Genomic DNA, 110309 nt, shown 5'->3' on the forward strand with positions numbered 1-110309 from the left:
CCCCCCCCCCCCCCCCCCCCCCCCCCCCCCCCACTCGCAGAACGGATGCAGCGGTGTCGACGACGAACGAGATCAAAGGCCGTGGTCGCGTAACGGTCTTCCCTCTGGAAGGGCTGACCGTCGCATACACGACCCAGTCCAGCGACGAGCGTGGCCTCGGCGATATCGCCGTCGTCGCAGTCACCGAACCGCACACGGACGCCCTGGCCGCCGGCGCTGCCCTGTGGGTCCTCGCGCGAAACGCGTGGGAGAGGGCGTCCAACAGCCAGGAGCAGGCAAGGTGGATCATCACTCAGGCTATGCGTGCCCGCATGATCAAGGCTCACCCCTACGAGGACCTGCCCGACGTGGAGTGGGCCGCCGAACTGACCCGCCACTTCCGCCTCGACGGCCTCTTCGCCAACCACGAGATCCTCACCACCGGCCGGCTGACCCTCGCGTGACCACCGAGACCGCCCCGGTCGGCCACCCCTCCCGGGCGGCCGGGGACTATTCCCGGTCCTCGGGCGTATGCGGGCCGCGCCGAGCCGCGAGCACCGGCTGGTAGAAGCTTCCGGCGGCCGGCGAGGTCCAGGTGATGTCGGTGAAGCCGGCCTCCGTCACGAGGTCCGTCAACTGGCCGCGGGTCAGCGCCCAGTAGGTCGTACGGCGTACCCGGACGTCCCAGGTGCCCCCCGGCGCCGGATGGAGTTGGAAGTGCTCCATGTCGTAGCGCTCGCCGTCGTCGTGCCAGTGCCACACCTGGAAGGTGATCACTCGGCCGCCGTCGCGGGTCCCCGAGACCTGGGGCGGGGTCGCCGCGGGGCGGGTCGTGCGGGCTTCGTCGTAGTCACGGAGGCTGATCATCAGCAGCCCGTCGGGCCGGAGTACGCGGTGCATGCCGGTCAGGGCCGCGCGGATGCCGTCCGTCGTGAGCAGGTGCGGGAGCGAGTTGTCCGCGCTGACGACGGCATCGAAGGCGAAGGGCCGGAAGGGCAGGGCGCGCATGTCCGCCGCGGCGACGGGGAGGCGAGTGCCGCGGGCCCGTGCCTCGGCCGTGGCGCGGGCGGCGGCTCGGGGGCTCAGGTCAGTGCCGGTGACACGGTGGCCGGTCAGGGCGAGGCCGATCGCCTGGGTTCCGATGCCGCAGGAGCAGTCCAGGATCCGGTGCGGGCCGGGGCCAAGTCGCGGGCGGATCAGGCCGTCCAGTGCCGCCGCCTGGCGGGCCATGCTCGCGTCCCAGTCAGGGAAGATCAGGTGGTAGTCGGCGGCCAGCGCGTCGTAGAAGTCCTTCACCGTTGACTCCGGCACGGGGCCCAGCCTACTGCGTGCCCGGTGAGGGCTCCGGCTTCCTGCGACGGTCTGATCGTCGCGCTCGTCGGCTCGGTCATGGCCCCGGGCTGCCCGACCGGCTGCCCGACGGCGCGGACATCATGACGAGTCGCGGACGACCAGCTCGGTGGGGAGCACCAACTGGGGGCGTTCCCGTGTGCCCTGCGCGGCGATCTGGCGGAGCAGCAGGGCGGCCATCGCGCGGCCCATCTCCTCGATCGGCTGGCGCACGCTCGTGAGGGCCGGGTCCATGTGGCGGGCGACGGCCGAGTCGTCGAAGCCGACGAGGGCGATGTCGTCCGGGATGCGGCGGCCCGACTCGCGCAGGACCTGGCGGGCGCCTGCCGCCATGACGTCGGAGGCCGCGAAGACGGCGTCGAGAGAGGGGCGGCGTTCCAGCAGGGCCCGCATGGCGCGGCGGCCGCCCTCCTCGGTGAAGTCGGCGGGGGCGATGAGCTGTTCGTCGGGGGCGAGGCCCGCGGCGGCGACGGCCTGCCGGTAGCCGTCGAGGCGGCACTGTGCGCCGTACACGTCGAGCCGTCCGGTGATCGTCGCGATGGTGCGGCGGCCGCGGGAGAGCAGGTGGGCGACGGCCGCGCGGGCGCCCTCGGTGTTGTCGGAGTCGACGGCGGCGAGCGGTTCGCCGGCCGAGCGGCGGCCGCTGATGACGGCCGGGATCCTGAGCTGTTCCAGCAGGTCGGGCAGGGGGTCGTCGGCGTGCACGGAGACCAGCAGGACGCCGTCGACACGGTCGGCCGCGAGGTACTGGGCGAGCCTGCGGCGCTCGCGGTCCGAGCCCGCGAAGGTCAGCAGCAGTTGCATGTCGGTGTCGGCGAGGGCCGCTCCGACGCCCCGCACGATGTCGGAGAAGTACGGCTCGGCGAAGAAGCGGGCCTCGGGTTCGGGGACGACGAGGGCGATGGCGTCGGTGCGGTTGGCCGCGAGCGCGCGGGCCGCGCGATTGGGCACGTAACCGAGCTCGGCGACGGCCGCCTCGACGGCGGCCCGGGTCTCGTCGCTGACCCGGGGCGAGCCGTTGATCACCCGGGAGACCGTGCCGCGGCCGACGCCGGCGCGGGCGGCGACCTCTTCAAGGGTCGGTCTGCCCCCGCTCCTGCCTCCGGACCGGACGCCGGCGACGCCGCCGATGCCGACCGCCCGGACACCGGTTTTCCGGCGATCCACCATGCCGCCTCCCCGCGTTCCACTGGGCGAGAACATTACGCGTCGGGTGCCTTGACACCCCTCCGGGGAGCCGCGACCCTTCAACACATCACGAATGGGAGCGCTCCCACCGTACCTGACTCATACAGGACCCGCACGTTCCCCGCCCGAGCCGCATGCACCAACGAACGGGACGAGCACGCCAGTTGGCCGGGGGGTCGGCACGTCAGGGCACTAGGAGGACGCAATGCGCAAGGCCGTAATCCTCGCGGTCGCCGCAGTGCTCGGCGCCGGGCTGCTGGCCGGCTGTGCCGAGGACAGCGACACACCCGCCGGCAGCAGTTCGCAGGGCGGGGGCGACGACAAGGGCAAGATCACGCTCACGGTGGGGGTCTTCGGTGCCTTCGGGCTCAAGGAGGCCGGACTCTACGACGAGTACATGAAGCTCAACAAGAACGTCGTCATCCAGCAGACCTCCATCGAGCGCAACGAGAACTACTACCCGCAGCTCCTCACCCACCTGGGCACCGGCAGCGGACTCGCCGACATCCAGGCCGTCGAGGTCAACAACATCGCCGAGATCACCGCGACACAGGCGGACAAACTCGTCGACCTGGGCAAGACCAACGGCGCCAGCAAGGACGCCTTCCTGCCCTGGAAGTGGGCGCAGGCCACGAACAAGGACGGGAAGACGGTCGGCCTCGGCACCGACATCGGCCCGCAGGGCATCTGCTACCGCAAGGACCTGTTCGCCAAGGCCGGGCTGCCCACCGACCGCGAGGCCGTCGGCAAGCTCTGGGCGGGCGACTGGAACAAGTACCTGGAGACAGGAAAGCAGTTCAAGGCGAAGGCCCCGAAGGGGAGCGCCTTCGTCGACTCCGCGGCCGGCGTCATGAACGCGATCAACGGCAGCAGCGCCGAGCGCTTCTACGACGCGAACGGCCAGATCATCTACAAGACGAACCCGACGGTGAAGCAGGCCTTCGACACCGCCGCGGCCTTCGCGACCGAGGGGCTTTCGGGCAAGCTGCAGCAGTTCACGCCCGCTTGGGACCAGGGCTTCTCCAACGGCACCTTCGCCACGGTCTCCTGTCCCGCCTGGATGCTCGGCTACATCCAGGACAAGGCGGGCGACGCCGGCAAGGACAAGTGGGACGTCGCCCAGGCCCCCAAGCCCAGCAACTGGGGCGGCTCGTTCCTGATCGTCCCCGAGGCGGGCAGGAACAAGGCCGAGGCGGCGAAGCTCGCGGCCTGGCTGACCGCACCCGAGCAGCAGGCGAAGCTCTTCGAGAAGCGCGGCAGCTTCCCGAGCGCCTCCGCCGCGTACGCGCTGCCCAGTGTGTCCGGCGCCAAGCACCCGTACTTCGCGAACGCCCCGATCGGCCAGATCTTCTCGCAGGCCGCCCAGGGCATCCCGGTGGCCCCCGTCGGTCCGAAGGACCTGGTCATCGCGCAGAACCTGGGAGACATCGGCATGCTCCAGGTCGACCAGAAGGGCAAGTCCGCCAAGGAAGGCTGGGACGCGGCCGTCAAGGCCATCGACAACGCCCTGGACCAGTGACCGGGATGGCGAGTGACGCCACAGCCGCCGCGCCCTCCCTGGGGGAGGAGGGCGCGGCCCCGGCACGTCCCCCGCGCCAGGACGTCGCCGGGGACGAGCGGCGCCGCTCGCGGCGCAGCCGCCGGTACCGGCGGGACGTGCGGTGGAGCCCGTACGCCTTCGTCGCGCCGTTCTTCGCGTTCTTCGCCGCCTTCGGGCTCTTCCCGCTGCTCTACACGGGCTGGGCCAGCCTGCACCGGGTGGAGCTGACGGCGCCGAACGACATGGAATGGGTGGGGCTGCGCAACTTCAGCAGGCTGCTGGAGGACGAGTTCTTCTGGAACGCGCTGCAGAACACCGTCACCATCGGGCTGATCTCCACCGTGCCGCAGCTGCTCATGGCGCTCGGCCTCGCGCATCTGCTCAACTACCGGCTCCGCGGCTCGATGTTCTTCCGGGTCGCCGTCCTCACTCCGTACGCGACGTCGGTGGCCGCGGCGACCCTCGTCTTCGTGCTGCTCTTCGGACGCGACTACGGGATGATCAACTGGGCGCTGGGGCTGGCCGGGATCGACACCGTCGACTGGCAGAACGGCACCTGGACCTCGCAGATCGCGGTCTCCACGATCGTCATCTGGCGCTGGACGGGATACAACGCGCTGATCTACCTCGCGGCGATGCAGTCGATACCGGACGACCTGTACGAGTCGGCGGCGCTCGACGGAGCCTCGCGCCGGCAGCAGTTCGTGCATGTGACCGTCCCGTCGCTGCGTCCGACCATCCTCTTCACCTGCGTGGTGTCGACGATCGGCGCCACGCAGCTGTTCGGCGAGCCGCTCCTTTACAACGGGGCCGCGGGCGCGACGGGGGGCGCGGAGCACCAGTTCCAGACGCTCGGGCTCTATCTGTACGAGCAGGGCTGGGTGAACCTGCATCTCGGCCGGGCCTCGGCGATCGCCTGGGCGATGTTCCTGATCCTGCTGGTGATCGGCGCCGTGAACTGGCTGCTCGTCCGCCGGCTCCGCAAGAGCGTGTAGGGGGCTGATGTGCTGACGACGATGACGACCACGGCGCCACCGCGCCGCGGGCGCAAGGGGGCCGGCCGGCAGCTGCGCGGCGGCAAGATCACCTATGCGGTCCTGGTCCTGTTCACCGTGGGCTCGCTCTTTCCCCTGGTGTGGACGGCGATCGCGGCGTCCCGCACCAGCGGACGGCTCGCGCAGACTCCCCCGCCCTTCTGGTTCGGCGGCAATCTCTTCAGGAACCTGGAGATCGCCTGGACCGACGCCAACATGGGGACGGCGCTGCTCAACACCACGGTGGTCGCGGGGTCGGTCGCGGCCGGCACGGTGTTCTTCTCCACGCTCGCCGGCTTCGCGTTCGCCAAACTCCGCTTCCGCTTCAAGAACCTCCTCCTGCTGCTCGTGATCGGCACGATGATGGTGCCTCCGCAGCTCAGCGTCGTGCCGCTGTACATGGTGATCGCCGAGCTGTCCTGGACGGACCAGTTGCAGTCCGTCATCCTGCCCACCCTGGTCAGCGCCTTCGGTGTGTTCTTCATGCGCCAGTACCTGAGCGAGGCGCTGCCGACCGAGCTGATCGAGGCGGCCCGGGTGGACGGGGCGAGCAGCTGGCGCGTGGTCTGGCACGTCGTCTTCCCCGCGGCGCGGCCCGCGATGGCGGTCCTCGGCATGCTGACCTTCGTGATGGCCTGGAACGACTTCTTCTGGCCGATCATCGCGCTGACCCAGAACGGCAGCCCCACCGTGCAGGTGGCGCTGACGGGGCTCGGCCGCGGCTACATCCCCGACCAGTCGGTGATCATGGCCGGTGCGCTGCTGGGCACCCTGCCGCTGCTGATCGCCTTCGTGGTCTTCGGCAAGCAGATCGTCGGCGGGATCATGCAGGGCGCGGTCAAGGGCTGACGTCGCCACCTCTCCTCCTTCCTCCGCATACGTACGCACACGTTGGGAGCACCTCCATGTCCGAGTCCGCGACCGGGTCCGCGTCCGCGTCCGCGTCCGTCAGCTTTCCGCCCGGCTTCCTGTGGGGCACCGCCACCGCCGCGTACCAGATCGAAGGCGCCGCGCAGGAAGGCGGCCGCACGCCGTCGATCTGGGACACCTTCAGCCACACCCCCGGCAGGGTGGAGAACGGGGACACGGGCGATGTCGCCGTCGACCATTTCCACCGCAGCGCCGACGACGTCCGGATGATGGCGGAGCTCGGCGTCAACGCCTACCGCTTCTCGGTCTCCTGGTCGCGCGTGCAGCCGACCGGACGCGGCCCTGCCGTCCAGCGCGGGCTGGACTTCTACCGGCAGCTCGTCGACGACCTGCTGGCGCACGGCATCACGCCCGCGCTCACCCTCTACCACTGGGATCTGCCGCAGGAGCTGGAGGCCGCGGGCGGCTGGCCGGAGCGGGACACCGCGAGCCGCTTCGCCGACTACGCCCGTATCCTCGCCGACGCGCTCGGCGACCGCGTCGTGCACTGGATCACCCTCAACGAGCCCTGGTGCAGCGCGTTTCTGGGGTACGGCTCGGGTGTCCACGCCCCCGGCCGCTCCGACCCGGTCGCCGCGCTGCGCGCCGCGCACCACCTCAATCTGGGCCACGGACTGGCCGCCCAGGCCCTGCGCGGTGCCCTGCCGGCCCGCGCGCAGCTCGCCGTGAGCCTCAACCCCAGCGCTGTCAGGGCGAAGACCCAGTCCCCCGCCGATCTGGACGCCCGGCGCAGGATCGACGCGCTGGCCAACAGGGTCTTCAGCGATCCGATGCTCCACGGCTCGTACCCCGGCGATCTCTTCGAGGACACCGCGCGGCTCACCGACTGGTCGTTCGTCCACGGCGACGATCTGGCCGTCATCCGCCACCCCCTGGACTGGCTCGGGATCAACTACTACACACCCGCTGTTGTATCAGCGGCCACTGACAGTGACGACGCGCCCGCCGAGCGGAACGACGGCCACAACTCCAGCGAGCACTCCCCCTGGCCCGGCGCCGACTCGGTCGCCTTCCACCGCCCGCCGGGCGACGTCACCGACATGGGCTGGCCGATCGACCCGAGCGGCCTGCACGACCTCCTGATGCGCTACAGCCGCGAGGCGCCGGGGCTCCCGCTGATGGTGACCGAGAACGGCGCGGCGTACCCCGACAAGCCGGCTGCCGACGGCAGCGTCCACGACCCCGAGCGGATCGCCTATCTGCACGCCCATCTCGCCGCCGTCCACCGGGCGATCGCCGACGGCGCCGACGTCCGCGGGTACTTCCTGTGGTCCCTGATGGACAACTTCGAGTGGGCGTACGGCTACGGCAAGCGCTTCGGCGCGGTGTACGTCGACTACGAGACCCAGGCCCGCACCCCGAAGTCCAGCGCCCGCTGGTACGGGCAGCTGGCCAGGACGGGAGTGCTTCCGTCCATGTGAAAGCGTGCCCCGGCCGGGGTGGGGGGGTGGACCGGCCGGGGCACGCGGCGGGGGGTGGCTGCTGGGGGGAAGCGGCTCACCGGAGGGGGAGGGAGTCCGACAGGGGGCGGGAGTCCGACAGGGGGCGGCTACCTGTAGGCGGCGAACGCCTTCGTGAAGGCGAGCGGCTCCTGGAGGATCGAGCTGCACGTCGCGTCGGCGCGGTTGACGGCGCCTTCCGGGCACTGCTTGTCCCGGGTCGAGGACCACATCGCCAGCCAGCCGATGCCCTTCGACTTCGCGAAGTCGACCAGCTGGGCCGCGTCGTCGACCCTGAAGACCTCGGTCGTGACGTCGTTGACGCCGATCATCGGGGTGACGGCGACGGCCTTCCACGCGGCCGCGTCGGAGAGCCCGAGCACGCCCTTGATCTGGGCCTGGGTCGCGGTGGCCGCCTGGACGGCGTACGTGCCCATGTCGCCGCTGTACGCGGGACCGTAGTCCATCGCCATGATGTTGACGGCGTCGGTCCTGACACCGTTCTTCCTGGCGTCGGCGAGCAGGTCGACGCCCGGCTGGGTCAGGCCCTCCGGCATCACGGGCAGCGTGAACGACACGTCCAGGCCGGGGTGTTCCTTCTGGAGCTGTGCGATGGCCTGCGAGCGGCGGGTGTTGGCAGCGGTGTCCGGGAGGGCCGCGCCCTCGATGTCGAAGTCGACCTTGGTGAGCTTGTAGGCGTCGACGACCTTGCCGTAGGCCGCCGCGAGTTCGCCCGCCGACGAGCAGTTGAGGGCCAGCTCGTGCCCGGCCGCGCCGCCGAAGGAGACCCGGACGTCGCCGCCCTTGGCCCGCAGGGCGGCTATCTGGGCGGCGACCTTGTCGTCGGCGAGGCCCGTGACACCGCCCCACAGCGGCGCGCAGCCGCCGCCGGAGGTGATGAAGGCGAGGGTGAAGTCCTTCACGCCGGTCTTCGCCGCGGTGTCGAGCATGTCGTACGCGGGGTAGAGGGAGGTGTCGATGTACGGCGCGAACTTCGCGCCGCCGGCCGTCGGCTGCGTGGGGGTCCCGGTCGGTGCGGCGGTCTGCGTCGGGGTCGGTGTCGGTGTCGCGGTGGGGCTCGGACGCTGGGACGGCGACTGCGTGGGGGTGGGGCTGGAGGTCGGGGCGGCCGTGGGCCGCTGCGTCGGGCGGCCGCTGGGCTGCGGTGTGGCGCCCTCGTCGACCGAGCACACGGACTTGTTGATGAAGCAGCCGGAGGGGTCGCCGGCCTTGGCGCCCGCCGAGCCGCTCGCCGGGCCGCTCGCCGTGGTGACGAAGCCGACCGTGATGGAGGCCCCGGGCGCCAGCTCCTTGTTCCAGCTCGCGGGCTTCACGGTGATGTGCCGCCCCTGCACGGTGTGGTCACCGTTCCAGAGGGAGCCGATCGCCGTGCCCGCCGGCAGGTCGAATTCGAGGGTCCAGCCCGACTGGGCCTTGCCGGTGTCATTCGTGATGACGTACTGGCCGGTGTAACCGCTGTCCCAGGAGCTGGTCCTGGTGTACGCGGCACCGACCGCGGCCGCCTGCGCCGTGCCGGTGAGTGCGAAGGCGGCGCCGCCGGTGACGGCGGCGGCCACGACCGCGCCGATCGCCTTGGTCCTGCCGCTCGCGGTGCGCCGGTGCGTACGCCTGCTGCTGCTGCCCATCGCGTGCCTGCCTCTGTGTTACTGGTTCCGGGGGGCGAGGCAGCACGCTAGCGGCAGCGGAACGGACAATTCCCACGATCCGGGCGGTGGTGGGACTTCTTAGGGTGCGCTTAAGGACCGCATCGGCGCCGATTAATGGTTCGCCCTCAGCGGTTGAGACCGTTCCTTGCGCTTGCGCCGCACCGCCCGGCTGCCACGCCGCACCGGGCGCGCGATCGTCCGGCCGCCGAGCCCGATCCAGATGCGGACCTCGGTGCCGCCGAGCACCGAGTGCCCGATGCGTACGTCGCCGCCGGTCGACTCGGCGACACGGCGCACGATGTCCAGCCCGAGCCCCGTCGAGCCGTCCCTGCCGCCGCTGTTGCCTCGCGCCATCGCCGCCTCCGGGTCGGCGATGCCGGGACCCGCGTCCGAGACGAGCACGATCACGGCGTCGTCCCCGTTGTGCACGTCCACCGAGAAGGCCGTGCCCTCAGGGGTGTGGCGGAACACATTGCCGAGCAACGCGTCGAGGGCGGCGGCCAGTTCGGGCCGGGCGACCGGGATGCGCACCGGCCGGTCCACGCCCGCGAGACGCACCTTTCGCCCCTCGTCCTCCGCCAGCGCCGACCAGAACTCCATGCGCTCGCGGACGACCTGGGACACGTCGCAGCCGGCGCCCGGGCCCGCGGCCTGGGTCTGCGGCTTGGCCTCCCGGGCCGTGCGGATGATCGTGTCGACCTCCCGCTCCAACTGCTCGACGGCGGCCCGGGTCTGGTCGGCCGCGGGGCCGTCGCCGAGCGAGGCGGCGTTCAGCCGGAGCACGGTCAGCGGGGTGCGCAGCCGGTGCGACAGGTCCGCCGCCAGCTCCCGCTCGTTGGCGAGCAGTTGAACCACCTGGTCGGCCATGGCGTTGAACGCGATCGCGGCGGACCTGAGCTCCGGGGGCCCCTCCTCCGGAACGCGCGCCCCGAGCCTGCCCTCGCCCAGATCGTGCGCGGCGCCCGCGAGCCGCTGGGCCGGCTGCACCATCCGTATGCCGAGCCGGTCGGCGACGGCGACCGAGCCGACGACGAGCCCCACGCCGACCACCGCGAGGACCAGCCAGGCGGTGTTGACGCCGTTGCTGACCTCGCCCTCGGGGACGAACACCTCGACGACCGCGATCTTGCCGGAGCTGAGAGCCGTCGGCTGGAGCAGCGCGGAACCGCCCGTGACCTCGGTGATCGAGGCGCGACCCAGGTCCCGGGTGGTGGCGAGGTCCCGTACGGCCGCCCGCCGGGCGCCGATCTCCAGCTCCTGCCCGTTGGTCTCGTCGGACGCGGGGATGTGCAGCGCCATCCGCCCGGCCGCGCCGGCCTGGGTCGAGGCGACGGCACGTTCGAGTTGCTCGCGATCGGTGGTGATGGTGAGGGTGGGGCCGATGGCGGCGGCCTGCCGCTCGGCGTTGGAGAACGCCCGGTCCCTGGCCATCTCCTGGATGACGATGCCGAGCGGTATCGCGAAGGCGATCACGACCATGGCCGTGACCGCCAGGGACACCTTGACCAGGGCCCATCTCATTGCGGCGGCTCCAGCTTCACTCCCACACCCCGAAGGGTGTGCAGATAACGGGGACGGGCTGCGGTCTCCCCCAATTTCCGCCGCAGCCAGGACAGATGTACATCAATGGTCTGGTCGTCGCCGTACGACTGCTGCCACACCTCGGCCAGCAGCTCCTTGCGTGGTACGACGACGCCGGGCCGCCCGGCGAGGAAGGCGAGCAGGTCGAACTCACGGCGGGTCAGGTCGAGCCGCTCGCCGTCGAGTTCGGCCTGCCGCCGCAGCGGGTCGACCGTCAGGCCGCCCACCTGGAGCACGGTGCTGGGCGGCGCCTCACCGGCGGCCGCCCTCGAACGCCGCAGCACGGCGGCCATCCGCGCCGACAGATGCTCCACCGAGAACGGCTTGGTGAGGTAGTCGTCGGCGCCGTCGTTGAGCAGCCGCACGATCTCCGTCTCGTCGTCCCGCGCCGTCGCGATGATCACCGGTACATCGGTGATGCCACGCAGCATCTTCAGCGCCTCGGCCCCGTCCAGATCGGGCAGTCCGAGGTCCAGAATGACCACGTCGAAACGGAAATGGGCCACCTCGCGCAGCGCCTCCAGGGCCGTCCCGACGCTCCGTACGGTGTGGGAAGCCTCGGTCAAGTGCCGGATGAGGGCGGAGCGCACGAACTGGTCGTCCTCGACCACGAGCACACTTGCCATGGGCGGCACCGTACGCCATAAGCACCGCGGCGGTGGCCGCCGGTGTCATATGCAACCCCCCTGGGACAGGGGTGACGTGCGTGGTGCAGTATGGCCTGAATGCGGAGAGGACTCGTACACGCGATCGCTTGGTCGCTCGCCACCGGCGCGGCGGTCACACTGTCGTGGTGGGGCGTGCACACGGTGATGGCAGGCACGGCGTACGACCGGCCGCGCGCCCTGCCGATCGCGACGGACGACCGGACCACTCAGGGAACGACGCCGCAGTCGTCGTCGACGCGGTACACCGAGTCCCGGTCCCCATCGGCGACTTCCAGTGCAAAGCCGGACAACAAGCCTGAACCGACGCAGACTTCGCCGAGTCACGAGCAGCCGAGCAGCAACAGCCCCTCCACGAGCCGGCGTCCGTCCTCGCCCTCCCCGTCGGGGAACGTGAAGAGCTACACGGTCGAGGGCGGACGGGTCGCCTACGACATCGGTCCCACGTCGGCGGAGCTGGTGTCGGCGACCCCGTCGGGCGGCTGGACGATGCAGATCTGGAAGCAACCCACCTACATCCGGGTGACGTTCTCCCAGAACGGCCGGGAGATCGACGTCTTCTGCACCTGGCACGACACCGCGCCGCGGGTCGAGATCGAGGAGCGCTGAGCGGTCGGCGGTGTCCGACACACAGCACCGTCCGCCCGCGGGGCGGGGCGCGCGGCCTCCGGTGCGTCCCCTCGCACCACGGGTCATCACCCTTGTGCCGGACGCGCATGGACGACTCCGGCAACGCGGCGCAGGCGCAGGCACCGTACCTGTCGGCATACCGAGCGCGGCGGCGGTCCCCTCGGTGCTCATCCGCTCCCGGTGCCGCAGCACGACCACGCTGCGCTGCTTTGCTCCTCGGCGGCGTCGCCGACGCACACTTCCCGCGCCCGACCGGCCAGCAGGGGCCGAGACGGCCTGGGCGTTGTCGTTCGGATCCTGCCGGGCTCGCGTGTCCTGGTACGCATATCTGCCGCGTCGTCGTCGGTCGCCGACTCCCTCGCAGCCCTTCGGGCACGGGAGGTGCCCACCGCGTCGACTTCTACCTCCGCCTTGCAGTTGCACGCATCACCGCTGTGCCATCAGCCGCTCCGCGGCGGGCCGATCGCTGATCCGGCCTGATCCGAAGACGGGGCCTAGTGGAACACCGACGGCGGCGGCACGGGTGAGGGCCTGGCGTTCGCGTCGGTGACCGCGGCAGCGCCGCCGGTGAAGTCGGCGAGTCTCTTTCCGTGTTCCACCCGGCCGGCGTGCGGGTCGCCCGCCACCCGGCGGGTCAACTCGGCGACGGGCAGCGGCCGGTCCGACGCGAGCAGCACGGCGTTGCCGAAGCGCCGGCCCCGCAGCACGGTCGGATCGGCGGCGAGCGCCAGCTCCGGGAAGACGGTGGCCGCGGTCGCGATCTGGGCGCGCAGGTGGGCGAGTGGCGGCCCGTCGGCGAGGTTCGCCGCGTAGTGCCCGTCGGGCCTCAGGACGCGGCGCACCTCGGCCAGGAACTCCGTACTCGTGAGATGGGCCGGGGTGCGGGCCCCGCTGAACACGTCCGCGATGACGAGGTCCGCCCAGCCGTCGGGAAGCCTGCCGAGCCCGGCGCGGGCGTCGGCCGATCTGACCCGTATCCGGGCGTTGGGGTCGAGCGGGAGCCGCGCCCGGACGAACTGCACGAGGGGCCCGTCGACCTCGACGATCTGCTGTGTCGACCGCGGCCGGGTCTCGGCGATGTACCGCGCGAGGGTGAAGGCGCCGCCGCCGAGGTGGACGGCGTTCAGCGGCCGGCCGGCCGGTGCGACGAGATCGATGACGTGGCCGAGGCGCCGCTGGTACTCGAAGGTGAGCAGCGCGGGGTCGTCGAGGTCGACATGCGACTGCGGCGCGCCGTCGATCACCAGCGTCCAGCCGCGCGGCCGGTCGCGGTCGGGTATCAGCTCGGCGAGCCCGCCATCGACGGCCTCGGCGAGGGCCTCCGGTGCGGACGCCCGGCCGCGGTGCTGCTTCTTTCTTGCCACATGGCCATTATCGGTGGCCGGGCCGGGTGCGCCGTCGGGCGCGGAGCGGTGCGGAGCGGACCGGTGCGGACCGGTGCGGACCGGTGCGGACCGGTGCGGACCGGTGCGGACCGGTGCGGTGCAGTGGGGGCGGACCGGTGCGGGCGGAGCCCGGTTCAGATGCTGTCCGCCGCCTCGATCATGCGGGCCGCCTCACCCAGCGCCTCCCGCAGCACCGCGGGATCCGTCACCGGCCCGGTGTCCCCCGGCGGCAGCAGCCAGCCGCTGCCGGCGCCCGGGGGCTCCGCGGGGAGCCGCAGACCGCGGCCCGACGTCTGCGTGCAGGCGCTGCCGGGCATGTCCCAGCCCTCCGCAGTGCCCGGCGGGACCAGGAAGCCGAGGGTGTCGCAGCTGCCGTCGTGGAGGACCGGGCCGACCTCCGGGGCGCCGCCGCGGCGCAGGATGTCGACCGCCTCGAGCCCTTGACGGGCCGGCACGGTCACCAGGTCACAGGGCTCGTTGTCCGTCCGGGCCTCCCCCGGCGCCGCGCTGCGCTCCTCGCTGGGCAGGTGCTGATGCTGCGCGCTGGTCTCCATGCCGACCTCCAACAAGGGAACTCTCCTCGCCGAGTGGGGACACGTTCCGCGCCCCCGCATGGTTCAACGCCCGCCCGCGTCAATGGCTACGCGGCCACACCCCCGCAAAGGATGGCAGTTCATGGCGGATGGTGGGTGAGATATCCGGTTTGTAGCTAAACCCTGCGTACCCGGACCGTCACAGCAGGTACCTTCTTGCCCCGCCGGAGCAAGGAAGTATCGGTATCAGGAGAGGGCGCCGGCGGTACCAGGAGGGCTCGGCCATGGCGTCGTCACCGGCAGTTCCCAACCTCACCTTCCGGCAGTTGCGCGGACAGCGCTCTCCCGGCGAGTTCGCGGCGCTCGTGCGCAGGGCCGCGCGGGAGATCGGCGAGCAGGTCGCCTGCGACGCCCGCTACATCGGGCGGGTGGAGGCCGGCGAGATCCGATGTCCCAACTACGCCTACGAGCGGGTCTTTCTGCACATGTTCCCGGGTTCGACCCTGGCGGATCTCGGGTTCTCGGCCCGCGAGACGGTACGGGGCCGGGTTGCGCGGGACCGAACGCCACCGCCCCCGGATACGTACAACAGCACCGACAGCACCTACAGCAACGAGGAGAGCGACGTGCTACGTCGCGCATTCATGACCAGCGGCACCGTCACCGTGGCGGCCGCGTCCCTGGGTCTCGGCGGATCGCTGCCGGGTGTCGACGCGCTCCGGCAGGGGCTCCGCGCCGACGTGCCCCGGCAGCGGATCGGCGATTCCGAGGTGAGCGCCGTCGAGGAGGCGGTGCGCCGGATCCGGCTGCTCGACGACCGCCACGGCGCCGAGGGGCTCTACCGGCGCGCCACCCAACCGCTGCGCACGGCGTACGCGCTGCTCGACGCCGGCGCCACGACGCGTGGTTCGACCGCCGGGCGGCTGGCCGCGGGCGCGGGCGAGCTCTCCCTCTCGGTCGGCTGGCTCGCCCATGACTCCGGCCGGCTGGAGGACGCCCGCTCGCACTACGCGGAGGCCCTGGCCACCGCGCGGGTCGCCGGGGACCCAGCCCTGGAGGCGCACGCCTTCTGCAACACCTCGTTCCTGGCCCGGGACGCGGGCCGGCACCGGGAGGCGGTGCGGGCCGCGCAGGCCGGGCAGCGGGCGGCCGGAACCCTCTCGTCGGCGCGGCTGCTGGCGCTGCTGAACCTGCGGGAGGCGGGCGGCTGGGCCGGCATCGGCGACCGGAGCGGCTGCGAGCGGGCACTCGCCCGGGCCCACACCCTCTTCGGCCGGGGCCCTGCGGACGCGGATCCGGAGTGGATGTCCTTCTTCGGCGAGGCCGAGCTCCAGGCGCTGGAGGCCCAGTGCTGGTCGGCGCTCGGCGACTGGGCCCGGGCCGCGCGCCACGCGCAGCGCGCGACGGCGCTCAAGGACCCGCACTTCGCGCGCAACCTCGCCCTCTACCGGGCGCAGTTGGCCGCCGACCTGGCCCACGCCGGCGCCCCCGCCGAGGCGGCCGCCGCGGGCGAAAAGGTCCTCGACGCCCTCGGCGACGTGCAGTCCTCGCGGATCCGCGTGATGCTCGCGGAGACGGCGCGGGTGCTGGCGCCGCGCCGCGGCACGGCGGGCGTGGCCGGCTTCCTGGACCGCCACGCGGAGACCGCACGGGCGGCTGCGCTCAGCCGCTGAGTCGTTAGCCGCTGAGTCGTTAGCCGTTGAGCCGCTGAGCCGCGACCTGGCGCCGCTCACGGGTCCGTGCGTTCACGCACCCAGGTGGCCCGTGTCGTTCCAGCGGTCGACGGACGGTGCGCCGTACGCCCAGCCCAGGACGGACAGGCTGGCCGGATCGAGTTTGATGCGGGCGGCGAAGGAGACGTCCTCGCCGATCCAGCGGGCGCCCAGCACCCGCAGGATGTGGCCGTGGGCGAAGACCAGCACGTCGCGGTCGGCCGAGCGCACCCACTCGATGATCCCGTCCGCGCGGTCGGAGAGCTGCGCCTTGGTCTCGCCCCCCGGGACCCCGTCGCGCCAGATGAACCAGTCCGGGTCGACCGCGTGGATCTCGGCCTGCGTCTTGCCCTCGTAGTCGCCGTAGTCCCACTCCATCAGCGCGTCCCACGGCTGGGCGCGGTCCGCGAATCCGGCGAGTTCGCAGGTCTCGTGGGCGCGGGCGAGCGGGCTTGTGCGGACCTCGGCGTCCGGGAGCCCGGACCAGGGAGCCTTGTGCAGCCGCTCGCCGAGCAGCTTCGCGCCGCGGCGGCCTTCGTCGAGCAGCGGGATGTCCGTCCGCCCGGTGTGCCTGCCGAGCAGGGACCATTCCGTCTGCCCGTGCCGGGCGAGAATTATGCGGGGTGCCATGTCTCCATCATTGCCCAACCGAACGATCATCGCCCAACTGAACGTCCGGTGAATCCCGGGCAACCTCCGCCCCTCGCGTCGCGTCCTGTACGCCGTACGGTTCCAGGGACGACGAGGAGCGATGGACGGCATGCCGAAGCGGCTGCGCTGGTGGACCGAGCTCCCTCTCGTCGTGGTCGTGTACGCCGCGTACTCGGCGGGCCGGCTGCTCGCGCGCGGTGACGAGGCGGACGCGATCGGCCACGGCCTGGGCGTGCTGGACCTGGAGAAACGTCTCCGCATCGACTTCGAGCAGCCGCTCAACCGGCTCTTCAGCGGCACCCCGGCGCTCGGCATACCCGCCGACTTCGTCTACGCCTCGCTGCACTACCTGGTCACCCCGGCGATCCTGGTGTGGCTGTTCCGGCGGCGGCCCGCGGGCTACCGGACGGCCCGCACCTGGCTGATGGTCTCGACCCTCCTCGGGCTGGCCGGCTTCACGCTCATGCCGACCTGCCCGCCGCGGCTGCTGGCCGCGGGGCACGGCTTCACCGACACGATGGCGCAGTTCAGCTCGTACGGCTGGTGGGGCGGGGAGGCGAGCGCGCCACGCGGTATGGGCGGGATGACCAACCAGTTCGCGGCGATGCCGAGTCTGCACGTCGGCTGGGCGCTGTGGTGCGGGGTGATGCTGTGGCGGCACGGCCGGGGCCCGGTCGCGAAGGTGCTCGCCGTCGCGTACCCGACGCTGATCGCGCTGGTCGTCATGGGAACGGCGAACCACTACTTCCTCGACGCGGTCGCGGGCGTCGCGGTCATGGGCGCGGGGCTGCTGCTCACGCGGCCGGCGCTGGGGCTCGCGGACCGGGTGGGGGCGCGGTTCGGACGGCGGGCGGAGCGCTCCGGGGAGCGGATGAGGGCGCGGTCCGGGGAGCGGATACGGGCGCGGTCCGGGCTGCGGGCAGGTGGGCGTGTGGGCATCACGGCCCCGATTGTCAGCGGCGGATGCGAGACTTCCGCGGGTGAGCACATCCCTGGACAGCGGACCCCCTCCGCAGGCGCCGGCGACAGCACTCCGGCAGCGACTCGCTGAGCTGCGCGGCCCGTCCGCCGCGCCGCATCCGCTCGACGCCCGCGCCCTGGCGGCCCTCGCGGCGAATCCCGGGTGCAAGCGGCGCGCGCTGCTGGACGGCGCAGGGGTGGACAAGGCGGCGCTCGCGCGGGCGCTGGGTGCGCCCGCTGCCTTCGGCCAGTCCCAGTTCGCGTTCATGCGGGGCAATGCCTTCGAGGCCCGCGTCAAGGCCGACGGCGGCACGGAGCTGCTGAGGCTGCTCGGCGTCGCCGACCCCCAGGCGGCCCGGGTCCCCGATCTCACGGCGGCGGGCCCGCAGGGGCGTGCGGCGCGCACGGCCCTGGCGCTGCGGGAGGCCACGGCCGCCGGCGGATGGACGCTCCTCGACCACCCGATGCTCGCGCTCCAGGTGGCGGGGTCGCCTGCGTATCTGGAGCCGGACGCCGTGGTCGTGCATCCCGACGGGCGGTGGACCGTCGTCGAGATCAAGTCCTTCCCGATGATCGACGGTTCGGCCGACGCGGCGAAGGTGGGCGCCGCCGCGCGCCAGGCCGCCGTGTACGTGCTCGCGCTGGAGCGGGTCGCGGCGCTGACCGAGGGCGCGGAGGTCGGGCACGCGGTGCTGCTGGTGTGCCCGAAGGACTTCTCGAACCTGCCGGCGGCGTCCGTGGTCGACGTGCGCAAGCAGCTCTCGGTGACGCGGCGGCAGCTGGCCAGGCTGACCCGGGTCGAGGAGATCGCGGCGGCCCTGCCGGAGGGCGTGGGCTTCGACGTGGAGTCGTGCTCGGCCGGCGAGCTGACGGCCTCGGTCGAGGCCGTGCCGTCGGCGTACGCACCCGAGTGCCTGTCCGCGTGCGAGCTGGCCTTCCACTGCCGGGACCGGGCGCGTGCGGAGGGCGCGGTGGAGTCCCTGGGGCGGGCGGTCCGGGGCGAGCTGGGCGGCCTGACGGCCGTCGGCGACGTTCTGTCGGCGGCCCGCGGCGAGTCGGGCGACCCGGCGGACCCGGCGGTCGCCGCCCTCCGCCGTGCGGCGGCGCTGCGCTTCGAGGCCATGGCCGCCTCCGGCGCCCTCGAATCGGGCGGGGTGGTCGCGTGTCCCGGCTGACGCGACACGGCTCGGTGAAAGCGATCGGCCTGCCGAGCGCGGGCGCGGCTGCCGGCGGCGGGTGGGCGGTTCGGGCCACGGGCCATGACGGGCCGCTGCCCCATGGCCTGGCGGCAGTCGTTCCGCAGGCGGAACGGACGGGCGCAGACCACCGGTCGAGCCGCACCCGGACCGCGGAGCTCAGGGCACGACAGCAGGGCCGGACGGCCGGGACCGGGGGAATGCGCCGGGCCCGAGGAGGTGTGACATGTCACTGATCCACACCCTCGCCCGGCTGGAAGCCGTCGAACGGGGGCGCGCGCAGCCGCTCGCGACCGTGCGGCACCGGCATCTGTCCGAGCGGCCGCTCGTTCTCGTGCCGCTCACCACCGCCGGCGAGGCGGGCGCGCCGCTCGGGGCGCTGGTCGGCACGGACCGGGACGCGCCGCGGCTGCTGAGCGTGGCGCAGCCGCGTGACCGGGAGCTGCGGTTCGCGTTCCTCGCCGAGCTCGCCGAATGCGTGCTGCCGCACCTGGACGCGTACGCGGACGACGTCGAGCCCGCCGAGCGCAGCGAGACCGACCCCGAGACCGGGAAGCGGGTCAAGGTCGAGGTCGAACTGTGCGCGGACGCGCCGCAGTTGATCGTGCCGAGCAGGCCGGGCGTCGACTTCGTACGGCTGCTGGGGCGGTCCATGCGGTTCCGGCGGACCGCCGAGCAGGAGCCGGATGCGCCGTATCCCGCGCCGCCGCGCGTGCCGCTGCTCGGGCGGTGGCTCACGCACTACGGGGAGCGGGCACGCGTGCCCGGCTCGTCGCTGCTCCTGGCCATGACCGATCTGCTCGGGCGCCACTGGGCGACCGGCCAGTCGCACCTGGAGGACCAGCATCTGGGCGCGCTGCTCGCCTGGATCGCCCCCGCCGAGGGCGAGACGGGAGCGGAGGCGGCGCTCCGGGCGGAGCTGGCGCGGGACGTGGGCGGGCAGCTGCTGTGCCCGCCGGCCGGTCCCGCGACGGACCCGGCGTTCGACAACAGGCTGCTGGCGCCCGCGATGGAGCGCCACGACCGGGCGCGCCAGGCGCTGGCCGCGGCGCAGGAAGGCGGCGCGGCGGACGAGCAGTTGGGCCGGCTCACGGCGGCCGAGCGGGAGATCCGGGGGCTGCTGGGGGGTGTGCTGCGGCCCACCTGGGACGCGGTGTGGCAGGGCATCGACCTGCTGCGGGAGCTCCCGCAGGGGGCTCGGGTCGCCGATCGCTGGACCCGGGACCGCTGGTCGTTCACCGGCCACCGCGACCGGGTGCGGGCGGGCGAGCCTCCGCAGCCTCGCCGCGACGACGCGGTGACGGCGGCGCAGAAGCTCGCGGCGCGCGAGACGGCCCAGGCGCAGTTGGAGGCCCAGGAGGCGCTCGACGATCCGCTGGTGCTGGCGGGGCGGAGGCTGTCCGGCGAGGCGTTCGTGGCGGAGGTGACGGACGTGACGATGGCCTGGTCGGAGTCGAAGCGCCCCTCCCCGCGCCCGCTGCTCACCATGCGGACGGACGACCGGGCGCATCTGGGCGCGGGCGTGAAGGTGTACCGCTCGCTGGAGGGCAAGCCGCAGTCGGCCGAGTTCGTCGGGTACGAGGAGGAGGACGGCGCGCTGGTCCTGCGGCTGCTGGACCGGATGGGCCGCTCCAAGGACCCGGCCGAGGGCACGGTCCCGGAGAAGGGCGAGCGGATCGCCTGGACGCTGTTCGAGCACGACCAGCGGGGCGGGCCGAAGCTGCCGGACCCGGAGGAGACGCCGTGGACCCACGGCGGTCCACCGCGCACCGACGCCGCCGAGAGCCCGGACGCCGTGACCCCGGAGGACCTGCTGTGACCTTCGACCCCTCCGCCGAGGCCGCGCGCGCCACCGCCGGCATCCTCGACGACACGCTCCACGGGGACGCCCGGGGCGTGGTCGTGGACTCGCCGCCGGGCGCCGGGAAGTCGACGCTCGTGGTGCGGGCGGCGCTCGAACTGGCCGCGGCAGGGCGGCCGTTGATGGTCATCGCGCAGACGAACGCGCAGGTGGACGATCTGGTGCTGCGGCTCGCCGAGAAGGAGCCCGAGCTTCCGGTCGGTCGGCTGCACAGCAACGACCCGGACCCGTACGACAAGGCGCTCGACGAGCTGGCGAGCGTACGGAAGTCGGCGAAGGCCGGGGATCTCGCGGGGCTCGACGTCGTCATCTCGACGGCGGCGAAGTGGGCGCATGTGCAGGGTGTCGAGCCCTGGGGGCACGCGATCGTGGACGAGGCGTACCAGATGCGTTCGGACGCGCTGCTCGCGGTGGCCGGGCTCTTCGAGCGGGCGCTGTTCGTGGGCGACCCGGGCCAGCTGGACCCGTTCTCGGTGGTCGGGGCCGAGCAGTGGGCCGGGCTGTCGTACGACCCGTCGGCGAGCGCGGTCTCGACGCTGCTGGCGCACAATCCGGAGCTGCCGCAGCACCGGCTGCCGGTGTCGTGGCGGCTGCCGGCGTCGGCGGCGCCGCTGGTCTCGGGCGCGTTCTATCCGTACACGCCGTTCCGCAGCGGCACGGGCGCGGGCGACCGGCGGCTCGCGTTCGGGGTCGCCTCGGACGGTTCGGGTCCGGACCGGGTGCTGGACGAGGCGGCCGAGTCGGGCTGGGGCCTGCTGGAGCTGCCCGCCCGCCACACGCCGCGCACGGATCCCGAGGCGGTACGGGCCGTGGCGCTGGTGGTGCGGCGGCTGCTGGACCGCGGCGGCGCGTCGGTGTCGGAGCGCACGGACGACCCGGTGCCGCTCACGGCGGACCGCATCGCCGTCGGCACGGCCCACCGCGACCAGGCGGCGGCGGTGCGCTCGGCGCTCGCGGAGCTGGGCGTGACCGGGGTGACGGTCGACACGGCCAACCGGCTCCAGGGCCGCGAGTACGACGTCACGGTCGTCCTCCACCCGCTCTCCGGCCGCCCCGACGCGACCGCCTTCCACCTGGAGACGGGCCGCCTCTGCGTCCTGGCCTCCCGCCACCGGCACGCCTGCATCGTCGTCTGCCGCGCGGGCGTGGCGGACCTGCTGGACGAACACCCGTCGACGGAGCCGGTGCAGCTGGGCGTCACGGTGAAGTTCCCCGACGGCTGGGAGGCGAACCACGCGGTCCTCGCCCACCTCGCCGAACACCGGGTGACATGGCAACCCTGACCACACACTCCCGCCACCGACAACCGCCAAGCACCACCCACCCCCCGGCCGAAGGCCGGCACGCCGCCGGAGGCGGCCAACGGATACAGCCCCGACGGCTGGGAAGCGAACCACGCGGTCCTCGCCCACCTCGCCGAACACCGGGTGACATGGCAACCCTGACCACACACTCCCGCCACCGACAACCGCCGAGCACCACGTCGCCCACCGGGTGACGTGGGCTCCGTGAGCCGGGTCTTCGGGGGCCTCGTCCGCGCGGCGCCGCCGGGCGGACGGGCGGCGCTCAGGCGCCGGCGGTGGTGTCGGCGGTGGTGTCGGCGAAGGAATGGTGTTCGTGGGCGACGACCCAGCGGTCCTGCTCCTTGCGGAGGCCGACCGTGAGGCGCAGCCGGCTCTCCGGGTGCTCGGCGAGCTCCTCGGGGGTGCCGCAGCGCAGCAGGGCGTGGGCGTAGGCGACGGTGTCGCCCGCGGTCACGTCCAGGGAGACGATCTCGAAGGACGCGCCCTGCCGCTGGTACGCGAAGAAGGGCGGCCAGGATGCGCGGTAGGCGTCGATGCCGCGTACGCCGTCGTGGGGCGGCGGCACGTCGAACATGACGATGTCGTCGGTGTGGCCGGTGAGGACGGCGTCCATGTCGCCGCGGTGCACCGCCGCGGCCCACTGCTCGATCAGGGTCCGGATCTCTTGCGTGTCGTCGGACATCGTTCGGTCCTTTCTCCTTCGGTCCTTTCTCCTTGCCCACCTGTGCAGACCCGGGTGGTCGCGGGGACTCATCGGTGGGGTACTCATCGGTGGAAGTCCCCACCGGGTCAAGGCGTACTTGCCCGGGGCGGGAGAATGGGGGTGGTCGGAGCGTGCGAGGAGGAGAAGCCGATGGCGGAGTCGGAGCGGAGCGAGCGGCGGATGCGGCCCGGGGCGTTGCTCTTCGAGCCCTCGGAGGCCGCCTCCGACCCGGAGCATTTCTTCGACCTGGAGTCGATGGACGACCCTCGTGAGCTGCTGTCCCGCGCGACGGAGCTGGCGATGGCGTTCCAGGCCGCGGCCGACCGGGCCATCGAGTACCAGGCGCTCGCGGCCGCGCAGCTCGCCGATCCCCGGCGCTTCGACCGGCTGACGGCCGCGGAGATCGCGCGGCGCGCGCAGTGGAGCGAGGACTACGCGCAGAAGATGATCGAGTTCGGCCGGGATCTGCTGCGATCCGTGGACCCGGGCTCCCCGTAGCGCTGGAGGCGCCGACGTGCCGGTGGCCGCCCCCAGGCGTCACATGCGCTTCGGAAGCGAACTCCGGCATATGCCGCGGGGCAAGATACTCCTCCCCACCCGGCCCTGTCCCCGATTTCGGCAACCCACAGCGACGGACCTCCGACTCTCGGTACATGTAGCTGCCATGAGCACTTGGCTGCGCGACGAGACACCGCCTGGCCCCGCCCGCGACGAAGCGCGGCGGCGCGACGTCTTCGCGGTGCTGCGGGACGAGGGGCGGCATCAGATCGGACAGGTGACCGCTCCGGGCGCGGGATGGCTCGCGTCGGCCACCGCGATTCCGCGCTCCGCGCTGGCGCTGTGGGAGGAGGAGCCCGCCGCGCCCGCCGTCGTCCCGTGCGGGACCGTCTTCGACGCCGTGAACGTGCCCGCCGTCTTCGGCCGCCGGATGCTCGAACAGCTGTGGTCCGACGGGCCCGGCTCCGGCCCGGTGGCGCTGCACCGGGGCCGGATGCTGCTGTTCGCCGCCCCCGGCTCGGCCCATCGGCTGCCGGCCCTGCTCCGCTGGGAGGAGTGGGGCGCCGCGGTGCCGCCGATGCTGTGCCACGGCACCGGGGACGCGATCACCATCCCGCCGCTCGCGCCGCTTCCGGCCGCACCCGGCTCGGGACCGCGCTGGCTGGTCGCCCCGGACACCCGGCAGCCCTGGCTTCCGGGGCCCGAGGTACTGCTCTGGGCATGCGTACGGGCGGCCCGCGCGGCCTCCGCCGCTTCGGTCCGTATATCGATTTTTCCTCCCGCCGACCAGGATGCTAAGGTCTACGACGTCAGCAGGCGCCGCTAGCTCAGTTGGTTAGAGCAGCTGACTCTTAATCAGCGGGTCCGGGGTTCGAGTCCCTGGCGGCGCACGTCTGTGGTCAGGCCCCTCGCACACGCGAGGGGCCTGACGCATGTCGGAGGTCACACTCCTGGTGTGATCTTGACCGTCCAGCCCCCCGTGCGCGTGCGGTCCACGACCTCCACCCGCACCCGGTCGCCCGCCACCGTGTACGACTCGCCCACCGACAGCGGCGCGTCCGCGAGCGCCGGATAGACCGACTCGTTCCAGCACGCCTCCGTCTGCGGGTGGGTGTCCAGCACCTCGACCGGACCGGCGCCGGACGCCGCCTCGTTCCGTACGCGGTAAATGAGCACGCCCTCCGTGCAGGTGTCCCGGTCGTTTCCGGTCGCCCCCCGCGCCTCGATGGCGAGCGCGGAGTTCGGGCCGGTGCGTACGACCGCGAGCCGGGTGCCGACGCTCCCGCCGGGCGGCGGCGCCGCCGCGAGCGGCTCCAGCGTGAACATCCGGTTCGCCCCGCGGGCGCCCGTGACGCACCGCACCTGCTGCTGGTCCAGCCAGCCGAGCTTCCACTTGTGCCAGCCGAAGAGGTCCGGGGCGAGGCCGAACTGGCTGCCCATCACATCCCAGTCGCCGACATGGGTGTCCCAGTCGCCCTTGCCGTCGGTCGGACGGTGGTAGAGGTCCGGCAGGTCGAAGACGTGTCCGGTTTCGTGTGCGAGCACATTGCGGTCGGGCGGGTGCCGCTCGAAGACGGTGACGACGCGGCGGATGTCCGCGCCGTCCGCGGAGAGCGGGCGGTCGAAGTTCACGACCTTCGTCGCGTCGGAGTCGACGCCCGGCGCGTCCGGGTCGGCGACCAGGTAGACGACGTCGTACCGCGAGAAGTCGACCACCGGGTCGGCGACGGCGATCGCGTCCCGCAGATAGGCGGCCCGCCGGCCGGCGTCCCAGTCGCGCTTCATCTGGTACGCCGTCGACGCCTGCGGCATCTGGATCCACCGCGGCATCGGATGCGCCTTCAGGTCGAACCTCCCGTACGACGCGCGCCGGAAGAAGTCGCCGGTCGCCGGGAAGTGGTCGCGGGCCAGGTCGCCCGGCCGGGTCAGCGGGGCGACGTCCGGGAAGGAGAGGAAGACCATGACCGCGTCGAGGGTGCGGTCGGGGCGGGGATAGGCCGAGTTCCAGCTGTTCAGACCGAGGGAGTGGTGCGCCGCGGTGCGCGGCAGGGCGCAGGGGCCCGCGGAGGTGTCGGCGGCGGCGGGGCCCGCGACGAGCGAGGTGGCGGCGAGGGCCATGAGGGAGGTCAGCGCGGCGGCCGTGGCGCGCAGGCTGGGCCGTTCCACTCGCCCGGGTGTTTCCGGGCGTGTCTGCTGACCCTCCACGTCGACCTCCGGCTACGGAATGCTGGACACCCTCACCCACCTTGTGATGGTTTGCGGTTGTCTGCACCTTTCTGCTGGCCGCATGGGTGAGCAGGAGCCGACACCCCGGCGTTTCACGGAAAGTCACAACCGGTCAGGAGGGCGCCGGGCAGGGCCAGACCCGCGCAGAAACGATCGGTCTGGACCATCAAGTGCGCTTGATCACGACGGAGAAGCTGGAACGGCCACCCGGCCAGCCTCTATGATCGGCACACTTTCCCGGCTTTCCGGCCCCGACCGGACCTGAACGACACGACGCACAGCGGGAGCGAGCGGTGAGCGGAAACACCGAAGGACAGGGTCCTGCGGCCGTCGCGGCGCCCGGGACCGCCCTACCGTCGGTTACGGAGCGTCACGCGGCGGGACGCGGGGCGCACACCGCGGACGGCGCGCGCGGGGGCGCCGCCGGAGCAACCACCGGAGCCACCGCGGGCGCAACCATCGGAGCCACCGCGGGCGCAACCGTCGGCGCGACGGCAGGCGCACGGCCCACTGCGATGGCCACCGCCTCGCGCACCACGACGGCCGCCACCAGGCCCGCGGGCCCGACGCACACGACAGCGGCGGCGCTCGCCGGCCCGGCAGTCACCGCCCCGCCCGTCACCGGCCCGTCCGCCGTGCCGCCCTGCCTCGTACCGTCCTCCGCCGAACTCGGCGACCACCGTGCCGCGTTCACCATCGCCCAGCTCGCCATGGCCGTCGTCGACCACGACGGCCTCGTCGTCTCCGCCAACGACGCGCTCGCCGAGCTCATCGGCGCCGAACCGGCCACGCTGCACGAGCGGTCCGCCGCCGAGCTCGTGGACCTCGCATCCGACGGCCGCACCTGGCACGCGTACCGCGAGGTGCTGCGCGGCCGCCGCGCACGCTTCCGCTGCACCCGCCGGCTCAAGCACCCCGACGGGCGCGCCCTTTGGGCCGAGGTCACCGTCGCGCCCCTGCCCGACAGCCGCCGGGTGCTGCTCTCCGTCGCCGACATCAGCGACCGGCGCGAGCTCCAGGCGCGGCTGCGCCACCTCCAGATGCACGACCCGGTGACCCGGCTGCCCAACCGCACTCTGTTCTTCGAGCGGCTCAGCGCCGCCCTGGAGACGTCGTCGTACGAGCACGGCGGCACCGGCCGGATCGGGCTCTGCTATCTCGACCTCGACGGCTTCAAGGCCGTCAACGACACCCTCGGCCACCGTGTCGGCGACCGGCTGCTGACCGCCGTCGCGGGCCGGCTGACCGACTGCGCGGACCGCGACGGCTACACGCGCAGCGGCGGCCATCTGGTGGCCCGGCTCGGCGGCGACGAGTTCGCGATCCTGATCGAGGACTCCACCGGTACGGAGCAACTCGCCGACCTCGCACGATCGGTGCTGGTCGCGCTCCAGCGTCCGTTCGACCTCGCCGGGCAGCGGCTCTCGGTGTCCGCGTCGATCGGGGTGGTGGAGCGGACCGCGGCCGGGACGACGGCGACCGGCCTGATGCAGGACGCGGACACGACGCTGTACTGGGCGAAGGCGGACGGCAAGGCCCGCTGGACCCTCTTCGACCCCGAGCGCAACGCCCACCGGATGACGCGCCAGGCGCTGTCGTCGACGCTGCGGCCCGCCGTGGAGCGCGGGGAGTTCGCGCTCGAGTACCAGCCGCTGGTGGGGATGGCGGACGGCGCCGTGCGGGGCGTCGAGGCGCTGGTGCGCTGGAACCACCCCCAGTTCGGCACGCTGGCGCCGAATCGGTTCATCGGAATCGCGGAAGAAGACGGCTCGATCGTGCAGTTGGGCCGCTGGGTCCTGCGGACGGCGTGCCGCCAGGCACGGCAGTGGCAGCAGGACCATCCGGGCGCGGCGCCGATCTTCGTCAGCGTCAACGTCGCCGTGCGCCAGGTCTGGGACTCCGACCTGGTCACGGATGTCGCCGGCATCCTGGCCGAGACGGGGCTCGCCCCGCACCTGCTCCAGTTGGAGCTCACCGAGTCGGCGGTGATGGGCTCCGCGGGCCGCCCGCTCCAGGCCCTCCAGGCGCTCAGCGACATGGGCGTCCGTATCGCGATCGACGACTTCGGGACGGGCTACTCCAACCTCGCCTATCTGAGCCGGCTGCCGGTGTCCGTACTGAAGCTCGACGGATCGTTTGTTCGCGGCTTCCGCTACGACGATGGCGCCCACCCGAACCCCGCCGACGAGACGATCGTCGAGGCGATGGTCCAACTCGCCCATCGGCTGGGACTCACGGTCACCGCGGAATGCGTGGAGACGGCGGGCCAGGCGGAGCGGCTCCGGCGGATCGGGTGCGACACGGGGCAGGGGTGGCTGTACTCGCGGGCGGTGGCGCCGGAGCGCATCGACGGCATGATCGGTGGAGTCAGCCCACTGGCGGTGTGACCCGCCTGCGGCGGGCCCGCGCGGCGGAGCCGCACACCGGATGCGGCCCCACCCCGGAGCGGCTCCGGGCCCCGTCGTCGAAGCAGCGCCGTCCGCCCGCGGGACGGGGCGGACGGGACATCGACCCCGCCCGCAGGGCGGGGCGCACGGCACGTCGACGAAGAGGGCCTAGTGGACCCCGTCCGGCATGCCGTACGCGTCCGCGATCAGCTCGTACGACCGCAGCCGCGCCTCCCCGCCGTGCGCGTTGGCCGTGATCATCAGTTCGTCCGCCCCCGTGCGCTTCTGCAGATCGTCCAGGCCGGTGCGGACCTCGTCGGGTGTGCCGTGGACGACGTTTCCGAGCCAGCTGTCCACGAACTCGCGCTCCAGCGGGCTGAAGGCGTACGCCTCGGCCTCCTCGGGGGTGGGGATGAGACCGGGGCGGCCGCTGCGGAGGCGCAGCATCGACAGTGCTCCGGTCATGACCTGGCGACGGGCCTCGCGGGCGTCACCGGAGGCGAGGGCGGAGACGCCGATCAGCGCGTAGGGGGCGTCGAGGACTGCCGAGGGGCGGAAGGTGTCGCGGTAGAGGTCGAGCGCCGGGATGGTGTTCTGCGCCGAGAAGTGGTGGGCGAAGGCAAACGGCAGGCCCAGCACGCCGGCCAGCCGCGCGCTGAAACCGGAGGAGCCGAGCAGCCAGATCGGAGGCCGGGCGGTGGACTGGACCCCACCGGGCGAGGTGGCCTGCACCGGGCCGGGGATCGCGTGGATGCGCGCGTACGGGTGGCCGTCCGGGAAGTCGTCGTCCAGGAAGCGGGTGAGCTCGGCGAGCTGCTGCGGGAACTCGTCGGCGCCCTCTCCCCTGGCCTCCGGCATGGGGGACCCCAGCCGCTCGGTGCGGCGCAGCGCGGCGGCGGTGGCGCCGTCCGTCCCGGGCGCGCGGCCGAGGCCGAGGTCGACCCGGCCCGGCGCGAGCGCCTCCAGCGTGCCGAACTGCTCGGCGATCACCAGCGGCGCGTGGTTGGGCAGCATCACCCCGCCGGAGCCGAGGCGGATGCGCACGGTGTGGGCCGCGAGGTGGGCGAGGATGACGGCGGGGGACGAGGAGGCGACACCTGGCATGGAGTGGTGCTCGGCGACCCAGTGGCGGTGGTAGCCGCGGCGTTCGGCGAGCCGGACGATGTCGACGCTGGTGCGCAGGGCCTCGCCGGCGGTGCGGCCGCTGCCGACCGTGACCAGGTCCAGTACCGACAGGGGTACGGGGGCGGTTCCGGTCGCCGTGCCTCGGATCTCGTCCACTGCTGGGGTCCTCCTGCGCGTGTCGTACGTGTCCTCGCCACCAACAGGAGGGGGTCTCCGGTTTATTCCCGTCCGGGACCGCCGGAGACGGCAGGAAACGAGCCGGGGAATCGCCCCCGGCCCGCTCCGCGTCGGCTCCGGCCCGCTCCGCTTCGGCCGCGGCCCACCCCGCATCGCCCCCGGCCCACCCCGCATCGACAGCGGCTCACTCCGCGACGATCCGGTCCTCCGGCCGGGCGAACAGCACCCCCGTCCGCTCCGCCCACACCTTCCGCTCGGCGAGCCGCAGCCCCTCCCAGACCGTCACCTGGTTCGCCGTGAGCACGGGCTTGCCCAGCGCCGCCTCCAGCTCCGCCAGATGCGCCACGGTGTGCAGCGCCGTGTCGGGCATGAGCACCGCCTCCGCCCTCGGCTCGTCCCCCGCCCGGGCCAGGTCGAGCACCTGCTCGCGGCCCCAGGTCCCGACCTCGGCCGCGGTCACCACCCCGCTCGCCCGCGCCCCGGTCACGTCCAGTCCTGCCTGTTCGAGGAACTCCTCGAAGGACGCCGTGACGTCGTCCGGGTACGTCGCCGCGACGGCGACCCGCTCCACCCCGAGCGCCCGCGCCGCGTGGACGAAGGCGAACGACGTGCTCGACGCCGGCAGCCCCGCCGTCTGCGCCAGCTCCCTGATCTGCTCCTGGGCGCCGTCCCAGCCGCGGATGAAGCTGCCGCTCGTACACGCCCAGACCAGCGACTCGGCGCCGGCGAGCCGCAGCTCCTCGATGCCGGCCGCCAGCCGCGCGGGCGCGCCCATCTCGATCAGGGCGTCCTCGCGGTGCGCGTCCTCGCCGATGTCGGTGTGGAAGACCGGCAGCCGGACGTCGCTGTCCAGCAGGACCGCGATGCGCGGGTAGTCGTCCTCGGCGGAGTGCCCCGGGTAGAGCAGTCCGACAGTCGTCATGTCAGCCCTTCCTGTCCCTCTTCCTGCCGGTGGTCGACCGTGGTGTCCGCGACGCGCGGTGGGTCCAGGGGACCCGGGGCATCCGGGGCATCCGGGGCGTCCATCAGCAGGGCCTGGTACGGACCGACGGCGTAGACGCCGATCCGGCGCAGCGCGGACCACATCGTGACCTGGTTCGCGGAGATCACCGGCATCCGCAGTTCCGCCTCCAGCTGGGGTATCGCGTCGTACGTCGGCAGATTGGTGCAGCTGATGAAGAGCGCGTCCGCCGCGCCCACCACGGCCTGCCGCGCCATGTCCACCACGGACCGGTACGGCACCTTCCAGATGTGCCGGGTCAGCCCCAGGAAGGCGCGGCCCGTGACCGCTACCCCAGCTTCACCCAGATACTCCTCCAGCGCCCGGGTCACCGACTCGGTGTAGGGGGTGACGAGCGCGATACGGCAGGCCCCGAGCTCGGCGAGGGCTTCGAGCAGGGCGCCCGACGTCGTGACGGAGGCGATGTCGCCCGCCCGGGTCATCGCCTCGCACATCGCGCGCTCGCCCGCCACTCCGCCGACGAAGCTGCCGCTCGCGCACGCGTACGCCACGACCTCCGGTTCGGACGCGGCCAGGGCGCGCACCGCCTCGTCGAGCGTCTCGTGCTCGCTGACCAGCCGGGCCAGGTCGAGCGAGACCTCGACCGGCACGAACGGCGTGCGGGTCAGCCGCAGCGAGACGTCGTCGGGCACCCAGCGCCACAGCTCGCGATCGAGGGCGAAGTCGAAGGGGGCCACCACGCCGACACCGCGCTGTGGGGCCGGTCCGCCCAGCCAGGAAACATCGAGGGACAGATTCACCACGGGCCCCCTTACGTCTTGTTGACGACGGTAGGTTCGGGTGCGAGCGTGGGTCAATCCGTACATGTCAGACGTTCAGAAACGGTTTCCCCGCGATGACGGTCCCGATTCTTCTCGTGCTGGAAGCGGACCCTCCGCCGCGCCTCGGGGCGCTCGCCGGCCGGGCCGTCGTCCGGTACGCCGACGAGCGCACACTCGCCGCCGCGCTGCCGGACGCCGATGCGCTGCTGGTGTGGGACTTCACCTCCGAGGCGGTACGCCGCGCCTGGCCGGGGCCGGGGCCGCGACCCCGCTGGGTGCACACGCCGAGCGCGGGCGTGGACCGGCTGCTCTGCCCGGAGCTCGCGGGCTCGGACACCGTGGTGACCAACGCCCGCGGGATCTTCGACCAGCCCATCGCCGAGTACGTGGCCGCGCTGGTGCTGGCGATGGCGAAGGATCTCCCCGGCACGCTGGAGCTCCAGCGGCAGCGGCGCTGGCGGCACCGCGAGGGGCTGCCCGTCGCGGGCGGCCGCGCGGTCGTCGTCGGCGCGGGCCCCATCGGCCTGGCGATCGGCCGCACCCTGCGGGCGCTCGGGATGACCGTCGCCGTCGCCGGTCGCACCGCACGCCCCGGCGTGCACGGGGCCGAGGACCTCGACCGGCTGCTCGGCCGCGCCGACTGGGTGGTGTGCGCGGCGCCGCTGACGGAGGCGACGCGCGGCATGTTCGGCGCGCGGCGCTTCGCGCTGCTCCAGCCGTCGGCCCGGTTCATCAATGTGGGGCGGGGCGCGCTGGTGGTGGGGGACGAGCTGGTCGCGGCGGTGCTCGAGCGGCGGATCGCGGGCGCGGCGCTGGACGTCTTCGAGCACGAGCCCCTGGGTCCCGACAGCCGGCTCTGGGACGTTCCCGGCCTGATCGTCTCGCCGCACATGAGCGGCGACACGGTGGGCTGGCGCGACCGGCTCGGCGAGCAGTTCGTGGAGCTTTTCGACCTGTGGGTGGCCGGAAAGCCGCTGCCGAACGTGGTCGACAAGAATCGTGGGTACGTCCCCTCTCATGACTCCTGAGCCGAAGACTCCTGAGCCGAAGACTCCCCAGCCGACAGAGCCGGACGCCCTGACCGCGGCGACAGCGCACGAGCTCATCGCCGGATACGAGCGGGGCGAGTTCTCACCCCTGGAGGCGGTCCGGGCCGTTCTCGCCCGGATCGATGCGGTGGAACCCGCGGTGAACGCCTTCGTCCGCGTCGACGCCGAGCAGGCCCTCGCCCAGGCGGCGGCCGCGACCGAGCGCCGCCGCAGGGGCGAGCCGCTCGGGCCGCTCGACGGCGTGCCCGTGACGGTGAAGGACCTGCTGCTCCAGGCGGGCGCGCCGACGCTGCGCGGCTCGCGGACCGTGCGCCCGGACACCCGCGCCTGGGACGAGGACGCCCCCGCCGTGGCCCGGCTGCGGGAGCAGGGGGCGGTGTTCGTCGGCAGGACGACGACGCCGGAGTTCGGCTGGAAGGGTGTCACGGACTCACCGCTGACCGGGATCACCCGCAATCCGTACGACCTGTCGCGCACGTCCGGCGGATCGAGCGGCGGCAGCGCGGTGGCCGTCGCGCTCGGTGGCGCGCCGCTGTCGATCGGGACGGACGGCGGCGGCTCGGTCCGCATCCCGGCGTCCTTCTGCGGGATCTTCGGGCTGAAGCCGACGTACGGCCGTATCCCGCTCTACCCGGCGAGCCCCTTCGGCACGCTGTCCCACGCGGGCCCGATGGCCCGGGACGCGGCCGACGCGGCGCTGCTGCTGGACGTGGTGAGCGGGCCCGACTGGCGGGACTGGTCGCAGCTGCCGCCCGCGCCGGGCGTCGTCGGCGCCCTCGCCGACGGGGTGGACGGGGTCAAGGGCCTGCGGATCGCGTACTCACCGTCCTTCGGCGGCCAGGTCGCGGTCCGGCCCGACGTGGCGTCGGCGGTCCGGGGCGCGGTGGAGCGGCTCGCGGAGCTGGGCGCGTACATCGAGGAGGCGGACCCGGACATCGCGGACCCCGTGGACGCCTTCCACACCCTGTGGTTCAGCGGGGCGGCGCGGCTGGTGCAGCACTTCGGCACGGAGCAGCGGGAGCTGCTCGACCCGGGCCTGCGGGAGATCTGTGCGGCGGGCGAGCGGGCGTCGGCGCTGGACTATCTGGCGGCGGTGGACGTGCGGATGGAGCTGGGCCGGCGGATGGGGCGGTTCCATACGTCCTACGACCTGCTGGTCACGCCGACGCTGCCGATCACCGCGTTCGAGGCGGGGGCGGAGGTGCCGCCGGGGTCGGGGCTTCGGAGGTGGACGGGGTGGACGCCGTTCACGTACCCGTTCAACCTGACGCAGCAGCCGGCGGCGACGGTGCCGTGCGGGGTGGACGGCGACGGTCTGCCGATCGGCGTCCAACTGGTCGGCCCGCGCCACGCGGACGCGCTGATCCTGCGCGCGGCCCATGCGCTGTACGCCTCGGGCGCGGCGTCGGTGCCCTCGCCGCGGGCGGCATAGGCCGTGTCTGACAAATCCCGCCTGGCGCGCGACGCCCGGCACGCTCCCCCAGAGCTCGCGCCTGGGAGGTGCCCCCACCCCCGTAGCCCTTCGGGCACGGGAGGTGCCCCCACGCTGCGTTGTCGGAGTCATCCGAGTACGCCCAGTACGAGGATGATCCTCCGCCTTGCGATTGCACGCACCGGACGCCGCGCACCCCGCCCTGCGGGCGGACGGCGCCATTTGTCAGACACGACCTAGCCGGAGCTCCTGCCGAACGTGAGCGTCTCCCCCAGCGCCCCCGCGCGCCACAGGTCCTGGCAGGCGTCGGCCATGCGGTCGAGGCCGTCGACCACCGTGGCCCACACGGTGCCGGGGACCCAGCCCGTGTCCCCGTTCAGCAGCAGGTTGTTGCGCTCGTAGAAGAGCGCGAGATCCACGGTCACCGGCCGGGACACGTCCCGGTCGTAGCCGTACGCCGCCGTCCCCAGCTCCCTCCCGCTGAAGGTGAAATAGCAGAGGTCGCCCGGAATGGGGGTCACCGTCGGGTTCTCCAGCGGTGGCTCCCGGTCGGCGAAGGCGGGGAAGAGCGCATAGATCTCGTTGCGCGCGTACTTCGCGTGGTAGACGTCACCGCCCAGTGGCAGCGCGTCCCACACCGCACGGCACGTCACGGGCGCCCGGTCGTCGAGGAGTCGCGCGGTGCAGTGGACACCGCGCTTTGCGAGCGAAACGTCGATGAAGCGATCGGCCATTCACTACGCATACCCCGACTGAGGCCGGGTAGCCGCGCGCCCATGGTTCCCCACACGGCTCCACCTGCCAGACACGCGATACGGCGGCGCACCCTGCTGCTCGGTACGGGGGGCGCCCTGGCCGCGGCGGGGTGCGCCCGGGTGCCCTCCGGCGACTCGCTCGCCCGGCTCAGATCGCAGGGCACGGTGCGTCTGGGGATCGCCGGCGAGGTGCCGTACGGCTACATCGACGGCCAGGGCGAGTTCACGGGCGAGGCGCCCGAGCTCGCCAAGGCGGTCTTCCAGCGGCTCGGCGTCGGCAGTGTCCAGCCGGTCGCCACCGACTTCGCCTCCCTCATACCCGGCCTCAACTCCCAGCAGTTCGACGTCGTCTCGGCCGGGATGTACATCAACAAGGAGCGCTGCGCGCAGGTCCTCTTCTCGGACCCCGAGTACCAGATGCTGGACTCCTTCATCGTGCGCAAAGGCAATCCCAAGGGTTTGCGCGGTTACGAGGACGTCGTACGGACCAAGGCGAAGTTCGCGACCGGCGCCGGCTACGCGGAGATCGAGTACGCGGTCGCGGCCGGCTACCCCGAGAAGGACATCGTCATCCTCCAGGACCAGGTGGCCGGGCTGAACGCCGTCGAGTCCGGCCGCGTCGACGTCTTCGCGGGCACCGCCCTCACCACCCGCGAGGTGGTGCGCAAGAGCGCCCGGGCGGAGGCGACCGAGCCGTTCGCGGCGGTCGTCGACGGCAAGAAGAGGATCGACGGCGGCGGCTTCGCCTTCCGCCCGACCGACACCGAGCTGCGGGACGCCTTCAACGCCGAGATCCACAAGATGAAGAAGAGCGGTGAACTCCTCCGCATCCTGCGCCGGTTCGGCTTCACCGAGAGCGAGATGACCGAGCTCACGGCGAAGGAGCTGTGCCGATGACCGCGGGACTGTGGCAGAACTGGGTGCTCCCGGGGATCTGGATCACGGTCCAGCTCACCCTCTACAGCGCGGCGCTGGCCGCGGTCGTCGCGTTCGGTGTGGGCATGGCCAGAACTCATCGCTCGCGCCCCGTCCGCTTCCTGGCCGGCTTCTACACCGAGGTGTTCCGCGGAACGTCGGCGCTGGTGCTGATGTTCTGGCTGTTCTTCGTGCTGCCCCCGCTGATGGGCTGGCAGTTGGTGCCGATGTGGGCGGCGGTGCTCGCACTCGGCCTCTCGTACGGGGCGTACGGGGCCGAGATCGTGCGCGGTGCACTGGGCGCCGTGGCCCCCGCGCAGCGTGAGGCAGGGGTGGCACTCAGCTTCTCGCCGTGGCAGCGGATGCGGCTGATCCTGCTGCCGCAGGCCGTGCCCGAGATGATCCCGTCCTTCTGCAATCTGCTCGTCGAGCTGCTCAAGGGGACGGCGCTGGTGTCGCTCCTCGGTGTGGGCGACGTGTCGTTCGCGGCGTATCTCGTCCGCCTGGCGACCCAGGAGAGCGCGCAGATCTACACGATCACGCTGGTGATCTACTTCGTGCTCGCCTTCCTGATCACCCGCTCCATGAAGGCGCTCGAGCGCAGGACGAAGGCCAATATCGGGATCCGTCCGGAGCCACGCCCCCGGATCCCCCGCCAGAAGGACAAGCGGGCCGGGGTCTCCGGCGCACTCGCGGAAGGTGATCTCCGATGACCTGGGACTGGTCCGCCGTCGCGGACTTCATGCCGCGCTTCTGGGAAGGCGTGCTGGTCACGCTGCAGATCCTGGTGCTGGGCTCGCTGCTGTCGTTCAGCCTCGGCCTGGTCTGGGCGTTCGCGCTGCGCTCCGGGCCGCGCCTCGTGCGCTGGCCGGTGGGGCTCGTCACCGAGTTCATCCGGAACACCCCGCTGCTGGTGCAGCTGTTCTTCCTGTTCTTCGTGCTGCCGGAGTGGGGGGTGCAGTTCTCCGCACTGACCACCGGCACGATCGCGATCGGACTGCACTACTCGACGTACACCGCGCAGGTCTACCGGGCGGGCATCGACGCCGTACCGGTGGGGCAGTGGGAGGCCGCGACGGCGCTGAGCCTGCCGGTCCACCGCACCTGGATCGCGGTGATCCTGCCGCAGGCGGTCCGCCGGATCGCGCCCGCACTGGGCAACTACGTCATCGCGATGCTGAAGGACACTCCGCTGCTCGCCGGGATCAGCGTGCTGGAGATGCTCCAGCAGTCCCGGCTGGAGAGCGCGGCGACCTTCCAGTACACGGAGCCGCTGACCGTCGTCGGCATCGCCTTCATCCTCATCGCCTATCCCGCTTCCCTGCTCGTACGGACCCTGGAGCGCCGCCTTGCCCGCTGACACCAACCCCGCCAAGCAGAGCGACGAGCTCATCCGCTTCACGAACGTCACCAAGCGCTTCGGGGACAACACCGTCCTGGACGACCTGTGCTTCTCGGTCCGTCCGGGCAGGCACGTCACGCTGATCGGGCCCTCCGGCTCCGGCAAGACGACGATCCTGCGGCTGCTGATGACGCTGGAGCGGCCCGACTCGGGCACGATCGACGTCAACGGCGGCCGGCTGTTCCCCGCCGACGAGAAGGAACGCAGAGAGGTCCGCAAGAAGATCGGCATGGTCTTCCAGCAGTTCAACCTCTTCCCCAACATGACCGTGCTGCGGAACATCACCGAGGCTCCCGTGCGAGTGCTCGGCATGTCCCGCGACGAGGCCGACGAGCGCGCCCGCGAGCTGCTGGACCTGGTCGGGCTCGGTGACCGCCGCGACGCCAAGCCGACCCAGCTCTCGGGGGGCCAGCAGCAGCGGGTGGCGATCGCGCGGGCGCTGGCGATGCAGCCGCAGGTGCTGCTGCTGGACGAGGTGACGTCGGCGCTCGACCCCGAGCTGGTGGCGGGGGTGCTGGATGTGCTCAGGGACATCGCCCGCAGCACCGAGATCACGATGCTCTGTGTGACCCACGAGATGAACTTCGCCCGAGACATCTCCGACGAGGTGCTGATGTTCGACTCCGGGAAGGTCATCGAGTCCGGGTCGCCGGAAAAAATCTTCTCGACGCCGGAGCACGAACGCACGCGCGAGTTCCTCGGCGCGGTGCTCTGACCTCACACTCTCGATGGGGGTTGTGACCTTGGCATATGCCAGTGTCGTGCACCCCAGTCCACGGGGCTGGGGTGCGGCACAAATCTCGCCAACAGCCGCCCCACTGGCGGTTCTTGGCGGTTATCGTGGTACGGAAGCTTGCGGTCACAACCTGGTAGGGGGAAACCGTGGCGCTGAAGCCGGAGCCGACCGCGCCGTTCCACTCGGTGCAGTACGCCCTGCGCGTTCTGGAGACGATCTCCAGGCACGGTGGCGGGGTGACCGACGTCCAGATCGCGCGCGAGACCGGACTGCCCACCGGGCACCTCGCCTCCATGCTGCTGATGCTGCGGCGTGAGGGGTACGTGGAGCAGGTCGCCGACGGCGCCTATGTGATCGGGGACTCCCTCGTGCTGCTGGGGTCCGGCGCCACGCAGCGGGAGGCCTTGGAGCGCAAGCTCCAGGAGACCCTCACCGAGCTGCGCGACTCCGTCGGCGCCGCGGTCTACATCAGCCGGTACATCGACGGCGAGGTCAAGATCACCCAGTACGCCGACGGCCCGCGCACCCCCAAGGTCAACGAGTACGTGGACTTCCGCTCGGCCGCACACGCCAGCGCCGTCGGCAAGTGCCTGCTCACCCAGCTCGACGTGAACGGGCGCAGAGACCATCTCTCGCGCCACAAGATCGCCCGGCTCACCTCCCGGACGATCACCAACGAGAAGATCCTCTTCTCCAAGCTGGACGCGCAGCCGCCCACGGTCCCGGTGCTGGACCTCCAGGAGTACGCGGTGGGCACGGTCTGCGCCGCGGTGCCGCTGACGGCGGGCTCGGCCGTGGGCTGCCTGGCGCTCTCGCTCCCGATCGAGCACGCCCACCGGCTGCGCGCGGCCGCGGACACACTGAACCGCCGGGCGGCTCCGGTGGTCCTCTCGCTGGCGATCTAGACCTGTCCAGGGGTCCAGGACCGGAAACGCGAAAGCCCCTCGCTCACGCGAGGGGCTTCACAGAGGTGCGCCGCCAGGGACTCGAACCCCGGACCCGCTGATTAAGAGTCAGCTGCTCTAACCAACTGAGCTAGCGGCGCGGGTTGCCGTGCTTGCCGCTCCGGGCGGCCGACGACGGAGTTAATACTACCTGGTCCGCAGGGGTGCTCCTGACCACCCGCGCCCGAGGCGGTCGGCGATCAGCGATCAGCGGTCAGCGGTCAGCGATCAGCGATCAGCGATCAGCGGTCGAGGAGGTCGGCGCGGCCGTGGGACTCGTACGCGTGCAGCAGCGCGCCCTCGTCCTCCTCCGTCAGCCGCCGGTGGACCCGCTCGCCCGGCGGCCGCCACCAGACCTCGCCGGCGTGGCGGAAGCCCTCCCGCCGGAGCCCGGCTCGGTGGATCTTGTTCGTCGCGGTCACCGGAAGGCGTGCCATCACGCGGACGAAGCGAGGCGCCATCTTCGTCCCCAGGTCCGTCTGGGCGGCGAGGAAGGCCGCGAAGGCGTCCGGGTCGAAGGCGGCGCCGTCGCGCAGCGCCACCGCGGCCATCACCTGGTCGCCGGCGACCGGATCCGGCACCGCGTAGACCGCGACCGCCGCCGCGGACTCCCAGCGCGCAAGGATGTTCTCGATCACGGCGGCGGCCAGGTTCTCGCTGTCGACGCGCAGCCGGTCGTCCGTGCGGCCCGCGAAGTAGAGGAAGCCGTCCGCGTCGCGGAAGAAGAGGTCGCCCGTCCAGTACCAGCCGCCTGGCTCCCGCACCCGCGCCGTCTCCGCCTCAGGGTTGCGCCAGTAGCCCTCGAAGAGGCTGCGTCCGCGGTTGACCAGCTCGCCTATCGCCCGGTCGCCGTTGAGCAGCCGGCCGCCGTCCGCGAAGCGGGCCGTCTCGCACTCCTCGCCCGTCGCCGGATCCACCACGGCCAGGTCGTCGCCCGGCGCAGCCCGCCCGATCGCCCCGCTCGGCGTGCCCGGGGTGCGCTGGACGGCCGCGCCGCCCTCGGACGATCCGTACCCCTCGACGAGCCGCACCCCGAAGCGCTCCTCGAAGCGGGCGGCGTCCACCGCCCCCGCCTCGGTGCCGAAGCCGAGCCGCAGCCGGTGCTCGCGGTCGTCGGCCCGCTCGGGGGTGGCCAGCAGGTACTGCACGGCGCGGCCCACATAGGTGAAGTACGTGGCGCCGTAGGCCCGGACGTCGGGCAGGAAGCCCGAGGCCGAGAAGCGGCGGCGCAGCGCGACGGACGCTCCGGCCGCGAGCGCCGGCGCCCAGTCGGCGATGACGGCGTTCCCGTGGAACATCGGCATGCAGATGTAGTGGACGTCGTCCGGGCGCACGCCGAACTGCGCCACGAGCGAGGCCCCGGCTGCCGCGAGCCGCCCCTGGGTGCAGATCGCGGCCTTGGGCGCGCCGGTCGAGCCGGAGGTGAAGTAGAGCAGCAGCCGGCTGCCGGGCCGGGCGCCGCGGCCCGGCAGGGCGGTGCTCTCGCCGGGCTTCGCGCCCTCGTACGGCGCGAGGAGGCCGGCGTAGGCGTCGGTGTCGGTCACGAGCACCCGCACACCCGGCAGTTCGAGACCGTCGAGCAGGGGCAGATGCGCGCGCTCGGTGATCAGCACCCGGCATTGGGTGTGCAGGATGTCGCGGGCCAGTTCGGCGCCGCGGCGGGTGGGGTTGATGCCCGCGACGGCGGCCCCGGCGAGGGCCGCCGCGCCGATCCAGAGCGGGAATTCGGGTGTGTTGTCGAGCAGGATCCCGAGGTGCGGCTCAGCGCCCCGGGATCCCTTGTGCAGCAGCTCCGCGAGCAGTGCCGCCCGTGCCGCGGCGCCGGAGGCCACCTGGTGATGGCTGAGGACGAGATCCTCGCACCTCAGCCCCACCCGGTGGTCGCCCCACTGACGCTGCACGAGCTCCGCGACGGTCGTAGCACTGCCCATGCCGCCGGACGTTAGCTGACGAACTGTCAGAACTGAACATCCGAGCAGGCGTAGAAGGCGTTCGCGGTGTCGTGGACGGTCCACACCGCCAGGATCAGATGGCGGCCGGACTTGGAGGGCAGCGTGCCGCTGTGGCTCAGCGACATCGGCGGCTGCTGGCCGTTGTAGGGGATCGTCAGGAACGGCTGCGGGTCGAGGGCCGCGCGGGTGAGCGGCTGGCTCGGGTTCCATCCGTTCTTGGTGACGTAGTACTTGAAGTCGGTCGTCCGGTGGTTGGCCGTGAACGTCCACCGGAAGGTGTAGTTCGCTCCGGACGTGACCTTGGTCGTGGGCCAGCTGCCGCCACGCGGGTCGTCGAGCTGGGAGAAGCGGCTGATGCCGGCGGAGCAGATCGATCCGTCGGCCGGACCCGCCGCCGGGAAGCCCTTGAGGCCCTCGACGCTCTGGGGTTCGTAGATGATGTCGCCGCAGTTGGTGACCGTGCCATTGGCACAGACCTTCTGGCGGCTGAGAGGGGCGTCGGTGTAGCCGTGGCTGCTGGCGCTGCCCGTGGCGAGGAGGGACGTACCCGCCACGGCGAGGCCGACCACGGCCGCGCTTATTCGCTTTCGCATGCTGTCGCTCCTGGAGAACCTGGGGGGGAGTTCTATGAGCCGTGCTGTGCGGGTGCGGAGCTTGTGCGGTCGTGCATGTTCCGGTCTAGACCAAGTCCCAGATTATTGACGAACGTTGAACATGTCCAGACCAATGGGCGACAGCGGCCGACGACCCGTCAGGGTCCCTCCGTGACGCCCGTGCGGGCGGTGCAGAAGGCGACGGTCAGATCCCGTACCAGCGCCTTGCGTTCGTAGTCGTCCAGCTCCACCAGACCGCGCACGGTGAGCCGTCGGACCGTGTCGTCGACCGCGTCCACGACCGAGGTCAGCACGATGTCCCGGTGCTCGGCGTCGATCACGGCGATACGGCGGCGGTGCATCGCGGCCGCGACCTCGGGTGCGTACTCGATCCGCGTCGGCTGCGCCGAGAAGATCTCGATGCCGACCGGGGCGCACTCGGCCGAGAGGGTCTTCGTGAGCGCGTCGCCGACGGCCTCCGCGTTGCGGAGGGTCGGCGCGTCCTCGTGGAACGCGTCGGCGGGGAGCTGCGAGAGCACGCGGGCCATCGCCGCCTCCACCTGTTCGCGCAGATACGCCTCGTGGTCCGCCACCGCGAGCACGGCACGGGCGGTGTCCTTGATCTGCCAGACGACGAGGACGACGGCCTGGAGGGCGGTGCCGTTCGCGTCCACGACGGGCATCGGCTCGCTGCGCCAGTGGCGCAGGCGCACATCGACGCGCCAGCGCAGGAGCAGCGGGCTCACCCACATGAGACCGGCGCGGCGGACGCTCCCCCGGTACTCGCCGAACAGCGTCAGCACCCAGGCGTCACCGACGCGGCTGCGCGCGATCCCGCCGAGGGTGAACAGAGCGAGGACCACGCCGAGCGCCAGCAGCCCCCACTGGCCGGTGCTGATGCCGTGGTACGGGCGCGGTCCCAGCCCGAACAGCTCCTCCACGGCGGTCGGAACCACCCCGGCCCAGTGCAGCAGGCCCGCGCAGGCGATGACCGCGATGGTCCCCAGGATCAGGGCGGTCCATCCGGGCAGCGCGGGACCGGGCCGCTCGTGCAGTTTCGGGTCGACGGGCGGCGCGGGCCGCCGGCTCGGTGCGACGGAGGGCGTCCGCGGGGGCGCGGACCGGGGCCCGGGCGGAACGGCGACGGGCGCCATCGCGACGGTGTCGGGGCCCCCGTCGTCCCCTGTCGGGACCGCTTTGTCGTCGCGGAAGAGCAGGTGCACGGGGATCAGCCCGGTGGAGTCCGCGCCGATCACGCCTCCGCGCCGCGCCGCCGCCCCGACCAGCCCGTGCATCGCGGGCGCGCCGCCGGTGGTGCCCACCGTCGCGTCGGCACGTACGGCAGGCTCGGAGTCGGGTGCGGAGGTGGAGACGGAAGCGGAGTCGGGGGCAGGGGCAGGGGCGGTTTCGGAGTCCGCGTCGGGTGCGGGGGCCGCGTCGCCGAGGAGCGTGCCGTCCTCCGGTTCGGCCGGCGCATCGCCCGGCCGGGGCGCGGCGTCCGCGTCGTCACGCGCCGGAGCGGCGGAGACGCCGTACTCGGCGGTGACAGCACGCTCGGCGGACGCGACGGAGTCGAGGGACCCGGCTGACCCGGCGTCATGCGTGGCGCCGGGTCCGGGTGCCACCGCTTCGCCGTCCGTCGCGGACGACGTCCCGGGGCCGGGCGCCGCCACCTCCCGGACGTGGACCGGAGGTGCCGACAAGAAGGGCAGGCCCGGCGGCATGGGAGCCACAGGGTCCTCGGGGTGGGGAGTCTTGGGGATCACCTGGGCCGCCTCCTCGCGGTCGCTGCGTGTTCTGGGGCGCGGCGGGTCATGAGAAGAGCCGCCGCCAGGTCTCGGGTCCCGGGCTGCCGTCCGCCGCGCCGCCGCGCCAGCCCTGGGAGCGCTGGAACGCCTCGACGTTGCGGCGGTCCGCCTCGCTCCAGCGCGGTCCCGGTCCGTTGGTGTAGTGCTTGCCGAAGCCCCGCTTCACCAGTTGGCGGCCGAGCTTCTCCACATGGGGGTTCGACTGGCCGGGGCGGAAATACCCTCGGCCCGGATAGTCCGGGACCTGTGCGGACACCGTCGCCGGAGCCTGCCCCGCGCCGCGCGGGATGTCCCTGCCCGTGCCGTTCACCAGATGGCGCCAGGTCTGCGGGCCCGGCTTTCCGTCCGCTTCCGTGCCCTTCCAGCCCTGGGCGCGCTGGAACGCCTTCGTCGCCTGCCGGTCCTCCTCGCTCCAGCGTGAGCCGGGGCCCTTGCCGTAGTAGCGCTCCGCGCCCCGATCCACGAGCAACCTTCCGATCTGGGTGACGTACTGGTTGTCCGCGCCCGTCGTGAAGTGGTGCGCACCGGGGTACGCGGGGACGGCCGCGGCGGCGTGCTGCGGGACGGGGGCGGGGACGGGCGTCCCGCCGAGGGCGGTGGCGCCGACGAGGCCCCTGTAGCGGTAGGCCACATAGCGGCCGGAGTTGTTCCAGTACGCCATCGGCGTGGCCCGCCTGCGGGTGTTCGGCCTCGCCTGTTCGTAGGCGATGTAGTGGGTGTGCGAGTAGTCGGTCCAGCCGCCGAAGATCGTGACGTGCGAGCCGTTGCCGGGATCCGCCTCGTTGTGGAAGAGCAGGATGTCGCCCGGTTGCAGGTCCTCGCGGGCGATGCGGACCCCGTACTGGGCCAGGCTGCCGGTCCATTCGTTGCCCAGCAGGTTCCACGCCATCGAGACATAGCCCGAGCAGTCCTGCCGGTACCCGTCCGACCAGAACAAGCCCATGGAGTAGGGCACCTTGTCCTTGACCCAGAGCTTGGCCCGGTTGATGATCTGCGCGCGGGTCATGGTGCGCAGCTCCGGCGCGGCGCCTCCGGCCGGTGCCGGTGCGGGCCGTCCGTACAGCGGGCCCTGTCCGCCCTGCGGGGTCTCCGGCTCCGGGGCCTGTGTGGTCTCCGGTTCGGGACTCTTCGTGGCCTCCGGCTCCGGGGTCTGCGGGGTTTGCGATTCGGGACTCTGCGCGGTTTCCGGTTCAGGCGCCTGCGCGGCCCCCGGTTCCGGGCTCCGCGCGGCACCGACCGGGCCGCTCGGCGCAGGACCGCCCGCGGCGGTGCCGGTGCTGTCGGCCGCCGCCCCGGCCGTCCCGCCTCCGAGCACCACGCCGGCCGCGGTGAAGAGGACCAGCGCCCGCCGGGGGCCGCGTGCGGCCGTGCGGAGCCTGGCGCTCCACGGCCGGGCGTGCCCTCGGGACGATGCGTGGCGCTGCCGGGCGCAGCCGGCGCAGGGGCAGTCGGCGGGGGGCTCGTACTCCTCGAAGGCCGGAACGGTCATGCGGTGCGGCTCCACTGGCCCTCCACAGCGTCTCAACTGTTCTGACAAATCACACTTTGACTGATCAAAGAGAAAAAACGACCATCCGACAGGCCGGAACGCGCGAGGAAATGGTCAGGAGCACACCTGGAGGTCGGGTAAAGTTTTCCGGGTCAGCACGCGCCGCTAGCTCAGTTGGTTAGAGCAGCTGACTCTTAATCAGCGGGTCCGGGGTTCGAGTCCCTGGCGGCGCACGCGCCATCGAGGCCCCCTCACCACGAGTGAGGGGGCCTCGGTCGTTCCCGGATGCCCTTGTAGTAAGCGCCTGCGCTCCGGGAACCTGTCCTCCGGTTGTGTCGGCCACGTGGTGAGGACCCCGTCAACGAACGGCTGTCCGAGCCCGGCGCCATGCAACCGGACGGTCGTCATCTGATGTCTACGGGAACGACGACCTGCCATTGCCGCGCCGAGGACGGCTGGTCGGGGGACCGGGGGTTGAGGGCGCGGAGACCGAACGATCACGCAGCCAGACCAGGCATGCGGGGGGAATGATTCATGACGTCGACGCCGACCGGCGCCCGGCAACAGGACAACGACGACTCTTCCCGGACCACTCAGCTCCGGATTCCCGGACAACTGCGTGCGGGAGCGTCCCGGCTGCGCCCGAAGAGGACGGTGCTGCCGCGGTACGACTACGAGCACTACAGCCGGCTCGCGGGGCCGCTGACCCAGCCCGACCCGGCGGAGCCGTACCGGGTGAGGTACCGCTCGCTGCTCTCGCAGGAGCCGCACCGAATACGCGCCGCCCTGCTGCTGGGCGCCGCGCCACTCGTCTCACTCGGGCTGTTCGCCTGGCTGATGCAGCCTCAGCACTGGACCGAACGCGACCCGGACCTCGACAACGACCTGCTGCTGTGGCTCGACATCGTCATGCTCGTCTCGATCGGCCTGATCGAGCTCTTCCGGACGATGAACGTCCTGTCCAACGCGCACGCGACGCTCGTCGCCCGCGACCCGGTCCCCGTCGTGCCCGAGCACGGCACCCGGGTCGCTTTCCTCACCTCCTTCGTGCCGGGCAAGGAGCCCCTGGAGATGGTGACGAAGACCCTCGAAGCGGCGGTGCGCATCCGGCACCGCGGACTGATGCACGTATGGCTGCTCGACGAGGGCGACGATCCGGCCGTCAAGGAGGTCTGCGCGCGGCTCGGCGTCCACCACTTCTCCCGCAAGGGCATCGCCGAGTGGAACCAGCCCAAGGGCGCCCACCGGGCCAGGACCAAGCACGGCAACTACAACGCCTGGCTGGACGCGCACGGCGGGAACTACGACTTCTTCGCGTCCGTCGACACCGACCACGTCCCGCTGCCCAACTACCTGGAGCGGATGCTCGGCTACTTCCGCGACCCGGACGTCGGCTTCGTCATCGGCCCGCAGGTCTACGGCAATTACGACACCTTCGTCACCAAGGCCGCGGAGTCCCAGCAGTTCCTCTTCCACGCCCTGATCCAGCGCGCCGGCAACCGCTACGGCGCCCCCATGTTCGTCGGCACCTCCAACGCCGTCCGGATCAGCGCGATCCGGCAGATCGGCGGGCTCTACGACTCGATCACCGAGGACATGGCGACGGGCTTCGAGATGCACCGCGCCCGCAACCCGCGCACCGGCAACAAGTGGCGCTCGGTCTACACCCCGGACGTGCTGGCCGTCGGCGAGGGCCCGACCGCCTGGACCGACTTCTTCACCCAGCAGCTGCGCTGGTCGCGCGGCACGTACGAGACGATCCTCAAGCAGTACTGGAGGGGCTTCGGGACGCTGCCGCCCGGGAAGCTCTTCAACTACACGATGATGATCATCTTCTACCCGATGTCGGCACTCAACTGGATCCTGGCGGCGCTCAGCTGCGCCCTGTTCCTGGGCATGGGCGCCTCGGGCGTGCAGATCGACCCGGCGATCTGGATGATGCTGTACGGCAACGCCTCGGCGCTCCAGATCGGCCTGTACATCTGGAACCGCCGCCACAACGTCTCGCCGCACGAGCCCGAGGGCTCCGGCGGCCTCGCCGGCATGGTGATGTCCGCGCTCTCCGCGCCGATCTACGCGCGCTCCCTGATGGACGCCGTACTGCGCCGCAAGAGCTCGTTCGTCGTGACCCCCAAGGGCGACTCGTCCAGCCCGGACACCCTCTTCGGCACCTTCCGGATCCACCTCTTCTTCACCCTGGTCTTCGGCGGCTCGCTCGCCTCCTCCTTCTGGTTCGGGCACGACCACCCGGCGATGATCACCTGGGCCGGGCTGGCCCTGCTGATCACGGCGGCGCCCATCCTCGCCTGGCGGTACTCCCTGCGCGAGGACAGGAAGAAGAAGCGGAAGAACCCGCCCGCTTCGGGAGGCGGGCCGGGGGCGGCGCCGACGGCCGCCCACGTGCCGCAGCAGAAGCCCGGCTGGGCCCCCGAACAGACCATGCAGATCGCCCTTGGGGGACGTAAGAAATGAGCACCACCCTTCCCGTCCGGCCCAACCACCGCAGGAACCGCGCCCGGCGCATCCTCATCGGCGTGGCGGTGGTGGCGCTGGTCGCCGGGTTCAACGGGCCCGCCCTGTACCGGTACGGCTCGGCGGAGTACCACGAATACAAGATCAACAGGCCGGAGTACAAGGCCGGGAACGGCCACTGGGACTTCCTCGACATCCCGTCCGAGTACCGGATCAACGCCATCCACGCCGCCCTGCTGCACACCGGCAAGGTCCTGCTGATCGCCGGCTCCGGCAACAACCAGAAGAACTTCGACGCGAAGAAGTTCGAATCGGTCCTGTGGGACCCGAGGACGAACGAGTTCACGAAGATACCCACGCCGAAGGACATGTTCTGCGCCGGGCACACCCAACTGCCCGACGGAAAGCTGCTGGTCGCCGGCGGCACCAAGCGGTACGAGAAGCTCAAGGGCGACGTCACCAAGGCCGGCGGCCTGATGATCGTCCACAACGAGGACCCGGACAAGCCCGTCACCCTGCCCGCCGGCACCAAGTTCACCGGCAAGGAGAGCGGCAGGACCTTCGTCTCCAAGGACCCGGTCCTGGTCGACCGGGCCAAGAAGGTCTTCGACCCTGTGACCGGCAGCTTTCTGCGCACCGATGCGGGGCTCGGCCGCATCTACGTCGAGGCGGAGGAGTCCGGGAAGGCGTACGAGACGGGCACCGAGGACAACTACCGGGTGCACGGCCTCAAGGGCTCCGACAAGCGCAACGTCTACGGCATCGCGCAGAAGCTCGCCCTCGACAAGAAGGACTTCCAGGGCATCAGGGACGCCTACGAGTTCGACCCGGTCGCCGAGAAGTACATCAAGGTCGACCCGATGAACGAGGCCCGCTGGTACCCGACCCTGACGACGCTGGAGGACGGCAGGGTCCTCTCCCTCTCCGGTCTCGACGAGATCGGGCAGATCGTGCCCGGCAAGGACGAGATCTACGACCCGGAGACGAAGAAGTGGGAGTACACGGGCGTCGAACGGCGCTTCCCCACCTACCCGGCGATCTTCCTGATGGACAACGGAAAGCTCTTCTACTCCGGCTCGAACGCGGGGTACGGCCCGGCCGACATCGGCCGTGACCCCGGCATCTGGGACCTGGACGGCAACACCTTCACGAAGATCCCCGGGCTCGGCGACCCGGACAGGATGGAGACCTCGGCGACGGTCATGCTGCCGCCCGCCCAGGACCAGAGGTTCATGGTCATCGGCGGCGGCGGGGTCGGCGAATCCGAGAAGTCCAGCGAGAAGTCCCGGCTTGTCGACCTCAAGGACCCGAACCCCCGCTTCAGGGACGGCGCTTCCCTGGACAAGGGCACCCGCTACCCGAGCGCCTCCCTCCTGCCCGACGACAGCGTGCTCGTCACCGGCGGCTCCGAGGACTACCGGGGGCGCAGCGGCTCCAACATCCTCCAGGCGCGCACGTACGACCCGAAGGCAGGAACGTTCCGGCGCGTGGCGGACCCGCGGGTCGGACGCAACTACCACTCGGGCTCGGTGCTGCTGCCCGACGGCCGCGTGATGATCTTCGGCTCCGACTCGCTCTTCGCCGACGACGCCAACACCAAGCCCGGCGTCTTCGAGCAGCGCATCGAGATCTACACGCCGCCGTACCTCTACCGGGACGCGCGCCCCCGGATCACCGGCGGTCCGAAGCGGATCGAGCGGGGCGACTCGGGCACCTTCAGGAGCCCCGATGCGGGCAGGCTCACCACGGCGAAGCTGATGCGGCCGAGCGCGGTGACCCATGTGACGGACGTGGACCAGCGCTCGATCGCGCTCAAGCTGCGGAAGACGGCGAACGGCTTCACGGTGACCGTCCCGAAGAACCGGGCGCTGGTGCCGTCGGGCTGGTACCTGCTCTTCGTGACGGACGCGGAGGGGACACCGTCGGAGGGCGTGTGGGTGGAGGTGCCGTAGCACCGGCGGCGGGCTCCGCACCGGAGCCCGCCGCCGAAGCCGCCCTACTTCGTGTTGCGCGCCAGTTCCAGCGCGTACTCCGGGTACCAGTCCCCGGCCTTCGGGCCGCCCTTGCAGTCGCCGTCCGACTCCCCCGGCCGCTTCACCCACAGATACGCGTCCACCAGCGGGTCACCCGTCCTCGTCGTCGGCGGCTCCCCCAGCGCCCGCCCCGACGGGTTGCACCAGTTCTCCTTCGGATCGCCCTGCGTGTAAGGGCCGTTGCCGTTGCGGCTGGTGTCGATCACGAAGTGCTTGTTCCCGACCTTCGCCGAGAGACTGCGGCCGAAGTCCCTGCTCGCCTCCGTCGTCTGGAAGTTGGAGACGTTGACCGCGAAGCCGTCGGCCCGCTCGATGCCCGCGCGTCGGAGCGGTTCGAAGAGGGAGTCCGGCTGGGACCAGTCGGCGTTGCCCGCGTCCACGTAGACTTTGGTCGCGGGCTGCTGCTTGAGCCGCTCGACCGCGCCCTTCAGCAGGTCGTACCGCTCCTGGTGGAACTCGCCGGGCGTACAGCCGTCCACGAGGTGCAGCACGGCGTCCGGCTCCAGGACGACCGTCGCACGCCGGTCGCCGATGCCCTTGGCGACCTTGTCGACCCACTGCCGGTACGCGTTCCCGTCGGCGGCGCCGCCCCTGGAGAACTGCCCGCAGTCGCGGTGCGGGATGTTGTACAGGACCAGCAGCGCGTCCCGGCCGGCCTTCCCGGCCGCCTCCGTGAAGCCCTTCGCCTCGGCCTCCGGATCGTCCGGGCCGATCCACTCGCCGACCGGCTGCTCCGCGATCCGCCGGATCAGCCCGGCCTTCTCGTCGTCGCCGTCCTCGCGATACGCCGCGACCTGCCGCGCCGCCCTGCCGTCGGGGTTGACCCAGAACGGGGCCGTCCCCTCCGGCTGCTGGGCGCCGCCCGAAGGGCGGTCCTCACCGCCGGACGAACAGGCCGCCAGCAGCAGCGCGGCCCCCACCGCGGCCACCGCCGCAGCCGCCCCCCGGCGGGAACGCCCGACGCAACTCCCGTACATCCACTCCCCCTTGGTGCACTGGCGTGGCACGCCGTTCCCGGACAAGACCGGTCGAAAGCATCCTGTCAGATCCCGCGGGCACCCGTCAGATACGCCGACACCACCACGTTCGCCGTGTACGCCCCGGACGCACGGTCGTAAGTTCCCCCGCAGGTGATCAGCCTCAGCTCCGCCCTGCCCTGCTGCCTGACCCCGTACACCTTCTTGGCGTCGAACCGGTCCCGGCTGACGACCTGCACATCGTCGATGGTGAACTCGGCGACCGAGCCGTCCGTCCTGGTCACCCGGATCTTCTCGCCGGGCCGGGCGGTGCTGAGACCGTAGAAGACGGCCGGCCGGGTCTGTGTGTCGACGTGCCCGACGAAGAGCGCCGCGCCCTCGGCACCCGGCCGGGTGCCACTGCCGAACCAGCCCACGGACTGCGGAGTCGCGAACGGCGGCGGATCGACCGCGCCCGTCGTGTCCAGGCCGCGGGTCACGACCGGGGCCTTCACCCCGATCGAGGGGATCTCCACCGTGCTGGGCCCGGCGGGCCGCAGCGGGTCACGCGCCGGCGGCAGCGGTACACCGAGCGGCCGGCCGACCGCGGCCACGTCCCCGGTCGTCGGGGCCGCGCTGCCGCCCGGGCCTTCCGTGGCCTCACGGCCCCAGAGCCACAGCCCCAGCAGCAGGACCGCCCAGGCCACCCCCGTGAGCAACCGCCCGGAGCCCGACGCAGGGGCGCCGGAAGCCTCGTTTCCGCTGGCCACGGCGGTCAGTCCGCGTCCGCCTGGCCGACGCGGCGGCGTCGTGCGCTGCGGAACGCCACGGCCACCGCCGCCACCGCCGCGAGCACCAGCCCGATCACGGTGTGCGGAGTGCCGGGGCCCTGCTGATCGGCCTGCTTGGCCTCCTCGGACGCGAGGACCCCGGACATCCCGCCGCCACCGGCCCGTACAGGCGCGTACGGAGTGTCATCGGGGTGCGGCGCGACGTTCCCGTCCGTGTCGCCGTCATCTTCGTCGTCATCGTCGTCGCCGGAGAGATCCAGGTCCACGTCGTTGTCCTGGCCCGTCTTGCCGTTGCCGCCCCGGTCCGACCCGCCGTCCTCGCGGCCCCCGCCGCTCTTCTCGCGATCGCCACCGCTCTTTTCGCGGTCCTGGCCGCTCTTCTCGCGGTTCTGCCCCTCGTCCTTCTTCTCGTCCTTCTTCTCGTCCTTCTTCTCGTCCTTCTTCTCGTCCTTCTTCTCGCCCCGCTGCTCGTTGCCGGGCTTGCGGCTCGCTTCGGGCTCGCCGCGACCCTGGCCGCCCTCGTCACGGTCGTCGACCTGGACGACACCCGCCGCACGGTGGGCCGTGCCGTCGCAGACGACGCCGAGCGCATGCGTGCCGAGGCCGGCGCCCGATCTGATCGTCGTCTCCCCCGAGAGCGGGTTCGTCGCCGCCAGGCCACCGGACAGCGCCGCGTCCGAGACGAAGGCCCGGGACGTCACGGCAGCGCCCGTACTGCCCTCGCAGCCCGTCACCCGCAGCTGTACCTCGCCCCCGGGCTCGACGGTGCCGGGGCTGACCGTGACCTTGACCTGCCCGCTCTCTTCGGCGTGTGCGGCCCCGGCCGCGGGTGCCACGATCAGGGCACCCGCGGCCGCCGCCACCACACGGAGAGCAATGGGAACAGAACGCATTGTGAACCTCCTGGTGACAGCAGATTCACGCGGTTTGCCCGTTTCCGCATCTTGAGCAGACCCGGATGGGTCACAGCGGACGGTCCACCGAACGGATCAGATCCGGTCGACGAGGTCCGCGATCGAGTCGACGATCGTCGACGGACGGAACGGGTACCGGTCCACGTCCTTCGGCGCCGTCAGGCCCGTGAGCACCAGGAACGTCTCCATGCCCGCCTCCAGGCCGGCCAGCACATCGGTGTCCATCCGGTCCCCGATCATCGCGCTGGTCTCGGAGTGCGCCCCGATCGCGTTCAGCCCTGCCCGCATCATCAGCGGGTTCGGCTTGCCCACGAAGTACGGGTCCTTGCCGGTCGCCTTGGTGATCAGCGCCGCGACCGAGCCGGTGGCGGGCAGCGGGCCGTCCGTGGACGGGCCGGTCTCGTCCGGGTTGGTGCCGATGAACCGCGCCCCGGCGTTGATCAGCCGGATCGCCTTCGTCAGCGCCTCGAAGCTGTACGTACGGGTCTCACCGAGGACCACGTAGTCGGGCTCGTGGTCGGTGAGGACGTACCCGATGTCGTGCAGGGCGGTGGTCAGCCCCGCCTCGCCGATGACGTACGCCGTGCCGCCGGGGCGCTGGTCGTCCAGGAACTTGGCCGTGGCCAGTGCGGAGGTCCAGATGTTCTCGACAGGCACGTCCAGACCCATTCGGGCGAGTCTGGCGTGCAGGTCACGGGGGGTGTAGATGGAGTTGTTGGTGAGGACGAGGAAGGGCTTTCCCGTCTCCCGGAGCTTCTTGACGAAGGAGTCGGCGCCCGGGATCGGGACGCCCTCATGGATGAGGACACCGTCCATGTCGGTGAGCCAGGATTCGATCGGCTTGCGCTCTGCCATGAAAGCGGACTCCTGCTGTGTGCGGAGGTGCTGGTGGGGCGCCGCCACGACGATGTGCCGACGCCCCCAGCCTAATCAGGAAGCCGAGACCTTGACCCCGTCGATCACCCAGTGACGTCCCCGTGCACAGATCATGCACGGCTCACCGCAGCTACTTGATCAGACGCTGCGACGTGGTTCACGCGTGCGCCGGTCCCAGCGAAGCGGAGACGACTCGGTTCCCTGCCGGACCTGCGCGTGCTCTTTGTCACCGTGCCGCCCGCCCGGCGGGCACGGGCCTCGATTTCGATCGAGGCGATCTTGTCTGCGTGGCCGGCGAATCCACAGTGCACGCATGCGAACTCTCGGCCACAGCCGACGCGGTTCTTCGGATCCCGCACTCCGCAGGACGGGCAGGTCTGAGAGGTGCCGTGGGGCACGACCAGCCGTAGCTCGGATCCGTACTCGCGGGTCTTGTATTCCAACTGACGGCGTCGTTCCCCGGGGCAGTTGTCCAGGATGGCCCGGTTGAGGGATGCCTCCCGACGCACACAAGTGCCGGGCTGGAGCACGGTGCCCTTGGCAGCGGCGGTCATGCGGGTCACGCTCAAATCCTCGATGCCGACGAAGCCGTGGTTCTTGGCAAGATCGGTGGTCAGTTTGTGCGTGAAGTCCAGCCTGCGCCGTGCCTGGCGTGCGGCAAGTGCCGCGATCTGGGCCGCGGTCTTGCGCAGCCGCTTGCTGTATCGACCTCCGTTGCGCTTCTTCGCGTACTGGATCTGCCGCGCCTTGCGCTGCTGTAGCGCCAAGAGGCGTCGTTGCTCACCATGCGTGAGGGTGGGGGTCATCAGCCGCGGCGAGTCCTCGGTCGAGACATATGCCGCGACCGCAATGCCGAAGTCGACACCGCAACCCGGCTTGCCGTTCGACAGGGCATCCGTTGAGCCGCTGTGAATTCCACACGTCACATGCCAGCCCTGCCCATCGCGCACCAGCGTGCAATTGCGAACCGTGCCACCCAGTGCGCGAGACAGCCTGAAGCGGAGCCACCCCAGCTTCGGGACATGAGCTTCGGCCCAGTGCCGGTTCAACTTCCGTGAGCGATCGGCATTGTTCCGCGGACCACACCCATGTCCCGTCACGCTTGCGGCCGACCATCAATCGATGCTCCAGCGCCAGGTTCCACAGCGCTCGGGTGTCATGCCCCCAACCCATCAGGACCTGCTCCTGCTCCGGCGTCGGGTACGCGCGGTACTTGCGTCCTCGGTCCGCCTTCACAGCCACTCCCCCAAGATGTCCGACCATTCGAACTAACGAACTGGGGCCAGACGAGTTACGGCGTCGTGGCCCAACGCCCCGGCATTCGGTTCGATGCAGGAGCGTTGGGCTAGGGCGTGTTGCGAAAGTCCCGTCTGCGCGGCGGCGTCTGGCACGCACGCTCGCGGCGTTGTCGGTCGTCGGCGCAGCCCGCTGCGCTCTCCTTCCTCCGCCTTGCGATCGCACGCACCAGACGCCGCCGCGCCCGCCCTACGGGCGGACGACGCTACTTTCGCAACACGCCCTAGACCCGTTATCTCTAGCTGCCGGTCGCGGACTTCCACGAGTCGATGTACTTCTGGAGGTTCGTGTCGATGTCCTTCCAGTTCGGCTCGAAGACCTCGACACCCTCCAGAATCTTGGCCAGTTCGATGGCGTTGGCGTCGGTGGCCTTCACGTCGGTGCGCGCCGAGAAGCCGCCGCCGATCTCGCTGACCTGCTGCTGGGCCTGCTCGCTCAGCAGGTGGTCGAGGAGCTTCTTGCCGTTCTCGGTGTGCGGGGCACCGTTGACCAGTCCGGCGGCGTACGGGAGCGCGAACGTGGTGGGCTTGACGCCCGCCTTCGCCGGGAACCAGATGCCGAGGTTCGGCATGGACTTGGACTGGGCGAAGTTCATCTGGACGTCGCCGTTGGCGACGAGGATCTCGCCCTTGTCGACCTTGGGCGCGAGCTTGGAGGTGGAGGAGGACGGGCCGACGTTGTTGGCCTGGAGCTGCTTCAGGTAGGCCATCGCCTGCTCCTCGCCGCCGAAGTCGTGCATGGCCTTGATGACGACGGCGGTGCCGTCGCCCGCGACGCCCGGGGTCGAGTACTGGAGCTTGTCCTTGAACTTCCCGTCCAGCAGCTCCTCCCAGGTCTTCGGGGCCTCCTTCAGCTCCTTCTTGTTGTAGATGAAGGAGAAGTAGTTGTTGACGACCGAGGTCCACTTTCCGTCGCCGGACTTGTCGGCGCCGTTGACCTTGTCGGAGCCGGCCGGCTCGTAGGACTGGAGCAGCCCCTTGTTGTCGGCCTGCTGGATGAACGGCGGGAGGGTGACGAGCACGTCGGCCTGGGTGTTGCTCTTCTCGCGGGCGGCGCGCTGCACCATCTCGCCGGAGCCGCCCTCGACGTACTTGACCTTGATGCCGGTCTCCTTCTCGAAGTCCTTGAAGACCCGGTCGTACCAGCCGTCGCCGTTCTCGCCCTTGAGGCCGTCGGCGCTGTAGACGGTGACCGACTTCTCGTCGGAGGCGGAGGAGGAGCCACCGCAGGCGGTGAGGGTGGCGGCGAGGGCGAGGCTGCCGGTGATGGCGGTGGCGATCGTGGTGATCTTGTTGCGGCGCATGGCGTGGGACAACTCCTGAAGGCGTTAGTGGTACGAGGCTTTGGTGCGGATGCGGGAGACGGCGAGGAGGACGAGCAGCGTCGTGGCCATGAGGACCACGGCGACGGCGGAGCCGGTGAAGAGGGAACCGCGGTCGGTGGCGGTGAAGATCAGCACCGGCAGCGGCATCCAGTCCGGCGGGTAGAGCATCATCGTGGCGCTCAGCTCACCCATGGACAGGGCGAAGCAGAGCCCGGCGGCCGCGTTGAGCGACGGCAGCAGGAGGGGCAGTTTCACTCGCCACAGGACGTACGAGGGACGGGCGCCGAGGCTGGCGGCCGCCTGCTCGTACATGGGGTCGAGGCGCAGGATGGCCGCCGAAACCGACTGGTAGGCGAACGCCGTGACAAGGACGGTGTGCGCGAGGATCACGATCCAGCGGGTGCCGTTGAGGAGCATCGGCGGCTGGGAGAAGGCGACGAGCACGGCGAGGCCGACGACCACCGAGGGCACGGCGACCGGCAGCATGAACAGCGCGTCGAGGACCCTCTTGCCCCGCTTCTTCAGGGAGGCGGCGGCGAGGGCGGCCCAGGTGCCGATGGCGAGCGCGAGCACGCTGGCGGTGACGGCCGTGATCAGGCTGGTGGTGAGTGCCTGGAGGGACTCGCCGCGGACGGCGGACGCGTAGTGCTCGGTGGTGGGTCCCGAGGGGAACGCACCGGACCAGTTGGTGGAGAGCGACGCCGCGAGGATGACCAGCAGCGGCAGCGCGAAGAGCGGCAGGAAGAGGGCGAAGAAGAGGGCCCAGGTGGCCCACTTGCCCGTACGGCTATGCACCAGCACGCTTGCTCACCACCCGGTAGAGGCCGTAAAGGCCCACGGAGATCGCGATGTTGACGACGGCGACGACACAGGCGGCCGCGTAGTCGGATTCGAGGATCGCCTTGCTGTAGACGAGCATCGGGAGCGTCGTGACGCCCTTGGCCCCGGTGAAGAGCACGATGCCGAACTCGTTGAGGCACATGACGAGGACGAGGCTGCCGCCTGCGGCGAGTGCGGGGAGCGCCTCGGGCAGGATCACCTTGCGCACGATCCGGGCCGGGCGCGCGCCCAGCGAGGAGGCGACCTCCAGCTGGGCGGTGTCGAGCTGCGAGAACGCGGCCAGCAGGGGGCGCATCACGAAGGGCGTGAAGTAGGTGATCTCCGCGAGGAGTACGCCCCAGGGCGTCGTCAGGAAGTGGAACGGTCCACTCGATGCGCCGGTGGCGTCCGTCCACAGGCCGTTGGCCATGCCGACGGTGCCGTAGATGAACAGCAGCGCGAGCGTGATGAGGAAGGACGGGAAGGAGAGGAAGACATCGATGAACTTCGCGACCGCCTTGCCGCCGGGGAACGGTACGAACGCGATGATCAGCGCGAGCGCGAACCCGAGCACGAGACATCCGACGGTCGCCCCGACCGCCAGCCACACGGTGGTGACCAGCGCCTCCCGGAACGCCTCGGACGCGAAGACGTCGGCGTAGGCACCGGGGGCGAGGGACTCCTGGACGACGAGGGCGAGCGGGTAGAGGAAGACGAGCCCGAGCGCGGCGACGGGCGGCAGCGCCCAGACGAACGGCGGGATCCGCCGCTCCGCGGCGGCGGAGCGGACGGGCACGACGGCCGCCGGGCGCCCTTCCGTCAGCGGGCCGGCAGGACTAGCCATCGTTGACTCCCGCGGCCAGCAGCACCCCGTCCTCCGGTGCGAAGTGCACCGTGACCTCGTCCCCGAGGGACGGCGTCTCGCGGAGTTCGCGCAGGTCCGCCTTGAGACGGTGTCCGTCGACGTCGACGTACAGCCGGTGCGTCGCGCCCCGCCACTGCACCTCGGCGATCCGGCCGCGCAGCGCGTTGGGCCCGTCGCCGAGCCCGACGAGGTGCGGTCGTACGCACAGCGTGGCGGTGGCACCGGGGACGGCCTCGGTGGTGGGCACCTTCAGCTGCGTGCCGGCGAACGACACGGTGCCGGAGCCCACCGTCACCGGCAGCAGGTTCGCGTTGCCGACGAACGACGCCGTGAACTCCGTGCGCGGTCGCCGGTACAGCTCCTGGGGGGTCCCGCAGTCCTGGAGCCGCGCCTTGTCCATGACCGCGATCCGGTCGGCCAGGGTCAGCGCCTCGACCTGGTCGTGGGTGACGTACAGGATCGACACGTCCGGCAGTTCGCGGTGCAGCCGGGCCAGTTCCGCGAGCATCCCTGAGCGCAGCTGCGCGTCGAGGGCGGACAGCGGCTCGTCGAGGAGCAGCACGTTCGGCCGGATGGCGAGGGCGCGGGCGATGGCGACGCGCTGCTGCTGGCCGCCGGAGAGCTCCCGCGGGTAGCGCTTGGCGTAGGCCGCCATGCCGGTCATCTCCAGCGCCTCGGCGACGCGGCCCGGGATCTCGCTCTTCGGGGCCTTCTGGGCCTTGAGTCCGAAGGCCACGTTGTCCTCGACGCGCAGATGCGGGAAGAGGGCGTACTGCTGGACGACCATGCCGATGCCGCGCCGGTGCGGCGGCAGGGCGGTCACGTCGCGGTCGCCGATGAACACCCGTCCGGAGGCGGGCCGTACGAATCCGGCGACCGCGCGCAGGGCGGTGGTCTTGCCGGAGCCGGAGGGCCCGAGGAGGGCCATGACCTCGCCGGGTTCGACGGTGAGGTCGAGGCCGTCGAGGACGGTGTTGCCGCCGTAGGCGACGGAGACACGGTCGAAGCGGATGCCGCTGCGGCTCATATCCCGGCCTCCGCGAGCAGGGTTGGCAGCTCGGTGACGGAACCGAGCACGTGGGTGGCGCCGTTGGCCGTGAGCTGGGCCCTGTCGTGGGCGCCGGTCAGGACGCCCGCCACGACGCCGGCGCCCGAGCGCACACCGCAGACCATGTCGTAGGACGTGTCGCCGGCGACCGCGATCTGCCGCACGCCGTCCACCGCGCCCGTGCGCAGGAAGGCGGCGAGCACCATGTCGGGGTAGGGGCGGCCGCGGCCGCCCGCGTCGGCGGGGCAGAGGGTGAGGTCGGCCAGGTCCCGCCAGCCGAGCGCGTCGAGGATGGCGTCCTGGGTGACGCGGGCGAAGCCGGTGGTGAGGACGACGGTCCTGCCCTGCTCGCGGAGCGCCTCGACGGCGGCGCGGGCGCCGGGGATCTCGGCGATGAGTCCGCCGTCGACGAGTTCGCCGTACGCCTCCTCGAACGCCTTGTTGGCCGTCTGGGCCCTGGTCTCGTCGCCGAAGAGGTGGCGGAAGACGGAGATCTTGGACTCGCCCATGGTGGCGCGCACGTAGTCGAGCATGTCGGGCATCGACTCCGGTGCGGCGCCGAGGCGTTCGGCTGCGGTGGCGAAGGCCCGCTCGACGAGGCCGCCGTCGGCGACGGTCGTGCCGGCCATGTCGAGGACGACGAGGTTCAGCTTCTGCGGGTTCTGCGGGTTCTGCGGGTTCTGCAAAGTGGTCATGTGGGGTTCACCAGCCCAGTTCGTCGGCGGTCTTCTCGGCGATGGCGGGCGAGCACGTCATGCCGCGCCCGCCCGGTCCGGTCACCAGCCATACGCCGTCGCGCACCTGCTGGCGGTGGATGACGCGGGAGGTGTCGGTGCACTGCGCGTACACCCCGGCCCAGCGTCGGCGGATCTTCGGCAGCGGCCGGCCGAGGAAGCCCTCGATCACCTGCGTGAGGTGCTCGTAGGGGTCCTCGACGGTGTCGAAGGCGAAGGGGTGCTCGTACTCGTGGGTGTCGCCGATGGTCAGTCCGCCGTCGCGGCGCTGCACCATCAGCAGCTGCATCTTGTGGGCGGCGGCAGCGGGCTGCTGCGCCTGCCCGGCGTTGAGCGCGTCGAGCGCCTCGGACGCGTACGCCGGGTAGTAGCGGAAGGAGTCGGCGTCGGCGACCGAGGTCGTGAGCGGCTCGCCGAGCGGGTCGGTCTGCGCCATCTGGAGGCGTACGCGGCGGACGGGGATGTCGCCGGCGACCTCGCGGACGAGTCCACTCAGCCAGGCGCCGGTGCACAGCACGACGGCGTCGCCGCTGTGCACGTCGCCGTGGTCGTCGCGGACCGTGTTCTGGCCGATGACCTCGCGGACCTCGCGGCCGGGGAGGAAGGTGTAGCGGCCGGAGGCCAGCAGCGCCTTGCGGAGGGCGAGCTGCGCGGTGCGGGGCTCGACGGCCGCGTCCCGCTCGCAGTGCAGGGCGGAGACGAACTCACCGCGCAGGGCGGGGTTGATGGCGCGTGCCTCGTCGGCGGTGACCAGCTTGTAGCCGCGGGCGGCGGCGTCGGGCCGGGCGACGGCGGCTTCGGCGACGGCGAGTTCGAGATCGTTGCGTACGGGCGTCAGCGAGCCGATGGCGCGGAAGCCGAGCTCCGGGACCCGGGCCCCGATGCCCTCCCAGAGCTCACGCGCCCGCAGGGCGGTGTCCAGTTCCTCGCCGCCGGCTCTGCCGCTGACCCATATCTGGCCGAAGTTGCGCAGGCTCGCGCCACGGGCCTCGGCCTCCCGCTCGATCTGTACGACCTCGTGGCCGCGTTCCACTGCGTGCCAGGCGTGCATGGTTCCCACCACGCCGGCTCCTACGACGATGACTCGCATGACCGCAACGGTCCTCGGGGGCGGTGACCCGAGGGGAGATGGTCGGCAACGGGACGGTGAACGGCCTATCAAGCTTGGCCTAGACCCGTTACGTGTCCGTGATATTCATGCGGGAGGAGGCCCCGGCGGACGGGTCAGCCGGCGGGGCGGCTCATGTGCCCAGATGCGCCGAGAAACTGAAGCGGTCGCCGCGGTAGAGCGTGCGCACACGCTCCAGGGGCCGCTTGGCCGTGTCGCGCGAGACCCGGTGGATCAGCAGCATGGGCAGCGCCGGCGGGGTCCCGATGAGGAGCGCCTCGCGGGGCGTCGCGAGGACCGTCTCGATGCGCTCGTCCGCGTCGCCGAACTCGATGCCGAGCCGGTCGCGCAGGTAGGCGTAGAAGGACGAGTCGGGGTCGAATTCGGTGTCGAGCCGGGGCACGCGCGCGACCGCGACGTACGTGCTCTCCACGCCCATCCGCTCGTCGTCCGCGAGCACCACACGCTCCATGTGCCAGACGGGTTCGCCGCGCTCCAGGCCCGACTCGGCGGCGAGCCGCGGCGGGCAGGGGAAACGGTCGAGGGAGATCAGGTGACGACCGGGCGTACGTCCCTGGCGCCGGACGCCCTCGGTGTAGCTCGCGAGCGAGAGCGGCTGCTCCAGCTTGGGGCCCGCGACCACGGTGCCCCGTCCCTGGCGGCGCAGCCGGCCTTCGAGGAGCAGCTCGCGCAGCGCCTGGCGCACGGTCTCGCGCGACACCTCGAACCGTACGGCGAGGTCGCGCTCGGTCGGCAGCAGCCCGTCCTCGCCCAACTCCTCTATCAGGGCGGCCACTTGGGCCTTGACGGTGAAGTACTTGGGGATGCGGCCGTGCTCGGGGATGCCGGAACGGACGGGCGCGCCGGGGTCCAGGTCGTCCGGGTAGTTCAGATGGTCCACCGGGGGATGTTCCCAGATGTTGGTGAACGACCAGGTCAGTGCCGTCCGGTACGGAGGCGGCGGGCACCAGCGAGGAGCAGGAGTCCGGCGGCGACGAGCGCGGTCACGGCGGCGACGAGGCCGATGTCGGGCTGCGTACCGGTCGGGGCGAGCTCCTCGCCCGGGGGCCTGCTCGCGTACGGCTGTTCCTCGGAGGCGAGCAGGCGGAACCGGTAGTCGCCGGACTGGCCCACCCACTCGCCGTCCAGGCCGCGGCGCTGGACGACGGCGGCGTTGGCGACGACCGAGTCGGCGAGGGTGTCCAGGGCGGGGAAGGCGAGGCGGACGGGGATGGCGAGGGTGGCGTGGCCGGGGACGACGAAGCCGTCACCCCCGGCCCGGCTCTCACTCCCGAAGGCGCCGACGGCCTCGCCGTGGTCGGTCTGCTCGACGACGACCTGCCGCCAGGTCCCGCCCCCCGCGTCGAAGAACTCCATCCGGACCCGGGCGGGGGTGACGGCGTGGTCCCGGCCGGTGAGCACGACGACCGGGTGGACGCTCCGGCAGGGCCGGGCGGTGGTGTTGGTCAGCTCGACGGTGAACTCCCCGGGGCCGGCCCCGGCGCGGAACGCGGCGGGTCCGCCGGTGATCCTCGTGGCGATGGGGAAGCCGGAGACGCGCACGTCACCGCAGACCGGCTGCTGTGCCGCGGGGGTGGTCTTCGTGGGGGCGGTGACGGTCGCCGTGGGGGCGGGACCGACCGTGGCCCTGGGAGCGGGAGGGACAGGGGGGACAGAGGCGGCGGGCGCAGCGGCCGGTCCCGAGAGGACGGCGGAAGCGAGGGCGGCCGCCGTGACCGGGAGAGAGAGGGCCTTGCGCATACGCATGGCGCCATCAGAACCGCCCACCGCGGCCGATGCCGCACGGGAGGGGCCGAACAGCCGCCGAGCGTCCCTCCTCCCAGCGTATTTTCGCCGGCGCGCGCCGCTCGGGAGGGGCGGCGGGGCGGAGGGTGGTGCGCGGCCCGGCCTCGATGCCGCCTCGATGCCGCCTCGCCAGCGCCCCGGTGCCGCCCCGGTGCGAGCGCTGCCTCAGCGGGGGTGGGACACGTACGCCACCTCGGCCCGCCCGAACACCGGAGCGAGCAGCAGCTGCGCCGCGCCCTCGGCGACCCGGTAGGCGCCGCCCCCGGCGGGCGCGACCCTGGCCCGGGTGCGCGAGACGAGCGTGGCCCGCACGCCTCGTATGAACTCGGCCTCGGCCGCGGCGACGACGCGGCCGCCGAGCAGTACGCGGTCGATGTCGAGCAGCTCGACAAGGTTCGCCACACCGGTCCCGAGCACCCGGGTGGCCTCGTCGATGTCGCCCCTGGCGACGGCCGCCAGGCACAGCGCCTCGATGCACCCTCGCTTGCCGCACTCGCACGACGGTCCGTCGAGCTGGACGACCTGGTGGCCGAACTCCCCGGCGCCCGTGCGCACGCCCCGGTACAGCATCCCGTCGAGCACCAGCCCGGCACCTATTCCGGTGCCCAGGTGCAGATAGGCGAAGGACCCTCCGCTCCCGCGCAACAGCAGACCGAGGGCGGCGGCGTTGGTGTCCTTGTCGAGCACGACCGGCAGCCCGAGCCGGCAGGCCAGTTCGTCCCTCAGCCGGTATCCGTCCCACTCCGGGTATCCGGTGACGCGGTGCGGCACCCCGGCGGCGTGGTCGAGCGGGCCCGGCATGGCGACCCCGACGCCGAGCACCCGCCTCCCCGCCGTCTCTCCCGCGTCCGGGTCACCGCTGTCCGCCTCGCCCCCGGGCAGGGAGCCGGCCAGCAGGGTCCGCACTTCCTGCGTCGCCTGGGCGGTCACGGCGTCCGGACCCGCGCCGAGGTCGAGAGGGACGACACGGGTGGCGATCCGTGTGCCGGCGAGGTCCAGCAGGACGGCGGTCAGCTCGTCCCGGTCCAGCTGCACCCCGACCGCGTACGCCGCGGACGGCACGAGGCGCAGCACCGTCCGTGGTTTACCCCCGGTCGAGGCGCGCCGTCCCGCCTCCGTGACCAGCTCCTCGTCGCGGAGCCGGGCGGTGATCTTGCTGACGGCCTGCGGGGTGAGACCGGTGCGGTCGGCCAGTTCGAGGCGGCTGATGCCGTCCTCCCCAGCGGTGCGCAGCAGATCGAGCACCAGGGCCTCGTTGTGGTTGCGCAGCAGCGGCAGATTGACGCCGAGGGCGCCACCTCCGCCGCCCGGGGACATGGCCGCGCCGGCGCCCTCCCCCGGCGCTCCTATCGCTCTGGCCCTGTTCACCCTCACACCCCCCATTGTGCGCCCCGCTTGCACTTTGGCAACAGCGTTGCTTAAGTGGACCACATGGTGGAGCACATGACTGGCACTGGCAGTGGCGCGGGCATCGGATCCCGCCCCACCGGCCCCATCCGCGTCGGACTCGTCGGCTACGGCCTCGCGGGCTCCGTCTTCCACGCCCCGCTGATCGCGTCGACCGAGGGCCTCGTCCTCGACACCGTCGTGACGTCGAACGAGGAGCGCCGGGCCCAGGCCCGCGCCGAGTTCCCCGGCGAGGAACTGCGTTTCGCGGCCGCGCCCGACGAGCTGTGGTCCCGTGCCGACGAGCTCGACCTGATCGTCATCGCGTCGCCGAACAAGACCCATGTGCCGGTCGCGACCGCCGCCCTGGAGGCCGGTCTCGCCGTGGTCGTCGACAAGCCCATCGCCGGCACCGCCGCCGAGGCCCGCTCGCTGGCGGCCCTCGCCGAGAAGCACGGCCTGCTGCTCTCGGTCTTCCAGAACCGCCGCTGGGACAACGACTTCCTCACCCTCCAGCGGCTGATCGCGGACGGCGAGCTCGGCGACGTCCAGCGCTTCGAGTCCCGCTTCGAGCGCTGGCGCCCTCAGCTCAAGGGCGGCTGGCGCGAGTCCGGCGCCCCGGAGGAGATCGGCGGTCTCCTCTACGACCTGGGCAGCCACGTCGTCGACCAGGCCCTGGTCCTCTTCGGCCCGGCGGTCCGGGTGTACGCGGAGTCCGACGTGCGCCGCCCCGGCGCCGAGACCGATGACGACACCTTCATCGCCCTCACGCACGCGAGCGGCGTCCGCTCGCACCTGTACGTCAGCGCCACCACCGCCCAGCTCGGCCCGCGCTTCCGGGTCCTCGGCTCGGCCGCCGGCTACGTCAAGTACGGCCTCGACCCCCAGGAGGCCGCCCTGCGCGACGGCAAGCGCCCGGGTGCCGACGAGGTGTGGGGCGTCGAACCGGCCTCCCTGTGGGGCCGGGTCGGCTCGGGCGAGTCCCCGCTCACGGGCGGCGGCCGTCCCGTCGAGACGCTGCCGGGCGACTACCCGGCGTACTACGCGGCGATCGCCGCCGCCCTGCGTGACGGCACCCCGCCGCCGGTCACCGCCCGCGAGGCCGCCGCCGCCCTCGACGTCCTGGAGGCGGCCCGCCGCTCGGCCCGCGAGGGCATCACCGTGGAGCTCGACGCATGACCGCCGTCACCGCCCCCGCCGGCGCCCCGGACATCGCGACGCTCGAGGCCCAGGAGCAGCAGCTGACTCTGCCCCGCTTCACCCTCGACGACGCCTGGACGCTCGGCTCGATGCTCGTCGAGCTCGCGAACGAGCGCCGTGCGCCGGTCGCGATCGACATCCGCCGCGGCCCCCAGCAGCTCTTCCACTGCGCGCTGCCGGGCTCGACGGCCGACAACGACGCCTGGATCGACCGCAAGCGGCGCGTCGTGGAGCGGTACAGCGAGAGCTCGCTCCTCGTCGGCAGCCGTTTCCGCGCCAAGGGCACGACCTTCGAGGAGTCGTCCCGCCTCGACCCCGACCGTTACGCGGCCCACGGCGGCTCGTTCCCGGTCCGCGTCGAGGGCGCGGGCGTCATCGGCACCGTCACGGTCTCCGGCCTCCCCCAGGCCGAGGACCACGCGATGGTGGTCGAAGCGCTGACCCGCCTCCTGTCCACCTGACTTCCTGTCCACCTGACTCCGCGGAGGGGGTGAATCCCCCGCACCCCCTCCGCGGCACTCCCCAGGGCCTGCCCGAGCCGTGCGCGCCCGCGGGCCCCGCGCCCGAGCGCCAGGTGTCCAGCGCCGGGCGGCCCCGGGCCGGCGTGCCTCGGACTAGGCGTCCTTGAACTCCTGGCGCTGCCGCCCGAGTCCGTCGATCTCCAGCTCGACGACATCCCCGGACCGCAGGTACGGCTTGGGCTCGGGCCGCCCCATCGCGACGCCCGCGGGCGTACCGGTGTTGATCACATCGCCCGGGTAGAGGGTCATGAACTGGCTGACGTAGCGCACCACTTCGGCCACCGGGAAGATCTGGTCGGCAGTGGAGCCGTCCTGCTTCAGCTCACCGTTGACCCAGAGCTTCAGCGACAGCGCCTGCGGGTCGGGCACCTCGTCGCGCGTCACCAGCCAGGGGCCCAGCGGGTTGAACGTCTCGCAGTTCTTGCCCTTGTCCCAGGTGCCGCCGCGCTCTATCTGGAACTCGCGCTCCGACACGTCGTGCGCCACCGCATACCCCGCGACGTGGGCGAGCGCTGCCTCCTGCGACTCCAGATAGCGCGCGGTGCGTCCGATGACCACCGCGAGCTCCACCTCCCAGTCCGTCTTCTCGCTCCTGCGCGGCACGAGCACGGTGTCGTTCGGGCCCACCACCGTGTCCGCCGCCTTGAAGAAGACCACCGGCTCTCCCGGGGTCGCGGCCCCGGTCTCGGCGGCGTGGTCGTGGTAGTTCAGCCCGATGCACACGACCTTGCCGATGCGGGCGAGCGGCGGGCCTGCGCGCAGCCCGGCCGCATCGAGGACGGGCAGCTCCCCGGCCCCGGCGGCGGCCCGGATCCGGTCCAGTGCGGCATCGTCGGCGAGCAGGTCCCCATCGATGTCCGCCACCAGCCCGGACAGGTCCCGAAGGGTCCCGTCCGGGTCGAGCAGCGCCGGACTTTCCGCGCCCGCCGTACCGACACGCAGCAGCTTCATGGTCTTTCTCCCCTGTGGGTCGAGGTGGTCCAGGAGACGTCGGCCGATGGAGTGCGGCCATCGGAGGTTGTCGCAGTTTTGGCCGATCCTCCAAGACGGCCGACCACTCTGCAAGACCCGGTTCACACACTGGACCGTTACCCCCCGGTAGGCGTGGCGGTGGCCGGGTACAGCAACACCCGCTCCACCGCGCTCCACGTGGTGCTCGTAACGACGTACAGCGCGGCGGCGAGCGGCACTACGGCCACCGTGATCAGCGTCGCGAACGACAGCAGCGGCATCGCCTTGACCAGCACCCCCATGCCCGGCAGCTCCGCGTGCCCGGACGGCCCGGACGGCCCGGACCGAGGCGCCTCCACGAGCTGACGCCGCGTACGCACATACGTGAACGTCGCCACCGCGCCGACGATCACGAACAGCACCACGTACACGAGCCCGGCGCCCGCGCCGAGCGCGTCCGTCCACCGTCCGCCGAGCGGGGCGCCGGCCAGCGAACCGCTCACGCTGCCGCCGGCGAACAGGTGGTACAGCAGCAGGAACGCCGGCGCCTGCATCAGGCTGGGCAGAATCCCGGACAGCGGCGACACCTTCTCCTTCGCATGCAGGTCGAGGACGGCCCGCTGGAGCCGCTCCGGATTCCCGTGGTGCTTCTTGCGCAGCTCGGCGATCCGCGGCGCCAGCCGTGTCCTGGCCCGATGTCCCCGCGCCGCCGCCCGCGAGAGGGGATGGACGGCGGCTCGGACCGCCAAGGTGAGCAGGACGACGGCCGCGGCGGTGGCTGAGCCGTGGAAAGCGGGTTGGACCAGGTCGGCGAGCTGCCCGAGGAGAGCAGCAAAGAAGGACGTAACGGACGTAACAGCGGACATGGAGGCCCTCCGGGTCTCGTCGTGCCGGAAACAAACAGACATGTCGGCATGACGACCCGCGAAGGGACGAAGGAACGCAGGAAACGCCGGTCAGCTGCCCCTACGCGGCCGTCGCAGAGCAACGGCCCGGGGCTCGGGGCCTGGTGCGGCCCGAGGCGTCGGGGTCGCGCTGCGGCAGAAAGGCCGTGCGCTGCTCACGGTCGCGTATCGCGGTCCGTATTCGCGTCGGCTGGACGCGCGGGACCGACCGCGAGAGGACCACCGCGCAGGTGACGAGCGCGGCACCCACCGCGGCGGTGGCGGCGAGCGCGACCGCGGTGGACAGGCCGATCCCCTCGGCCATGAACACCTCGACGAGGACGATGAAGAGCAGCAGCGCGAGCGGCCGCAGCATCCGCCGCGAACTTCCCGTCATACCTGCCCCCCTTCACTGTCCGTGCGGGCGCGACGAACCCTCATTCGTTATACACGAGCGAAATCGCGCACGGGTTCCCCTGTGGATAACCCGCACGCGGCCGGCCCGCCCGGCCCGCCGGCGCACCAGGCTCACCCGGCACGACACCAGCACGGGCACGGGCACCCAGCACGACTCACGGCCTGGACGCTTCCACTACGAGGGGTTCCAGCAGTCTCCGCGGCGCCAGCAGCGCACGACTGACCGGGTCGGACGGTTCCGGGTCAAGACCGGGCCCCGGCGTCATCTCGACGTCCGCCGGTGCCACACCGACCCCGCAGGCAGGGCATTCGCCGTACGCCCCCAGTTCCGTACCGCATGCCGCGTGCCGGAAGACCCGCACGGCGAGGGCGCCCGGGAGGCCGCGCCCCCACAGCCCGAGCGAGCGCAGCGTCGGCCAGAGCTCCAGGCCGCGCTCGGTCAGGACGTACTCGTCGCGCGGCGGGGACTCCTGGTACCGCCGCTTCTCCAGCACTCCGGCGCGGATGAGGGCCTGGAGCCGCCCGGCGAGCACGGCGCGCGGCGCGCCGAGATGCACCAGGAAGTCGTTGTAGCGGCGCACGCCGTAGAACGCGTCGCGCACGACGAGGAGAGTCCACCGCTCGCCGATCACTTCGAGCGCGCGGGCGATGGAGCACTGCTGCGCCGCGTAGTCCTTTCCCAGAGCCATGGCACCAGCCTATCCGTCTTCGGTTCAATGACCGAACCAGGTTCAATGAACGAACCAAGTGTGCTACCGTCGCAACAGTAGCGCAAGGTTCATTCACCGAACCCACAACACTCCCCATCCGCATCCGCCATTCGACGCGAGGAACCCATGGCCCACCCGGCATCGCGGCCGCCCGTACGCACCGCGCCCCAGCGTTCCCCGGAGCGGCCCACCACAGCCCACGCCCCGCACCCCGCCCCCGCCCGACCCGGCGCGACCCTCGCCGTGACCAGCGCGGCGACCGCCGTCGCGCTGATGAACTACACCGCGCCGATGCTCACGCTCCCCGCCACGGCCGCGGCCTTCGGAACCCCGCCCTCTGCCCAGGCGTGGCTGCTCAACGGCACCCCGCTCGGCCTCGCGGCCGTCCTCCTCGTCGCCGGCAGCCTCGCCGACGACTACGGCCGCCGCCGCATCTTCATCGCGGGCACCCTCGCGCTCGGCGTCACGACCGGCCTCGGCGCCTTCGCCGGCTCGACCCTGGTCTTCACCCTCGCCCGCATCACCCAGGGCGCGGCCAGCGCGGCGATCCTCGCGAGCAGCCTCGGCCTCCTCGTCCACGCGTTCCCCGCCGGGACGGCGCGGATCAGGGCGACGGGGGTGTGGGGCGCGTTCGTCAGCGCCGGAATCGCCGCGGGTCCACTGCTCGCGGGAGCGCTCGGCACGGTCGACTGGCGGCTTGCGTATGCCGCGCTCGCCGTCGCCGCCCTCGTCACCGGCGCCTTCGCCTTCCGTACGCTCACCGAGTCCCGCGCCCCACGCGGCGGCCGCCCCGATCTGCCGGGCGCGCTGACCCTCGGGCTCTCCCTGACGGCGCTGCTCACGGCGCTGACCCTCGGCCGCGACGGCTGGCTGCGCGCGCCCGTCGGCGTACTGGCCGCCGCGTCCGTGGTCCTGCTCGCCGCCTTCGTCCTCATCGAGCGCCGCACCGCGACCCCGATGATCGACCTCGGTCTCTTCCGCCGCCCGCTCTTCCTGTCCGCCTCGTCGGGCGCCCTCTTCACCGGCCTCGCCGTGATCGGCCTGTTCAGCTATCTGCCGGCGATGCTGCAGCGGGCGACGGGGATCTCCCCGCTTGGCGCCGCGTGGCTGTTCCTGCTCTGGTCGGGTACGGCGTTCCTGGTCGCCCTCCAGGCGAAGCGGCTGGAGGGCCGGGTCACCGCCCGCCATCAGCTGGTCCTGGGCTTCGTGTTCTCGGCGGCCGGTGTGCTCGCGATGCTCGGCACGCTCTCGCCGGGCGGCGACCGGAGCGGCTGGGCCCAGCTGCTGCCGGGCCTCGCCGTGGCCGGTGTGGGCAGCGGCCTGCTGAATGCCGCCCTGCCCCGCCTCTCCGTCGAGTCCGTACCGCCGGAGCGTGCGGCGATGGGCTCGGGCGCCAACAACACGGCCCGCTACATCGGTTCGGCCACGGGCGTGGCGCTGACGATCGCGGTGGCGACGGCGGGTGCGGACACGGCGCTCGTCGTGTCCGCGGGGATGTCCCTGCTGGGCGCGGTGGCCGTCCTGGCGTTCAGAGACGGCCACCGCGCCGCCGCGTAGCCCGGCCGTCGCACCGCCGGAAGGAGCAACAGCCGCTCGGCGGAGGCGGCCGTGCCGCCGGTCCGCCGATCCGCTGTGCAGAGCCGCCGGACCGGGTCCTCCCCCCGCCGTGCACGTACGCGCGTTCCGCCGCGCGCATCGTCAGACGATGCGCGCGTCAAGCGATGCACACGTCAAGCGATGCACACGTCAAGCGATGCGCGCGTCAGGCCATGCGCGCGTCAGACGATACGCGCGGCGGAGACGGGCCGCTGCGCGACCGTGTACGTACCGGACGAGCCGGTGTTGACGCTGAAGCGGTACCGCGAGAACTCGCCCGTGGCGTCGGACGCGTAGAACATCATGTGGCCGATGCCGACACCCGTGAAGTTCTCGCCGACGACATCGCTGACCATCCGCGTGTCCGGATACTGCGCATACGTGGACAGTCCGTAGACGCCGTGCGGGTCGGACGTGCTGTCGATGATCTCGACGGCGTACTGGGTCTCGCCCGCGAAGTTCATCGACCCCGTGAAGACCCCCTTGACCTGCCGGACCATCACGATGTGACCCGTGTTCTTCGCATCGGTCCCGTTGTAGTGCACGGAGATGAGATCACCGGGCCGCAGGTCGGCCACCTTCCGGATGGACTTGAAACGGGGGCCCGCTCCGGCCTTGAAGCCGTCGTGGTAGTCGGCGGCCTCCGGACCGCTGTCGTGGAAGTGCGTGGAGAAATACGCGTCCGTGGCCCAGGAATGGCTCTGCTTGAGTACCCGGGTGATGAACGACGAGCAGCGCGCCCGCGCGACCCAGCTCGCCGGGTCGGACGGCTGCCCCCAGACGACCGACGGGGTTTCGCCGACCAGGTAGTTGTTGTTGTACCGGGCCTTGCGCCCGCTCACGATCTCCATCTCCTCGCCCGTCAGCACCCGGTCGTACGCGCGCACATCGCCGATCGACCCGTTGAACCGGTTCACAGGCGCACTGTCGAACCTCGCCCGGCCGATGTTGAACCCCTGCGTCGCGGCCCACGACACCGTCGTGGCGGCGCTCCCCGCCAGCGCACCGTCGACGTAGAGACGGATCTCCGCGCCGTCCCACACACCCGCCAGATGCGTCCACACACCCTTGGCGGCAGCGGTCGTGGCGACGGCCGACACCTTGACGGTCTGCGCCTCGTCACGGACCTTGAACGCCCATGTCTGCACGGCCGGTTCGTACTGGAGCAGGAAGCGGCTGCACATCGCACCGTCCTGGCTCACCGCCGTGTACATGTTGGCCAGGTCCGCCCCGCCCGTGGCCGCGTCGGAAAGCCGTACCCACGCCGAGACCGTGAACGGCGCCGTCGTGTCCAGCACGGAAGCGGTCGCCGCGTACGCCCCGGACGTGCCGTCGAAGCTCAGCTCCCCGCCGGCCCGCAGTGCCGTCCAGCTGGCGGCCGGGCCCGGCGTGACGGGCCGCTCCGACCCGGACCGGTCCGCGCCCTTGGCCTCGCCATCCAGCGGCCAGTGGCCGGCCAGCCCGTCCGGCAGATAGCCGGCGGCCAGCAGCCGCTGGTACTGCACCATCTGCTCCGCCTGCAGCAGATGCGGGGCGGTGAGCGGCGTGAACGGGGTGTTCAGCACCTCCCCCGCCGTCGCCGCCTCCGCGCTCCCCGCGGCCCCCGCGACACCTGTCAGCGCCCCCGCTCCGATGAAAACCGCCCCACCCAACAGACCACGTCTGCTCACCATTTCTCGCTCCATCACAAGACCAGCCAAAAGGGTCGGCAGAGCTTAAGACGCCCAGGTCGGCGCTCCCCTCACCGGGGTCGCATCGAGGACTCACCGGGGGCGCATCGAGGCGAGCTTCCCCCACACCACGAGCCGGTACTTCGACGTGTACTCGGGCGTGCACGTGGTGAGCGTCAGGTAGTAGCCGGGCTCGCTGTACCCGTACCCCGGCTTCACCGCGCTCCGCGGCACGGCGGCGATCACCCCGCCGTCGCGGGCTGAGGTCTGCGGCAGCGCCCGGTCCACGAGATAGGTGAAAACGGCCTCCCGTGTCTCGACCACGATCTTGTCGCCGCGGCGGAGCCGGTTGATGTACCGGAACGGTTCACCGTGCGTGTTGCGGTGCCCGGCGACCGCGAAGTTCCCGGCCTGCCCGGGCTGCGCGGTGCGCGGATAGTGCCCGACGTACCCCTTGTCCAGTACGCCCCGTTTCGCAATTCCCTGGGCCACGGGTGCGACGACGCCGATGCGGGGGATGCGGAGGACGGCGTACGCCTGGTCCCAGCGGGGGGCGGTGCGGCCGGCGGAGGAACCCCGGGGCGGGGCAGCGCTCTCCTGCGCGGCCTCAGAGCCATCGGGAACCTCAGGAACCTCAAGGCCGCCGACACCACTCTCGCCGGTCGCCTCTCCCTCTCCCTCTCCCTCGTCCTCCCCGCCCCACTCCTGCTCCAGGGCCTGCACCTGCTGCTTGGCATCGGCCTTGGCCTGCTGGTTGGTCCACCACAGCTGATGCACGACGAGCAGCAGCACGACGACCCCCAGGGTCACCGCAAGCTCGGCGGTCACCCACAACCCGCGTACGAGCGCGACGCGACGGCGGACTCCCCGCCGGCCTCCCCGCCGCTGCACGACCACGGGTACCCGATCCCGCGTCCGCTCGCGCAGCCGCTCCTGTAACCGATGCCGTATTCGCTCCCGTATCCGCTCGCGCACGGCCCGCACGATAAGGCCGGCCTCTCCAACTCACCAGGCCCCTGCGCGGCCCCGTACAGCAGTACGGTGTGCTGCATGCGCCCCGACACGCCTGCCGACCACACCGCCGAAGCCGAGCGCCTGCTGCGCACCGCGGAGCAGTACCCGGAGGACCGTGAACCGCTGCTGCTCCAGGCCGCGGCCCATCTGGAACTCGCGGGCGACCGTGCCCGCGCGACCGGCCTGTACGACCGCCTCATCGCCGACGCCCCCGAGAGCCCTCATCTGATCAAGGCGCTGCAGGCGGCGAACCTGTGGGAGTACGGCCACGAGGCCGAGGCCCGCGCGCTCATCGACGGCATCCGCGCGGCCGGCCCGTCCGACGCGGCCCCCTGGGAGATCGTCGCCGAGACCCTTGAGGCCCACGACGAGCTCGACGCCGCCCACGACACCTTCACCACGGCCGTCACCCGCCTCGTCGACCCCGACGAGGAGATCCCCTACGCCGCCCAGACCCTCCTCAGCGGCCGCCACCGCGTCCGCCGTCTCCTGGCCCTCCCCCACGACTCCTGGGACGCCCTGGCCGACCGCCTCCACACGGCCGCCGTCCCCCTCGACGAGCTCCACGACCCCAAGCGCCTGTGGTCCCTCGGCTCCTCCGACCCCACGGAACTCCGCGCCGAAATCGCCCGCCTCCGCACCGAGCTGGGCACCTACCGCGCGGCCCTCTCCCGCCCCTTCCCGGTGGCGGTCCTGCACTGGACCACCCCCGAGCTCACCGAACTCCTCGCCGCGTACCCCTCCCTCTCCACGGAGTACCCGACCCACGAGACCCACCTCACGGCCATCGAGTCCGCCCTCCGCGACCTCGCCTCCACCGGCACCGGCAACCTGGGCATCGTCACGGGCACGGTCCCCTCCTACGAGGCTTTCGCCGCCTCCGAGGCCACCTCCCCCTCCGACCCGGGCCTGCTCCCCCAGTACGCGACAACCCTCGCGGCCCGCGGCAAGGCGGTCCCGTGGCCCCCGGCGAAGGGGGCACCGTGCTGGTGCGGGTCGGGGACGGCGTACCGGGACTGTCATGGGGCGGGGCGGGACTGACGGCCAGCCAGTTCCTGAAGTGCCATCTTTATGCCACCGTGATCGATGACGATCACTTGGGGTCCTAACATGACCTGATGGCGGCAGAACGAACCATTGGACACATAGACGGCGTCATACCGGGCGAGGTATTCCATCGGCGCGCCGATGTCTTTGCGGCAAAGCTTCACGGCGACATGGTGCGCGGCATCTCCAAGTACAGCGACAAGGACGGGCGCACAGTCGGGGACGCCATCGTTCTCAATGGTGGGTATGAGGACGATGACGACCGCTGGACGCGGATCCGTTATACAGGAGCATCACCTGAGGCGGAGCGCGAGCGTGCGACTAGTCGAGTACTTAAGGACCAGAGCTGGGAGTACGAGGATAACGCCGCCCTGAAGCTGAGCTTTGAGCGGAAATACTCGGTTCGAATTATCCGTGGCCCCAAGGGCGATCGACGGTACTCACTCCGCGACGATTACAGGTACGACGGGTTGTACGTGATCACAGCTATCCGGACTGCCGTGTCCAAGACGCCGGCACCGGATGGCTCACAGATCAAGATCTGTCAGTTCGACCTTGAGCGGTTGCCGGATACCCAGCAAGAGCTAACCGAGGTCGAACAGCACGTTGCTGAGATGCTCGAGTTCGACACGGCAGAGAAGTTCCCCGAGACGCGAACCACGCAGGTGCAGCGCCTGGTTCGAGACGCCGCTGCCGCGCGGCGGATCAAGGACCTCTACGAGGGCCAGTGCCAGGTGTGCCGAACACGCCTTGTCGGAGGGGACGGGCGAACCTACAGCGAAGGAGCGCACGTCCGTCCGCTCGGAAAACCCCACGATGGCCCCGATGTTGAACGGAACATCCTCTGCCTGTGCCCTAACTGCCATGTAAGGCTGGACACCGGGGCGATTTCCATCGCCGAGGACTGGACCGTCATCGATCGCTCGACCGATTCCGCGACTGTCACACCACGCAAACTCTGGGTAAAGAAGCAGCATGGGTTGCATCCTGACCATCTCAGCTACCACCTCAATTGGTGGAACAGAGAATTGAGCGGCCAGTAGGCGTGTGCGCCGCTCTCAGCATAGAGTCTGAGGACCGTCCGAGAATCTCGCCCTGCGGTCTGGGCCCGGTGGCATGATCAAGGGTGTGACCAGTGAATGCACCCCGCCCGGCGCCAAGCGGCGCGTCCTGTTCGATGTCGATGGCACGTTGATCGACGCGGTGGACAACCAGCGGCGGGTCTGGCACGCATGGGCCAGGCGGTTCGGGCACGACCCCGATGAGGTCTATCGGGTGGCGCTGCGGACGAGGCCGATGGAGACCTTCGCGGAGGTCGTTCCGGGCCGCGATCCGGGCGAGTGTCTGGCGGTGTTGCACGAGCTGGAGGACGAGGACGTCCGGTCCGGTGTCTATGCGGCGTTCGACGGGGCTGCGGAGCTTCTGTCCGGGCTGCCGCAGGGGTCGTGGGCGTTGGTGACGTCGAACTATGAGCACCGGGTGCGGGGACGGTTCGAGCGGACCGGTTTGCCCGCTCCGGGGCTGGTGGTGGACGCCGCCGCGGTCGACGAGGGCAAGCCGTCTCCCATGCCCTACCTCCGGGCCGCCGCGCTGCTCGGTGTGGAGCCGCGCGAGTGTCTGGTCATCGAGGACGCGCCGTCGGGGGTGCAGTCCGGACTGCGTGCCGGAATGACGGTGTGGGGGGTCAACGCTCCTGCTGCGGTCAGCGGTGTACACCGCCATTTCGGGAGCCTGCGCGAGGCTGTGCAGGACATTCTCGCCTTCGCGTCGAGGTGACGGCGTCACCCTGTGCGGTGGTGGGTCCCTGGGGGCGGTCGTAGCGTCGATACAGGAGCAACGTTGAGTGGAGGTCGGCTGAGCCGCCCCGCGCGTGCCGCAGAGCCGCAGATCGCGCCGCGCGGCGGGTAGGTGTACTCGACGAGACAGCTGGGAGCAGATATGCAGAGACACAAGCTGAGGACAGCGGGGCTGTTTTATGTCGCCATGTCGCTCGCAGTAGCCGCCGTACCGGCGTCCGCATCCGCGTCCGCCTCCTCTTCCGCTTCCGTACCTGCTTCCGCGCCGCCTTCCGCGGCTGCGCAGCCGCGCGCCGGCGTCGTGGTCATCGACTGCTTCTCGAAGCCGCAGGTGCGTCCCGAGAAGTACCTGATCGCCTGCGGGGACGGCAACAGCGGCCTCACCGAGCTCAAGTGGAGGGACTGGGGGCGCAGTGTCGCCAGGGGCTCGGGGCTGAACGTGGTGAACGACTGCAAGCCCAACTGCGCGGCCGGCAAGTTCCACTCCTACCCGGTGGAGGTCGCGTTCGAGCGGCCGGCGCCGTGGCCGAAGAATCCTGAGCAGCGGCGTTACACGCACCTGCGCCTCGTCTTCAAGGACAAGAAGCCCGAGCATCTCGAGCAGGACGTGACCTACCGGCTGTGGCCCTGACGGTCCGACCGCGACGCGTCGCCCCCGGTCCCCGGCCGGGGGCTCGTACGATCAGGCCCCATGGTGCGCAAGCGCGTGGTCGTGACGGGGCTGGTCCAGGGCGTGTACTACCGGGACACGTGCAGGCGCGTGGCCCGGGAGTACGGGGTGGCCGGGTGGGTGCGGAACCTCGCCGACGGGAGCGTGGAGGCGGTGTTCGAGGGGGAGCCGGACGGCGTCGAGACGCTGGTGCGGTGGGCGGGTCAGGGGCCGCCGACCGCCGTGGTGCGTGAGGTCGAGGTGCGGGAGGAGGAGCCCGAGGGGCTCGAAGGCTTCGAGGTACGAAGCACCGCGGCAACGTAAGGCCATCAGGCCCGTGAGGCCTGTGAGGCCCGTCAGGCCCGTCAGGCCCGTCAGGCCATGAGAAGTGGGGACCGGGCGCGGGCCCGGCCCCCAAGGGCGGTGCGGTGCGGCATCACATGGCGATGTCGGCCGGTTTGTGGGTGTGGCCCTCGACGTCGGCCGCGGCGCGGTCGACGAGTTCATGGGCCAGGTTCGAACACGCTCGGGCGGCGGCGAGTTCCTCGCCTATCTTGGCGTCCGGGGTGTCGCCCGGGCTGCGCCTTGCGATTCCCTTCCCCTCGACGCCGGGAGCGTCCGGGCCGCTCAGGGACGCCGTGCAGGCGGTACGGGTCCCGTCTTCCTCGAACGACAAGTCGATGTTCCAGTGCTGCGTCATGACGGATCACCTTCGCCGTACGGTTCCGTCAGCCCCGGCGCGCGGGGCGTGGGTGGGGTGGTTGCTATCTGCCGGGCTGTGCCTGTTCCACCAGGTCCTTGAAGTGGTGGAGATCCTCCCGGACGGTCCGTTCGATGGCGGAGGACTGGGCAAACCCCTTGGGGCCCCCGAAGGCGTCATGTGCCTCGCTGGGGTCGTATTCCATGCGGACCTGCACCCTGGTGTGGCTCGCGTCGATCGGGAGGAGCGAGACGGAGCCGCTGAGGTGCGGGGTGTCCGTGGTCCTCCACGTCATGGTCTCGTTGGGCCGGAGATCATCGGTGCTGGCGTCGATTCCGCGTACGGTGCCGCCCCTGGTCTCCAGGTCCATATGGAGGCCCGACGCACCCTCGCGCCGGGCTTCGCGGACTCCTCCGACGAAACGTGGATAGTCCTCGACCTGGTGCAGGTGGTCCCAGACCACGTCACCGGGTGCCGTGATGTCGATCTGTTCTTCGAGATTGGGCATGGCGGTCTCCCTGCTGCCTGTCTCTGTTTCCAGGGTGCGTTCCGCGGCGCTTCACCGCAACGGATCCGGACCGACCACGACCTAGACACACACTGTGCACATTGTCATCACAAATGAACGACTTCCGGACTTCCGAGCCCTTCGCCGCCGGGGGCCTGCCACCATCGGCTCCCTCTTGAACGGCGCGATTCCCAAGGGGGCCCCGTGAGAAGGAGATTGCTCGTCGAGACGCGCACGCGCACGGTGGGTGCGGTGGGTGCGGTGGGTGCGCTGGGCGCGGTGCTGATCATGGCGCTCGCGGGATGCGGGACCGGCGACGGCGGTACGGCCGATGGGGACACCAAGGCGGTGGCCGGGAGCAGCTCGCCGACGCCCGCGTCCGCGTCTCCGTCCCCGTCCGCACCCCCTCCGGCGCCCGCGTGGACGCTTCGGCTCGTCGACGACGAGGAAGCGGCCGACGCCGGGAAGCGGCTGGTCGTCGACGTACTGGCCAATGACACCGCGACCGGGGGCGCGGGATCCGGGGCGGGCGCGTCCGCACAGCCCCTGACCAGCGCGCTTCTGGCCACGGACTACAACCTCACCGTCGACACCGCTCCGGCGCACGGCACCGCCGAGATCGACGGCGGCGGACGGATCGCGTACACGCCGGAGAGCGGGTACGACGGCGAGGACGAGTTCACGTACCGGGTGAGCCCGGACGACCCGGAGGTGGCGGGCGGCACCGCCGTCGTACGGATCACGGTGACCGCGCCCGCACCCGCATCCGCCGCTCCCGAGCCCCCCGCCGGCGTCCACTACCGGAACTGCGACGCCGTCCGCGCGGCCGGGGCGGCTCCGCTGCACCGCGGGGACCCGGGGTACGGCGGACACCTCGACCGTGACGGGGACGGGGTGGCATGCGAGCCCTCCAGCGGCGGGTCCAGCGGGTCCGGCGGGTCCGGGAGCAGCAGCGGCTCCGGGGGCGGCGGAGGCAGTACGTACTACGAGAACTGCGCCGCGGCCCGCGCCGCCGGAGCCGCGCCCGTACGCCTCGGTGACCCCGGATACGGGCGGCACCTCGATCGCGACGGCGACGGCGTCGCCTGCGAGTGAGAGGCGGGGACGGGGGCCGGCGTCAGGGGTGCCCGAGGAGTCTCAGGGAGCCTTCTGGATCAGCTGTCCGTCGGCTCCGATCACGAACCACTCGCCGTCGAGCCCCTGGCCGTTGACGTCGCCGGGCGACGCGTCGCCCACGTAGTAGTGGAGCGGCCGGCCCCCGTACGCGGCCTGCTCGGCACCCTCGCGCCTGCTGGTCCGTGTCAACAGCGAGGCGTTCACGCCGCTGCCGGCCCGGACGGCCTGGGCGGGGGTGAGGGCCGGCCAGACCGCGGTGCAGTCGGCGCCGCAGGCGCTTGCGGCACCGGGCTTGTCCCTGGTGAATCCGTACAGCGTGCGGCCGGAGTCGTCGACGAGGATCCGGCCGAACGGAGAGTCCGCGACCTCGACGGATGCGGCCGTCGCGGGAGACGTCGCGGCGGGCCCGGACGGCCCGCCGCCCGGCTCCGGCTCCGGTCCGCCGCAGGCGGTCAGCACCAGAAGCGCGAGTACCGCAGCCGCAGCCGCAGCCGGTGCCGAGAGAAGCGTGGTCGTGGTGCCCGTACGTGGACGAATGCTGCGCATGGTGATCCCCCCGTGTGATGTGCGGGTACGCCGGCCCCCAACGCAAGGACGAGAATGCCGCACCCTCGGTTTCCGCGCGCCGCGGGCAGCGGCAATCACCGCGGCTACCGGGGGAGTTGGCCCACGCACCTGCACCCGCCGCCCGCCCTGCGCCGCCGCTCGCCTAGGCTCGACGGGCAACAGGCACGGACATGCACGACAGGCGCCGACACGCGCCGCGCACGAAAGGCGGCACACCATGGCCGGCACAGCCAGCAGGATTCCGGCGGGCGCGGTCGCGGCGGGCGGCCTCATCGGGGGCTACGGAATCGCCCGCTGGACCGGGAAGCGTCCGCTCGGCGGCGTCGCCCTTGCCGCCGCGGGGGCGGTCGCGGCCCGGCAGTGGCGGCAGGACGCCGGCGGGAGGGCCGTGGCCGGGTTGAGCGCCGCGTACGTCGCCGCCTTCGCCGGATCGCATCCGCTGGCCAGGAAGCTGGGGGCCTGGCCGGCCGTCTTCACCGTGGCCGGCGGTGTGGCGCTCGCTTCATGGGCGGTCCATCGCGCCGTGCGCTGAACGCACGCGAAGTCCCGTACGTATCAAGAGGCAACTCCCCCTTGGAGCTGGGCGCGGAGCCGGACAGCAGGGTCCGGTACCGCGCCCAGCGCATGCGGCGAGCATGCTCCGCGGCAGGCTTGCGCCGGTCAGCACGTGCCGCCCCGTATGTGCCGGTCAGCACGTGCCGCCCCGTATGTGCCGGTCAGCACGTGCTCACCGGGATGTGCCGGTCAGCCCGTCCCGGTCAGCGTGCCCGTCATGCCCCCAGCGCGTGCGCCACCGTGTAGATCACCAGGCCGGCCAGCGCGCCGACCACCGTGCCGTTGATCCGGATGAACTGCAGGTCACGGCCGATATGCGCCTCGATCTTGCGGGACGTGTGCTCGGCGTCCCAGCCTGCGACGGTGTCGCTGATCAGGGATGTGATCTCCGTGCGGTACGTCGTCACCACGTACACCGCGGCCTCCTCGACCCAGCCCTCCAGCTTCTGCTGGAGCCGGCCGTCCGTCGCGAGCCGCGCACCGAACGACATCAGCGAGGCGCGGGCGCGCAGCCGCAGCTCGCTGCGCTCGTCCTCGGCCGCCGAGATGATCATGGTGCGTACGGAGGCCCAGGCGGAGGCGATGATGTCCTGGACCTCGGGGCGGGCCAGCACGTCCGACTTCATGCGCTCGACGCGCGCCCGGGTGTCCGTGTCGGACTGGAGGTCGGCGGCGAAGTCGGCGAGGAATCGGTCGAGGGCGCCGCGCGCGGGGTGGTTGGGCGCGTCCCGCATCTCGGTGACGAAGCGGAGCAGCTCCCTGTAGACCCGCTCGCCGACCTTGCGGTCGACGAAGCGGGGGGTCCAGCCGGGGGCCCCGCCCTGGACCGCGTCCATGACCGAGTCGCCGTGCAGGACGAGCCAGTCGTGGGCGCGGGCGCAGATCAGGTCGACGGCGCGGTGGTGGGCGCCGTCGGCGACGACCTTGTCCAGCGTCTTCCCTATCCCGGGGGCGATCTCGGCGGCCTCGGCGCGGCGGGTGATGGCCTCCCCGACCACGGCCTGGACGTCGGAGTCGCGCAGGACGGTGAGCGCGCCGCGCAGGGCGGTGGACAGCTCGGCGGTGACACGGTCGGCGTGCGCGGGCTCGGCGAGCCAGGCGCCGAGCCGGCCGCCGAGCTGGAGGGAGCCCAGCCGGGCCCGTACGACGTCGCCGGAGAGGAAGTTCTCGCCGACGAAGGAGCCGAGCGAGGTGCCGAGCTGGTCCTTCTTGGTGGGGATGATCGCGGTGTGCGGGATGGGGATGCCGAGGGGGTGCTTGAAGAGCGCCGTGACGGCGAACCAGTCGGCCAGCGCGCCGACCATGCCGGCCTCGGCCGCCGCGGCCACGTAACCGGGCCAGCCGTCGATGCCGGAGTTCTTCGCCCAGGTGGCGAGCACGAAGATCAGCGCGACGAGGAGGAGCAGTCCGGTGGCGGTGGCCTTCATACGGCGCACTCCGCGGCGTTTCTCCTCGTCGGCGGCGGTGTACGCGAAGGAGGGCAGGGAGCCGGTGCGCGAACGCGTACGGGCCCCTGCCGCGGCGGCACCGGAGTCCGCGCCTGTCCCGGAGCCCGCGCCGGCGGTCCCGGAGCCGTTGTCCGCCCCGGTCCCGGCGCGGCCGTCCGTACCGTTCGCCGCCTGCTTCGCCGCCTGTTTCTCCGCCGTGGCGTCCGGTTTCGTGAGGTCAGTACGTTCCATCCGCTCCACCCGTCCGTGTACGCATCGTCCCTTCCCTACCTGAGGTACTCCCGGGACGCACGCCGAGTTCCCCTCACTACTCCAGCTCGCGCCGTCTCGCCTCCTTCAGTCGCCGCTTGTCGGCCTTGCGGAGCTTGCGCTCGACACCGACACCCCCCATCAGGGCGAAACCGGTGATCGTCACGCGCGGCGAGCCAGGTGAGGGCCTGGTGCCGTCCCCGCCCGCCTCGCCGAATCCGCCCATGAAGCCGAAGCCCTGCACATCGACGTCCAGGTCCGGTGGGACGGTGACCTGGATGCCGCCCATGAGTGTGAAGCAGCGGATGACGACCTCGCGGTCCTCGAAGTTCGCGTCGCGCAGATCGATCTCGCCGCCCGCCTGGATCACGACCGCCGTGAACCGCCGGCCGACGGTCCAGCCCCCCTTGCGGCCGAAGCCGCCCCAGAAGGCGAAGGCGCCCCTCGACGTCGCGGGCCTTCCGATACGGCCCGACCAGTCCCCCGCGCCGCTCGCGGGCTCCGCGGCCGGGAGCGGCCGGTCCGAGGCGCTGCCGCCGGGCGCCGGGAGGTCCCGTACGAGCGGCTCCAGCTCTCCGTGCGTACGTGCCTTGTACGCCGCGTCCAGCCGTTCACCGAACTCCTCCATGTCGAGGCGGCCCTCGGCCACGGCATCGCGCAGGCGCTCGGCTATCCGCTCCCGCTCGGCATCGGATGCGCGCATCTCCGGAAGGTCGCTCGTCATACGAGCAGCGTAGTCAACGGACGTGGCGCCGGGCCCGGTCTCCCACCGACCAGCCCGGCCCCGCGACAGCCGCGGAAGCTCAGCCCAGCCCCCGGACGGTCTCCCGGACGCGCTCCCTGAGCGCGTCCGGGAGCGGAGCGTAGCCCTGTGCGGCGACGGACTGCTGCGCCGGCTTGCTCACCGCGTACGACAGGAATGCCCGGAGCGTCTTCAGGCCGGCGGGATCGTTGCCCTTGTCGCAGACGACGCCGTAGCTGACGGACGCGAGCGGGTACGCGCCCGGGGCTCGGGTGGTCAGGTCGAGGGCGAGCGACAGGTCGCCGCCGGCGCCGACGACCCGGGCGGAGGCCAGGGCCTTCGTGGCGCCGGCCGCGTCCGCGGCCACGGGCCGGTCCGCTCCGGTGTCCAGCAGTACGGTGTCGAGCTCGGCCGCACCGGCGAGGTCGGCATAGCCGAGGGAGCCGGCCGTCGCCCCCACTTGCTCGCGGAGACGGGCGTTCCCGGAGACCGCCTGGCCGCTGGGGACCGGCCACTCGGTCCCGGCCTCGTGGGGCCACTCGCCGGACACCGACTTCAGGTAGTTCGTGAACACCCGCGTGGTGTTGGTCGCGTCCGAGCGGTGGATGGCCTGTACGGAGAGGGACGGGAGCGGCACCCCGGGGTTGAGCTCCTTGATCGCGGCGTCGTCCCAGCGGCTGATCCTGCCGTCGAAGATCTTCGCGAGAGTGGGCGCGTCCAGTACCAGGTCGCTGACCCCGGGCAGGTTGTACGCGACGGCCACGGGCGTGGCCGCCAGGGGTACGGCCACGGCCTGGCCGTTTCCGCCCGCGTCGCATCGCGCCTTCGACTGCACGACCTTCTCCGGGTCGAGCGGGGTGTCGCTCGCGGCGAAGCCCGTCGAACCGCTGCGGAAGGCTTCGAATCCCGCTCCCGACCCCATGGCCTCGTAGGTGACGGTCGTGCCCGGGCATGCCTTCTGGAAACCCGCGGCCCACTCCTCCATCGCCGCGTCCACAGCGGAGGATCCACTCCCCAGCAGGGTGCCCTGCGCACCGGCGCACGAGAATTCGGCGGCCGGGGCGGACGCCGACGGCGAACCGCCGTTCCGGCCCTCCTTGCCCCCGTCGGGCCCGCCGTACTTGTCAGCGAGCAGGGGTACGAGGGCGGCGACCGACGCGGTGACCACGGCCGCTGCCGCGGCGAGGGCGATCCGCCGGGGCGCGCGGCCCGGCCAGGACGGCGGCGTCGGCGGTTCGAACGGCGGCGTCGGTTCGGATGCCGATGGCAGCTCGGAAGCCGACGGTGGTTCGGAAGCCGACGGTGGTTCGGAAGCCGGTGCCGAGGGCTCTCCTCCCGGCGCATCCGGGCGGAGGGCCAAGGTGGCAACGCCGACGGTGGCTTGGGACGCGACCGGTGCCGCCGGTGCCGCCGGTGCCGCCGGTACGGCCGGCTCGGGGTGCGCGGGCTGCGTCGGCGGCGCGGACGGCGGCTGCGTATCCGCCGGTGCGGACGGCCGTTCCACCTCCGTCGGCGCCGGCGGCGGCTGCGTTTCCACCGGCGCCACCGACAGAGCCGCCAGCAGTCCCTCCACCGTGGGCCGCGCGCCGGGGTCCTTGGCCAGGCACGGCTCCACCAGGGGCAGCAACTCCTGCGCCAGCCCCGTCAGATCCGGCTCCTCGTAGACCACCCGGAAACCGATCCCGTGGGTGCTCTCGCCGTCGAAGGGCCCGTGCCCGGTGGCCGCGTACACGAGGACCGCACCCAGCGCGAACACATCCCCGGCGGGGCCGACGCCTCCCGTGCGGAACTGCTCGGGGGCCATGAAGGCGGGGGTGCCGACCACCATGCCCGTGCGCGTGAGCGGATCGGCGGCGATGGCGCGGGCGATGCCGAAGTCGATGACCCGTGGACCGTCGTCCGCGAGGAGGACGTTGCCCGGCTTGAGGTCGCGGTGCACCAGGCCGACCCGGTGGATGTCGCGCAGCGCCTCCACGAGCCCGGCCGCCAGCAGCCGTACCTCGTCGGCCGGCAGCGGCCCCTTCGCGGCGACACGCTGGTGCAGGGACGGGCCGGGTATGAACAGCGTGGCCAGCCAGGGCTGTTCGGCATCGGCGTCGGCGTCGACCACCGGAGCGGTGAAGGCCCCGCTGACCTGCCGTGCCGCCTCCACTTCCCGCCCGAACCGCACGCGGAATCCGTCGTCCGTGGCGAGTTCGGGCCGGATGACCTTGATCGCGAGCCGTCTCCCGGACACCGACCGTGCGAGGAAGACCACCCCCATGCCCCCGGCACCCAGCCTGCCCTCCAGCCGGTACCCGCCGACCGACCGCGGGTCCCCCTCCAACAGCGTCACCTGAGCGCTCCCTCCCCGGCACCACACCCCTGAGCGCCATCAGCATAGAGATCCGCGGGGAGGCGTCGGCGCGCTCACTCGGCTCCACGTGGCGTCGGCGCGCTCACTCGGCTCCGCGCGGCATCGGCGCGCTCACTCGGCTCCGCGCGGCATCGGCGCGCTCACTCGGCTCCGCGCGGCATCAGCCGCTCCCCCGCGTACATCCTCGCGATCACCGCCTCGATGTCCGGCTCCCGCACCGACAGGTCCACCATCGGGTACTCCGCCGCGATCGCCGCCACGATCGGAGCCGCCGATGCCGACGCCGGGAAGGACAGCCACTGGCGCGGGCCCTCCACCCGTACCGGCCGCGCCCCCGTCACCTCGATCGGCGGCAGCTCCCGCGCCAGGTCCACCACCAGGGTCCGCTCGCTCGCGCCCACCTCGTGGAGCCCGGTGGGCGTGCCGTCGTACATCAGCCGGCCGTGGTCGATGACCATCACCCGCTCGCACAGCTGCTCGATGTCGGTCAGGTCGTGCGTCGTCAGCAGGACGGTGGTCGCCCGCTCGGCGTTCAGGTCCCGCAGGAACTCGCGCACCTTCGCCTTGGACACGACGTCGAGGCCGATCGTCGGCTCGTCGAGGTAGAGCACCTCCGGGTCGTGCAGCAGTGCCGCCGCGATGTCCCCGCGCATCCGCTGGCCGAGCGAGAGCTGCCGTACGGGCACGTCCAGCAGCTTGCCCAGGTCGAGCAGTTCGACGCAGCGGTCCAGGTTCTCGCGGTAGCGCGCGTCCGGGATCCGGTACATGCGGTGGACCAACCGGTAGGAGTCGACGAGCGGCAGGTCCCACCACAGGGTGGTGCGCTGCCCGAAGACGACGCCGATGCGCCGCGCGAGGCGGGTCCGTTCCCGCGAGGGATCGATCCCGGCGACGCGCAGCCGGCCGCCGCTCGGCGTCAGAATGCCCGTCAGCATCTTGATGGTGGTGGACTTCCCGGCTCCGTTCGGGCCGATGTAGCCGACCATCGCGCCGCGCGGGACGTGGAAGCTGATCCCGTCCACCGCCCGCACCCGGGTCCGCTCGCGGCGCAGCAGCCCCGTTCTGCGGCGTACGTCGAAGACCTTCTCCACGCCGTCCACGTCGATCATGCGTCAGCTCCCCGTGCTCCGGTACGAACGAAGACCCGCCCGCCACGCGATCCCGGCGAGCGCACAGCACACCGCGGCGACGAACGGCGGCGCGAACGCCAGCGCGCGCGGCAGGTCCAGCGGATAGGGCCGTCCCAGCACATAGAGCGCGGGCAGCCAGTTCACGAAGGCGAGGGGGACGACGAAGGTCACGCCGCGCACCAGGTCCTTCGCGAAGAGCGTCGGCGGGTACTGGAGCAGCGTGTTCCCGCCGTACGTGAAGGAGTTCTGCACCTCGGCGGCGTCCTGCGCGACGAACTGGAACGCCGCTCCCGCCACGAACAGCGAGGCGAAGATCGCCGCCCCGCTCACCACCATCACCGGCACGAGTGCCGCCTTGAGCGGTGTCCACGCGATGTCGAGGGCGAACAGCGCGTAGCCGAGCACCAGCAGCCCCTGGGTGATCCTGCCGAGCCGGCGCAGCGCGAAGCGGTCGGCCGCGACCTGGGCGAGCACCGACGCGGGCCGCACGAGCAGGGTGTCCAGCGTGCCGTCGCGCACGCGCCGCCCCAGCCGGTCCATCGACCCCATCGCGAGGTCGGCGAGGCCGAAGGCCGTACCCGCCGCCCCGTACAGGAGTGCGATCTCCGGCAGGGTGTACCCGCCGAGGGTCTCGACGTGCGCGAACATCACCAGGATCACCACGAAGTCGAACGAGTTCCCGACGAAGTTCCCGAACGCCGTCATCGCGAAGGACGCGCGGTAGGTCATCGTCGAGCGCATCCACATCACGGCGATCAGACCGTACGCGCGCAGCCCGTCAACCACCCTGGACCACCACCCTCCTCGTCGCGGCCGACTGCAGCAGCCGTCCGGCTCCGAGCAGCGCCACGGCCCAGCCGGCCTGGAAGGCGTACGCCTCGGCCAGTGCCCAGCCGGTGTGCTTGCCGAGGAAGACGTCCGCCGGGACCTGGAGCAGCGCCGACCAGGGCAGCACCAGAGCCAGTTCGCCCAGGAAGCCGGGGAAGAGGGTGAGCGGCAGCAGCATCCCGGAGAAGAACAGCCCGGCCAGCCAGGTGATCTGGAGTACGCCCGCGCCGTCCATCAGCCAGAACGCGGAGAGCGCCACCAGATAGCGGACGGCGAAGCTCACGACGACGCCGAGCACCACGGAGAGCAGGAAGGCCGGCCAGATCAGCGGTGAACCGGGCAGCGCCAGATCGAAGGCGAACGCTCCGCAGAGCATCGGCACGATGCCGCGCCCGAGCAGATGGAAGCCGGCGCGTCCCAAGTCTCCTGCGAGCCACCACAGTTGGAGGTCGACGGGCCGGTAGAGGTCGATGGCGATGTCGCCCGTGCGGATGCGTTCGATCAGTTCGTCCTCGAAGCCGCCACCCATCATGGCGCAGGTCATCAGCAGGGCCTGGCCGAGCCACACATAGGTCAGCGCCTGAGGCAGGTCGTAACCGCCGAGGTGCGGACGCTCATCCCAGAGGGCGATATAGGTGTACGCCATGATGAAGCCGAAGACGGTGTTGGTGAACGCCCCTGCGGCTGTTGCGATCCGGTACGTCGCATAGCGCCGGAACCCACCGGCCAGCACGACCGCATAGAGCCGCACCCTGGCCTCCCTTCCCCGCGTGCCCGCATCGCCCGGCGCTTCCGTGCCGTCGGCGTCAAAGCGCACGACCTTAGTCCAGCGAGATCGGGCGCGCGACCGTATTCCAACGGGGGGTACGGGGGTTAAGGGGGTGAGAAGTGCAGTATGGGCACACCAAGCGGATCGCCCGAAATGCCACCATCCGCGATGACGGGGCCGAGGAGTCTCCACCGACATGAGCGACGAGCAGCCACAGCAGCCAGCGCGGCGAGGCTGGGAACCCCGGGACCGGACGATCGCCGGACCGCCGGACGCGGGCCGTACCGGCGGCCGGGGCCCGGGACCCGGACCTCGCACCGCCTCTCGCACCGCACCCCGCACCGCCACCGCCCCCCGCCCCGGACCGGACCCCGCACCGCACCCCGGCGCCCACGCCCGCGCGCCGCGCACCGGGCCGCGCCGGCTCGTCCCCACCTGGCGGATGGCCCTCGGTACGTTCCTGACCTGCGCGCTCGTGCTCATCGGCGGCTTCGTCGCGGGGTACATGCTCGTCCACATCCCACCCGCCAACGCCACCGCCGTCGCCCAGTCCAACGTCTACTTCTACGAGGACGGCACCCAGATCGCCCGCGACGGCGAGGTCAACCGCGAGAACGTCGAGCTCGCCCAGGTCCCCGGCACCGTCCAGCACGCCGTGCTCGCGGCCGAGGACCGCGGCTTCTACACCGAGCGCGCCGTCGACCCCCTCGCGATGGTCCGCGCCGGCTGGAACACGCTCACCGGCAAGGGGAAGCAGTCCGGCTCCACGATCACCCAGCAGTACGTCAAGAACTACTACCTGGGCCAGGAGCAGACCGTCACGAGGAAGGTGAAGGAGTTCTTCATCGCGATCAAGCTGGATCGCGAGCAGAGCAAGAGCGACATCCTGAAGGGCTACCTCAACACCAGCTACTTCGGCCGCAACGCCTACGGCATCCAGGCGGCGGCCATGGCCTACTACGGCAAGGACGTCGACGAACTCGACACCGCCGAGGGCGCGTACCTCGCCTCGCTCCTCAACGCCCCCAGCGCGTACGACGTGACGACGCACCCCGAGAACAGGAGCGCCGCGCTCGCCCGCTGGAACTACGTGGTCGACGGGATGGTGGAGCGCCAGTGGCTCACCGCCGCCGAGCGCTCCGCCATGGCCTTCCCGACGCCGCAGACCGCACGCCCCGCAACCGGACTCTCCGGGCAGCGCGGCTACATCGTCCAGGCCGTCGAGGACTACCTCACCGGCAACGGCATCATCGACGACAACACCCTGGCCCGAGGCGGCTACCGGATCACGACCACGCTGGAGAAGCCGAAGCAGGACGCCTTCATCCGGGCCGTCGACGAGCACGTCCACTCCCGGCGCGACGAGGAGCAGCGGCCCGTGGACCGCAACGTCCGCGTCGGCGGCGCCGCCATCGACCCGTCGAACGGCCGGGTCGTCGCCCTGTACGGCGGCATCGACTACACCCGGCAGTACGTCAACAACGCGACCCGCCGCGACTACCAGGTCGGCTCCACCTTCAAACCGTTCGTCCTCGCGGCCGCCGTCGAGCACGGATCCCAGACCCGGGACGGCCGCCGCATCACCCCCGCCACCGTCTACGACGGCACCGACCGGCGCGAGGTCGTGGGCTCCTACGGCCCCGTCGGCTACGCCCCCGAGAACGAGGACAACTACTCCTACGGCCGCATCACCGTGCGCACCGCGACCGACGAGTCGGTCAACTCGGTGTACGCGCAGATGGCGCAGGACGTCGGCCCGGGGCGGGTCAGGGAGACGGCCATCGCGCTCGGCATCCCCGCGCACACCCCCGATCTGACCTCCTACCCGTCCATCGCGCTCGGCGTCGCCACCGCGAGCGTCCTCGACATGGCGAAGGCGTACGCGACCCTCGCCAACCACGGCCGGCACGGGACGTACACGATCGTCGAGAGCATCAGCAAAGGCGGCGAGGAGATCGGCCTGCCCGAGGCGCCGAGCCGGCAGGCCATCAGCCGGGAGGCCGCGGACACGACCACGTCGGTGCTGCAGAGCGTGGTGGCGAACGGCACGGGCGCGGCGGCCGGGTCGGCGGGCAGGCCGGCCGCCGGGAAGACCGGCACGGCGGAGGACGACAAGGCGGCCTGGTTCGCGGGCTACACCCCCGATCTGGCGACGGTCGTCGCCGTCATGGGCCAGGACCCGGACACGGGCGTGCAGAAGCCGCTGTACGGGGCGCTCGGGCACAGCCGCGTCGGCGGCGGCGGGCCTTCGGCGCGGATCTGGGGGCAGTTCACGGCGGCGGCGCTGGAAGGCACCGACGTCAGCCACTTCGACCTGGAGCTGGAGGAGGGCGCGGACGGTGAACCGCCCTCGTCGCGGTACCCGTCGTCGGCCCCGGAAGAGTCCGATGACGAGGAGGAGTCGGAGGATCCGGAGGAGGGCGCCGGGGCGGAGGACGGCGCGACGGCGTCGCTCTCCCCCGGAGACGCCACGGACGGTCCCGCGACGGGCCGCTCTCCGACCCTGCCGGGCCACGATCCGGCCGACGGCGGTGCGGGCAGCGGCGGCGCGACCACCGGCGGCTTGTGGCCGGGCGGGTCCACGAACGGCGGGCCGGCGGACGGAGGCGCCGACAGCGGAGGGCGGCGCGGCTCCACGGGCGGCGAAAGGGAGGACTCCGGCGGCCGGGGCGACGGCCTGGGCGTGTTCACGGACCGTCTGTAGGCCCCGCCGGGGCGCGCGTCGCCGGGGCGCGTCGCCGGTACGCGGATCAGTGGCCCGAGGTCGCCTTCAGCCCCACCACCGCGACCAGCAGCAGCACGACGAAGAAGATCCGGGCGGCGGTGGCCGGCTCGTTCAGCGCGACCATGCCGACCACCGCCGCACCGGCCGCGCCGATGCCGACCCACACCCCGTAGGCCGTGCCGATCGGCAGCGACTTCGCGGCGTACGACAGCAGGAGCATGCTCGCGACGATCCCGGCGCCGGTGAACACACTGGGCCACAGCCGGGTGAAACCGTCGGTGAACTTCATCCCGATCGACCAGCCGACCTCGAGCAGACCGGCGACGACGAGCAGAACCCAGGCCATGACAGGCACCTCCGAGACGCGGAAAGACGCGGACTTCTTGCGGGGTGCGTCGTCTTTGCGTTGCCCGGTACGGCGCGTCTCGTCGGGTTCCCCCAAACGTAGCAAAACGGGGGACGGGGAAGGTCAAAGGGCCTGGTGACCATGGTCACCAGGCCCTTCCGTCTCCGTACCGCCGTACCGCCGTACCGCCGATCCGCTACAGATACAGCCCCGTCGTGTCCTCGCCACCCTCGAACCGGTCGGCGGCCACGGCATGCAGGTCCCGCTCGCGCATCAGGACGTACGCGACCCCGCGCACCTCCACCTCGGCGCGGTCCGCCGGGTCGTACAGCACCCGGTCCCCGGCCTCCACGGTGCGGACGTTCTGCCCGACCGCGACCACCTCGGCCCAGGCGAGGCGGCGGCCGACGGCTGCGGTGGCCGGAATCAGAATGCCGCCGCCGGAGCGCCGCTCCCCCTCGGGGGCGTCGGACCGGACCAGGACCCGGTCGTGCAGCATCTTGATCGGCAGCTTGTCGTGGGTGTTGTTGCTCACGACCACGAACCTACCTGTCCGAGCACCTACCGCGCCGCGCCGGGGTCACGACCTGCGCCTCCTGGCGGACAGCGCCAGCAGCCCCACGACGCCGACGACGGCCAGCGCCAGCGGGACCACCCGCTCCAGCCGGGGCGCGCCGTCCGTGTGCACGAAGCGGCTCTTCACGTCGGTCACCAAGCGGTTCGCGGTGACGAAGGCCCGCCCGGCGGTCTCGTCCACGGTCGAGGCGACCCTGGCCTTCGCGTCTCCGATGATCGTCTTCGGGTGCACCCGCACCCCGATCTCGTCGAGCGTCTCGGCGAGCCGCTCACGCCGGCGGACGATGTCCGCCTCGATCTGCGCAGGGGTCCTGGAATCCGACACTGCGCCGCCTCCGTGGTCGTAATCCGGTCGTTCGGTGGTTCTTCGCGTTCTTCGTCCACCGCACACTGCTTTGTCATCGACAGTCTGTCAGCTCGACGGCCGCCGCACCCCACGGCACCCCTATTACGCTCGGTGCCGTACGTCCGTACCCTCTGAGGAGAACCGAGAATGAGCGAGCGACTCCAGCCCGGCGACACCGCCCCGGACTTCACCCTGCCCGACGCGGACGGCAACGAGGTCTCGCTCGCCGGCCACAAGGGACGCAAGGTCATCGTCTACTTCTACCCGGCGGCCCTCACCCCGGGCTGCACCAAGCAGGCGTGCGACTTCACCGACAACCTGGAGCTGCTGGCCGGCGCGGGCTACGACGTCATCGGCGTCTCGCCGGACAGGCCGGAGAAGCTCGCGAAGTTCCGCGACAAGGAGAACCTGAAGGTCACGCTGGTGGGCGACCCCTCGAAGACGGTCCTGGAGCAGTACGGCGCCTTCGGCGAGAAGAAGCTCTACGGCAAGACGGTGACGGGCGTGATCCGCTCGACGATCGTCGTGGACGAGGACGGGAAGGTCGAGCGTGCGCTGTACAACGTGAAGGCGACCGGCCACGTCGCCAAGATCATCAAGGATCTGGGGATCTGACGCGGTCGCCCCTGGCGCACCCCGGAGTGGCCGGCACTGCGAAAAGCAGTGCCGGCCACTCCGCATTCCAGACGCAACCCTCCGACAATCGGATCGTTACTCCGTGCGAGGTCGCGAACACGCGTCCGGGACGGAGGGGGAACATGCCGGTGCGATACACCCGCGAGCTGCCTGCCCAGGCGGCGCGCAGAGCGATGAACGTCGAGGATGCAATGCGGCGGTGCGGCGCACCGTCACCGGGCGGTCGTATCCGTCCGCGCCAGAAGATGGCCGAGGCGGACACCTACACCCCCCTCGGCACCGCGGTACTGGGCATCGACATGCCGCACACCACCGTGGAGCGGTACTGATGGCCGACATGTGCGGTCCCGAAACGCTCACGCTTGCCGTGGCACAGTCGAAGGGCTGGGCGGACCTGATGCGCAGGGTCGGCGTCAGGGCGAGCGGCGGAAGGCGGCGGGCGCTCCAGGAGAAGGTCCGCGACTACGGCATCGATACCAGCCATTTCAAGAATCGCAGCCCTTGGCGCAAGTACCCCGACGACGCCATCGCCGAGGCGGTGGCCTCGTCCACCTCACTGCGCGAAGTCGTACAGAAGCTCGGCGCGACGCCAGCGACCGGGACGCTTTCGCATATCCGGCGGCGGATCGCGGCCGCGGGAATCGACGTGAGCCACTTCCCGGCTCTGAACCGGGCGTGCATCGATCTACCGTTCGCAGACGACGAGCTCAAGGCAGCCGCCGCTTCAGCGCACAGTGTCCGTGGGGTGGCCCGGGCCCTTGGCATACCCGATGACAGCCGGTCCCGGGCCGCACTGCGGCACATGCTCGACAAGCGGGGAATCGGCATCGGCCACTTCACTTACAGGCGGCTTACCTTGCCGGAGGACCAGGTCCGCAAGGCCGTGGCAGAGGCCATGAGCTTCGCAGACGTGATGCGCGCCCTTGATTTACCCGTGAACGACACGAACCACCACCGGGTCAGACGACGAGTGGTGCAACTCGGCCTTGACACGTCTCACTTCAAGCGACGGACGTGGGGCACGATTCAAGCTACCGAGCCCAAACCGATCGCGGACAAGGTCTTCCGGGTTCGCCCGGAGGGGGCTTCCCGTGAAAACCGCGACCGGCTTCACCGTGCCCTCACCGAGGTAGGCGTCGCATACCGCTGCGCTTCCTGTGGCAACGAGGGTGAATGGATGGGCAGGCCGATCACGCTGCAGATCGATCACGTAAATGGAGACTGGCTCGACAACCGCCGGGAGAATCTCCGCTACCTCTGCCCCAACTGTCACGCGTCAACGGACACGTGGTGCCGGCGCCAAGGCAAACGAAGGCCTGCCGCCTAGAGCCCACCGTGTCAGGCCGGCCGCCAGCCGCTACCATGGCTGCGGCTGGCGGCCGTGTCGGAACTGGCAGTCGAGCTGGGTTTAGGTCCCAGTGGGGTAACACCCGTGAGGGTTCGAGTCCCTCCGGCCGCACCGTGCGAAAAGGGCCGCCCCGGCTGGGACGGCCCTTTCCCATGCTTCGGCTAGTCGCGGTGTCAGCCCAGCAGTTCGCGTACGACGGGGACCAGCTCGCGGAACGCCTTGCCCCGGTGGCTGATCGCGTTCTTCTCCTCCGGGGTCAGCTGGGCGCACGTCACGTCGTACCCCTCCGGCTGGAGGATCGGGTCGTAACCGAAGCCGTTGGTGCCGACCGGGTCGTGGCGCAGGACTCCGGTGAGGCGGCCCTCGACGACGCGCTCCGTGCCGTCCGGGAGGGCGAGGGCGGCCGCGCAGGCGAAGGAGGCGCCGCGGTGCTCGTCACCGATGTCGGCGAGCTGGGCCAGCAGCAGGCGGAGGTTGGCGGCATCGTCGCCGTGGGCGCCCGACCAGCGGGCGGAGAAGATGCCGGGGGCGCCGCCGAGGACGTCCACGCAGAGGCCGGAGTCGTCGGCGACGGCCGGCAGGCCGGTGGCGGCCGCGAGGGCATGGGCTTTCAGGAGGGCGTTCTCGGCGAAGGTGGTGCCGGTCTCCTTGACGTCGGGGATGTCCGGGTACGCCTCCGCGCCGACGAGGTCGTGCGGCAGACCTGCGTCGGCGAGGATGGCGCGGAGTTCGGCGATCTTCCCGGCGTTGCGGGTGGCGAGGATCAGGCGGGTCATGGGCCCAGTATCTACGGACAATCTGCGGACGCTACGAGGTGCAGACCTTGCCGATCTCGGTGGCCGCGTCCGTGACGGGCGCGATGTCCGGAGTGGTGTCACCGTTCTCGACCGCCGCCCGGACGTTGTCGACGCCCGTGGAGAGGTCGTCGACAGCCTTGGCCAGGTCCGCGTTGTCGGTCGTGTCCTTGAGGTTGCCGAGCTCCCGGTCGATCTCGTCGAGGGCCTCGGTCAGTTGGGTCGGGTCGTCGGCCGCGGTGGAGACCGCCTGGGAGAGCCTGTCGACGCTGGTGGCTATCGCGTCGGCGGTCGCGACGCAGTCCAGGGCCTTGTCGACGGCGCTGCAGCCGACGGCTCCGGTGAAGACGACGGCGGTGACGGCTGCGGCGACTGCGATACGACGGCTGAGGCTGCGGCTGCGCATGAGAAGGTCCCTCCCCGGGGTTTGCGGACGTGGGGGTCCCCCCGCGCCGCAGGGCGCGGGGGAGTACGGTTCGGCCCGTACGCCCGTGCCTACTGGGACGCCGGGATCGGCGTCCTTGGTTGCTTCTTTACCCTTCGGGGGCGCTCAGCCCTCGAGCGTGCGGGCCAGCGCCTCGGTCTGCAGAGCGGCCAGGTCCGCGCAGCCGCCGGTGGCCAGGTCGAGCAGGGCGTTGAGCTCCTTGCGGTCGAAGGGCTCGGCCTCGGCGGTGCCCTGGACCTCGACGAACCGGCCGTCGCCGGTGCAGACGACGTTCATGTCGGTCTCGGCGCGCACGTCCTCCTCGTAGCAGAGGTCGAGGAGCGGCGTGCCGTCGACGATGCCGACGGAGACGGCGGCGACGGTGCCGGTCAGGGGCTGCTTGCCGGCCTTGACGAGCTTCTTGCCCTGCGCCCAGGCGACGGCGTCGGCGAGGGCGACATACGCGCCGGTGATGGCCGCGGTGCGGGTGCCTCCGTCGGCCTGGAGGACGTCGCAGTCGAGGACGATGGTGTTCTCGCCGAGGGCCTTGTAGTCGATGACGGCGCGCAGGGAGCGCCCGATGAGGCGGGAGATCTCATGGGTCCGGCCGCCGATCTTGCCGCGTACGGACTCGCGGTCGCCGCGGGTGTTGGTCGACCGCGGGAGCATCGAGTACTCGGCGGTGACCCACCCCTCGCCGCTGCCCTTTCGCCAGCGCGGCACGCCTTCGGTGACGGAGGCGGTGCAGAAGACGCGGGTGTCGCCGAAGGAGATGAGGACGGAGCCCTCGGCGTGCTTGCTCCATCCGCGCTGGATGGTCACCGGGCGGAGCTGTTCGGGCGTGCGGCCGTCGATACGAGACATGGTACTGAGCCTAGTGGTACGTGGACGAGGGGCCTGATCCAGTCTGGATCGACCCCTCGCTCCTGTGAACCGGCGGCTGAAGATGTCTGCGGTTCGCTTCTCCGCCCGCCCGGCGAATCCGCGGGCATCGTCGCCACCCGCGGCCCGGCGCTCACATCATGTCTTCGATCTCCGCGGCGATCGGGTCGGCGTCGGTGCCGATGACGACCTGGATCGCGGTGCCCATCTTGACGACGCCGTGGGCGCCGGCGGCCTTCAGCGCGGCCTCGTCGACCAGGCTCGGGTCGTTGACCTCCGTACGCAGACGGGTGATGCAGCCCTCGACCTCTTCGATGTTGTCGAGTCCGCCGAGCCCGGCGACGATCTTCTCAGCCTTGCTGGCCATGTGTTTCTCCCTAAGTCTGTGGGGCCGGGGTCCGGGGTCGCCCCCGGAGGGCACAGTCGGCCGGGGCCTCGGGCCACTGGTCTGTTTCGTCACGGTAACTCACGGTTGGCGCAACTTCGCGAGCGAGTTGCGACCCCGTCCCGAATGATGACGATCACCGGTGCTCTGCCCGCGGTCGTCGACCGGGCAGCGCGAGCCTACCCCAACTGGTCTACACCAGTGTCCCCGAGGAAGCCGACGGAGGACGACACCGATGACCGCCGAGAGCACGGCCGCGCCGACGCCCCAGCCGAGGCGGAGCTGGTGGCGGGGCGGGCTCCTCCCCGGCCTCCAGAAGATCGGCCGCAGCCTCCAACTCCCGGTGGCCGTCCTCCCGGCGGCCGGCCTGCTCGTCAGCCTCGGGACCCTCTTCGCGGGCACGCTCCACGGCGCCTTCTGGGAGAAGACGTCGAAGATCCTCATCCTGGGCGGCACCGGCATCCTCGACGGCAAGCTCGGGCTCCCGCTGCTGTTCTGCATCGGTGTCGCCATCGGCTTCGCGAAGAAGGCCGACGGCTCCACCGCGCTCGCCGCCGTCGCCGGCTTCCTCGTCTACCACAACGTGCTCAAGGCGTTCCCCGTCGAGGGCTCGGTGACCACGGCCACGCCGGAAGGCGTTCCGCAGAACCCCGGCGTGCTGGGCGGAATCCTGATCGGCCTGCTGACGGCCACGCTCTGGCAGCGCTACCACCGCACCAAACTCGTCGACTGGCTCGGCTTCTTCAACGGCCGCCGCCTCGTCCCGATCATCATGGCGTTCGTCTGCTTCTTCCTGGCCGTCGTCTTCGGACTGCTGTGGCAGCCGGTGGGCGCGGCCCTTGAGTGGTTCTCCAAGCAGTTGATCGACCTCGGAGCGTGGGGCGCTGGCATCTTCGGTGTCGCCAACCGCCTGCTGATCCCGATCGGCATGCACCAGTTCCTGAACACCTTCTTCTGGTTCCAGGCCGGTTCGTACACCGACGCGGCGGGCACGACCGTCCAGGGCGACCTGACCCGGTTCCTCGCCGGCGACCCGTCCGCGGGCCAGTTCATGTCCGGCTTCTTCCCGATCATGATGTTCGGCCTGCCGGCCGCCGCCCTCGCGATGACCCACTGCGCCCGGCCCGAGCACCGCAAGCGGGTGGCCGGACTGATGCTCTCGGTCGCCCTGACGTCCTTCGTCACCGGCGTGACCGAGCCGCTGGAGTTCTCCTTCATGTTCGCGGCGCCCCTGCTGTACGGGCTGCACGCGCTGCTCACCGGCGCCTCGATGGCGATCACCTGGGCACTCGGGGTGCACGCCGGCTTCAGCTTCTCGGCCGGGGTGATCGACTACATCGTCCTCTGGCACCTGGACACGAAGCCCTGGCTGATCATCCCCATCGGGGCGTGCTTCGCGGTGGTCTACTACGTGCTCTTCCGGGTACTGATCACAGCCTTCGACATCCCGACGCCCGGGCGGGAGCCGGAGGAGCTGGAGGAGGAACTGGAGAAGGACGCGACGAAGCCGTAGACCGGCGGAGTCCGCGGCGTTTGCGACGCCTTGCGCGGTATGGCCCAGGCCACAGAAGACGCAGGTTCCTTATCTCAGCCTCACCGTGCTACAACAGGTCTACACCTCTCAATGGTGTAGACCACGCGGTCCAGACCACCGCGTTTCCCCTGAGACGCCGCCGTCCCCCCTCTTCCCCTGTCCTGGGCGGCGCCTTGCCCAATGGAGGAAGTTGTGACCACGGCTAGCGCCGCGACGGCGCCCCCCGCCAAGAAGTGGGGCTCCGGCCTGTTCCAGGGCCTGCAGAAGGTCGGCCGAAGCCTTCAGCTGCCCATCGCGGTGCTGCCGGCCGCGGGCATCCTGCTGCGCCTCGGCCAGCCCGACGTGTTCGGCGCCGACGGCCTCGGCTGGGACAAGGTCGCCTCGGTGTTCGCCACCGCCGGTGACGCCGTCTTCGCCAACCTGCCGCTGCTCTTCTGCATAGGCGTCGCCATCGGCTTCGCCAAGAAGTCGGATGGCTCGACCGCTCTCGCCGCCCTCGTCGGCTTCCTGGTCTACAAGAACGTCCTCACCGCGTTCCCGGTCACCGAGGCCGTGGTCAACACCACCGCGAACAAGGGTGTCGACGTCGCCGCGACGTACAACAACCCGGGCGTCCTCGGCGGCATCATCATGGGCCTGCTCTCCGCGGTCCTGTGGCAGAAGTACCACCGCACCAAGCTGGTGGACTGGCTCGGCTTCTTCAACGGCCGCCGGCTCGTCCCGATCATCATGGCCTTCGTCGGTGTGATCGTCGGCGTCTTCTTCGGCCTGGTCTGGGAGCCGATCGGTGAGGTGATCTCCAACTTCGGCGAGTGGATGACCGGCCTCGGCTCCATCGGCGCCGGCCTCTTCGGCCTCATCAACCGTGCGCTGATCCCGATCGGCATGCACCAGTTCGTCAACACCGTCGCCTGGTTCCAGATCGGCGACTTCACCAACGCGGCCGGCGACATCGTCCACGGCGACCTCCACCGCTTCTTCGCCGGTGACCCGGAGGCCGGTCTGTTCATGACGGGCTTCTTCCCGATCATGATGTTCGGTCTCCCCGCGGCGGCGCTCGCCATCGCGCACTCGGCCCGTCCGGAGCGCCGCAAGGCCGTCACCGGCATGATGGTCTCCCTCGCGCTGACCTCGTTCGTCACCGGTGTGACCGAGCCGATCGAGTTCTCGTTCATGTTCATCGCGCCGCTGCTGTACGCGATCCACGCCGTGCTGACCGCCCTTTCCATGGCCATCACCTGGGCGCTCGGGGTCCACGCGGGCTTCACGTTCTCCGCCGGTCTGATCGACCTCGGCCTGGGCTGGAACAAGGCGACGAGCCCATGGCTGATCATCCCGATCGGCCTGGTGTTCGCGGTGATCTACTACGCGGTCTTCCGCTTCGCCATCGTCAAGTTCAACCTGCCGACGCCGGGCCGTGAGTCCGACGAGGAGCTGGCCGAGCTGGAGAAGGCCGAAGCCAAGTAGCGGACGCAGCAGACGCGGCGGAGCCCTCTTCCGGTACCCGGGTACCGGAAGAGGGCTCTGCTCATTCGTCGGCCGGTACGCACAGCACCGGCACCTTCGAGAGGTGCAGCAGCTTGTGCGGGGTCGAGCCGAGCAGCGCGCCGCGCATCGGGCTCTCGCCGTAGGTGCCGACGATGATGACCCGCGCGTCGTGGCGGTCGGCCGCCTGGAGCAGGGCCTCGGCCGGCTTCTCGTCGATGATCTCGACGGTGCTCGGTACGCCCGCCTCGTCGGCCGCCTCGACCGCGTGCGTGAGCACGGTACGGCCGGCCTGGCGGATGGCGTCCGCGTGGGTGCGGTACTCCTCGCCCAGCGCCCCCGGGGGCGCGGCCCCGTACACGAGGACGAGTCCTTCGCCGAACGCCGCCGACACCTCGATCGCCACCCGCAGCGCGCGCACCGAGCCGGGCGACTCGTCGTATCCCAGGACGACCGTCATCTCAGGGCTCCCGGCTGCCGTGCGCGACGCGGCCGTGGACGAGGTCGGGGTCGGCCACGCTCGGCCGCTCGCGCCAGAACGCACCGGCCGTCAGACGGCGCCCGACCATGATGAGCAGTCCCACGATCACGATGAAGATGCCGATGACGAGCGGCGGGCCGAGCCCGAGCCAGGAGACGCCGCTGTAGGAATGGGCGGGGTCGGACATGTCGATCACCGACTCCGCGAGCAGCCACAGCAGCAGCCCGGCGCCGATCACCGGGCCCACACCGATGAGGACGAAGTTGCGGACGCTCTCGGTGAGATGGCGGCGGTAGTAGACGGCGCAGGCGATGCCGGTGAGCGCGTAGTAGAAGGCGATGAGCAGCGACAGCGCGGTGAGCGAGTCCAGGAGGGCGTTCTCGCTGATCCTGCTGACGACGAGGTACCAGACAATGGCGACGACGGCGACGGTCCAGGTGCTCACGTGGGGCGTGCGGAAGCGCGGGTGGATACGGGCGAAGACGCCCGGCAGCGCGCCGCGCCGGGCCATCGAAAGCCCGGTGCGCGAGGACGGGATGATCGTCGTCTGGGTGGAGGCGAGCGCGGAGGTCGAGACCGCGAACAGGACGAGCCAGTCCCAGCCGCCCATGACCTGGCGGGCGAGGAGGGCGAAGATGAACTCCTCCTCGCCGGCGTTCTCGGCGAGGTAGGCCGGCCCGGCGAAGGCCACGACGGCGATGCCGACCGACAGATACGTCCCGAGCAGGATGACCGTCGACCAGATGCCGGCCCGTCCGGGAGCGCTGGCGGAGTTCTTGACCTCTTCGGTGAGGTTGACGGCCGACTCCCAGCCCCAGTACATGAAGACGCCCAGCAGCAGACCGGCGGTCAGCGCGCCACCACCGGCGCCGAACGGGTTCAGCCAGCCGATCTCCGGTTCGACGGCGCCGAGGGTGCCCGTACCGGAGTAGACGCGGTAGAGCGCGACGACGGCGAAGGCGAGCAGCGAGGCGACCTGGGCGAGGATGAGCACGTTCTGGACGTGGGCGGACGCCTCTGTGCCGACGACGCAGACGGCCGTCATCACGAGGATGAGGAGCACGGCGAGCAGTTGGCGTACGACGAGGTTCTGCGCCCAGCTGTCGAGGCCGACGGTGAGCAGTCCGAAGCCGATGGCCACGTCTGCGAGGGAGCCGACCACGAGCACCCCGGTCATCATGATCGCCCAGCCGCCGATCCAGCCGGCCCAGGGGCCCATGGCCCGGGTGACCCACGAGAAGGTCGTGCCGCAGTCCTGGTCGACGCGGTTGAGGTAGAAGAACGCCGACGCGATCAGCAGCATCGGCACAAAGGAGGCGAGCACCACGCCGGGTGCGTAGATGCCGACGAGGGCGACGACGGGGCCGATGACCGCGGCGAGCGAGTACGCGGGCGAGGTGGAGTTGATGCCGATGACGAGCGCGTCGAGGAACCCGATCGCGTTGTGCCTCAGCTCCCCCGGCCCCTCGCCCTTGTGCGCGCTGGGCGGCGGTGGGGGCAGCGGCGGGAGGGTGCCCGTGACGTCATCGGCCATGTTGCCTCGCAGTCCGCAGACCAGAGCGATATGTCAGCCTTTGTCGGCTCTACGTCACTTTAGCGAGGATGATCGCCACCGGCCCGCGCAGCGCCCGGCCCCGAGCGGCCCGGATCCCGCGGAGCGCGGTGCTAGGCCGTGTCTGACGAATCCCGCCTGGCGCGCGACGTCCGGCACGCTCCCCCAGAGCTCGCGCCTGGGAGGTGCCCCCACCCCCGTAGCCCTTCGGGCACGGGAGGTGCCCCCACGCTGCGTTGTCGGAGTCATCCGAGTACGTCCAGTACGAGGATGATCCTCCGCCTTGCGATTGCACGCACCGGACGCCGCGCACCCCGCCCTGCGGGCGGACGGCGCCATGTGTCAGACACGACCTAGATCTCGTAGACCGCGCCCGGGACCGCCAGCTCGGCCGGCCCGTCGTAGACCGCTCGGGCGTCCGCCAGGTTCTGCTCGGCGTCGGTCCACGGGGGGATGTGCGTCAGGAGCAGCCTGCGCACCCCGGCGCGCGCGGCGTGGGCGCCGGCCTCGCGGCCGTTGAGGTGGAGGCCCGGGATGTCCTCCTTGCCGTGCGTGAACGCCGCCTCGCAGAGGAAGAGGTCGGTGCCCTCGGCAAGATCGACGAGGGGGTCGCAGACGCCCGTGTCACCGGAGTACGTGAGCGACCTGCCGCCGTGCTCGACGCGGATGCCGAAGGTGTCGACGGGGTGCGCGACCTTCTCCGTACGGACGAGGAAGGGGCCGATCTCGAAGGCGCCCGCCTTGAGGGTGTGGAAGTCGAAGACCTCGCTCATCGACTTGTCGGAGGGGGTGTCCGCGTAGGCGGTGGTGAGCCGCTGCTCCGCGCCCTCCGGCGCGTACACGGGGATGGTGCCGCAGCGGCCGCCGTCGTGGCGGTAGTAGCGGGCGACGAAATACCCGCACATGTCGATGCAGTGGTCCGCGTGGAGATGACTGAGGAAGATGGCGTCGAGGTCGTAGAGACCGATGTGGCGCTGCAGCTCGCCGAGGGCTCCGTTGCCCATGTCGAGCAGCAGCCGGAAGCCGTCGGCCTCGACGAGGTAGCTCGAGCAGGCCGATTCCGCGGACGGGAACGACCCCGAGCAGCCGACGACGGTGAGCTTCATGGAGCTGGAACCTCCGTGGACGTGGACGGTCGTCCGTGGACGGGGCCGGACGGGCCGGACGGGGCAGGGCGCGCGGGAGCTCGTGCGGTTCGTCGAGCGTAAGGCGCGAAAGGGTCGCGCGCTCCTTCGCGGCGGCCCGTTGTGGGGGAACTCACCTGCTCCGTCACTGGATAGGACGAGGTGCGCGGGGTGTTGCGCGGGAGACGTACGGGATGGGCATGGCGGGAGGGGCGCCGGTACCGTCTGGGGTATGGATACGTCCTGGTGGTTCGCGCTCGGCGCGGTGGTGGTGATCGCGCTGGTGGCAGCGGTGGGGAAGATACGTCCGCCGGGGAGGCGGGAGGCTGGGCGCGGCCGTGGGCCGGTGGCTCCGCCGAGGCGTCCGCCGACGCGTAAGGGAGGGCCGGAGCGGCGGCCGCAGCCGGGCGAGATCTGGTGGGCGGACGTTCCGTACGAGGACGGGCCCGGCTCCAAGGACCGGCCGTGCCTGGTCCTCCAGGTGCGCGGGGGTGCGGCGCGCGTCGCCAAGATCACCAGCAAGTACCACGACGAGCGCCCCGGGGTGATCGCGCTGCCGCCGGGAGCGGTGGGCGATGCGCACGGCCGACCGAGCTTCCTGGAGACGGACGAGCTGCGGGAGGTGCGGGTGCGCGACTTCCGGCGGCGGGTCGGGGTGGTGGATCCGCTGCTGTGGGACCAGGTGCGGCATCTGTCGCCCTGAGCCTCGCGGCGGCCCGGGGCACCGCCCGCCGGCGGCGCCCCGGGTCCCCCATTCCGGGCGTCAGGCCCAGAGTTGGCCGTGCAGGGTCTCGATCGCGGCCTCGGTCGTCGGGGCCGTGTAGACGCCCGTCGAGAGGTACTTCCAGCCGCCGTCGGCGACGACGAAGACGATGTCGGCGGGCTCGCCCGCCTTCACCGCCTTGTTGCCCACGCCGATCGCCGCGTGCAGCGCCGCGCCCGTCGATACACCCGCGAAGATGCCTTCCTGCTGGAGGAGCTCGCGGGTGCGGGTGACCGCGTCGGCGGAGCCGACCGAGAAGCGGGTGGTGAGGACGGAGGCGTCGTAGAGCTCGGGGACGAAGCCCTCGTCGAGGTTCCTGAGGCCGTACACCAGGTCGTCGTAGCGCGGCTCGGCGGCGACGATCTTCACATCCGGCTTGTGCTCGCGCAGGAAGCGGCCGACGCCCATGAGCGTGCCCGTGGTGCCGAGGCCGGCCACGAAGTGGGTGACGGAGGGGAGGTCGGCGAGGATCTCCGGTCCGGTGGTGGCGTAGTGCGCGCCGGCGTTGTCCGGATTGCCGTACTGGTAGAGCATCACCCACGACGGGTTCTGCCCGGCCAGCTCCTTGGCCACGCGCACCGCCGTGTTGGAGCCGCCCGCGGCCGGCGACGAGATGATCTCGGCGCCCCACATCGCGAGCAGCTGGCGGCGCTCCTCGCTGGTGTTCTCCGGCATGACGCAGACGATCCGGTAGCCCTTGAGCTTCGCCGCCATCGCCAGCGAGATGCCGGTGTTGCCGCTGGTCGGCTCCAGGATCGTGCAGCCGGGGGTGAGGCGGCCGTCCTTCTCCGCCTGTTCGATCATGTGGAGCGCGGGGCGGTCCTTGATCGAGCCGGTGGGGTTGCGGTCCTCCAGCTTGGCCCAGATGCGGACGTCCTCCGACGGGGAGAGCCGGGGCAGCCGGACCAGCGGGGTGTTGCCGACGGCGGCGAGCGGGGAGTCGTAGCGCATCTGGATCAGACCATTCCCGCCCGCCGCCCGGCCGCCACCCCGGCCGGACGCGGCTTCGCCGCGGCTGAACCCCCTGCCACGGCCGGCAGGATCGTGACGCTGTCGCCGTCGGCCAGCTTGGTGGAGATGCCGTCGAGGAAGCGCACGTCCTCGTCGTTGAGGTAGACGTTCACGAAGCGGCGGAGCTGGTCGCCGTCGACGATGCGGGCCTGGATCCCGGCGTGCCGGGTCTCGAGGTCGGCGAAGAGCTCGGCGAGGGTCTCCCCGTTGCCCTCGACGGCCTTGGCGCCGTCGGTGTAGGTGCGGAGGATGGTCGGGATGCGGACCTCGATGGCCATGGCAGGGGCTCCTGTCGGGAGGGACGTAGGGCGTGGCGTGCGGGACGCGCGGATCTGCCCCCCGCGCGGGGGTCGGTGCAGGGGGTGGTGCGCTCGGGGCCGCGGCTCAGGCCGGGCGGCGGTCCGCGCAGCGCGTACACATGGCGCTGGCGAGGCGGCACAGGTCGACGTGCAGCCGCGCAACGAGCAGCAGCGTGCCCGGCGTCTTCTCGCTCACGTCGTTCGAAACCATGCGGTCATCGTAACGATTCCCGGTGCGGGCCCCGGCATGTGATCTCGCATCGCGGACGTGATCTGGTCACCATGCGAACACCAGCGGCGCTCGTCACGCCGTCTTCCGCCCTGGTTACCGCCTCGGTCACCGAAGTGGCCACCGCCGCGGCTACGCCTCAGTACGCGCTCAATACGCCTCGACGATCTTGACGTCCTCCTCGGTGACCTCACCCTCGACGATCCGGAACGACCGGAACTGGAACGGGCCGGCCTCGTCCGTGTCCGCCGTCGACACCAGGACGTAGTGCGCGCCGGGCTCGTTCGCGTACGAGATGTCGGTGCGGGACGGGTACGCCTCGGTCGCTGTGTGGGAGTGGTAGATGATCACCGGCTCTTCGTCGCGGTCGTCCATCTCCCGGTACAGCTTGAGCAGATCCGCGGAGTCGAACTCGTAGAACGTGGGCGAGCGCGCCGCGTTGAGCATCGGGATGAAGCGCTCCGGGCGCCCCTCGCCGACGGGTCCCGCGACCACGCCGCAGGCCTCGTCGGGGTGGTCCTCGCGGGCGTGAGCGACGATCCGGTCGTGAATGGCCTGGGTGAGGGTCAGCATGAGCGACAGGATAAGCAGACGGGCCCGTCCGTACCGAAGGTCGGTACGGGCGGGCCCGAATGCTGGGACCGGGGGCGGCGGTCAGCCGACGCGCTCGGTCTCGCGCTCCGTCTTCTGGAACGCCGGCGCCTGCGGGTTGCGGGACTTCATGACGGCCCAGCCGATGGCCAGGGCGATCGCCCAGCCGGCGCCGACGTACAGGCTCACGCGGGAGTCCGGGTCGTACGCGATCAGGCCGGTCACGAAGATCAGGAACGCCAGGGCGATCCAGCTGCACACCGAGCCGCCGGGGGCGGGGAAGGACGAGGCGGGCAGCCTGCCCTCCTGGACCGCGCGGCGGTAGCGGATGTGGCTGATCAGGATCATCATCCAGGTCCAGATACCGGCCGCGGTGGCCACCGAGGTGACGTAGCCGAACGCCTTCTCCGGGACGACGTAGTTGAGGAGCACGCCGATGCCCATGAGGGCGACGGAGACGGTGATGCCGATCGCCGGGGTCCTGCTCGCGGCCAGCTTGCCCAGCGCCTTCGGGGCCTCGCCGTTGGAGGCCAGGTCGCGCAGCATACGGCCGGTGGAGTACATGCCGGAGTTGCAGGACGACAGGGCCGCGGTGAGGACGACGAAGTTGACGATGGCCGCACCGGCCGGGATGCCGATCTTGGCGAACGCGGCGACGAAGGGGCTCACGCCGGGCGCGAACTCCGTCCACTTGACCACGCACAGGATGACCGTGAGGGCACCGACGTAGAAGAGGGCGATGCGCCAGGGCAGCGAGTTGATGGCCTTGGGGAGGGTCTTCTCGGGGTTCTCGGACTCGCCCGCGGTGACGCCGACCAGCTCGACGGCGAGGTAGGCGAACATGACGCCCTGCAGGGTCATCAGGCTGGAGCCGATGCCCTTGGGGAAGAAGCCGTCGAAGGCCCACAGGTTGGAGACGGCGGCGGTGTCACCGGCGGCACTGAAACCGAAGGTCAGCACGCCGAGGCCGATGACGATCATGCCGATGAGGGCCGTCACCTTGACCATCGAGAACCAGAACTCGATCTCGCCGAAGAGCTTCACCGAGATCAGGTTGGCCACGTAGAGGACGACCAGGAAGACCAGGGCCGTGACCCATTGCGGCACGGAGGGGAACCAGTAGTTGATGTAGATCGCGGCTGCGGTGAGCTCCGCCATGCCGGTCACGATCCACATCAGCCAGTAGGTCCAGCCGGTGACGTAGCCGAAGAACGGGCCGAGGAACTCCCGGGAGTACTCCGCGAAGGAGCCGGAGACCGGCCGGTAGAGGAGCAGCTCGCCGAGCGCCCGCATGATGAAGAAGATGATGACGCCCGCGAGGGCGTACATGAGGATGAGGCTGGGTCCGGCCTTCGCGATGTTCGCTCCGGCGCCCAGGAACAGTCCCACGCCGATGGCGCCGCCGATGGCGATCATCTGGACCTGGCGGGGGCCGAGCCCGCGCTCGTAACCCTCGCTCGAAATTCCCGCGGCCTCGTTGCCGTCGTGCTTGTCGACCTGCGCTGAGGTCATGGATCGTGCGCCTTTCTCCATGCTGATCCGCGCCGACTGCATGCGACTGCGGACCAGGTCCTGATCCCCCCGGATATGGATGGAGTGCTACCGGCGGTCAGCCGGCCAAAGCGTCACCGGGGACATGGGTGGCGCCCCCGGCGGGTCGTGAAGATTTATCACGGCCGCAACACTGATCCATAGGGGGTCTCTGGAGGAGCCTGTGACACACCACACAGGAAGAAGCGGACAAAAATCCCATGAGGTGGCAAACAGGGGTGAGTGAGTGACGCGATCGTTATCCGGATTTGAGTGTCCGTTGAGCGAACGCTCATTCATCGCGGCGCCACGCGTGCGCAAAGCACGCGGCCGCAAAGCGCGGGGCACGGCGCACGGGCGCGCGCGACCGCGAGGAAGACCGCGGGAGGGCCTACGACATCAGCGTCTCGACGAGCGTCTCCTGGAGCGCTCCGAGCCACAGGTACGCCATGACCATCGGCTTGCGCGGGTCCGAGTCCGGCAGCCGGTACAGGTCACCGCTCTCGTCCTCGTCGGCGACCTCAAGCCGGGTGCCGATGGTCAGCCGCAGGTCGTTCAGCGCGCCCAGCCAGTGCAGCGAGTCGTCGGCGGTCAGCTTGAGGACGGCGCCGCCCTCGCCCGTCGCGGTGAGCGCGTCGAGACTGCGGACGACCGCGAGGGCGTCGTCGCGCTTGCGGGCGCGCAGATCGTTCTCCGTGTAGCGCCGGAACTCGGAGGAGAACTCGCGCAGTTCGTCGGCGTCGCGGGCGTCCTCGACCTCAGGGTCGCCGTACGCGTCCGGGAAGAGGCGCGCAAGGGCCGGGTCGGACGGTGGCTCGCTCGGCCCCTCGGAGAAGAGCGCGGCCAGCGGGTCCTCGCCCTTGGCGGGCTCGTCACCCGGACCGATCAGCTCCAGCAGCTGGACGGTGAGCGAGCGCAGGATGGAGATCTCGACCTCGTCGAGCGCGACGGCCGCGCCGCCTCCCGGCAGCGCCTCGAAGTGTCCGGCCATCACTTGCGTTCCTGGGAGAGCGTCGCCCACAGCCCGTAGCCGTGCATCGCCTGCACATCACGCTCCATCTCCTCACGGGTGCCGCTGGAGACGATGGCGCGGCCCTTGTGGTGGACGTCCATCATCAGTTTGTGGGCCTTGTCCTTGGAGTAGCCGAAATAGGCCTGGAACACGTACGTGACGTAGCTCATCAGATTGACCGGATCGTTGTGGACGATCGTCACCCACGGGACGTCGGGCTCGGGTACGGCGAAGACTTCCTCGGCCGACTGGGTTTGTTCGATCTCTAGGGGCACAGTCACTCCACCCATGCTGCCACCCGAGGGGCCCCGCCGCACAAACGGCTGCCCGGTGCGTTTCGGGGAGCCACCCGAGGACATCTCGTCACTCTGACGAAATAGGGGTAGCATCCTGAGCATGGCAGTTCGAGACGAGAGTGCGAGGTTGACCGCTGTGAACGCTGCGGATCTGGCTCTGCCGACATCAGAAGGGCGCGAAGCGCTTCCTCAGAAGGGTGGCGGCGGGAGACGGGTGGGAGTGCCGTCGACCGCGCTCTTCACCGACCAGTACGAGTTCACGATGCTCCAGGCGGCGCTGAAGGCCGGCACGGCCGACCGCCGCTCCGTCTTCGAGGTCTTCACGCGGAGGCTGCCCGAGGGCCGCCGCTACGGCGTGGTGGCCGGCATCGGGCGGGTCCTCGACGCCGTGGAGAACTTCCGCTTCGACGAGGGCGTACTCGGCTACCTCCGGGACCGGCGCATCATCGACGAGCCGACACTCCACTGGCTGTCCGACTACCGCTTCAGCGGCGACATCCAGGGCTATCCGGAGGGCGAGGTCTACTTCCCGGGCTCGCCGATCCTCCGCGTCGAGGGCTCCTTCGGCGAGTGCGTCCTGCTGGAGACCGTGATCCTGTCGATCCTCAACCACGACTCCGCGATCGCGGCCGCCGCATCCCGGATGTCGTCCGCCGCGCGCGGGCGCCGGCTCATCGAGATGGGCGCCCGGCGGACCCACGAGCTCGCCGCCGTCGCCTCCTCGCGCGCCGCGTACGTCGGGGGCTTCGACTCCACCTCCGACCTCGCGGCCGGTTTCCGCTACGGCATCCCGACGGTCGGCACCAGCGCCCACGCCTTCACCTTGCTGCACGACAGCGAGCGCGACGCCTTCCGGGCCCAGGTGGAATCACTCGGACGGGGGACGACCCTGCTCGTCGACACCTATGACGTCGCCGAGGCGGTCCGTACCGCCGTGGAGGTCGCGGGGACGGAGCTCGGCGCCGTCCGCATCGACTCCGGTGACCTGCTCCTCGTCGCCCACCGGGTACGCCAGCAGTTGGACGAGCTGGGTGCGCACGACACGAAGATCGTGGTGACGTCGGACCTGGACGAGTACGCGATCGCCTCGCTCGGCGCGGCGCCCGTGGACGCGTACGGCGTCGGGACCCAGCTGGTCACCGGAAGCGGGCACCCGACCTGCTCCATGGTCTACAAGCTGGTGGCCCGCGCGGCCTCGGCCGACGCGGAGGCGCCGCTGACCGCGGTGGCGAAGAAGTCCTCCGGCGGGAAGCTGTCCGTGGGGGGCCGCAAGTGGGCTGCCCGCCGGCTCGACGAGGAGGGCTTCGCCGAGGCCGAGGTGCTCGGCACGGGTCCCGTGCCGGACGGGCTCACGGACCGGCAGCTGCTGGTCGAGCTGGTCAAGGGCGGCGAGGTCGTCGCCCGTGAGCCGCTGGACGCGGCGCGCGACCGGCACATCGCGGCGCGTGCGGGGCTGCCGATCTCGGCGACCCAGCTGTCCCGCGGAGAGCCGGTGATCCCCACGGAGTACCACGTCTGACCCCCGCCCCGGAGGTGATCGCCGCACGAGACCCTCGAATCGCTCCTGTGAACGCCAGGTGACCTGGAAGACAACGACTGCGCCGATAGCAGGCAAATGCCCCCTCCCGCAAGGCGGTTGAAGTCTCTACCCTCAGAACATCGCCGCTGGACCGTCCCCCGCCTCCCCCTCCACCGAAGGACACCCGCCATGCACCGCGCATTGATCGTCGTGGACGTTCAGAACGACTTCTGCGAGGGGGGCAGCCTCGCGGTGGCGGGGGGCGCGGACGTCGCCGCCGCCATCACCGACCTGATCGGACAGGCCCCGGCGGGCTACCGCCATGTGGTCGCCACTCGTGATCACCATGTCGACGCGGGTGACCACTTCTCGGACCACCCGGACTACGTACGGACCTGGCCGGCCCACTGCGTCGCCGGGACGGAGGGCGTCGGCTTCCATCCGAACTTCGCGCCCGCGGTCGCCAGCGGGGCGATCGACGCGGTCTTCGACAAGGGTGCGTACTCGGCGGCGTACAGCGGCTTCGAGGGGGCCGACGAGAACGGCGTGACGCTGGCGGACTGGCTGCGGGCGCGCGCGGTGACCGAGGTCGACGTCGTCGGCATCGCGACCGACCACTGCGTACGGGCGACGGCGCTGGACGCGGCGCGGGAGGGCTTCCGTACGCACGTCCTGCTCGATCTGACCGCCGGGGTCTCCGAGGAGACGACGGAGCGGGCGCTGGAGGAGCTCCGCGAGGCGGGCGTGGAGCTGTCGGGCAAGCCGGTGGTGTGACGCGAGAGCCCCGGGCCCGGGCCCGGGGCGATCCGGAGGGGGCGGGCCGGGCCTAGGTCCCGCCCGCGGGGCGGAGCAGGGCACGTATCGGGTGCCAGAGCTCCTGGCTCAGGGGCTCGTGCGTGCGCCAGAGCAGTCCGTCCGGGTGGTGCAGCACCGCCGTGATCTCGTCCGGCGTCGGCGGCTCCGCGTTGCCCCGCAGGTACACCGCGCGCAGCCCCAGATTCCGCAGCCGGGTCAGCGCACGGGCCCGGTTCTGTGCGTGCACCAGGATCCGCACCGTGCCGCCGTCGCCGGCCGGGCTCGGCAGCCCTATCGCGACCACGACACTGCCTCCTGGCAGCTTGCAGAAACCTCCGCCGGGCATGCGGCATCACTCCCCCGTGAGCTCGATGTCAATGAAGACGTCAGGGCAGACGTCAATAAGAACTGCGTCAGACGCACCTAAACACGATCGGCCGCCGCCCGCTAGAGGGCGACGGCCGATCATGCTCTGACCTGCGACGATGTGAGCTACTTCGTCGAGGGGCCGACCTTCACGGTGATCGTCTGGCCGTTCTTCGGCTCATCCACGATCGATATCCGAGTGTTGGTGTCAGCAACCTTGACACCGGCGGTCGGGTTCTCCTCGTACCAGTAGACGCCCTTGCGGTCGTCGAAGACCGGGTTGCCCGGGTGGGAGCCGATCCGACGGGCGACGTCCGCCTTGTGCAGCGTGACGGTGTCCGAGGGGACGGTGCTGAAGGTCGAGTCGAACGCCTGGATCCGGTTGCGCATCAGCGTGCCGTCGCCCCACTTCAGCGCCTTGGCGTTGGCGTCGACCGGCAGGACGAGGCCCTGGCCCGGGTGGGCGCTGGTGTTGTTGTCCTTCTGGGAGGTGTCCCAGAGCCAGATCAGCAGACCGTTCTGGTACGGGTAGTGCTCGACCCAGTTGTCCCTCGGCGCCGTGAAGCCGAAGTTGTACGGGCCGACCTTCAGGGTCTGGTCGTACGAGACGTACTGGCGGTTCTCCGCCAGGTAGTACTGCTCGTACTCGTCCGTGAACGACTCGCCGATGCGCGAGAAGCCGCTCGCGGTCCACCCGTTGGCGTCGCCCTCGGCGTTGTCGCTGAAGAGCGGCGCCCCGTCGGCGCTGACGGTGATGGCGTCGGCCGTGAAGCCCTTGCCGGCCACACCGCCGTCCGTCTGGTAGCGGAAGCGGACGTCGACCTTCTTGCCGGCGTACGCGTCCAGCCCGTAGACGAGCTTCTTGTGCGCGCCCGAGGGGCCGGTCAGCGCCGGGGTGCCGCTCGCGTCGCGGGTGATGGCCGCGCCGTCGGCGGTGCCGTCGACCGCGGTCCAGGTGGCGCCGCCGTCCGTCGACACCTCGGTGTAGAGGTAGTCGTAGTCGGCCTCGATGTCCCACCAACCCGAAAGCTCCAGGGACGCCGTGGACTTGCCGGTGAGGTCGACGGAGCGGGTGAGGGTGTTCCTGAGGTCGTCACCCATGTCGCTCCACCACTGCTTGGAGCCCTCGGCGGGCTTCACGACGGTGGTGGTGACCTTCTTCTTCGGCAGCTCGACCACGAGGGCCTGCGGGTTCTTGGTGTTGTACTCGGCCACACCCAGCGTGTGGGTGGACTTCGTCGCCGCCTTGCCCTTGGTGTAGTTGAGCCAGCCGAGCTGGAGCTTGTCCCAGGCGTTCATGTCGCCGGGCAGGTCGCCGATCGAGTCCTGGCCGGTGCCGAGCCAGGAGCCGGAGGACATCAGGGACCAGTAGCCGGTGGAGTTCTCGCCGCCGCCGGAGGTGTCGTACAGGTCCGGCAGGCCGAGGTCGTGGCCGTACTCGTGGGCGAAGACGCCGAGGCCGCCGTTCTCCGGCTGCATGGTGTAGTCGCCGACCCAGATGCCGCTGGTGCCGATCTGGGTGCCGCCGGCCTTGTTGTTCGACGGGCCGGTCTTGCCGGCGTCGGTGCCGTAGGCGTACCAGCGGTGGGCCCACAGGGCGTCGGGGCCCTGGACTCCGCCGCCCGCCGACTCGTCCTCGCCCGCGTGGACGATCTGGAAGTGGTCGATGTAGCCGTCGGCCTCGTTGAAGTTGCCGTCGGCGTCGAAGTCGTAGCGGTCCCACTGGTCGTACTGGGACAGCTCGGCCTTGATCTGCTCGTCGGTCTTGCCCTGGGCCTTCTGGGCGGCGGTCCAGGCGGTGACGCCGTCGCGGACCGTGTCCCAGACGTTG

The 110309-nt window shown here is 71.4% G+C and carries 108 protein-coding genes, 4 tRNA genes, 2 pseudogenes and 1 riboswitch (1 of these 115 running past the window's edge); of the genes and pseudogenes, 45 read left to right on the plus strand and 69 right to left on the minus strand.

The features are described from left to right. Positions 1–53: 53 nt before the first annotated feature. Positions 54–443, plus strand: coding sequence for a hypothetical protein (locus KK483_RS12075; protein WP_262005229.1), 390 nt, complete (start codon positions 54–56; stop codon positions 441–443). Positions 444–489: 46 nt separating this feature from the next. Here KK483_RS12075 and KK483_RS12080 read toward each other — a convergent pair whose 3' ends face one another. Beyond that, on the minus strand, positions 490–1290 hold the full coding sequence (locus KK483_RS12080) for a class I SAM-dependent methyltransferase (protein WP_262005230.1): 801 nt from the start codon (positions 1288–1290) through the stop codon (positions 490–492). A gap of 120 nt (positions 1291–1410) precedes the next feature. Beyond that, entirely contained in the window at positions 1411–2499 is a 1089-nt protein-coding gene (locus KK483_RS12085) for a LacI family DNA-binding transcriptional regulator (protein WP_262005231.1), read from the minus strand. 223 nt (positions 2500–2722) lie between these two features. On the opposite strand from KK483_RS12085, the gene KK483_RS12090 reads away from it, so the two are divergent. The 4 genes from KK483_RS12090 to KK483_RS12105 are packed head-to-tail and all read left to right on the plus strand — an operon-like array spanning position 2723 to position 7442. Further along, the gene (locus tag KK483_RS12090) at positions 2723–4036 is read left to right on the plus strand and encodes an extracellular solute-binding protein (RefSeq protein ID WP_262005232.1); all 1314 of its coding nucleotides are present in this window, start codon (positions 2723–2725) and stop codon (positions 4034–4036) included. A gap of 5 nt (positions 4037–4041) precedes the next feature. After that, positions 4042–5052 carry a carbohydrate ABC transporter permease gene (locus KK483_RS12095; RefSeq protein ID WP_262005233.1) on the plus strand — a complete coding sequence of 337 codons (1011 nt, stop codon included), beginning with the start codon at positions 4042–4044 and terminating at the stop codon, positions 5050–5052. Positions 5053–5073: 21 nt separating this feature from the next. Next, positions 5074–5940 carry a carbohydrate ABC transporter permease gene (locus tag KK483_RS12100; protein WP_262005234.1) on the plus strand — a complete coding sequence of 289 codons (867 nt, stop codon included), beginning with the start codon at positions 5074–5076 and terminating at the stop codon, positions 5938–5940. Between the two features lie 56 nt (positions 5941–5996). After that, positions 5997–7442 (plus strand): GH1 family beta-glucosidase, encoded by a 1446-nt coding sequence (locus KK483_RS12105; RefSeq protein WP_262005235.1) that lies wholly within the window; start codon positions 5997–5999, stop codon positions 7440–7442. 128 nt (positions 7443–7570) lie between these two features. Here the strand turns inward: KK483_RS12105 and KK483_RS12110 are convergent, their stop codons facing one another. The 3 genes from KK483_RS12110 to KK483_RS12120 form a co-directional block, all read right to left on the minus strand. Beyond that, entirely contained in the window at positions 7571–9106 is a 1536-nt protein-coding gene (locus KK483_RS12110; RefSeq protein WP_262005236.1) for a cellulose binding domain-containing protein, read from the minus strand. 132 nt (positions 9107–9238) lie between these two features. After that, the gene (locus KK483_RS12115) at positions 9239–10648 is read right to left on the minus strand and encodes a HAMP domain-containing sensor histidine kinase (RefSeq protein WP_262005237.1); all 1410 of its coding nucleotides are present in this window, start codon (positions 10646–10648) and stop codon (positions 9239–9241) included. Continuing rightward, the gene (locus KK483_RS12120; protein WP_262005239.1) at positions 10645–11334 is read right to left on the minus strand and encodes a response regulator transcription factor; all 690 of its coding nucleotides are present in this window, start codon (positions 11332–11334) and stop codon (positions 10645–10647) included. The genes KK483_RS12115 and KK483_RS12120 overlap by 4 nt, the downstream gene beginning before the upstream one ends. A gap of 99 nt (positions 11335–11433) precedes the next feature. On the opposite strand from KK483_RS12120, the gene KK483_RS12125 reads away from it, so the two are divergent. Further along, positions 11434–11982 (plus strand): hypothetical protein, encoded by a 549-nt coding sequence (locus KK483_RS12125; RefSeq protein ID WP_262005240.1) that lies wholly within the window; start codon positions 11434–11436, stop codon positions 11980–11982. 137 nt (positions 11983–12119) lie between these two features. On the opposite strand, the pseudogene KK483_RS12130 reads toward KK483_RS12125, so the two are convergent. From KK483_RS12130 to KK483_RS12140, 3 genes and pseudogenes are all read right to left on the minus strand, one after another. After that, a pseudogene (locus tag KK483_RS12130) lies at positions 12120–12213 on the minus strand (SigE family RNA polymerase sigma factor); the annotation flags it as partial. Between the two features lie 284 nt (positions 12214–12497). Beyond that, a complete protein-coding gene (locus KK483_RS12135; protein ID WP_262005241.1) occupies positions 12498–13367 on the minus strand; it encodes a spermidine synthase in 870 nt (289 codons plus the stop codon). Between the two features lie 155 nt (positions 13368–13522). Beyond that, positions 13523–13942, minus strand: a complete 420-nt coding sequence (locus KK483_RS12140; protein ID WP_262005242.1) for a hypothetical protein — start codon at positions 13940–13942, stop codon at positions 13523–13525. A gap of 263 nt (positions 13943–14205) precedes the next feature. On the opposite strand from KK483_RS12140, the gene KK483_RS12145 reads away from it, so the two are divergent. Then, a complete protein-coding gene (locus KK483_RS12145; protein WP_262005243.1) occupies positions 14206–15594 on the plus strand; it encodes a tetratricopeptide repeat protein in 1389 nt (462 codons plus the stop codon). Positions 15595–15666: 72 nt separating this feature from the next. Here the strand turns inward: KK483_RS12145 and KK483_RS12150 are convergent, their stop codons facing one another. After that, positions 15667–16263 (minus strand): histidine phosphatase family protein, encoded by a 597-nt coding sequence (locus KK483_RS12150; RefSeq protein ID WP_262005244.1) that lies wholly within the window; start codon positions 16261–16263, stop codon positions 15667–15669. A gap of 121 nt (positions 16264–16384) precedes the next feature. Between KK483_RS12150 and KK483_RS12155 the strand changes: the two genes are divergently transcribed. From KK483_RS12155 to KK483_RS12170, 4 genes are all read left to right on the plus strand, one after another. After that, positions 16385–17335: a phosphatase PAP2 family protein gene (locus KK483_RS12155; protein WP_262005245.1), complete on the plus strand. Its 951-nt coding sequence runs from the start codon at positions 16385–16387 to the stop codon at positions 17333–17335. Then, positions 17265–18419: a hypothetical protein gene (locus KK483_RS12160; protein ID WP_262005246.1), complete on the plus strand. Its 1155-nt coding sequence runs from the start codon at positions 17265–17267 to the stop codon at positions 18417–18419. Before KK483_RS12155 ends, KK483_RS12160 begins: the two co-directional genes overlap by 71 nt. Positions 18420–18666: 247 nt before the next feature. After that, positions 18667–20259 (plus strand): hypothetical protein, encoded by a 1593-nt coding sequence (locus KK483_RS12165; RefSeq protein ID WP_262005247.1) that lies wholly within the window; start codon positions 18667–18669, stop codon positions 20257–20259. Next, positions 20256–21584, plus strand: coding sequence for an AAA domain-containing protein (locus KK483_RS12170; protein ID WP_262005248.1), 1329 nt, complete (start codon positions 20256–20258; stop codon positions 21582–21584). Before KK483_RS12165 ends, KK483_RS12170 begins: the two co-directional genes overlap by 4 nt. A gap of 283 nt (positions 21585–21867) precedes the next feature. On the opposite strand, the gene KK483_RS12175 is transcribed toward KK483_RS12170, so the two are convergent. Then, positions 21868–22287, minus strand: a complete 420-nt coding sequence (locus KK483_RS12175) for an SgcJ/EcaC family oxidoreductase (protein WP_262005249.1) — start codon at positions 22285–22287, stop codon at positions 21868–21870. Positions 22288–22458: 171 nt separating this feature from the next. Here KK483_RS12175 and KK483_RS12180 point away from each other — a divergent pair, with 171 nt between their 5' ends. The 3 genes from KK483_RS12180 (at position 22459) to KK483_RS12190 (ending at position 23696) form a co-directional block, all read left to right on the plus strand. After that, positions 22459–22806 (plus strand): hypothetical protein, encoded by a 348-nt coding sequence (locus tag KK483_RS12180; RefSeq protein WP_262005251.1) that lies wholly within the window; start codon positions 22459–22461, stop codon positions 22804–22806. Between the two features lie 166 nt (positions 22807–22972). Next, complete coding sequence (locus tag KK483_RS12185) at positions 22973–23632, plus strand: bifunctional DNA primase/polymerase (protein ID WP_262005253.1); 660 nt, start codon at positions 22973–22975, stop codon at positions 23630–23632. Then, positions 23623–23696, plus strand: a tRNA-Lys gene (locus tag KK483_RS12190). Before KK483_RS12185 ends, KK483_RS12190 begins: the two co-directional genes overlap by 10 nt. Positions 23697–23748: 52 nt before the next feature. On the opposite strand, the gene KK483_RS12195 is transcribed toward KK483_RS12190, so the two are convergent. After that, positions 23749–24972: a M6 family metalloprotease domain-containing protein gene (locus KK483_RS12195; RefSeq protein WP_262005254.1), complete on the minus strand. Its 1224-nt coding sequence runs from the start codon at positions 24970–24972 to the stop codon at positions 23749–23751. A gap of 353 nt (positions 24973–25325) precedes the next feature. Between KK483_RS12195 and KK483_RS12200 the strand changes: the two genes are divergently transcribed. Continuing rightward, positions 25326–27419, plus strand: coding sequence for a bifunctional diguanylate cyclase/phosphodiesterase (locus tag KK483_RS12200; protein WP_262005255.1), 2094 nt, complete (start codon positions 25326–25328; stop codon positions 27417–27419). 168 nt (positions 27420–27587) lie between these two features. Here KK483_RS12200 and KK483_RS12205 read toward each other — a convergent pair whose 3' ends face one another. From KK483_RS12205 to KK483_RS12215, 3 genes are all read right to left on the minus strand, one after another. Further along, a complete protein-coding gene (locus KK483_RS12205; RefSeq protein ID WP_262005256.1) occupies positions 27588–28700 on the minus strand; it encodes an LLM class flavin-dependent oxidoreductase in 1113 nt (370 codons plus the stop codon). Positions 28701–28905: 205 nt separating this feature from the next. Then, positions 28906–29643 (minus strand): decarboxylase, encoded by a 738-nt coding sequence (locus KK483_RS12210; RefSeq protein ID WP_262005257.1) that lies wholly within the window; start codon positions 29641–29643, stop codon positions 28906–28908. After that, entirely contained in the window at positions 29640–30482 is an 843-nt protein-coding gene (locus KK483_RS12215) for a decarboxylase (protein ID WP_262009451.1), read from the minus strand. Before KK483_RS12215 ends, KK483_RS12210 begins: the two co-directional genes overlap by 4 nt. 95 nt (positions 30483–30577) lie before the next feature. Here KK483_RS12215 and KK483_RS12220 point away from each other — a divergent pair, with 95 nt between their 5' ends. Then, entirely contained in the window at positions 30578–31531 is a 954-nt protein-coding gene (locus tag KK483_RS12220; protein ID WP_262005258.1) for a D-2-hydroxyacid dehydrogenase, read from the plus strand. Further along, on the plus strand, positions 31521–32984 hold the full coding sequence (locus tag KK483_RS12225; RefSeq protein WP_262005259.1) for an amidase: 1464 nt from the start codon (positions 31521–31523) through the stop codon (positions 32982–32984). Before KK483_RS12220 ends, KK483_RS12225 begins: the two co-directional genes overlap by 11 nt. Positions 32985–33220: 236 nt before the next feature. Here KK483_RS12225 and KK483_RS12230 read toward each other — a convergent pair whose 3' ends face one another. Next, positions 33221–33718, minus strand: a complete 498-nt coding sequence (locus KK483_RS12230; protein WP_262005260.1) for a DUF3830 family protein — start codon at positions 33716–33718, stop codon at positions 33221–33223. A gap of 42 nt (positions 33719–33760) precedes the next feature. Here KK483_RS12230 and ehuB point away from each other — a divergent pair, with 42 nt between their 5' ends. The 5 genes from ehuB (at position 33761) to KK483_RS12255 (ending at position 37697) form a co-directional block, all read left to right on the plus strand. Then, a complete protein-coding gene (ehuB, locus tag KK483_RS12235) occupies positions 33761–34636 on the plus strand; it encodes an ectoine/hydroxyectoine ABC transporter substrate-binding protein EhuB (RefSeq protein ID WP_262005261.1) in 876 nt (291 codons plus the stop codon). Beyond that, complete coding sequence (gene ehuC, locus KK483_RS12240) at positions 34633–35367, plus strand: ectoine/hydroxyectoine ABC transporter permease subunit EhuC (RefSeq protein WP_262005262.1); 735 nt, start codon at positions 34633–34635, stop codon at positions 35365–35367. Before ehuB ends, ehuC begins: the two co-directional genes overlap by 4 nt. Further along, entirely contained in the window at positions 35364–36014 is a 651-nt protein-coding gene (ehuD, locus tag KK483_RS12245; protein ID WP_262005263.1) for an ectoine/hydroxyectoine ABC transporter permease subunit EhuD, read from the plus strand. Before ehuC ends, ehuD begins: the two co-directional genes overlap by 4 nt. Next, positions 36004–36771, plus strand: a complete 768-nt coding sequence (ehuA, locus tag KK483_RS12250) for an ectoine/hydroxyectoine ABC transporter ATP-binding protein EhuA (protein WP_262005265.1) — start codon at positions 36004–36006, stop codon at positions 36769–36771. Before ehuD ends, ehuA begins: the two co-directional genes overlap by 11 nt. Positions 36772–36938: 167 nt before the next feature. Continuing rightward, positions 36939–37697, plus strand: a complete 759-nt coding sequence (locus KK483_RS12255; protein ID WP_262005266.1) for an IclR family transcriptional regulator — start codon at positions 36939–36941, stop codon at positions 37695–37697. A gap of 66 nt (positions 37698–37763) precedes the next feature. On the opposite strand, the gene KK483_RS12260 is transcribed toward KK483_RS12255, so the two are convergent. The 5 genes from KK483_RS12260 to KK483_RS12280 form a co-directional block, all read right to left on the minus strand. After that, positions 37764–37837 (minus strand) — tRNA-Lys (locus tag KK483_RS12260). 141 nt (positions 37838–37978) lie between these two features. Next, entirely contained in the window at positions 37979–39667 is a 1689-nt protein-coding gene (locus KK483_RS12265; RefSeq protein ID WP_262005267.1) for an AMP-binding protein, read from the minus strand. Between the two features lie 26 nt (positions 39668–39693). After that, entirely contained in the window at positions 39694–40281 is a 588-nt protein-coding gene (locus KK483_RS12270; RefSeq protein ID WP_262005268.1) for a lytic polysaccharide monooxygenase, read from the minus strand. A gap of 158 nt (positions 40282–40439) precedes the next feature. Next, the gene (locus KK483_RS12275) at positions 40440–42047 is read right to left on the minus strand and encodes an SPFH domain-containing protein (protein WP_262005269.1); all 1608 of its coding nucleotides are present in this window, start codon (positions 42045–42047) and stop codon (positions 40440–40442) included. 46 nt (positions 42048–42093) lie between these two features. Further along, positions 42094–43578, minus strand: a complete 1485-nt coding sequence (locus KK483_RS12280) for a peptidoglycan-binding protein (protein ID WP_262005270.1) — start codon at positions 43576–43578, stop codon at positions 42094–42096. Between the two features lie 159 nt (positions 43579–43737). Here KK483_RS12280 and KK483_RS12285 point away from each other — a divergent pair. From KK483_RS12285 to KK483_RS12295, 3 genes are all read left to right on the plus strand, one after another. Next, a tRNA-Lys gene (locus KK483_RS12285) sits at positions 43738–43811 on the plus strand. A gap of 301 nt (positions 43812–44112) precedes the next feature. Continuing rightward, positions 44113–46050 (plus strand): cellulose synthase catalytic subunit, encoded by a 1938-nt coding sequence (locus tag KK483_RS12290; RefSeq protein ID WP_262005271.1) that lies wholly within the window; start codon positions 44113–44115, stop codon positions 46048–46050. Then, on the plus strand, positions 46047–48002 hold the full coding sequence (locus KK483_RS12295; protein WP_262005272.1) for a kelch motif-containing protein: 1956 nt from the start codon (positions 46047–46049) through the stop codon (positions 48000–48002). The genes KK483_RS12290 and KK483_RS12295 overlap by 4 nt, the downstream gene beginning before the upstream one ends. 44 nt (positions 48003–48046) lie before the next feature. Here the strand turns inward: KK483_RS12295 and KK483_RS12300 are convergent, their stop codons facing one another. The 15 genes and pseudogenes from KK483_RS12300 to KK483_RS12365 form a co-directional block, all read right to left on the minus strand. Beyond that, positions 48047–49060, minus strand: a complete 1014-nt coding sequence (locus KK483_RS12300) for a glycoside hydrolase family 6 protein (protein WP_262005273.1) — start codon at positions 49058–49060, stop codon at positions 48047–48049. A gap of 65 nt (positions 49061–49125) precedes the next feature. Further along, positions 49126–49809, minus strand: coding sequence for a class F sortase (locus KK483_RS12305; protein WP_262005274.1), 684 nt, complete (start codon positions 49807–49809; stop codon positions 49126–49128). A gap of 5 nt (positions 49810–49814) precedes the next feature. Next, complete coding sequence (locus tag KK483_RS35495) at positions 49815–50723, minus strand: hypothetical protein (protein ID WP_399013944.1); 909 nt, start codon at positions 50721–50723, stop codon at positions 49815–49817. Between the two features lie 96 nt (positions 50724–50819). Beyond that, positions 50820–51599 carry an HAD-IIA family hydrolase gene (locus KK483_RS12315; protein WP_242336904.1) on the minus strand — a complete coding sequence of 260 codons (780 nt, stop codon included), beginning with the start codon at positions 51597–51599 and terminating at the stop codon, positions 50820–50822. A gap of 131 nt (positions 51600–51730) precedes the next feature. Beyond that, complete coding sequence (locus KK483_RS12320) at positions 51731–52720, minus strand: RNA-guided endonuclease TnpB family protein (RefSeq protein WP_262005275.1); 990 nt, start codon at positions 52718–52720, stop codon at positions 51731–51733. 67 nt (positions 52721–52787) lie between these two features. Beyond that, positions 52788–52883, minus strand: a pseudogene (locus KK483_RS35500) (helix-turn-helix domain-containing protein); the annotation flags it as partial. 271 nt (positions 52884–53154) lie between these two features. Further along, the gene (locus KK483_RS12325) at positions 53155–54219 is read right to left on the minus strand and encodes a 2-aminoethylphosphonate ABC transporter substrate-binding protein (RefSeq protein ID WP_262005276.1); all 1065 of its coding nucleotides are present in this window, start codon (positions 54217–54219) and stop codon (positions 53155–53157) included. A gap of 24 nt (positions 54220–54243) precedes the next feature. Next, entirely contained in the window at positions 54244–55041 is a 798-nt protein-coding gene (locus KK483_RS12330; protein WP_262005277.1) for an ABC transporter permease, read from the minus strand. Next, complete coding sequence (locus KK483_RS12335) at positions 55028–55903, minus strand: 2-aminoethylphosphonate ABC transporter permease subunit (RefSeq protein WP_262005278.1); 876 nt, start codon at positions 55901–55903, stop codon at positions 55028–55030. Before KK483_RS12335 ends, KK483_RS12330 begins: the two co-directional genes overlap by 14 nt. Continuing rightward, positions 55896–56951 (minus strand): ABC transporter ATP-binding protein, encoded by a 1056-nt coding sequence (locus tag KK483_RS12340; RefSeq protein ID WP_262005279.1) that lies wholly within the window; start codon positions 56949–56951, stop codon positions 55896–55898. The genes KK483_RS12335 and KK483_RS12340 overlap by 8 nt, the downstream gene beginning before the upstream one ends. Next, positions 56948–57667, minus strand: coding sequence for a phosphonatase-like hydrolase (locus KK483_RS12345; RefSeq protein ID WP_262005280.1), 720 nt, complete (start codon positions 57665–57667; stop codon positions 56948–56950). Before KK483_RS12345 ends, KK483_RS12340 begins: the two co-directional genes overlap by 4 nt. A 7-nt stretch (positions 57668–57674) precedes the next feature. Beyond that, positions 57675–58796 (minus strand): TIGR03364 family FAD-dependent oxidoreductase, encoded by a 1122-nt coding sequence (locus KK483_RS12350; protein ID WP_262005281.1) that lies wholly within the window; start codon positions 58794–58796, stop codon positions 57675–57677. Positions 58797–58947: 151 nt separating this feature from the next. Then, on the minus strand, positions 58948–59706 hold the full coding sequence (locus KK483_RS12355; protein WP_262009452.1) for a GntR family transcriptional regulator: 759 nt from the start codon (positions 59704–59706) through the stop codon (positions 58948–58950). A 44-nt stretch (positions 59707–59750) separates the two neighbouring features. Further along, the gene (locus tag KK483_RS12360; protein ID WP_262005283.1) at positions 59751–60581 is read right to left on the minus strand and encodes a hypothetical protein; all 831 of its coding nucleotides are present in this window, start codon (positions 60579–60581) and stop codon (positions 59751–59753) included. 204 nt (positions 60582–60785) lie between these two features. Beyond that, positions 60786–62003 carry an ROK family protein gene (locus KK483_RS12365; RefSeq protein WP_399013949.1) on the minus strand — a complete coding sequence of 406 codons (1218 nt, stop codon included), beginning with the start codon at positions 62001–62003 and terminating at the stop codon, positions 60786–60788. A 60-nt stretch (positions 62004–62063) separates the two neighbouring features. On the opposite strand from KK483_RS12365, the gene KK483_RS12370 reads away from it, so the two are divergent. Further along, complete coding sequence (locus KK483_RS12370; RefSeq protein WP_262005284.1) at positions 62064–63185, plus strand: Gfo/Idh/MocA family oxidoreductase; 1122 nt, start codon at positions 62064–62066, stop codon at positions 63183–63185. Further along, complete coding sequence (locus KK483_RS12375) at positions 63182–63667, plus strand: heme-degrading domain-containing protein (RefSeq protein ID WP_262005285.1); 486 nt, start codon at positions 63182–63184, stop codon at positions 63665–63667. The genes KK483_RS12370 and KK483_RS12375 overlap by 4 nt, the downstream gene beginning before the upstream one ends. Before the next feature lie 153 nt (positions 63668–63820). On the opposite strand, the gene KK483_RS12380 is transcribed toward KK483_RS12375, so the two are convergent. The 4 genes from KK483_RS12380 to KK483_RS12395 form a co-directional block, all read right to left on the minus strand. Next, a complete protein-coding gene (locus KK483_RS12380) occupies positions 63821–64678 on the minus strand; it encodes a fumarylacetoacetate hydrolase family protein (RefSeq protein WP_262005286.1) in 858 nt (285 codons plus the stop codon). 137 nt (positions 64679–64815) lie between these two features. Next, a complete protein-coding gene (locus KK483_RS12385) occupies positions 64816–65544 on the minus strand; it encodes a YidC/Oxa1 family membrane protein insertase (protein WP_262005287.1) in 729 nt (242 codons plus the stop codon). A gap of 100 nt (positions 65545–65644) precedes the next feature. Beyond that, positions 65645–65959: a DUF6412 domain-containing protein gene (locus KK483_RS12390; protein WP_262005289.1), complete on the minus strand. Its 315-nt coding sequence runs from the start codon at positions 65957–65959 to the stop codon at positions 65645–65647. A 175-nt stretch (positions 65960–66134) separates the two neighbouring features. Continuing rightward, positions 66135–66668 (minus strand): helix-turn-helix domain-containing protein, encoded by a 534-nt coding sequence (locus KK483_RS12395; protein WP_262005290.1) that lies wholly within the window; start codon positions 66666–66668, stop codon positions 66135–66137. A 147-nt stretch (positions 66669–66815) separates the two neighbouring features. Between KK483_RS12395 and KK483_RS12400 the strand changes: the two genes are divergently transcribed. After that, positions 66816–68246, plus strand: a complete 1431-nt coding sequence (locus KK483_RS12400; protein WP_262005291.1) for an MFS transporter — start codon at positions 66816–66818, stop codon at positions 68244–68246. A gap of 221 nt (positions 68247–68467) precedes the next feature. Here the strand turns inward: KK483_RS12400 and KK483_RS12405 are convergent, their stop codons facing one another. Together KK483_RS12405 and KK483_RS12410 are read right to left on the minus strand one after the other, a co-directional pair. Then, on the minus strand, positions 68468–69958 hold the full coding sequence (locus tag KK483_RS12405; RefSeq protein WP_262005292.1) for a LamG domain-containing protein: 1491 nt from the start codon (positions 69956–69958) through the stop codon (positions 68468–68470). A 90-nt stretch (positions 69959–70048) separates the two neighbouring features. Continuing rightward, positions 70049–70783 carry a class E sortase gene (locus KK483_RS12410; RefSeq protein WP_313878861.1) on the minus strand — a complete coding sequence of 245 codons (735 nt, stop codon included), beginning with the start codon at positions 70781–70783 and terminating at the stop codon, positions 70049–70051. A 222-nt stretch (positions 70784–71005) separates the two neighbouring features. Between KK483_RS12410 and KK483_RS12415 the strand changes: the two genes are divergently transcribed. The 5 genes from KK483_RS12415 to KK483_RS12435 all read left to right on the plus strand — a co-directional run bounded on the left by KK483_RS12415 (position 71006) and on the right by KK483_RS12435 (position 74785). After that, on the plus strand, positions 71006–72010 hold the full coding sequence (locus KK483_RS12415) for an SEC-C domain-containing protein (protein ID WP_262005293.1): 1005 nt from the start codon (positions 71006–71008) through the stop codon (positions 72008–72010). Between the two features lie 77 nt (positions 72011–72087). Further along, positions 72088–73059 (plus strand): YDG/SRA domain-containing protein, encoded by a 972-nt coding sequence (locus KK483_RS12420; RefSeq protein ID WP_262005294.1) that lies wholly within the window; start codon positions 72088–72090, stop codon positions 73057–73059. A gap of 73 nt (positions 73060–73132) precedes the next feature. After that, entirely contained in the window at positions 73133–73792 is a 660-nt protein-coding gene (locus KK483_RS12425; RefSeq protein WP_262005295.1) for an HAD family phosphatase, read from the plus strand. 207 nt (positions 73793–73999) lie between these two features. Further along, complete coding sequence (locus KK483_RS12430; protein ID WP_262005296.1) at positions 74000–74443, plus strand: hypothetical protein; 444 nt, start codon at positions 74000–74002, stop codon at positions 74441–74443. 60 nt (positions 74444–74503) lie between these two features. Further along, positions 74504–74785, plus strand: a complete 282-nt coding sequence (locus KK483_RS12435; RefSeq protein ID WP_262005297.1) for an acylphosphatase — start codon at positions 74504–74506, stop codon at positions 74783–74785. A 112-nt stretch (positions 74786–74897) separates the two neighbouring features. Here the strand turns inward: KK483_RS12435 and KK483_RS12440 are convergent, their stop codons facing one another. Continuing rightward, a complete protein-coding gene (locus KK483_RS12440; RefSeq protein ID WP_262005298.1) occupies positions 74898–75161 on the minus strand; it encodes a DUF1876 domain-containing protein in 264 nt (87 codons plus the stop codon). A gap of 64 nt (positions 75162–75225) precedes the next feature. After that, the gene (locus KK483_RS12445) at positions 75226–75669 is read right to left on the minus strand and encodes an SRPBCC family protein (RefSeq protein WP_262005299.1); all 444 of its coding nucleotides are present in this window, start codon (positions 75667–75669) and stop codon (positions 75226–75228) included. A gap of 204 nt (positions 75670–75873) precedes the next feature. Between KK483_RS12445 and KK483_RS12450 the strand changes: the two genes are divergently transcribed. Further along, positions 75874–76764, plus strand: coding sequence for an excalibur calcium-binding domain-containing protein (locus tag KK483_RS12450; protein ID WP_262005300.1), 891 nt, complete (start codon positions 75874–75876; stop codon positions 76762–76764). A 42-nt stretch (positions 76765–76806) separates the two neighbouring features. Here KK483_RS12450 and KK483_RS12455 read toward each other — a convergent pair whose 3' ends face one another. Beyond that, on the minus strand, positions 76807–77331 hold the full coding sequence (locus tag KK483_RS12455; protein ID WP_262005301.1) for a hypothetical protein: 525 nt from the start codon (positions 77329–77331) through the stop codon (positions 76807–76809). Positions 77332–77569: 238 nt separating this feature from the next. On the opposite strand from KK483_RS12455, the gene KK483_RS12460 reads away from it, so the two are divergent. Next, positions 77570–77884: a hypothetical protein gene (locus KK483_RS12460; RefSeq protein ID WP_262005302.1), complete on the plus strand. Its 315-nt coding sequence runs from the start codon at positions 77570–77572 to the stop codon at positions 77882–77884. A 238-nt stretch (positions 77885–78122) separates the two neighbouring features. On the opposite strand, the gene KK483_RS12465 is transcribed toward KK483_RS12460, so the two are convergent. From KK483_RS12465 to KK483_RS12490, 6 genes are all read right to left on the minus strand, one after another. Then, entirely contained in the window at positions 78123–79586 is a 1464-nt protein-coding gene (locus KK483_RS12465) for a DUF445 domain-containing protein (RefSeq protein WP_262005303.1), read from the minus strand. 76 nt (positions 79587–79662) lie between these two features. Continuing rightward, a complete protein-coding gene (locus KK483_RS12470; RefSeq protein ID WP_262005304.1) occupies positions 79663–80328 on the minus strand; it encodes a DUF1707 domain-containing protein in 666 nt (221 codons plus the stop codon). Positions 80329–80407: 79 nt separating this feature from the next. Then, on the minus strand, positions 80408–82681 hold the full coding sequence (pstS, locus tag KK483_RS12475; protein ID WP_262005305.1) for a phosphate ABC transporter substrate-binding protein PstS: 2274 nt from the start codon (positions 82679–82681) through the stop codon (positions 80408–80410). 161 nt (positions 82682–82842) lie between these two features. After that, positions 82843–83811: an ATP-binding cassette domain-containing protein gene (locus KK483_RS12480; protein ID WP_262005306.1), complete on the minus strand. Its 969-nt coding sequence runs from the start codon at positions 83809–83811 to the stop codon at positions 82843–82845. A 3-nt stretch (positions 83812–83814) separates the two neighbouring features. Then, a complete protein-coding gene (locus KK483_RS12485; RefSeq protein WP_399013958.1) occupies positions 83815–84618 on the minus strand; it encodes an ABC transporter permease in 804 nt (267 codons plus the stop codon). Further along, entirely contained in the window at positions 84611–85411 is an 801-nt protein-coding gene (locus KK483_RS12490) for an ABC-2 family transporter protein (RefSeq protein WP_262005307.1), read from the minus strand. Before KK483_RS12490 ends, KK483_RS12485 begins: the two co-directional genes overlap by 8 nt. Before the next feature lie 214 nt (positions 85412–85625). Between KK483_RS12490 and KK483_RS12495 the strand changes: the two genes are divergently transcribed. Next, positions 85626–88133: a transglycosylase domain-containing protein gene (locus tag KK483_RS12495; protein WP_399013960.1), complete on the plus strand. Its 2508-nt coding sequence runs from the start codon at positions 85626–85628 to the stop codon at positions 88131–88133. 46 nt (positions 88134–88179) lie between these two features. Here the strand turns inward: KK483_RS12495 and KK483_RS12500 are convergent, their stop codons facing one another. The 3 genes from KK483_RS12500 to KK483_RS12510 all read right to left on the minus strand — a co-directional run bounded on the left by KK483_RS12500 (position 88180) and on the right by KK483_RS12510 (position 89401). Next, positions 88180–88500 carry a multidrug efflux SMR transporter gene (locus tag KK483_RS12500; protein WP_242337002.1) on the minus strand — a complete coding sequence of 107 codons (321 nt, stop codon included), beginning with the start codon at positions 88498–88500 and terminating at the stop codon, positions 88180–88182. A 43-nt stretch (positions 88501–88543) separates the two neighbouring features. Beyond that, positions 88544–88617: riboswitch (guanidine-III (ykkC-III) riboswitch) on the minus strand. A gap of 79 nt (positions 88618–88696) precedes the next feature. Further along, positions 88697–89035: a co-chaperone GroES gene (locus KK483_RS12505; protein WP_262005308.1), complete on the minus strand. Its 339-nt coding sequence runs from the start codon at positions 89033–89035 to the stop codon at positions 88697–88699. Between the two features lie 45 nt (positions 89036–89080). Further along, positions 89081–89401 carry a DUF3618 domain-containing protein gene (locus KK483_RS12510; RefSeq protein WP_262005309.1) on the minus strand — a complete coding sequence of 107 codons (321 nt, stop codon included), beginning with the start codon at positions 89399–89401 and terminating at the stop codon, positions 89081–89083. A 168-nt stretch (positions 89402–89569) separates the two neighbouring features. Between KK483_RS12510 and bcp the strand changes: the two genes are divergently transcribed. The 4 genes from bcp (at position 89570) to KK483_RS12530 (ending at position 91517) form a co-directional block, all read left to right on the plus strand. Then, on the plus strand, positions 89570–90037 hold the full coding sequence (gene bcp, locus KK483_RS12515) for a thioredoxin-dependent thiol peroxidase (protein WP_262005310.1): 468 nt from the start codon (positions 89570–89572) through the stop codon (positions 90035–90037). Between the two features lie 143 nt (positions 90038–90180). Beyond that, positions 90181–90387 carry a hypothetical protein gene (locus KK483_RS12520; RefSeq protein WP_262005311.1) on the plus strand — a complete coding sequence of 69 codons (207 nt, stop codon included), beginning with the start codon at positions 90181–90183 and terminating at the stop codon, positions 90385–90387. Beyond that, positions 90387–91385 carry an HNH endonuclease signature motif containing protein gene (locus KK483_RS12525; RefSeq protein ID WP_262005312.1) on the plus strand — a complete coding sequence of 333 codons (999 nt, stop codon included), beginning with the start codon at positions 90387–90389 and terminating at the stop codon, positions 91383–91385. The genes KK483_RS12520 and KK483_RS12525 overlap by 1 nt, the downstream gene beginning before the upstream one ends. A 48-nt stretch (positions 91386–91433) precedes the next feature. Continuing rightward, positions 91434–91517, plus strand: a tRNA-Leu gene (locus tag KK483_RS12530). Positions 91518–91579: 62 nt separating this feature from the next. Here the strand turns inward: KK483_RS12530 and rdgB are convergent. The 4 genes from rdgB to KK483_RS12550 form a co-directional block, all read right to left on the minus strand. Next, entirely contained in the window at positions 91580–92182 is a 603-nt protein-coding gene (gene rdgB / locus KK483_RS12535) for an RdgB/HAM1 family non-canonical purine NTP pyrophosphatase (protein WP_262005313.1), read from the minus strand. A 31-nt stretch (positions 92183–92213) separates the two neighbouring features. Continuing rightward, complete coding sequence (locus tag KK483_RS12540; protein ID WP_262005314.1) at positions 92214–92606, minus strand: hypothetical protein; 393 nt, start codon at positions 92604–92606, stop codon at positions 92214–92216. 144 nt (positions 92607–92750) lie between these two features. Beyond that, the gene (rph, locus tag KK483_RS12545; RefSeq protein ID WP_242337019.1) at positions 92751–93488 is read right to left on the minus strand and encodes a ribonuclease PH; all 738 of its coding nucleotides are present in this window, start codon (positions 93486–93488) and stop codon (positions 92751–92753) included. 151 nt (positions 93489–93639) lie between these two features. Continuing rightward, on the minus strand, positions 93640–93873 hold the full coding sequence (locus tag KK483_RS12550) for a glucose PTS transporter subunit EIIB (RefSeq protein ID WP_024756373.1): 234 nt from the start codon (positions 93871–93873) through the stop codon (positions 93640–93642). 253 nt (positions 93874–94126) lie between these two features. Here KK483_RS12550 and KK483_RS12555 point away from each other — a divergent pair, with 253 nt between their 5' ends. After that, on the plus strand, positions 94127–95404 hold the full coding sequence (locus tag KK483_RS12555) for a PTS transporter subunit EIIC (protein ID WP_262005315.1): 1278 nt from the start codon (positions 94127–94129) through the stop codon (positions 95402–95404). Positions 95405–95605: 201 nt separating this feature from the next. After that, the gene (locus KK483_RS12560) at positions 95606–96892 is read left to right on the plus strand and encodes a PTS transporter subunit EIIC (protein ID WP_399013966.1); all 1287 of its coding nucleotides are present in this window, start codon (positions 95606–95608) and stop codon (positions 96890–96892) included. A gap of 61 nt (positions 96893–96953) precedes the next feature. On the opposite strand, the gene KK483_RS12565 is transcribed toward KK483_RS12560, so the two are convergent. The 3 genes from KK483_RS12565 to KK483_RS12575 form a co-directional block, all read right to left on the minus strand. Further along, positions 96954–97370 carry a universal stress protein gene (locus KK483_RS12565; RefSeq protein WP_262005317.1) on the minus strand — a complete coding sequence of 139 codons (417 nt, stop codon included), beginning with the start codon at positions 97368–97370 and terminating at the stop codon, positions 96954–96956. Between the two features lies 1 nt (position 97371). Further along, complete coding sequence (locus tag KK483_RS12570) at positions 97372–98925, minus strand: APC family permease (protein ID WP_262005318.1); 1554 nt, start codon at positions 98923–98925, stop codon at positions 97372–97374. A 371-nt stretch (positions 98926–99296) separates the two neighbouring features. Further along, positions 99297–100049, minus strand: a complete 753-nt coding sequence (locus KK483_RS12575; protein WP_262005319.1) for an MBL fold metallo-hydrolase — start codon at positions 100047–100049, stop codon at positions 99297–99299. Between the two features lie 250 nt (positions 100050–100299). Between KK483_RS12575 and KK483_RS12580 the strand changes: the two genes are divergently transcribed. After that, positions 100300–100770: a type II toxin-antitoxin system PemK/MazF family toxin gene (locus KK483_RS12580; RefSeq protein WP_262005320.1), complete on the plus strand. Its 471-nt coding sequence runs from the start codon at positions 100300–100302 to the stop codon at positions 100768–100770. 60 nt (positions 100771–100830) lie between these two features. Here the strand turns inward: KK483_RS12580 and KK483_RS12585 are convergent, their stop codons facing one another. The 7 genes from KK483_RS12585 to clpS all read right to left on the minus strand — a co-directional run bounded on the left by KK483_RS12585 (position 100831) and on the right by clpS (position 105792). After that, the gene (locus KK483_RS12585; protein WP_262005321.1) at positions 100831–101781 is read right to left on the minus strand and encodes a PLP-dependent cysteine synthase family protein; all 951 of its coding nucleotides are present in this window, start codon (positions 101779–101781) and stop codon (positions 100831–100833) included. A gap of 5 nt (positions 101782–101786) precedes the next feature. Next, a complete protein-coding gene (locus KK483_RS12590) occupies positions 101787–102119 on the minus strand; it encodes a MoaD/ThiS family protein (protein WP_262005322.1) in 333 nt (110 codons plus the stop codon). Between the two features lie 106 nt (positions 102120–102225). Further along, positions 102226–102351 (minus strand): putative leader peptide, encoded by a 126-nt coding sequence (locus KK483_RS12595; RefSeq protein WP_262005323.1) that lies wholly within the window; start codon positions 102349–102351, stop codon positions 102226–102228. A gap of 168 nt (positions 102352–102519) precedes the next feature. Beyond that, positions 102520–102942 carry a M67 family metallopeptidase gene (locus KK483_RS12600; RefSeq protein ID WP_262005324.1) on the minus strand — a complete coding sequence of 141 codons (423 nt, stop codon included), beginning with the start codon at positions 102940–102942 and terminating at the stop codon, positions 102520–102522. 81 nt (positions 102943–103023) lie between these two features. Beyond that, the gene (locus tag KK483_RS12605; RefSeq protein WP_262005325.1) at positions 103024–104472 is read right to left on the minus strand and encodes an amino acid permease; all 1449 of its coding nucleotides are present in this window, start codon (positions 104470–104472) and stop codon (positions 103024–103026) included. A 409-nt stretch (positions 104473–104881) separates the two neighbouring features. Then, entirely contained in the window at positions 104882–105481 is a 600-nt protein-coding gene (locus KK483_RS12610) for a DUF2017 domain-containing protein (protein WP_262005326.1), read from the minus strand. Further along, positions 105481–105792: an ATP-dependent Clp protease adapter ClpS gene (clpS, locus tag KK483_RS12615; RefSeq protein WP_262005327.1), complete on the minus strand. Its 312-nt coding sequence runs from the start codon at positions 105790–105792 to the stop codon at positions 105481–105483. The genes KK483_RS12610 and clpS overlap by 1 nt, the downstream gene beginning before the upstream one ends. A gap of 142 nt (positions 105793–105934) precedes the next feature. Between clpS and KK483_RS12620 the strand changes: the two genes are divergently transcribed. Next, on the plus strand, positions 105935–107317 hold the full coding sequence (locus tag KK483_RS12620; RefSeq protein WP_399016035.1) for a nicotinate phosphoribosyltransferase: 1383 nt from the start codon (positions 105935–105937) through the stop codon (positions 107315–107317). 189 nt (positions 107318–107506) lie between these two features. Then, positions 107507–108091: an isochorismatase family protein gene (locus tag KK483_RS12625; protein WP_262005329.1), complete on the plus strand. Its 585-nt coding sequence runs from the start codon at positions 107507–107509 to the stop codon at positions 108089–108091. A gap of 52 nt (positions 108092–108143) precedes the next feature. Here the strand turns inward: KK483_RS12625 and KK483_RS12630 are convergent, their stop codons facing one another. Further along, entirely contained in the window at positions 108144–108458 is a 315-nt protein-coding gene (locus tag KK483_RS12630) for a hypothetical protein (RefSeq protein WP_262005330.1), read from the minus strand. Between the two features lie 146 nt (positions 108459–108604). Further along, positions 108605–110309, minus strand: the 3' portion of a protein-coding gene (locus KK483_RS12635; RefSeq protein WP_262005331.1) for an immune inhibitor A. 716 nt of this gene lie beyond the right edge of the window; the window shows 1705 of its 2421 coding nt (coding positions 717–2421); the start codon falls outside the window, past its right edge — the gene reads right to left on this strand; its stop codon occupies positions 108605–108607.

Origin of the sequence: Streptomyces sp. FIT100 (assembly GCF_024584805.1) — a bacterium.
GTDB lineage: Bacteria > Actinomycetota > Actinomycetes > Streptomycetales > Streptomycetaceae > Streptomyces.

Bases quoted from the DNA above. Each gene is read 5' to 3' on its own strand.
- KK483_RS12085 (WP_262005231.1), bottom strand. From the start codon at position 2,499: ATGGTGGATCGCCGGAAAACCGGTGTCCGGGCGGTCGGCATCGGCGGC.
- KK483_RS12090 (WP_262005232.1), top strand. From the start codon at position 2,723: ATGCGCAAGGCCGTAATCCTCGCGGTCGCCGCAGTGCTCGGCGCCGGG.
- KK483_RS12095 (WP_262005233.1), top strand. From the start codon at position 4,042: ATGGCGAGTGACGCCACAGCCGCCGCGCCCTCCCTGGGGGAGGAGGGC.
- KK483_RS12100 (WP_262005234.1), top strand. From the start codon at position 5,074: ATGACGACCACGGCGCCACCGCGCCGCGGGCGCAAGGGGGCCGGCCGG.
- KK483_RS12105 (WP_262005235.1), top strand. From the start codon at position 5,997: ATGTCCGAGTCCGCGACCGGGTCCGCGTCCGCGTCCGCGTCCGTCAGC.
- KK483_RS12110 (WP_262005236.1), bottom strand. From the start codon at position 9,106: ATGGGCAGCAGCAGCAGGCGTACGCACCGGCGCACCGCGAGCGGCAGG.
- KK483_RS12115 (WP_262005237.1), bottom strand. From the start codon at position 10,648: ATGAGATGGGCCCTGGTCAAGGTGTCCCTGGCGGTCACGGCCATGGTC.
- KK483_RS12120 (WP_262005239.1), bottom strand. From the start codon at position 11,334: ATGGCAAGTGTGCTCGTGGTCGAGGACGACCAGTTCGTGCGCTCCGCC.
- KK483_RS12125 (WP_262005240.1), top strand. From the start codon at position 11,434: ATGCGGAGAGGACTCGTACACGCGATCGCTTGGTCGCTCGCCACCGGC.
- KK483_RS12140 (WP_262005242.1), bottom strand. From the start codon at position 13,942: ATGGAGACCAGCGCGCAGCATCAGCACCTGCCCAGCGAGGAGCGCAGC.
- KK483_RS12145 (WP_262005243.1), top strand. From the start codon at position 14,206: ATGGCGTCGTCACCGGCAGTTCCCAACCTCACCTTCCGGCAGTTGCGC.
- KK483_RS12150 (WP_262005244.1), bottom strand. From the start codon at position 16,263: ATGGCACCCCGCATAATTCTCGCCCGGCACGGGCAGACGGAATGGTCC.
- KK483_RS12155 (WP_262005245.1), top strand. From the start codon at position 16,385: ATGGACGGCATGCCGAAGCGGCTGCGCTGGTGGACCGAGCTCCCTCTC.
- KK483_RS12165 (WP_262005247.1), top strand. From the start codon at position 18,667: ATGTCACTGATCCACACCCTCGCCCGGCTGGAAGCCGTCGAACGGGGG.
- KK483_RS12175 (WP_262005249.1), bottom strand. From the start codon at position 22,287: ATGTCCGACGACACGCAAGAGATCCGGACCCTGATCGAGCAGTGGGCC.
- KK483_RS12180 (WP_262005251.1), top strand. From the start codon at position 22,459: ATGGCGGAGTCGGAGCGGAGCGAGCGGCGGATGCGGCCCGGGGCGTTG.
- KK483_RS12185 (WP_262005253.1), top strand. From the start codon at position 22,973: ATGAGCACTTGGCTGCGCGACGAGACACCGCCTGGCCCCGCCCGCGAC.
- KK483_RS12210 (WP_262005257.1), bottom strand. From the start codon at position 29,643: ATGACGACTGTCGGACTGCTCTACCCGGGGCACTCCGCCGAGGACGAC.
- KK483_RS12220 (WP_262005258.1), top strand. From the start codon at position 30,578: ATGACGGTCCCGATTCTTCTCGTGCTGGAAGCGGACCCTCCGCCGCGC.
- KK483_RS12225 (WP_262005259.1), top strand. From the start codon at position 31,521: ATGACTCCTGAGCCGAAGACTCCTGAGCCGAAGACTCCCCAGCCGACA.
- KK483_RS12230 (WP_262005260.1), bottom strand. From the start codon at position 33,718: ATGGCCGATCGCTTCATCGACGTTTCGCTCGCAAAGCGCGGTGTCCAC.
- ehuB (WP_262005261.1), top strand. From the start codon at position 33,761: ATGGTTCCCCACACGGCTCCACCTGCCAGACACGCGATACGGCGGCGC.
- ehuC (WP_262005262.1), top strand. From the start codon at position 34,633: ATGACCGCGGGACTGTGGCAGAACTGGGTGCTCCCGGGGATCTGGATC.
- ehuD (WP_262005263.1), top strand. From the start codon at position 35,364: ATGACCTGGGACTGGTCCGCCGTCGCGGACTTCATGCCGCGCTTCTGG.
- KK483_RS12265 (WP_262005267.1), bottom strand. From the start codon at position 39,667: ATGGGCAGTGCTACGACCGTCGCGGAGCTCGTGCAGCGTCAGTGGGGC.
- KK483_RS12270 (WP_262005268.1), bottom strand. From the start codon at position 40,281: ATGCGAAAGCGAATAAGCGCGGCCGTGGTCGGCCTCGCCGTGGCGGGT.
- KK483_RS12280 (WP_262005270.1), bottom strand. From the start codon at position 43,578: ATGACCGTTCCGGCCTTCGAGGAGTACGAGCCCCCCGCCGACTGCCCC.
- KK483_RS12290 (WP_262005271.1), top strand. From the start codon at position 44,113: ATGACGTCGACGCCGACCGGCGCCCGGCAACAGGACAACGACGACTCT.
- KK483_RS12295 (WP_262005272.1), top strand. From the start codon at position 46,047: ATGAGCACCACCCTTCCCGTCCGGCCCAACCACCGCAGGAACCGCGCC.
- KK483_RS12300 (WP_262005273.1), bottom strand. From the start codon at position 49,060: ATGTACGGGAGTTGCGTCGGGCGTTCCCGCCGGGGGGCGGCTGCGGCG.
- KK483_RS35495 (WP_399013944.1), bottom strand. From the start codon at position 50,723: ATGCGTTCTGTTCCCATTGCTCTCCGTGTGGTGGCGGCGGCCGCGGGT.
- KK483_RS12315 (WP_242336904.1), bottom strand. From the start codon at position 51,599: ATGGCAGAGCGCAAGCCGATCGAATCCTGGCTCACCGACATGGACGGT.
- KK483_RS12325 (WP_262005276.1), bottom strand. From the start codon at position 54,219: ATGCGCCGCAACAAGATCACCACGATCGCCACCGCCATCACCGGCAGC.
- KK483_RS12335 (WP_262005278.1), bottom strand. From the start codon at position 55,903: ATGGCTAGTCCTGCCGGCCCGCTGACGGAAGGGCGCCCGGCGGCCGTC.
- KK483_RS12340 (WP_262005279.1), bottom strand. From the start codon at position 56,951: ATGAGCCGCAGCGGCATCCGCTTCGACCGTGTCTCCGTCGCCTACGGC.
- KK483_RS12345 (WP_262005280.1), bottom strand. From the start codon at position 57,667: ATGACCACTTTGCAGAACCCGCAGAACCCGCAGAACCCGCAGAAGCTG.
- KK483_RS12350 (WP_262005281.1), bottom strand. From the start codon at position 58,796: ATGCGAGTCATCGTCGTAGGAGCCGGCGTGGTGGGAACCATGCACGCC.
- KK483_RS12360 (WP_262005283.1), bottom strand. From the start codon at position 60,581: ATGCGTATGCGCAAGGCCCTCTCTCTCCCGGTCACGGCGGCCGCCCTC.
- KK483_RS12365 (WP_399013949.1), bottom strand. From the start codon at position 62,003: ATGGGGGGTGTGAGGGTGAACAGGGCCAGAGCGATAGGAGCGCCGGGG.
- KK483_RS12370 (WP_262005284.1), top strand. From the start codon at position 62,064: ATGACTGGCACTGGCAGTGGCGCGGGCATCGGATCCCGCCCCACCGGC.
- KK483_RS12375 (WP_262005285.1), top strand. From the start codon at position 63,182: ATGACCGCCGTCACCGCCCCCGCCGGCGCCCCGGACATCGCGACGCTC.
- KK483_RS12380 (WP_262005286.1), bottom strand. From the start codon at position 64,678: ATGAAGCTGCTGCGTGTCGGTACGGCGGGCGCGGAAAGTCCGGCGCTG.
- KK483_RS12385 (WP_262005287.1), bottom strand. From the start codon at position 65,544: ATGTCCGCTGTTACGTCCGTTACGTCCTTCTTTGCTGCTCTCCTCGGG.
- KK483_RS12390 (WP_262005289.1), bottom strand. From the start codon at position 65,959: ATGACGGGAAGTTCGCGGCGGATGCTGCGGCCGCTCGCGCTGCTGCTC.
- KK483_RS12395 (WP_262005290.1), bottom strand. From the start codon at position 66,668: ATGGCTCTGGGAAAGGACTACGCGGCGCAGCAGTGCTCCATCGCCCGC.
- KK483_RS12400 (WP_262005291.1), top strand. From the start codon at position 66,816: ATGGCCCACCCGGCATCGCGGCCGCCCGTACGCACCGCGCCCCAGCGT.
- KK483_RS12405 (WP_262005292.1), bottom strand. From the start codon at position 69,958: ATGGTGAGCAGACGTGGTCTGTTGGGTGGGGCGGTTTTCATCGGAGCG.
- KK483_RS12415 (WP_262005293.1), top strand. From the start codon at position 71,006: ATGCGCCCCGACACGCCTGCCGACCACACCGCCGAAGCCGAGCGCCTG.
- KK483_RS12420 (WP_262005294.1), top strand. From the start codon at position 72,088: ATGGCGGCAGAACGAACCATTGGACACATAGACGGCGTCATACCGGGC.
- KK483_RS12425 (WP_262005295.1), top strand. From the start codon at position 73,133: ATGATCAAGGGTGTGACCAGTGAATGCACCCCGCCCGGCGCCAAGCGG.
- KK483_RS12430 (WP_262005296.1), top strand. From the start codon at position 74,000: ATGTCGCTCGCAGTAGCCGCCGTACCGGCGTCCGCATCCGCGTCCGCC.
- KK483_RS12435 (WP_262005297.1), top strand. From the start codon at position 74,504: ATGGTGCGCAAGCGCGTGGTCGTGACGGGGCTGGTCCAGGGCGTGTAC.
- KK483_RS12440 (WP_262005298.1), bottom strand. From the start codon at position 75,161: ATGACGCAGCACTGGAACATCGACTTGTCGTTCGAGGAAGACGGGACC.
- KK483_RS12445 (WP_262005299.1), bottom strand. From the start codon at position 75,669: ATGCCCAATCTCGAAGAACAGATCGACATCACGGCACCCGGTGACGTG.
- KK483_RS12455 (WP_262005301.1), bottom strand. From the start codon at position 77,331: ATGCGCAGCATTCGTCCACGTACGGGCACCACGACCACGCTTCTCTCG.
- KK483_RS12460 (WP_262005302.1), top strand. From the start codon at position 77,570: ATGGCCGGCACAGCCAGCAGGATTCCGGCGGGCGCGGTCGCGGCGGGC.
- KK483_RS12465 (WP_262005303.1), bottom strand. From the start codon at position 79,586: ATGGAACGTACTGACCTCACGAAACCGGACGCCACGGCGGAGAAACAG.
- KK483_RS12470 (WP_262005304.1), bottom strand. From the start codon at position 80,328: ATGACGAGCGACCTTCCGGAGATGCGCGCATCCGATGCCGAGCGGGAG.
- KK483_RS12480 (WP_262005306.1), bottom strand. From the start codon at position 83,811: ATGATCGACGTGGACGGCGTGGAGAAGGTCTTCGACGTACGCCGCAGA.
- KK483_RS12495 (WP_399013960.1), top strand. From the start codon at position 85,626: ATGAGCGACGAGCAGCCACAGCAGCCAGCGCGGCGAGGCTGGGAACCC.
- KK483_RS12500 (WP_242337002.1), bottom strand. From the start codon at position 88,500: ATGGCCTGGGTTCTGCTCGTCGTCGCCGGTCTGCTCGAGGTCGGCTGG.
- bcp (WP_262005310.1), top strand. From the start codon at position 89,570: ATGAGCGAGCGACTCCAGCCCGGCGACACCGCCCCGGACTTCACCCTG.
- KK483_RS12520 (WP_262005311.1), top strand. From the start codon at position 90,181: ATGCCGGTGCGATACACCCGCGAGCTGCCTGCCCAGGCGGCGCGCAGA.
- KK483_RS12525 (WP_262005312.1), top strand. From the start codon at position 90,387: ATGGCCGACATGTGCGGTCCCGAAACGCTCACGCTTGCCGTGGCACAG.
- rdgB (WP_262005313.1), bottom strand. From the start codon at position 92,182: ATGACCCGCCTGATCCTCGCCACCCGCAACGCCGGGAAGATCGCCGAA.
- KK483_RS12540 (WP_262005314.1), bottom strand. From the start codon at position 92,606: ATGCGCAGCCGCAGCCTCAGCCGTCGTATCGCAGTCGCCGCAGCCGTC.
- rph (WP_242337019.1), bottom strand. From the start codon at position 93,488: ATGTCTCGTATCGACGGCCGCACGCCCGAACAGCTCCGCCCGGTGACC.
- KK483_RS12550 (WP_024756373.1), bottom strand. From the start codon at position 93,873: ATGGCCAGCAAGGCTGAGAAGATCGTCGCCGGGCTCGGCGGACTCGAC.
- KK483_RS12555 (WP_262005315.1), top strand. From the start codon at position 94,127: ATGACCGCCGAGAGCACGGCCGCGCCGACGCCCCAGCCGAGGCGGAGC.
- KK483_RS12560 (WP_399013966.1), top strand. From the start codon at position 95,606: ATGGAGGAAGTTGTGACCACGGCTAGCGCCGCGACGGCGCCCCCCGCC.
- KK483_RS12565 (WP_262005317.1), bottom strand. From the start codon at position 97,370: ATGACGGTCGTCCTGGGATACGACGAGTCGCCCGGCTCGGTGCGCGCG.
- KK483_RS12570 (WP_262005318.1), bottom strand. From the start codon at position 98,925: ATGGCCGATGACGTCACGGGCACCCTCCCGCCGCTGCCCCCACCGCCG.
- KK483_RS12575 (WP_262005319.1), bottom strand. From the start codon at position 100,049: ATGAAGCTCACCGTCGTCGGCTGCTCGGGGTCGTTCCCGTCCGCGGAA.
- KK483_RS12580 (WP_262005320.1), top strand. From the start codon at position 100,300: ATGGATACGTCCTGGTGGTTCGCGCTCGGCGCGGTGGTGGTGATCGCG.
- KK483_RS12585 (WP_262005321.1), bottom strand. From the start codon at position 101,781: ATGCGCTACGACTCCCCGCTCGCCGCCGTCGGCAACACCCCGCTGGTC.
- KK483_RS12590 (WP_262005322.1), bottom strand. From the start codon at position 102,119: ATGGCCATCGAGGTCCGCATCCCGACCATCCTCCGCACCTACACCGAC.
- KK483_RS12595 (WP_262005323.1), bottom strand. From the start codon at position 102,351: ATGGTTTCGAACGACGTGAGCGAGAAGACGCCGGGCACGCTGCTGCTC.
- KK483_RS12600 (WP_262005324.1), bottom strand. From the start codon at position 102,942: ATGCTGACCCTCACCCAGGCCATTCACGACCGGATCGTCGCTCACGCC.
- KK483_RS12605 (WP_262005325.1), bottom strand. From the start codon at position 104,472: ATGACCTCAGCGCAGGTCGACAAGCACGACGGCAACGAGGCCGCGGGA.
- KK483_RS12610 (WP_262005326.1), bottom strand. From the start codon at position 105,481: ATGGCCGGACACTTCGAGGCGCTGCCGGGAGGCGGCGCGGCCGTCGCG.
- clpS (WP_262005327.1), bottom strand. From the start codon at position 105,792: ATGGGTGGAGTGACTGTGCCCCTAGAGATCGAACAAACCCAGTCGGCC.
- KK483_RS12625 (WP_262005329.1), top strand. From the start codon at position 107,507: ATGCACCGCGCATTGATCGTCGTGGACGTTCAGAACGACTTCTGCGAG.
- KK483_RS12630 (WP_262005330.1), bottom strand. From the start codon at position 108,458: ATGCCCGGCGGAGGTTTCTGCAAGCTGCCAGGAGGCAGTGTCGTGGTC.